Here is a 115,343-nt window from a genome sequence, read left to right as displayed (position 1 = left end):
GTGTTTGGTGGTTATAAAATTCAAGGTCGCGGCGATGAAGCAGCTGATAAACTGCTTGCTGATGCCAAGGCAGTCGTCGATGCTGGTGCTGCATTACTGGTACTAGAATGTGTTCCAGCCGCGCTTGCAAAAGCCGTTACTGAAGCTGTGGCCGTGCCAGTCATTGGTATTGGTGCTGGAGCCGATACTGATGGTCAGGTATTGGTTATGCATGACATGCTAGGTATGGCGCATGGCCGAGTTCCACGTTTTATTCATGACTTTTTAACAGATGAGCGCAATAGTACACACAGTATCGAAGGTGCTTTTGCGCTCTATCAGCAGTCAGTACGTGAAGGTAGTTTCCCGACTGAGCAGCACCAATTTAGCTGATTTTGAAGTTATTAAAGTTATTGAATAACAGAACGTTTGAATAGAAGAAAAGTAATCATGTCTCCAATTATTTATCATGATATCTCGTCATTACGTGAAGCGCTTCAGCCTTATCGTGGCCAGCGACGTGACAAACAAGGCCGTCAGCAGCGCATTGCGCTAGTACCAACGATGGGTAATCTGCATGACGGTCATCTTGAGCTGGTAAGAATTGCCAAGCAGCATGCAGATGTAGTGGTGGTCAGTATCTTTGTTAACCCTACTCAGTTTGGCGTTGGGGAAGATTTTGACAGCTATCCGCGTACGCTAGATGCAGATGTGGCTAAGCTTGCGACAGTGAATGCAGATTATGTGTTTGCACCTAGCATTGATGCAATGTATCCAGTATTACCACCACCTACTGCTGTGTTGGCAGGGGTTGTTGCCAATCAGTTATGTGGTCAATCACGTCCTGGACACTTTGATGGTGTTGGTATTGTTGTCGCTAAATTATTCAATATCGTACAACCAGATGTGGCAGTATTTGGACAAAAAGACTATCAGCAGCTTGCTATCATTAAGCAGTTGGTACGTGACTTGAGTTATCCTATTAATATCATTGGTGCGCCTATTGTTCGTGCTGATGATGGCTTAGCGCTATCATCGCGCAATCAATACTTAAGTGCAAATGAGCGTCAAGCTGCCCCTGTATTACATCAAGCATTGCAAGAATTAGCGCAGAGTTTGAAAAGTACGGCTCTTAGTCAGCAAGTATTTGATAAGCTATTAGTAGAGACGCGGACACGTATTAGTGACGCAGGTTTTATTATTGATTATCTGGAAATAAAGACTGAGGAGTTAGGTTCTGTCGTAAGTGACTCTAAAACCTTTAATATAGAGAACAAAAACATCGTTATTTTAGTCGCAGCATGGCTAGGAAAAGCGCGCTTGTTAGACAATCAGTTGGTAGTGGTAAATTAGCTTTTATGACATAGCAGTAGACTAGTTACAATAGACTTGGATGAGTAGATCATGGGTGTAAGTCAGGATCAAAATAGTAATGCAGCAGCAACGATAGCGGATCAGACGTCTACGAATAAGCTCAGTATATTGGTGGTCTCAGGGCGTTCAGGCTCTGGTAAAACCTCAGTATTGAATATCTTAGAAGATCTAGGCTATTACTCTATTGATAATCTACCGCTGTCTTTGTTACCTAATGCTGCTCATAAACTGGTTAATGAAAGCGGCATTCATCGTATTGCGCTGGGTGTCGATATTCGAACGCCACGTGCTGATTTATCTAACTTTGCAGTAACGTATGCTTCTCTCAAGGAGACTTATGGGTCGCATGCGGTACAAATTTTATATGTGACTGCACAAGAGAGTACGCTGATAGCTCGTTTCAATGCGACGCGACGCGTACATCCGCTAATGTCACAAGATATTGATAGTGATAACGCTAAGCATATTGCCTTTAATTTACCTGCTGCTATCAAAAAAGAAGTTGAGCTATTAGAACCAATTGCTGGTCATGCTGATATTAGGATTGATACCAGTAGCCTAAATATTCATCAATTAAAAGATAGCTTGCGTGAACACATAGGCATGGACAATCAGATTGTCATCAATCTACTGTCTTTTGGTTTTAAATACGGTAGCCCTATCGATGCTGACTTTGTATTCGATGTTAGAATTTTACCGAATCCGCACTGGAACCCTGAGTTACGTGACTCGACAGGTCTGGATACTGAGGTAGGTGCATTCTTCTCAGATTATCCAGAAGTAGCAGAAATGATGGGTGATATCGATAAGTTTTTGACCCGCTGGCTACCAGAGTTTTTGCACAATAATCGTCATACGGTCACGGTTGCCATAGGCTGTACGGGCGGCAAACATCGCTCTGTTTTTATCACTGATCATCTACAACGCCACCTTGCTGAGGCCATGCCTAAAGGCGTGAAGGTATTGGCAAAACACCGCGAAAAAAGTCGTTGGTAATGATTTCAGACACTATTTAATTTATTAATTATTATTTTGGAAAGCTTTTATGATCGACTGGAAAGAACAGGACATGCGCGTTTCGCGCACAGAACTCAAAAAAGCCCATGAGCGCTTGCAGCAGTTATCTATACCGCTTGCTAGCTTATCGAAAAAACAGTTAAAAGCTTTACCTGCCAGTGATTATTTTATGGCGGAGCTAATGGCATTGGCTGATATTACTAGCGCCAATGCTCGCAACCGTCAGACCAAACGTGTTGGCAAGCTGATGATTGAAGAAAATCGCCATGAGCTGATAAAGGCACTATTTGATGCCTTTTTTCCTAAAGAACAAGTCTCAAAAATAGAGAGCTGGTACGAGCGCCTGAATATTAATGATGAAGGTACGCTCAAGCAGTTTGTGAAGCAATATAAAGCTTCTGAGCACCACAGTATGTATCAGTTACTATTGTGGATAGAGTATGCCAAACACATGCAAGATGATGAGTTGCTAGCAGAATCTAAAGCAGATTTGGCAAGCTATATACGTGAAGTGGCTATTTTATCGCAGCTGAAGAAATAACATCTATATATCAAGCTAGAAATCTATTAATTAGAATTGTATTAGTTGAAAGACTAGCAATTAAATAATGAGTGATTAAAAGACGTATAGCTAAGAGGTTAAGATGCAAAAAAGCCAATCAATTTATGATTGGCTTTTTTATGCACGACATACAGATATGCTGTACGTCATGTGAGTTATTCAAGTACTTATGGCTCGAATTATTTCTTTTCAGCGCGAGTTTTGTCAACTAAATAGTCAACAACTTTAGCAACTTTAGCGTTTTCACCAGTTACCACATATTTGCCTTGTACCACGACAGATGGAACACCAGTGATTTGATAACGCTTGGCGCCTTCTTGAGAGCGACCGATTTTTGTACCAACGGCAAATGAGTTATATAGGCTGTTAAATTTCTTTTCATCAACGCCTTTTGATGCATACCATTTGCTTAGTGACGCTTGATCAAACAGTTTTTTACCATCTTTATGGATAGCGTCAAATAATGCGTCATGAGTTTTGCTTTCAAAGCCTAAAAGCTGAGCCGCATAGAAACCGCGAGCATTGGCTTCCCAAACAGGGTTAAGTGCTGCTGGTGTCTTAAAGAATGCAACATCTTTGTCTTTGGTTTTTGCCCATTTTTCCATGTGCGGGTTAAGCGCATTACAATGTGGGCAACCATACCAAAAGAATTCACGAACAATGATAGCATCACCGCTGATTTTCTCTGGGTTGTCTAGCACACGGTAATCTTTTCCAGCGACATAATCTGCAGCTTGTGCGCCCATAGAGGCAAGTCCAATGGCCATGGCTAGACCAGTCAGTGTGATGACACGTTTCATACTTTATCCTTGAGGTGTGGAGACTTAGAATGGGTTAAGAGGTTAGTGTCTATATGGTTATTAAACATGTGACACTCTAAAATATATAGCTTTTAAAGCGTCTAAACCAGACAGTGTCGAGTATAATCGAACAATAGCAAAGTATCGACTATGATAACGTAAAATGTATGTACTTGTGAATCGCATTCTTAACCGATAGTTGTAAAGCTGTTAGCTATTATTTAAGGTATATTGCTTGTTACTTTCTGAACCTACTGTTTCTTAAACGTCTGCTTTATTTCTATGCACGGCTCGAAATCGTTTAGAGTATCAGGATGCGATATAGTCACAAGGATACTTATCTTTTCTATATGAAGATACTGCCCAAAAAACAGGGTAAAGTTTAAGCCTATTCACAATCGGTGACGATGTGCTTACGACAAAACTGCTACTCTCATGCTAATATTAAGCACATAATCGTACACTGTAAACGATAATAACGATAGTGACAATCAAGGAACATACCATGAGCTCAGCTTTAAATTCTTCATCAACTTCGAGTGATCAAAATAACAATAGCGCTTTCAATAGTACAGAGTCTAACACCATCAACGTAGATCCTAGCGAAGTCGAAAAATTTAATAACTTGGCAAGTGAGTGGTGGAGCAACACAGGGGCCTTTGCAACGCTACACGAGATCAATCCATTACGTTTAAACTGGATAGAAGAAAACGTCAAACGTGGCTATCAAAACGCTGCTAATAAAACCGCTGAGCAAGGACTTTCTGGCAAAAAAGTACTCGATGTAGGGTGCGGCGGCGGAATATTGTCAGAATCTATGGCACGCCGCGGTGCTGATGTGACAGGGATTGATTTAGGTACAGAAAACTTAAAAGCTGCTGCGTTACATGCAGAGCAAAGCCAGTTAGAGAATACGCTTCGTTATCAGCATATACCTGTTGAAGAGTTAGCAAAAACGCAGGCTGGTCAGTTTGACGTGGTGACTTGTATGGAGATGCTAGAGCACGTGCCAGATCCTAGCTCGATTGTGCAGGCTTGTTATGAGTTACTGGCTCCTGGCGGTGTCTGTGTACTATCAACGATTAATCGCAATCCTAAGTCTTATCTGTTTGCCATCGTTGGTGCAGAGTATGTGCTGCGATTGCTTGATCGCGGCACCCACGACTATGCCAAATTTATCACGCCAGCTGAATTAGACAAAATGGCCCTTAATACTGGATTTGTTCGTCAGGATATTATCGGTTTGCATTATAATCCGCTGACCAAACGCTACTGGCTTGCCCAAAACGTCGATGTTAATTATATGATAGCCGTACAAAAGCCATTGGTTTAATGCTTCACGCAGCCATTTATTTGCCATACTTTCACTAAACACGTCATCAATCTCAAGAGCATTCACTATGACCCAATTTGTAAAAGCTGTTTTATTTGACCTTGATGGGACATTAATCGATACTGCTGCTGATTTTGTTCGTATCATTGGTAAAATGAGTCTCGAAAATGATTGGCAGGCACCGCCTGAAGCAGAAATCCGTGAGCAAGTCTCTGCGGGTGCCTCAGCCATGGTGCAATTGATGCTAAGACATAACGATCAACTCGAAGTCAGCGAGGAAGCGTTGCTTGGGTTTCGTCAGCAGTTCTTAGATGATTATGAAGCAGATATCTGTGTCGATAGCTGCGTGTTTCAGGCGCTTGAAGCGGTACTGACTGAGCTTGAAGCAAAGGGTGTGCCATGGGGTATCGTTACCAACAAGCCACGTTATTTAGCCGAAAAGCTATTAAGTGAGATGCAACTGGATCAACGCTGTGCGGTTTTGGTCTGTCCAGATGACGTATCACGTACCAAACCAGACCCAGAGCCAATGTATATGGCGCTAGAAAAACTGGGTATCCCTCGAGGGGCTGCAGGCTGCGTACTCTATGTCGGTGACCATGTACGTGATATTGAAGCTGGCAACGCTGCTGGCATGCCAACGATTTTGGCCGCTTATGGATATATTCCACCTGAAGATCAAAAGTCTTTGAAAAAATGGGGCGCCGACTATATTACGGACACCCCTGAGCAGCTAAATAAATTGCTGCTATCGTCTGGCAAATTTGAGTATATATAGACTGCTATATATCACCAGATTTACAACCATAAGCACATATCCTCAACGATTTAATGATAAGTAGTGAGCAATGCCATGAGTGACAATAACAATCAACTAATCGACCCAAAAGACGATAAAAAAACTGTTCAAAGTCCTATTCAGCCTTTGACTCATGATGATATTCGTAGCTTTGTACCGCCAAGTAATTGCCTAGATGGTAAGACTATTTTGGTAACAGGAGCGGGTGATGGTATTGGCCGTGTTGCTGCATTGACCTATGCGCGTTATGGCGCCACTGTTTTATTGTTAGGACGTACTAGTAGCAAGCTTGAGTACGTCTACGATGAGATTGAGAGTCTTGGTGGTAAGCAGCCTGCTATGTTGCCGATGAATCTAGAAGGGGCGACTTACGCCGAAATGCAGCAGCTCGAAGGGCTAATCAATAAAGAAGTCGGCCAGTTAGATGGTATCTTGCATAATGCTGGTGTATTAGGACAACTGACGCCGCTTGAGATGTATGACGTCGATACTTTTGCCCAAGTGATGAAAGTTAATTTCACAGCGACTTTTATGCTGACTCAAGCGCTATTCCCGCTATTAAAAGATGCTGATCATGGGTCTGTTGTCTTTACCTCTAGCACTGTAGGTACACATCCTCGCGCATTTTGGGGTGCTTATGCACTTTCCAAACAAGCAGTAGAAGGTATGAGTGATATCTTTACTCAAGAGACTCAGAACACCACTAATCTACGTTTCAATTGTGTCAACCCAGGTGGCACTCGTACCAATATGCGCGCACATGCGTATCCAGGTGAAAATCCTATGAGCTTAAAAACACCTGAAGATATCATGGCAGGCTATGTCTGTCTGATGAGTGACGAAAGTATTGGCGTACGCGGTCAAGTAATTGAGCTACAACCTAAAGATTAGTAGCGAAATTTTAAGTTGAGTCGAAATAACGACGTCATTCTTTATTGATGGTTTTATACACTATCGCAGGTTGCAATTAACCATGGCTAGCCCCATCTATTTGTTATTAAAGACATTTGTATTGTCTAATTATAATGAATAAAAAATAGGATAAGATTATGGCAGGTGGCTGGTCAAGAGATGGTGCTGAGCATGAACAAATGGATGCAACGGTAAATGATGCATTGGAGCGAGCGCGACGTTCGTTACCGACAGGTGTAAGTGCTGAGCTGTGTGACGAATGTGGTAAGCCTATTCCAGAGGCAAGGCGACTGGCAGTGCCCGGTATTCAGCATTGTGTTAGCTGTCAGACGGAGCTTGAGCAAGAGGCAAAAGCGGCTGAGCTGTTTAATCGTCGTGGTAGTAAAGACAGTCAATTGCGTTAAAAAATAGTTAGGGCGTGTCCTCAATTCAATCGATAGTCATCTAAATGGGTTAAAAATGGCTAAATCTTGCCAAACGGCGTCAAATAGCTGACTAATATCTCGATATTATCTGCGCTATTTTTCTTGTTTGACTGCGATTTATCTCATTTTTATCACCATTTTTAAAATGAGGACACGCCCTAGTTGCGTTGAAAAAAGAAAGGGCGGACATTGCTATATAAAATAGCAATGTCCGCTTTTTTATGTCTATTACTATATAACCAGTGCCATCAATTCAAGATCGCACTCTTCCCAATCTATTAATACTGATGACGCTTTGGCATCATTCTCAGCTTCTGATTTTTCTGTAGCTTTATCGACAGCATTTGTATCGACAGTATTGCCTAATTGCAAAATAACTTCCAATCGACTATCAGTCTGTGGGTCGATGGTTTTGGTGGTTAGACTACCAGGGTTAAAATTGATCTGCATCCAGCCATCAGAAGTATGCACCACGCCTTTGATGCGTTGCCAGTTTGGCAGTGCTAATAACCAATTCTGTAAATCGTTAGCGTTTAGTATGTAGTGTGCAGGTAGTCGCCATCCAGCCAATTGAAAATCTTGCTGCTCTTCATGATAGCGATAGGGCAGATCACTATCAGCATTGACCTGAGCTTCGGTCTCATCGGTAGATGCACTCAATGATGGTACAGTTGCTAAAGAGTTGGCTTGAGACTGTACACCAATCATCGATTTTTGAGGATGAGCAATACTGATTTTTCGTTGATTCGAAATGATAGAGCTAGGCTGATTTAGTTGTTCATTCAACGTTTTAGAGTATGCATCTGCTACAAGTTTATTTGCTACAAACTTATCTGATGAATGGACATCTGATGAGTCTGTTGTCTCAGGTGCCGTTAGTTCTGATGCTGCCCAAATGATTTTTACTTGTGAATTTAGCTTGGTTATCCATTCTACTAAAGCTTGTTTTTCGCTAGTATTTAATTGGACATAACGATTGATTATCAGCACATCGGCATCACGGACATGCGCTTGAAAACCATCATGATCACGATACTTAATCTGTTGCCACTGCTCGCCACTCAGTACGGTTATGACAGCATTCATCTTTAGGGCAGTTTGCCAATGCGGCGCACTAAGTTGTAGTATCAGCTCACGTGGATGTGCCAAACCTGTGGGCTCAATGAGTAATCGCTGCGGATGATGGTCACTGAGCAGGCGACTGATTGCAATTTGTAAGGGCAGCTGACTGGTGCAGCAAATACAGCCACCACTGACCTCACGAATGGCGATATTTTTTTGCTCAAGCTCGTTATCTTGGGAGCTTGCAAGGAGTGCGCCATCAATACCGATACGGCCAAACTCATTGATTAAGAGGGCCCAGCGTTCGTCATCAGGTTTTGTGGCCAGTAACTGATTAATTACAGTGGTTTTGCCAGCACCTAAAAACCCTGTCACTAACGTGCAGGGTATGTTTTGAAAAATAATTGGGTTTTTCACAAATAGGCTCATCATATTGGCACGTGTTTGTGAGTAAACAAACACGGCCTATATTAAAAGGAATTAGATCAGTCAAAAGTTATTCACTCTTGATGGTTTCTACCTCAGCTTCATCAGGAACGAACACGTAGCCCACGCCCCATACGGTCTGGATATAACGTGCTTGTGAAGGGTTGTCTTCAATCAGGCGACGCAGACGTGATACTTGGACGTCGATAGAACGCTCCATCGCACCCCATTCACGACCACGGGCAAGGTTCATCAATTTATCACGGGTCAATGGCTCACGTGGATGCTGTACGAGCGCTTTTAGCACTGAAAACTCACCTGTCGTCAAAGTGACTACGTTACCATCGCGTTTAAGTGTACGTGTCGATAGATCTAGTGTCCATGGACCAAACTCGACCACTTCCATTTGATGACTTGGTGCACCTGGCAACTCACGGTTTTGACGACGTAATACAGCTTTGATACGAGCCAACAGCTCTTTTGGATTAAAAGGCTTGGGCAGATAGTCATCTGCACCCGCTTCTAGACCTGCAATACGGTCAGCATCACCGCCTTTGGCAGTCAGCATAATGATAGGAATATCTGCATTGTCCTCGCGCAGACGCTTACAGATACTGATACCGTCTTCGCCTGGCAGCATCAAATCGAGCACGACCAAAGAGAAAAGCTCACGTTGCATGAGTTTGTCCATCTGACTGCCGTCATGAGCGGTACGAACGACAAAGCCGTCGTCTTCTAGGAAGCGTTGCAACAAAGAGCGCAGACGAGCATCGTCATCGACAACTAAAATACGCTGAGTTAACGTGTCAGGGCTGTTGTTATCAGTCATACAGGCATCCTTTTATAAAAATTATTGTTATCAGAAACTACAAGTAAATAGCTATGAGCAAAAACACTGCCACTAATTATCATTATTTAATTATTGGTTACGAATAAGCACTTCATAAAATTAAAAACTATTGTTCAATATGTCAGCACATATCAATATTTGTGTTATTGATACTTTAGTGTATAAGATTGCACCGAGAATTGCATCACCCATGATAATAAATGCTGTATGCGTTTGTTTAACAAGTCCATAGGATGTGCGATATAGAACGATTTGCGTCCTAAAATGCGCAATAAATAACGAAAAGATAAAAAGGATTTTTATTCATGCAGCTTTTGCTATAATGCAAAGCTACATTTCTCAACGATTGATACGTATATGAGTAGCACTGATACCTTAACGTCATCTCAAACCTCGACAAATGCACAGGTTTTAGATGCAACCACACACGCGAATATTCACGACAAGCTTGCTCGCGCGCTTGGCATTAAGACTGCTCAAGTCAATGCGTTTGTCAAACTTTATGATGAAGGCGCGACGGTTCCTTTTATTGCGCGTTACCGCAAAGAAAAGACTCAGAATCTTGATGATGCGCAGCTGCGTGCTTTAGAGAAGTCTCTTAATTATGAGCGTGACATGGCAACACGTCGCCTCAAAATTACTGAGCTGTTAAGCACACAGGGCAATCTGACCGATGAGCTACAGACGCGTATCGATAATGCGACGTCTAAGCTTGAGCTTGAAGATATCTATCTGCCATATCGTCCGCGTCGTCGTTCACCTGCTGCCAAAGCTCGCGCCGCTGGTCTTGATACTGCTGCCCAAGCAGTCTTGACCCAAGAGATCACTCCGATGGATGCCTTGGCTGATTATCAAGTCCAGTCAAGTATCACTGATGACAGTGGTAATGAAATCGAGGTTGATTTTAGCGATATCGAAAAACAGCTCGCTGGCGTACAAGCGATTATCGTTGATGAATGGACACAAGCATTGGGCTTGTTGGACAACTTACGCAGTGGTTTTGCCAAAACTGCCAGTATCGTATCGAGCGTTGCGAGCGAAGAAAAGCGCGAAGTTGGCGAAAAATTCAAAGACTACTTTGAGCATAGCGAAAGCCTTGCTCGACTGCCAAATCATCGCCTATTAGCAATGTTGCGCGGTCGTCAAGAAAACGTCTTGGGTCTAAAGATTGAAGGCGAAGACGCACCATTTATCGAAAAAATTATCAATCATTTCGATGTTGATGCCAAAGCGCCAGCAGCCCGCCGTGAGTTTTTGTCAGAGGCAGCCAGTAGCTTGTGGAAAGACAAATGGCGTCCGCATATCGAGCACCGTTTGTTAACTGAAAAGCGCCTAGCCGCAGAAGCGGATGCGATTGATGTGTTCGCTAGCAACTTACAGCATTTGCTAATGTCTGCACCTGCAGGTCCTAAAGTAATCTTGGGTGTCGATCCTGGTATCCGTCATGGCGTAAAAATGGCCATCGTTGATGCGCAAGGTCATGTCATGTCAGATAGCGAAGAGAAGCCTGTCATAGCGACAGTGTATCCGTTTGCACCTGATAATAAGATGGATGAAGCCAAGAAAGTCATCGATGCGCTGTTGAGCACTTATAACGTTGATTTGGTCGCTATCGGTAATGGTACGGCAAGTCGCGAAACAGATGCGATGATCAAAGAGATTTTGGCTGCGAACGATGCACTAAAAGCTAAGGCCGTTATCGTTAATGAGTCGGGTGCGTCTGTTTATTCAGCGAGTGAACTTGCTAGTGATGAGCTGGCCAATCTAGACGTTTCTGTACGTGGCGCGGTTTCTATCGCGCGTCGCTTGCAGGATCCATTGTCAGAGCTTGTGAAAGTTGATCCAAAAGCCATTGGCGTGGGTCAATATCAGCATGACGTCAATCAAAACCAGCTTGCCGATAGTCTTGATAAAGTAACTCAAGATAGCGTGAATGCTGTGGGTGTGGATGTAAATACAGCCAGCCCAGCTATCTTAGCTCACATCGCAGGTCTTAACCGCAATGTGGCGCAGCAAATTGTCACCTATCGCAAAGAGCATGGTGCATTTGATAGCCGTGAAGCGCTCAAAAACGTCCCACGTCTAGGCGCTAAGACATTTGAGCAAGCAGCTGGTTTCTTGCGTATTCATAATGGTAGCAATCCATTAGATGCTACTGGTGTGCATCCAGAGAGCTATGCATTGGTCGATAGCTTACTCGCACAAGCGGGCAAGCCGTTGTCAGAAGTCATCGGTAATGATGGCGTGTTAAATACTATTGATACGACTACATTGGCTGCTAACGACGATAATGTCAGCGTAAAAGCGATTATCGAAGAGCTTGCTAAACCTGCTCGTGATCCTCGTCCTGAGTTTAAAACGGCCAATTTCCGTGATGACGTCAATAGTATCAAAGATTTGAGCGAAGGCATGACGTTAGAAGGGGTAGTCACTAACGTAACGGCCTTTGGTTGTTTCGTTGATGTTGGCGTACATCAGGATGGCTTGGTACATATCTCGCAGATGGCCAATGACTTTGTCGCCGATCCTATGAACCGTGTCAAACCTGGTGATATCGTATCGGTACGGGTTATCTCTATCGATGAGAAACGTGGTCGTATCGGCTTTAGCATGAAACCTGAATCTGAAAAACCTGTCCGTACGGCTGCCAAGTCTACGACAGCTAGTATAGATGGCGAGAAAACCAGTCGTCCACGCAATAATAATGCAAATAGTGACCGTCCAAATAATAGCCGTCCAGCTGCTGACAAACGTCCGTCTAAGCCGCGTGGCAAGCGTCAGGATAAAGACAACGCGAGCAATCGTAGTAAGCCAGTAAAAAATGATAAAGCTGAAGCCCCAAGTAAAATGGGTACACTCGGCGCTTTATTACAAGAAGCTGGCGTGACTAAAACTAAGAAATAAACACTGCTAACAACAGCTAAAATTTATAGTTTGGTATAACAAAAAAGGCAGCCATATGGCTGCCTTTTTATATAAGTAATATGCTTACAAACTAATCAACTATACTAACTATTTGCTTAGCGTGATACAGCGATACGACGGTTTTCTTTAAACTGTACGTTTGCTGGCTGAGTAGCTAATAACTCACCACGCTTGTCTTTTTTCTTTTCTTGCAAAGTACTAGCAGCATCTGCAACTTTATTCTCAGTAGCCGCTTCACCAGCGATCAAAGGCTGATAGTCTGCATTGCTGTGTTGCATGTTAAGCGCTTGAGCGTTCTGTACAGGAGCCTGAGCGGTTGTAGCATTAGTCATTGCTGCCGCATTGGTTGTTGCCTGAGCGTTATTTATCAAAGCTGCGTTATCATTGCTTGCTTCATTATCCATATCGTCAGTTTCGTCGTTCATTTCATCTGCTTCATTATTCATGTCCATATCGACATCAGCAGTATTTGACGCTTCGACATCTACAGCGCCAGGTTGAGTCGCTAGCAACTCACCGTCAGGACCTTCTATTTCGGCTTGCACAGTGCTTTCAACAGCAGCGTTACGCATATCTGCTGGCATTAGATCGCTATTGTTAACGGGTGCCGCCATTGCCATAGTTGGTAATACAAGGGTAGCGCCGACGATTAGTGATAAAACATTCTTTTTCATTATAAAACTCCATGATACATAATTAGCAATAGTTAAAAACAGTAACTCATATTTAATGATGAGCTGTTTTTATTCAAATGTGTCTGTAAATACTGTATGCAAATTATCAACGATGTAGTTTATATTTCAGTAGCAAACTCATTAAGGTTCTAACAGTTTAATGTTTTCTTGTGACGTTATGAAACTGTCATACTTAAAGTCTAGCTGATATTTTAACTTCTAGATTTTCCAAAAACTCATTAGTAGCAAAGGTTGATTGTGTTATTAAAGCTGTTAATAAATGAGTCTGCTAATAACAAATATCTACCGACATCTCTAGTATTCAAAATATAAATTTTTGATTGCTTATAGTTGTTATTTGAACTTAGCTGATTGTTATTAATAGTTTTTTTGAGTGCTATTTGTCAGTATTATGGAGACTTTTATCAGTAGTTTTTATTTATAATTCAAAACCAGTGTTTAGATAATTCTTAAGTTCTATTATATAAATTCTTTGATAACATATACTTTATTAAACTAATGTTTATATCTAATTTTTCTACAATATCTATAAAATGATAGTAGCAATACTACATTAGTGATTAGTATCATAAAGTATTAAATAATCGGGAAACAGAAACATTGTTCACCAAAAAAATACGTTATTTTCAATTTAATTCTCGTCCAAATTTTAGAGTAGAAAATAAAAAAACCGTATCTCGAAACCAAGATACGGTCGTAAAAAAATTGAGCCCTTGTTATCACTTAATAGATTAACTATCAATCACTTCAAAGTTAAGACCAGAATGCGCTTCTAAACGTGTTATTAGCTTATCTCCCATCGCAGATGCTGGTGTCCAGAACCCACCGCCAACGTCCTCTTTGCTGATATCTTGTGCCAAGCATAATGCCGCCTGCGAAATCATACGAGAAGTACTGCCGTAACCAGGATCTCTATCACCTGTTACCTTAACGGTAATAGTGTCATTTTTGGCCGTTTGTCCAAAGTGACGAATATCAAAGTAGCCGTTCTCTTGCTCGTCCTTAGAAGGGCCTGAGCCAGCTTTTGGTAAAACGTGCTTGGATAGTAACTCGCGACTTGGTTTGATCATCATTGCAGTAGCAAAGCCCAATAAACCTGCACTCATAGCATAGCTAGACAGTTTTCCTTTGACGCCGTCTTTCATCCACATTGCTTCGTCATATTTGAAATCGCGACCGTACTCATAGCTGAGCAATTGGTTAGTACGATGGACGATACGCGTATTGATAGTGGCCATGACGAACGGTGCTAACCAACGCTTATGATTGCTGTCATATACTGGTTTGCTAACATTATCCTGACGTACGTTTGGTGCGTTGGCATCATCGTTTAACAGGTATGGATTGGCTACTTGTTTGCGACGTACTTTGTCCTCACCAGCTTCTTCAAATATTGATGCCATTGACGCGATAGTACCACCTGAGATACCACCTTTCGCTGCTTTGACACGCATATGGATGACATTACAGGTCTCGCCGAACTTCTCTTCTGCCTTAGCTTGGGTAAAGTACGCGCCCAAATCTGATGGGATAGAATCAAAACCACAAGAGTTGACGATACGAGCACCGCTCTGCTTGGCAGTATCTTGGTACTTGTCCATCATATCTTTGATGAAAATGGCCTCACCAGTAAGATCTACATAATCTGTACCGTTTTCAGCACAAGATTTGATCAGTGGCTCACCATATTTCAGATATGGGCCTACAGTAGAAATGATGACTTGAGTTTGTTTGGTCATCTTATCAAGGCTGTCAGCATCGTTACTGTTGGCAATAATAATGTCTACCTTACTCTCAAGTTTGGCCTGTAGCTTATTGAGCTTGTCTTCATCACGACCTGCGATCGCCCATGATACGTTTGAGCCATCTTCGTTCTTATTATTTGACAAAAAATTGGTTAAATAGTGGGCAGTGATCTGACCGACGAAACTTGTCGCGCCATATAGAACGACAGCATAAGGGCGAGTGTCGCCGCTGGTTTTTTGTGTAGGGTGTTCAGTATCCGTATTGGTATCCATATGTATTGTCCTTAATATATTTGAGAATAGGTGGATAGTAAACTATAAACCAAGTCGTTTGATTAGGTTAGGGGTTTGTGAGGTCGCTACAGTTTATAGTTTGCAGCTAAACCCCCATACAACATCACGTTAGAAATTTAAAATAGTTCTGCATACAGTTGGAAGAGTAGCGTTCAGTAAAAGATCATTCAATAAAAACACGTCCAGTTAAAAAGCGCTTAGTTTAAGAACTCTCAGTTAAATAACACTGTATTCAGAAATATAATTCTATTTTGAAAATATCATCTATTAAAGAAAAAGAGGTATGAGATATCAACAGTTACTACAAACTTTACATAACCTACCGATATTATTACTAAAATGAACGTTTTTTAGAGACGAACATTGCTAATCTATAAGCGTAAACAGTAATAACTAGCATTAGATAAAAACAAGTTAAATAGATGCTATATAAATTCTAATATCTGTTTTTTACCATTATTTGAGGAGAAGATTATGTTTCGTTGGGCTATTATTTTTGCAGTAATCGCATTACTAGCGAGTTTCCTAGGTTTTGGTGGTGTCGCAGGATTATCTGCTAATTTGGCATACATTTTCTTAGCAGTCGCTGTGATTTTGTTTATCGTTGCCTTTGTCAGTCGTAAGATGTAAATACAGCTTATTATTATAAATAACTAATATAAAAAAGACCCTCAATTGAGGGTCTTTTTTTGTCTGCTTTAACGAAGGTAATCGTTAGAAAGCTAGGATAATCGGCATCAAGGTATGCATTATAGACTTTCTACTACAACCGTTTAGGCTGAATAATATGCTCCATACGCTTGGCTAAACGAATATCCAGACTAGATATACCACCTGTATCGTGGTTGGTTAAACGAACCTCTACGATATTGTAGGTATTACGCCATTCTGGATGGTGCTCAAGCGCTTCAGCATGAAATGCCGCTTGATTCATAAAGCTCATAGCTTCGATAAAATCGCTAAAGTGATAGGTCTTGACAATGCTATTGCCGTCACGCTGCCAACCAGCAAGCTCTTCTAGCTGTAGATTGATTTGTTTGTCAGATAAACTACTCATATTAATAACCTTTATTGTTATGTCGAATTGGTTTATTAAAAGTGCTACTAGGGTAGTGCTAAGTGTCTCTCCTAATCTAAGATAGATATATTATATCTCTAATACGCTCAATGTTGGGCGTACTCGATGCTATTAAATAATGAGTCGTGGCAGTCTAAACCAAATCCTGATATTCAGGATGTTTGCTGATATACGAGGCGACAAATGAGCATTGTGGTACTACTTTCTTGTCTTGCTCACGCGCATAATCTAGCGCGTGCTTAACGAGTGCTGAACCAACGCCTTGACCGCCTAATTGCTGCGGTACGATAGTATGATCGTAGACCAATTTGTCAGCACTTTCCTGATAGCTAATATAACCTGTCTGACCATCGATAGAGGTCTCAAAACGTTTTGCTGCTTGATTATGAACAATTTCTAGATTTGGTTTAGAGGCTTGGTTACTCATTAATATACTCCATTTCTTATTATCGAATTTTTATTATGAATTAAATATTTTATTAATTTCGATAGTGCCAGTTTAGTATGTAGGTTTGATGCTCAATTATCTAGACACTTACCGTAATGGTAGATAGGACTACTGTTAACGTCATCTATGTCTTCCGTCCTACCTTATCATGGCCGTATCTAGTTGCAAATCTGAATATGTCACCATGCATAGGATATGGCTTTACGAACGACTGGAGGTAAAAAGCGAGTGAGACCACTAGTATTTTCTATCGCTAATTTGTCTTCTAAATCGGCCGCTGATCTATTATCTTTAAGAGTAGTACTATCTGCATTTTCCACTGACTGTACATGGGCTTGCCATTCTTTTTCACTAGGTTTGCTAAAGTGATAAATACGTCCTATTACTTGCTTGAGTTGTGTGCCAAAGCGGCCAGTGTTATAGCTTAAACCATACTTATGGCATATGGCTTGTACCTGCGGCGCAATCTTTGCATAGTGGCCAGCTGGCATATCAGGAAATATATGATGCTCAATTTGATGAGACAAATTACCTGTTAAAAGGTGAAACCATTTGCTGCCTTTGATATTGCTAGAGCCAAGGATTTGGCGTACGTACCAATCGCCTTTACTTTCATTGGCATCGAGATGGGTATAGATATGCGCTTGCTCAGTGAAATGTCCACAAAAAATCACCGCCCACGTCCATAGGTTGCGGACAGTGTTGGCAGTCATGTTACCGCTCAACGTACTAAAGGCGCTACGACGACCTAGTGTCAGCGCTACCACAGAGGGCAGTGCAATATAGTCTTTGCCTATTTGTCGTCCAATTTTGGCAAATAACGCACGAGACTTTTGCTGCATGATTTTGTGCAAATCAGGAGAGTCGGCGTATTCATCTGCACTGATTTGGATGTCATGAAAGGCTACTGCCCACTCAAAGCCAAATGCCAGCACCGCGGTACTAAACATATTATAGCGATCTTCTGGCGTCCAAGGCTGCTCGTCAGTCACTCGAATCAAGTGATAGCCTACGTCATGATCACGGCCTACAATATTGGTAAAAGTATGATGTAAATAATTATGAGAGTGTTGCCATAATGGAGCAGGGCAGACAATATCCCAGTCGAATTTTTGACTATTAAGGTGCGGGTGTTGCATCCAGTCATACTGACCATGCATGACGTTATGACCCAGCTCCATATTGTTCAATATTTTGCTAAAGCTAAGTAAAGACGTACCTAGTAGCCAAGTAGCGACCAGACTTCGTTTCGATGGCATACGCCCAGCCGCTGCAAGTAAACCACGGGCGATAATTTCACTATATACCACAGTGGCATATATCCGCTGTATGTAGCGTGCATCCTTACTGCCTAGAGAGTCCATGACGCTTTTGTACAGGGCATTGAGCTCTGTAGCTAAAGCATCACTTTGAGGCTTTGATAAGGGGGCATCAGTTAACGTTGGGTAGCGAGTCCGTGTCGATGTGTCTGGCTGACCGCTATCATTGATTGCTTCATCATTAAGCTGCGAGTACGGCGTTTGCGGCGTCAAAGGCAAAGGCGCGTTTTTTGCTAGCTGTGCATCGGACAGGGGCGTCAAGATAGGCACAGCAGATTGTGGCGTAGTAACGGGTGGTAACAAGCGCATAAATAAATCCTTAACCGAAACGGCATGAATAAGCAGCACTGCATCCGGTTTGATAAGTTATCTGAGTTTTAGCCTATAAAGTAACTTTTGTCTTTTATTTCTCATAGGTTGTTTAGCATATGTTCCCTATTAAGCCAGTCGTTCTATTAAATTAGTCATTAAACATCGAGAACCACATCAGTCATGGCAATATTGATGCAAGTCTGAATAGACTCGTAACCATCCCCGCTCACTTTCCCTGTTTGAACGTTTTTGACCACACCGCTGACTTTATTACAGCGGCACAATTGGCAAATGCCTTGCCGGCAACCATGTGCTAGCCGTACATCTGCATTCTCAGCAGCAACCAGTATGGTCGTGTCACTGCTAAACTGTCGTTGCCGTGATCGCAAATAGATAGTGTGTTCTTCTACAGGTATCGTCTTATTGAATGTTTGATTGGTGCTGATATCAACATCAGCTAGGGCATTACCAAAGTTCTCTACTGTGATGTTATCGCTCAGCTGTTTGTCTATAGGTAAGGTTATCTCTGCGGCAGCTTTATATAAGCCAGCTAATAATGCTTGTGAACCGCAGGCAAATATCTGCGTATCTGCTAAAGGTAAGTTTAGCGACAGCAGGCCCTCTACACTTAAGTATCTTGTACCAGCCAAATAAGTAGTCGGATCTTCAGTATGGATTAAATGATAAATGAAGTCTGGATATGCATCATTCAGCTGTTGCCACTGATGTTGTAGCTTGGATGAAACAGTTCGACTGTAATGCAATAGCGTCACCTGATATCCATTACTCAGGGCTTGAGTGATAAGTCCGAACATGGGCGTAATACCGCTACCACCAGCGATAAATAGCAAAGGAGTGAGCTGCTTATTATCTGATATTTCATACCTTAGTATTGAGGTTTGTTCCAAAGTAAATTGACCAAGTGGCAGGCTTGTATCAACGACACTAGCCAACGGTATCTGCTTGGTTAAATAGTCAGATACCAATCCTTGTGGTTTAATCGCGATAGTTACCGTATGACGTTGGTTTGCCGTGTGGTTTTCGGTAGTATCGTCGAGCCACCAAAGTAGTTGATGCGCCAAGCCCACTATCGAGTAGCTACGCTGGTAATAAACTCCATCGATACAAACGCGCAGGTCGAGGTACTGACCGCCTTGCCAACCACCCATCATCTTAGAAATCTGCTGCCTAAAAGCTCTATTGGTCTCAAATCGAAGTGCTATTAAATCATCACTTAACGTATAGCGTGCAATTAGGCGTAACTTAGGCGTTGTCAATGACCAAAACGGATGTAAGCGCGATCCGATAAAATCGACAAACGCACGTTGAACTATTTCAGGGCGATAGCCGTTGGCCATATTATCAGTACCTGTATGATTGCTATGAAAGTGAGTGTTGAGACAAGCACAAGGTTAGATGATCAATCGATTTTGATAATCGAACCATTAGACCTTGTTAAGCCACACTAACATGCTAACGGCTATTGATTAAATTTGCGAAAGTTTTGATGCTATTTTTTGTGGTCTTTATAAAACGCTAATGAATCAAAATGTTAAGTTAGTTCATTAAGATAAGACTCCTTGAGTTATTTTTTAAAGCGAGTTTTATAGCCAAAAGGCATAGCCTGCTGTCAAAAACAGTAAAACAACTGGTAAAACAACCTGTCAGCTTGCAGGGTATGCGCCACAATGCGATAATGACCTATAATTTGTAACCCTGATTTTGAGGTACGGCACGCTTGGCATCATCGCTGAGTTGCATTTGCTGTTCTCTTCTATGCAGTCTATCGGAGTGTTAATGGCTCAATATATTTACACGATGAACAACGTGTCAAAACTTGTTCCCCCTAAGCGTGAAATCCTAAAAAATATCAACCTATCGTTTTTCCCTGGTGCCAAAATCGGTGTTTTGGGTATCAACGGTTCAGGTAAATCAACCTTGCTACGTATCATGGCAGGCGTGGATACTGAGTTTAGTGGTGAAGCACGTGCGCAAGCAGGTACCAAAGTTGGCTATCTACCACAGGAACCACAGCTAGATGATAGCAAAGACGTTCGTGGTAATGTCGAAGACGGTATGCGCGAAGCGTTAGATGCGCTAGCACGTCTAGATGCTATCTATGCTGAATACGCAGAGCCTGATGCTGATTTTGATAAGCTTGCTGAAGAGCAAGGCAAGATGGAAGATATCATCCAGTCTTGGGATGCGCACAACTTAAATAACCAGCTAGAAAAAGCAGCTGATGCGCTCCGTCTGCCACCATGGGATGCTGACGTTAGTAAGCTGTCTGGTGGTGAGAAACGCCGTGTGGCACTATGCCGTCTGCTATTGTCGCGCCCTGACATGCTATTACTTGACGAACCGACCAACCATTTGGACGCCGAGTCTGTTGCATGGCTAGAGCAGTTCTTGCAGAACTACAGCGGTACTATCGTTGCCATTACCCATGATCGCTATTTCTTGGATAATGTTGCTCAGTGGATCTTGGAGCTTGACCGTGGCCATGGCTATCCGTATGAAGGCAACTATACCGAGTGGCTAGAGCAAAAGAACACGCGTCTAGAGCAGCAGAACAAGCAAGAAGAATCATTTGCTAAAGCGCTGAAAAAAGAGCTTGAGTGGATTCGCAAAAACCAAAAAGGCCAACAGGCCAAGTCTAAATCTCGTGTACAGCGTTTTGAAGAATTGAACTCAACTGAGTTCCAAAAACGTAATGAGACTTCTGAGATTTATATTCCACCTGGTCCACGTTTGGGTAACAAGGTTATTGAGATCAATGACATCTCTAAATCATTCGGCGATCGTCTGCTGTATGAAAACCTAAGCTTTAACGTACCAGCTGGTGGTATCGTTGGTATTATCGGTCCAAATGGTGCGGGTAAAACCACGCTATTTAACATGATTACTGAGCGCGATACCCCAGATACAGGTTCAGTTGATTTGGGTGAAAGTGTTAAAGTTGCCTATGTCGGTCAGGTACGTGATCATCTAGATGACAATAAAACCGTATGGGAAGAAGTTTCTGACGGTCTTGATATCATTACCGTTGGTGACTACACCACGCCAAGCCGCGCCTATATCGGACGTTTTAACTTCAAAGGCTCAGATCAGCAAAAGCACGTCGGTCAATTATCAGGTGGTGAGCGTAACCGTCTGCAATTGGCGAAAACGCTAAAGCAAGGCGCAAACGTATTACTCCTCGATGAACCATCAAACGATTTGGATATCGAAACCTTACGTGCACTAGAGGATGCGATTCAAGTATTCCCAGGTACAGTAATGGTCGTATCGCATGATCGCTGGTTCCTTGATCGTATCGCGACTCATATCTTGGCATTCGAAGAAGAAGGTCCAGTTTGGTTCGACGGTAACTATACTGAGTTTGAAGCGTATCGTAAAAAGACGATGGGTGACGATGCCAGTCCTAAACGTGCCAAGTATAAGAAAATTACTAACTAATACGGCTGTTTAATATAGTCCAATCCAAAAAAAGACCGCTAATCGTTAGCGGTCTTTTTTTTGTTTAGCTTAAAATCTTAAAGGGTATGGGTAGTCGTTAAAATTAACGCTTACGCCCAAACTTACGCTGCTTTTTATTACTAATCTCAGTAATGGCGTGAGTGATTTCTTCTTCGTCCAAACTAGCAACTTGCTGCAAGATTTGCATCATATCAGGCGTTAACACGTACTTAGCATGATGGGCAATGTCATTAATGCGATGGTCGAAAGTCAGTATGCCTGTTTCATCGTCTTTTTGTAGATAGTCAAGACGAGTCAACGCACTGATAAAGCTGGTAAACAAAGCACGGTCAAAGAAGTCAGGAATATCATCTGCATAGAGCACAGACAAACGCTGCCCAAGTAGGTGACATAGGTCAACAACTTCGTTTTCAGTTAGGTTGCCAGAGCCTTGCTGAGCGAGTAGGGCAAGCGTCATAAAGTAACGCTCAAGGCTTTGACCAACTGGAGTTGCCAGTACTTGCAGCTGCTGATAGTGCTTACTATTAGACTCAGGAACGCTAAGCGTATTATCACCCAAGTCAACGATGAGCCCATGAGACAGCAGATTATCAACTTTCTTATTGAGCGTATCGGCTAAGCCGTGTGCTGGATAATATAAGAATAGCTCACTTTGTAAGAACGGATATAGCTGCTCAGCGATACTATCGAGACGGCTGCGTTTAATACGTCCGTTGCGTGCGACTAGTGCAGACAGGAAAGATAGCAAAATAAAGACATGCAAAATGTTGTTACGGAAGTAGCTGAGCAACGCTGCTTGCTTACCTGCGACCTGAATGATATCGCCCAAGATATGCGGCGTACGCTCAATAAGTTTTAGCTTAATACCATAATCAATGATTTGCTGCGGTGTCATATCGGTGATAACCGTATCATCTGAGTAGACCAGCTGCTGAGCCAGGCCTTGATACAAAGCGATTTGCTCACGGCAAATATTTTCATCCAATGCAGCTTTCGGTGCCGATAGCAACACTAATGACAGCAGCGATACAGGGGTGACGACAGCAGCTTTATTGATATGCTGCATGACTTTCACACCGATGTTATCGACCATGGCGCTGGTCTTTTCATCAAGCGGCGAGTCAGTACGATCGGATGGCAAACTATTGGCTGGCACATCGAACTTTGTCATAAAGTCACTAAGATGCAACGGCGTACCGAAGCTCAAGTGCACATTACCAAAGATACGCTCGATTTTACGGCCAACTTTGAGCAGCCCGATTAAAGACTCTGACTCTTTTGGCTTACCTTTTAGCTCACCGACATACGTGCCGCCTTCCATAATACGCTCGTAACCAATATAAGTTGGAATAAATACCACGGGTTTATTGGTTTGGCGTAATTGGCTATGCACGGTCATCGCTAGCATACCCATTTTCGGCGGTAGCAAGCGACCTGAACGTGAGCGACCACCTTCGATGAAGTATTCAATCGGGGTGTTACGCGTGATAAGGGTATGCATGTATTCGCGCAGTACAGCGGTATACAGCGCGTTACCACGGAAGCTACGACGAATATAAAAAGCAACGGCACCGCGTAATAGTGGGCCTAATACCGGTACATCTAAGTTGTCACCTGCTGCGACATAAGGGATACTCAGGCCACGCTTGTAGATAACATAAGACAGTAATAGATAGTCGACATGGCTGCGATGACAAGGCACATAAATCAGCTCATAATCGGTCGCAAGGTCACGTACTCGCTCGAAGTGATGAACTTCTACGCCGTCATATAACTGCGTCCATAACCATGTCAGAAATTTATAAAAACCACGGATGATAGAATGAGAGTAGTCATTGACCATCTCATTAGCATAGCCTCTGGCTTGGCTACGAGCTTCTCGAACGCTGGTCCCTTTTTCTGCCGCTTCCATCTCGATCGCATGTTTGATCGCTGGCGAGTACACCAGTTTGTCTACCAAGTTACGTCTATCTGATAGATCTGGGCCAAGCATACTGGCGCGCTGTTTATCTAAATAAATTGACAGTTGCTGCTGCAACATACGAACCAGTTCACGATTACTATCAGCCGATGCGACTAGCGCATAACTTGGTGTTTGCTCAGCATCAACTGCGGCATCACTGTTAGTAGCCGTTGATTCTGTATCAAGTGAATCTGTAACAGTCAAATCTGCTTTAAGGGCATCTGTAGCAACTGAGTCAAAGGTAGCAGGTCCTTCCACATCGCCTTTAAGATTATCATTGATAATGGTACGTAAGTCTTGCGGTGGGTGGAACTGTACGAAAGTATCGCGTCCCATCACCCCGATATTAAATAGTTGCTTGGTAATGCTAGGATCTTGCCAGTTGTCAGCAGTCAGCAGCTTGAATAGCGAATCTTCTTTTTCAGGTGCACGTCCCCACAGAATCGATACGGGCACTAGACGTACCTTTAGCTCAGGGTATTGTAATACAGCAGATACCAAGCGAGAAAGGCGAGGAGACAATTGGCTGTCTTTGGCACTTGGATGATTTAAAAATATGATGGCCGCATTTTCTTTAATATTATGGGCGGCATCATTTACTCCAACCAGTGCAGGCGGTAAGTTGTGCTCTTGCGTCTGCAAGTCAATCAGAATACTGTTGGAACGAGAGTAATCCTGTAGTACATAAAACCGTAGCGTCTGATCATCATTGTCGAATTCAGGTAGCTCACCTAATAGCTTAGGTTTTACGGCGATATCGAGCATCTGACCTGACAGCTTACGATACAGCTGATTGATCGGTGCATTAGAATAAGGCTTAGTAGCGATTGCATTGCCATCAGTTTCAGCAGTGTCAGTTTCAGACGCACGGTCAGTCGCGACCGGCGCTTTAAAAATCCGTTTTTTTAGGAACTTCGGTATCATAATCAGTATCAAAAATAGTCAAATATGTTGCGCTTATGATGCCATAAAAGCCACCAAAGCGATATATAGTGTCTGTATATACTACCAATATTAATACGGTTTGGTTACGCTGTAGTGAGTGACAAATTATACAAAATGCTCAAACATTTGAAAGTTCATATATTTGGCGTAATAATATATTTTTATCATTGATGATTCATAGATATAGCGTCCACTTTTCAATTTCACTTTATTAAGCCTAAAGATTATGACTCCAGCTATCGATCTTGCCAAAAAACGTAACCTTGATTACCAAGTACACGAATATATTCACGACAGCAATGCCGCTTCATTTGGCTTAGAAGCCGCAGAAAAACTTGGCGTAGCGGTGACACAGGTGTTCAAAACTTTAGTCGTGACTACCGATACTAGCGTACTGGCTGTGGCGATATTGCCAGTCGATAAGACACTTAACTTTAAAAAAATGGCTAAGGCGCTATCTTCTAATAAATTGCTATCTTGCAAAAAAGTACAGATGGCCGACCCCAAACAAGTAGAGCGTAGTACGGGCTATGTGTTGGGCGGTGTCAGTCCACTGGGTCAAAAAAAACGACTAAAAACTGTCATAGATAGCACAGCTCAAGATCAGGCCACTGTCTATGTAAGTGGGGGTCGCCGCGGTCTGGAGATTGAATTGCCGCCTGCACAGTTGGCCGCGACGCTTGATGCTTGCTTTAGTGATATCACTGATGAATAAAATATTCTACGGTGGCTATAATCTGCCTATTATAAATTCGCCATGTCGACAATTTCGCTAAGCATATTTATGAGTAATCTATACTGGTTTTGCTTGTATTGAAGATATTTTGGCGCAAGATTATTGTGGATTGACCATAGCGATAAGGCGTAGACTTATACGCCAGCTTATCTATTATTTTTATCTACATTTAAGGACATGCTCATGCCACATTTAACCATTCAAGTAACACCCAACGTCAGTATCGCTCACGAAGAATCATTGCTCAAATCGCTAAACAAAGTATTATGGGATAGTGGTCAGTTTAAGCAACCTGCTGATATAAAAGCACGCATTGTACCTATTAATTCATTTCTAGTAGGTGTTGAAGACGATGAACAAGCCAATGGATTTATTTATGCTCACCTAAAGCTGATGAGTGGACGTGATATGGCCACTCGTGACCAGTTGGCTGAGCTGCTGGTTGCTACTATCGAGGAAAAAATAGGCGCAGAGCAGTCAGGACGTGCAGCATTGCAGATATGTGTAGAAGTTGAAGAGATTAGTGCGGTCTATCATAAGAAAATGCTTGGTAGTTAACAGCGCCTGCCTTTTTACAAACTGTATTTTGAAAACCATCTTCTCAAAAACTGTTTGATTAAAAAGCGACTACTTAAAAAAGTGACTGCTCGCAGGCTAAAGTTACCAACCTTAAATGACGACAATCAATTGCATAAAAGCTGACTGGCATACGTTGGTAGTATCATTACTTCAACCTTGTAGCCCGCAATTTTGCCTTCGGTAGCCATAAAATTGCGGGCGATACGCAATCGATATGTGCCCGTCGCAGGTAAGCAGCCTTGATAGACGATACCGCCTTTGCCGCCATCTTGCGTACCATTTGGCATATGTAATACGCCGACATTGGCAGTCTCAGATGTTCCAGCAAGTAGGGTAATATTAATCACGGCATACTGTCCACTGGTAGCGTCAAAACGATACCAACGTTCATTGTCATTAGGATTTAATTTACCAGTGATGACGCTACTAATAGCACTTTTCGAAAAATGAAGAGGGGTGTCGCTATTTTTTGCAATCGCACTATTTGCAGCGATACTTGCTAGTACAGTGCTAATTACCAATGTTTGCATACAGCGTGTGGCTAACGCGGCAGCTTTGTAATAGGGTATTGGCATAGCTTTCTCCTAAAATTGCTCGTTACTTTATATTCTGTATAAGCAGATTTTCAGTTAAGCATAAAAAAGCGCCTAAATGATAGGCGCTTTTTATTGATTATCGATGCTGTATTAGTCAATTTTAATCTAAGAAAGCAAAGTGATCGATTTCCATTGATGTCATGCTTTCGCTTGGTGCAACCATCGCTTCTGCGTGACCAGAAGTGCGTGGTAGCAACTTATCAAAGTAGAATTCAGCAGTCTGAATTTTTGCTTTGTAGAATTCTGGTGCTTCTGTGCCACCCTTTTCTAACTTTTCATAAGCGACGGCTGCCATACGAGCCCAGTGGTAACCCATCATCACGTAGCCTGAGTACATTAGGAAATCCTCTGACGCTGCTGAGATGATTTCACGATCTTTACGTGCCATCAGCATCAAGCGTACCGTCAAGGTGTTCCACTCAGCACATAGCTTAGTCAATGCCCAAACGAATTTACGCATTTCTTTATCAAGTGCGTACTCGCCACACCATTTCATGATGCTAGAGGTGTAGTCACGAATAATCTTACCTTTAGACTGTAAGATAACCTTACGACCTAGTAGATCAAGTGCCTGTACGCCAGTAGTACCTTCGTACATCGTCGCAATACGAGCATCACGAGCGATCATCTCCATGCCCCATTCTTTGATGTAACCGTGACCACCATAGACTTGCTGACCGTGCTTGGCAGCTTCGATACCTAGCTCAGTTAAGAAGCCTTTTAGGATTGGCGTGTAGAAGCCTAGCTTGTCATCCCATTTTTCGAATTCTTCATCATCGCCATTGACGATACCTTGTGCCATTTTATCAGCGTAGCGAGCTGAATGATAAATCATTGAGCGGCCGCCTTCGGCAAAGGCTTTTTGTGTCAGTAGCATACGGCGTACATCAGCATGATGAATGATCGCATCAGCTACTTTTTCAGGGTCTTTAGTACCTGATAACGTACGCATAGAACGACGCTCTTTGGCATATGGCAGTGCATTTTGGAAAGACAGCTCAGTATGCGCCAAACCCTGGATACCAGTACCGATACGAGCCGTGTTCATGAATGTGAACATGGCTTTCAAGCCTTTGTGCGGTTCGCCAATCAGATAGCCTGTCGCACCATCAAAGTTCAATACACAAGTCGATGATGCGCTGATGCCCATTTTGTGTTCGATTGAACCACAGACAACGGCATTACGCTCGCCAGCTTCACCTTCAGCGTTCGGCACGAACTTAGGTACGATGAATAATGAGATACCGCGCGTGCCTTCTGGTGCGTTTGGTAGACGTGCTAGAACGATATGGACAATGTTATCTGTTAAGTCATGCTCACCGCTTGAGATAAAGATTTTGGTACCGCTGACTTTATATGTACCGTCTTCTTGTGGGATGGCTTTTGATTTTACCTGACCCAAATCGGTACCACACTGTGGCTCAGTCAAACACATGGTACCTGCCCATGAGCCTTCGACCAACTTAGGCAAATAAAGCGCTTTTTGCTCATCTGTACCGTACTGAAGCAGCGTGTTGATACAACCTGTTGACAGGCCAGGATACATTGACCACGACCAGTTAGCAGTACCGATCATCTCAGCCTTGATCAGGTTGATCGAGGTTGGCAAATTCATACCACCAAACTCTTCAGGGTATGAGATACCTTGCCAGCCACCTTCTACAAACTGGTCATAAGCCTCTTTAAAGCCTTTTGGTGTAGTCACTACACCATCTTCGAAATGACAGCCTTCTTCACCACCTGATTGGTATAGAGGCGCAATGACGTTTTCAGCAAAATCAGCCATGCCTTGTAGAATCATGTCTACAGTTTCAGGATCGGCGTTTTCGCCGTTGTCTAAGCTTTTATAATGCGTCTGATAGTCAAATACATCATTAATCAAAAATTTGATATCACGTAAGGGGGCTTTGTAAGTTAACATAATCGCTCTCTTTGGTTAGTTCGCTATCATAGACTTATGGCGCAATATTTGAGTCACAACTTATGTAAGCGATATTTACTTATTTTAGATGAGCTAGACGTTATATTAGTCATCAAGTGAGTTATTAGTGGACAGCTTTCCAGTGTATTAGTTATTAGAACGCCTTTAGTGGCGGACAGCTGTTATGGCGTTGATATGATTATAAATCTTCTACAGCGACAAATATATAACTAATAACTATTATTCATGATTAATTATGTTATTAATTCATTTTAGTTTGTATAGGTGAATTGTATCTTCGCTTGAAATTATTCTATAAAGGTCTATGTAGACTCATCTAAATTTAAAGAAAAATGGACTTGTCAAATAGGAAAAGCCATTTATGAACACCTCAAAAAAGCAACAGCGAGCCTCTTGGTTGAGCATACTATTAACTCGTATCAAGGGGTTAATCGATGGTGAGCTGAATCATTTACTCACAGTCAATCGCAGTCAGCGACCATGGCATATGCCAATCATTGCTGCGATTGCGATCAGTTTTCCAGTATTTGTGGGCGCTTACTTTGGTGACTTATCTGCTGGAATTAAAGCGTCGCTGGGGTCAATGATTATTCTCAATTTGCCATTGGTGGGCGGGTTACCTTATCGATTGGTAACAGTGATGGCTTGGGGGTTTGCCATGATACTCAGTTTTGCGCTGGGTTTGATGGCGCAGCAATTGCCTATACTCAGGCTGCCTGTCTTTATGCTTGTTGCGCTTAGCGTGGTGATGTTGGGTCGTTACTATCGACAACCACCACCAGCAGGGTTGTTTGTGTTGATGGCTGGTGCAATCGCGCTGTTTATTCCTGTCCCGTTAGATCGAGTGCTCTCAGCGATAGGGCTTGTGTTATTGGGTAGCGGGTCTTCGATGTTGCTGGCGCTACTGTATACATTGTTTTTGTTAGCCACACGTCCTATTGCTTCTGCGCCTAGTTATCATTATGAGCCAGATATGATCAGTGATAGCCTCATTGTCGTAGGTTTCATCAGTCTGGCGTTGGTCGTTGCCGTTCTGTTAGACATGCCTTACCCATATTGGGTCGCCATGAGCTGCTTTATTATTATTCAAGGCATACAGCTACGAACCATGTGGATCAAGCAATTGCATCGTATATTGGGTACGTTGGTTGGTATGGTGGTTGCAAGTTGGATGCTGTCTTGGGGGCTATCGACTTGGGGTGTCGCAGTGGCTATATTATCAATGATGTTATTGATTGAGTCATTTGTCGACCGGCATTATGGGTTGGCGGTGATTTTTATTACGCCGTTGACGATATTTATTGCGGAGTATGGCAGCACGATGCCGGTGCCGCCAGTAGCAGGAGATGTTATTCATACGCGCATGATTGATACGGCACTCGGTTGTGTGATTGGTCTCAGTGGTGGTTTGGCTATCCACTCTACGCGATTGCGTGTACCGCTGCGGCGTTTTGAAAATTGGCTGCTGCTGCGCTTTAGTGAATAATAAGCAGCAGTTTAATGCTGCTTATTAAGAGTTCCATTAAGTATTTTGACTCAAGGCAGCTGTCGCTTTTGCGACGTCGATCGTATGACCAGTCCAGCGCTCAAAACTCAATGCAGCTTGACCGATAAGCATACCGTAGCCTTCAGAGATTTGCGCGCCACGAGCGGCAAAGTGCTGTAAAAACGGTAGTGGACGACCATACATCATGTCGTAAGCGTACTGACAGTTTAGAGCATCATCCAGCGGCAACGTATCACCTGATAAACCAATAGAGGTGGCATTAATGATAATGTCAAAAGCGCCACTGAGCTCATTGGTTGCGCAAACCTCGATATTTTGGTTATCGATTATTGAGCTAGCCGCGCTTAGCTCATTTACCAAATCGGCTGCCTTAGACACGGTGCGATTGGCAATCGTGAGAGAGCCAATACCCGCTTCAAATAATGGCAGTATTACGCCACGAGCGGCACCGCCTGCACCTATTAGCGCCACACGAGCATCGGTCAGCGGCCAGTCCATACTCATAATGTGATTGATAAGTCCCTGCCCATCCGTGTTATCACCATAGAGTGCTTCAGTGATTGGCACGCCGCTTTCTAATAGTGCTTTGTTCAACAGTAACGTATTGACCGCACCTGCCGTCTTGGCATGTTCTGATAAACCACCACGCGCCGCGCAGCAGTCATAAGCCACTTGTTTAAAAGGAACTGTCACATTGGCACCCAAACCACCACCGCAAAAAAACGCCTCAACGACAGCTGTAAAACTGGCGGCATCATCAGGACAGTACTGACGCTGATAGCTAATATCAATCCCTGCTTGAATAGCAAACTGCTCATGAATCTCGGGAGATTTACTATGGGCGATTGGATTGCCAATAACGATAAAGTGTTGGGTCATAAATAGTCCGCTGGCTAGAGAATAGAAATACTATCAAAGAAGCAATAAGTAGCGCTCAATCATCATAAGGGATAACGCTATAATTGACAAACCAAGAGGCCATCACCAATCGATTATTAGAAAGTGATAGCGTTAATTAGAGGTTGCCTTATCGCTTTTGAAAATAAATTCTGACATTGAGGCAAACATACGCAAAATACGCGCAAGTAGTTTTCTACTTCCTACTAAAGAGAAGACTGTTTTAGTACGTCATATATTTAACAAATCTGTACTCTCGGGGAGTGCTCCGCGTAACGTAAAAGGTAGTCAAGTGCTGAGCAGTTGGGTAAACTATAAAATATGGAAACCTATATCAATATGCTGTAATGACTGCTAGATTATAATATTTGTGAAATGTGCTCTTTATTGAAAACTATTCGTTATCAGCGGCGTTCCTGCCAGCTCGTTAATACTATTTCGAGATCAATCTAAAAGTGTGAGTAAATTATCCATGTGGAATCCTAACCTACAGACCCTTCTAGTCGGTACGATAATGGCAGTTGGTGTGACGCTCAGTGGCTGTGACAGCACCAAAGAAGATGCTCCAAATCCAGATGCGGAGACTACTGAGCAGGCAACAACGAATGAGCCAGTACAGGACAGCGCAAACAATCCTGACCTAGACGGTGCCACTGCTCAGCAAGGCACACCAGTGAGATATGATGTCGCAGCATGGGGTACGGATAAGGTTGAGTCACTCGCGGTGGATGAGTTAGATAGTATAAAATCTGTGTTTGGCGAAGTGATGAGCACTGACGAAAACAGCCTAGACTATGCCAGTAATCCAGCGGCAAAATATCGCTTTATGAAAACGGATGCGCCTTATCTAGATATCATCGACTCTGAAAAATATCTAGAGCTAGGCTGGTACTATGCCAATCCTACTGATACAGACAAAGAAAAAGAGCTGAGCCAAAACCACGCCAAAAAAGCCTATCAACTATCGCGTCAATTGATGGGTGATGATGGCGGTAAAATGGTTGCTGATATGCTCAATAGCCAAATCATCAAAAACAGAATCGTCGGTGGACAAAAAATAGAGCTGGCAAAATGCGAGTTTTATAGCTGCATGCTGGTGATCAATAAAGCCGCCGCTCAAACAGACAATAGCTAAATCATGACCGATATGACGTCAGTGCCAAACGGCTGGGTGTGTCTGTACCCACAAGTCAGCAGTGTGACCGATGATAGTAGTTTGACCGAAGACAACAGGGCGACTAGCCAAACGGTAACGATGTCTTTAGATAATCGCGGGCTGGCATACGCTGACGGGTTTTTTACCACCATGGGTGTCATTGATGGATTGATACTGTGGTCAGACTACCATTATCAGAGGCTTGTCTCTCATGCTAAAGCCTTGCAGTTAAATATAAATAGCGAAGAGCTATTAGCCGTACTGAAACTGTATGCCCAGCAGTTAGAGCAAGGTATGCTCAAGCTAGTAGTTACTCGCGCTGCGCAGAATGTACGCGGTTATGGTTATACACCTAATGCAAATGGTAGCGACTGTGAAATATGGCTAAAGGCTACGGCAATGCGAGTTTCTACTGCGCTGCAGTTGTCTTTACCTGATGGCAACCTAGTACCTATCCAACCTAATGCTTCGGCAATATGTTTGTCTTCTCAGATTGCTTGCTTACCGCCATCGCTGGCAGGTCTCAAGAGTCTTAATCGTTTAGACAATGTCCTCGCTAGTGGTGAGCTACAACGTATAAAAGCTGAGCCATTGGCATCAAATCTTGCTTCAACACTTGGTGAAGGACTGCTACGTGATATAAGCGGGCAATGGGTTGAGGGCACGATGAGTAATGTATTCTATCAATTGGCAGACGCACCACTATCAGAATCCAAAACTGCCTCTAGTATTCATAAAGATAATGAAGATTACCTAACCACTGGCCAGTGGTACACCCCTTCTATGGTTCAATCGGGCGTTGCTGGCGTCATGCGTCAGGTAATTATAGATGCACTATCCACGACACAGTATCCAGTCATAATCAGGTCACTACAAGATGAGGATTTACCTAAACTAACGCAGCTCTTCTTTTGCAATGCACTGCGCGGTATCATGCCAATGAGCAGTCTGACGTTGTTGTCAGGTGAGGTTGTGGATCTTGAATCTGCCTAGCTGTTATTGAAAGATATTGAATTGGGTATCAATAAAATCATCTGGATATAAAACCACTTGCTCATTTCTATACATCTCTTGCGCTTTCAAAAGCGCACTTTGCTCATCTTCTGCGACAACATCCACGATAGTGCTTAATGTTTCGACAATTTCAACTTGAAAGGTTTGTGCTGCCTTTTTATCTTTTCTTATTATATTCACACTCGATTCTCATATATCACTTCAGTCATTTATAGCAAGTAGATTAGCAAAAGCCCTCGAAAGAAGTGATCGTCTTTTGTTACGCAGACTTGTGTCATAAAGCAAATCGATCAACGATCCTTTCTTTTAAAAGGATAAAATCGAATGAGTTCAGTCTATGAAGATAAACGAATCCCACTACAAGTACGTCGATTGATGATATTTAGTGAAATTTGTCTTAAAGCAAAACAATATCCTTATGAAAATGTCTATGTAGATACTAAATCGCAACTAGCATTTAGTGTTATGTATTTTAGCAAAAGTAAGAAGTATGTTGCTTACGGTAGTGTGTTTGAATATTCGTATATATCAGAGGAAGGCATTAAATACGATTTTAATGTTCCAATAAAGAGTGATTATTCAATGTGCCAGATTACTGTCAAAGGGCAGCCCTTCACTAGATCTGTTCGAACACCACTAGGATTGCTTATAGACTGGAACAAATATGTGAAGAATAAAGTCAGTAATTGCTTTGAAGATGACTTAAGTTCTTTATTTCTACTACATGGTGAGTTAGAAAAAGACTATGTTCCGCATAGGTTTTATGAAATTCTGGTATCAAGCGCAAATTTACCACTTTGGGACAATTGATAAGTTTAGTATAATTTTCGATAATGACCACGGCTTACAAATTCAATGATGCCTTTATCTCGTAGTACTTGTAATTGTTGGCGGATTTTATCTTTTACATGGTTGTTTTCAGGATGTTTGAGCTGCAACTCCTCAGCAAAAGCATAGACCTGATTGAGAGAAAAACTGACATCGAGACGGTCGATACATTGCCAGACATCGAGTGTCCAACCGCGTGAAGCCATAGATTGCTTGCGTAAAAACAAAGTCTTTTGGAACTGTTGGGTGACATTTTCACGCGGTATAACTTGTTGGTTTTTTACCAAGAACACTTTGCCTGATTCGGGTACTTGGCGTAAGTCAATATTGCAACCAACCCAACCTGCTCGTTTGGCATTCACTGATAAGGGTTTACGCTTAACAATAATATCGGGTGTAAAGAAATGCTTGGGAATAATCAGAAAGTTATTGACGGTGTATTCTTTTGAGTAGGTTAAAAAGAAGAAGCTGGGATTGTTCTTACTATTGATACGCTCAATCATCGTCTTATAAGCACCATCATTGACAACATTGCTTAACTTAGCTTTTTTACTTTTTAGCTCATATTGCTCATTACAATTTCCGCAATAAAAATCAGCGACAGGTTTGTTATTAGCAAACTCAGCTAGCGATTGGGCGCTACAATTGGTGCAGTAACTATTTTCTTTTACCCATGCTTCACTGAGTACACGAACTTTTTGAGATTCAGAGTGATAGTTTTTAGCAAGACTTTGGTTAAAATGTAGGTTCATAAGATATTTTCATTATTAATAGATAAGCTGAGAATACTGAAAAAAACACTTAAGTATTAAGCCATATAAACTGCTATCAATAGCAAGATAATTCATAAGCTAAGCAAATACCATTGAAAATCGCACGGTTCAGTGCTAAATTCTAGCAAACATCTGCCACGCGAGTTGCCATGAGCAAGCCTACACCCAATATACCACCTGAACGTCCCAATGAGTCGCCGTCAAATAAACAAGATGGCACAGTCGAGGAGCGTGTCGATACCACGCTGCCGGACGCGCAACCAGTGGTAGATGAGGTGGAAGACACGTCAGCAACGCCAGCAACTAACGTCTCGCTCATCAGCGGCAACAGTAAACCGCGCCAATATAAAGTCAATAACCCGTCGTTTTTTATGCAACGCGGCTATCAAGTGCTGCTGGTGTTGGGGCTTATTGCTGCATTTTTATTAGTTATGGTTTATCAGACGTTGTTTGGTCGTATCGAGCAGCCGCAGCAAATGGTCACGATTGAGCCAGGTCAGACGTATTATGGTCTACTACCGCAGTGGCAGCAGCAGATTCCGCTGTTTTCGGCAGGTGTGGCCAAGCTATATATCAAATCGCAAGTCGATGCACCGTTGCATGCTGGGACTTATCAATTACCCGAAAACCCGACTATCGCTGAGGCGCTACAAATACTAGGTCAAGGCGCAAAAGCGGCTATGGTCAAGGTACAGATTATCGAAGGTAAGACATCTAAAGACCTTTACCAAGCGCTGCGTGACAACGACAAAATCGAAAAAGAAGTACTGACCGCAGATAGTGACAATGCCAGTATTGCCCAAGCATTGGACTTGACGGGTGTATTGCCAGATAGTGTGGCTAATAGTAGTGACCCGATTGTTAACTACAATCTTGAAGGTTGGTTCGCGCCTGATACCTATTATTATGGTGAAGGAACCAGCGATAAAAAAGTATTGACTGACTTGTATAAGCGTCAGCAGCAGGTACTGACTGATGCGTGGGAAAATCGTGCACCGAACCTCCCTTACAAGAGTCCATATGAAGCGTTAGTGATGGCGTCTATTATCGAAAAAGAGACCAGCGTTGCTGATGAACGTCCTTTAGTCTCTGCCGTATTTAGAAATCGCTTGAATAAAAACATGCGTATGCAGACGGACCCGACCATTATCTATGGTATGGGCAGTCGTTATGATGGCAATATCCGCCGCAAAGACATCAATGAAAAAACGTCTTATAACACCTATCAAATTGACGGTTTACCGCCAACACCAATTGCGCTACCATCAGCGGCTTCTATCGAAGCGACTTTACATCCTGCCGATAGTGAAGCATTGTATTTTGTGGCAACGGGCAATGGCGGACACAAATTTACCAATAGCTTGGCTGAGCATAATCAAGCGGTAAAAGACTATCTCAGTGTCATGCGTGAGAAAAAATCTCAAACGCCGCCGCAGTAAATACCCTCTTAATCTTCTTATAAAACTTATCGTTTATTGAGTGCTACAAAGTAGAGGTAGCGCTCATCAATGACATAAGGTCATATCATGTCAGTATCTATGCACACCAGCGCAACACCGTCACATACCAGCATACCATCATCGAATCTACCTGAATCAAGTGCTTCAAATACGGAGACGGCACCGACTTTAGGCCGCTTTATTAGTTTTGAAGGCACTGAAGGCGTGGGCAAAACCACCGCGATTGAACAGTTATGCTTGCGCTTAGAAGCTAATGGCATTCCATATCTGCGTACTCGTGAGCCGGGTGGCAGCCCATTTGCCGAGCAATTGCGTGATATATTATTGGACCCAGCGACGGATATCGAAGACGATACCGAGCTGCTACTATTGTTTGCTGCGCGCTGTGATCACATGCAGCAAGTCATCTTACCAGCGCTTCAAAATGGTACTTGGGTAATATGTGACAGGTTTACCGACTCTACTATTGCGTATCAGGGCTTTGGGCGTGCGTATGGTGACGAGCTGGTACGCGGCAAAATAGATATGCTTATCAAACAATTTGTGACGCAGCTTCCTGAGCTGACATTGTGGTTGGATTTGCCTGTAGCAGAGGGCATGAAACGTGCCAACAAGCGCAGTGCGGCAGATCGTTTTGAGCAGCAGGCTACCGAGTTTTTTACTTGGGTGCATACTGGTTTTAGCCAGCTAGCGAGCGAATACCCTGAGCGCATACAGCGTATTGATGCATCGGGCAGTACGGATGATGTGAGTGCACGTATATGGCAGACAGTTATGGACAGATTCGATATCAAATAACTAAATTTTGCCAAGTAGATTTATAGATTTATAGGGCAGTTAGATGTATCGATAGTTAGTTAGACAGTCAGTTAGCACCAATAAAAAGCCCCAGCTCATTGCTGGGGCTTTTTGTTAAGGTAAATATTTTATTATTAAGTCAATAAGGCATATTATTTTTCGTCTGGCTTATCTACTTTTACATCCTCAGTAGGAGCGATAGAGGCGTCGCTATCTTGAGCAGAGTCAGGTAGACGATTTGGGTCAAGCGCCCCTTTTTTGTTTTTAGGCGCACTACCATTGCCATTACTGTTCGTAGAGGTTTTGGTTTTCGAAGTCGCTGTCGAGTTTGCAGACATGACGCCTTTATGATCCACATTCGTAGCAGACGTTTTTGGCTCTTCTACTGGCTCACTTTTCTCTACGATAGTGCTAGAAGGTGACTGAGTCTCAATGCTACTGCTTTGGGTAGTTGATGACTGATTAGCAGTGTTTTGCCCATCACTTTTGTCACTATCTACCGAAGGATCTGGCGCTGCTGTCTGACTGTCATCAGGGCTAGGCTCCTGCTCTTTGCGCTTTTCAGGGGCTTTTGAGTTAGACTCAAAGTTAGCATCAGCTGCCATGCGAGCCTGCTCTTGCTTAGGCGTTACATCGACTGGCTTTGGTTGTACTTCATCGTCTACCACTAGCGATATAAGCTTACGGTCACGAGGGACAGTACCGTCAAACTTATCGGTGATGACGTGTAGTTTGCCTTCTTTATCTACCGTATATAGCGGTACGAATTGCTTATTATCCGCTTTATATTGCTCAAAGCTGTAGCTATCCGTAATATTGGTAATCTTAATTCGAGCTTTTTTGGACAGCATACTGGCAAGCTTAGTATAGGTCACATCTTTGCCAAACAACCACTGTGAATGGAAGTTCGATTGCTTGTCATCACGCTCGCTTTTGACTTTCTCATCACTGAATTTAAGACGGTATAGCTTACGCTCACCAAATTCATGACGATAGTGAATCTCGGACAATGTGTTCATTTCTTTGTCCATACTCATCGCAAACAAACGACCAATACCGATTAGATCCAGATGATGATCTGCGTGATCAGAGATAGGATTACCAAAGTAAGTACGTAGACCGCTCATGCGTGCACGTGCAATATTGGTGTAGTTATTGTGCGCAACGATGACGTCAAAGCCTTGGTCTTTTAGAGAGGTAGCAATCAATAGCGCAATTGGGTTTGAGCCGACGATAAGGATACCGTTGGTCTCAGGCTCACGTACGCCAAGTAGATTACCGACGACTTTTGCACCCAGACCCTGAATCATGACCGTACCGATGATAACCATAAATACGAGAGGTACAAGCAGCTCTACGCCCTGAATATCATACTCTTGCAAACGAATTGCAAACAGTGATGAGATGGCAGCAGCAACGATACCACGTGGGCCAATCCAGCTAATCATCAGCTTTTCATTGGTCTTAAGGTTAGAGCCGATAGCCGATGCCCAGACTGATAGTGGACGTGCGACAAACATCACGATAGCGAGCAGCACTAACCCTGCAAAACCAACGCTGAGCAAACTTGCCAACTCTACACGCGCCGCCAGAATAATGAACAGCACTGAAATCAGCAAAATGGTTAACGATTCATTGAACTCTAAAATCGTCTCACGTGGGAATTTTGGCCAGTTTGCCAATGCCACGCCCAATACTGTGACAGTTAATAGACCTGATTCATGCTCCAAATGATTTGATATCGAAAATAACACCAGTACAAATGCTAGAGTAAAAACATTACGCAAAAACTCAGGAATCATATGACGGCGCATGAGGAATGCAAGTAGCCAAGCGCCCGCCATACCCATTGCAGTTGCCAATACGACAATCTTAGCAAACAGTAGAATACTACTGGCTTCGCCGCCTGAGATAATGTACTCATAGACCAATACCACAGCGATAGCGCCGATTGGGTCAATGATAATACCTTCCCATTTCAAGATGTTGGAAATGGTTTTGTTGGGGCGTACACTGCGTAGCAGCGGCATGATAACCGTTGGACCAGTCACACAGACCAGTGCACCGAAGAGTAGAGCAATCAATGGATCGACATCGAATAGTAAATAAGTCGATAGTGCCACGATAGCAATGGTAATCAGTACACCGACCGATACCAGCATCTGTACCACGGTACCATGTTGCTTAATCTCATCAAACTCTAGCGTTAACGATCCTTCAAATAGGATAATCGCTACGCCCAAAGAGATGAAAGGAAACATCAGCTCGCCCAACACCAAATCTGGGTCAAAGACACCCAACACTGGGCCGACGATAATACCAATCAGTAATAAAAATAAAATGGATGGTTGCTTTAAATACCAAGCCAACCATTGGGCGGCAATGCCAATCCCAACCACGCCGGATAGCAAAAGGGCGGTATCCATAAATTAATCCTTTTATAATCTTGTCATATTTTATATCTACCGATAGCTGTTATAAGATAGTCGCTACCGTTTATTTAACAATAAGTTGTTATCCGTTTTTGTTGTAGCTAGACCATCGCACTGATAGCCCTCATGAATCACAACATAAGCTAGATATGATATAACTACTATAAAGTAGCAAAGACAAAAGCGCTTCTAGATAAATCACAATACGCTAGAAATGCAAAAGATGGAAAACAAGAGTGATGATAGCCAGTTTATAAACCTGCAATAAACAGTCTTATATACAAGCTAACTTTTGTTTGTTTAGTAAAATATTTGGTTTGACATCATACCATGATTTTATTTCAAGCTGATGTAAGCCGTACCTGCTAAAAAGCTATCTCACGGCCACGAAAGTATACGAAGCCCATATGAAATAACGCTGCCTTGGGTTATCCTGCACTATGCAAAAGGCATCAAATCAATACTTTAAGTTTTTATTTATCATACAGTAGCTGCGTGGGGCATGCACGTCGCGCACAGGATAATAGTGTTGGCGCTATGAAATGTCATATACTGAACGTTAAGAGTATTTATTTTTATAAAACACTACTAACCATGTTCTACACTATTAACCATGTTCTAAAGACAAGCGCTCTATAAGTATTCAAGTAATGAGTAGGGATAAAAATAAGCGTAAAGTAACGGCTAAATAGTTATGACAATAAGTTCGAATAAAAGTGCTGCGCCGCATAAATAGACAAGATAAATAGATAAAAGAATATAATTTCACCAAACAGTAACGAATAGGGGCATGCCGCTTGGTGTAGTCGCTATCGCTGACAATCATAACGTGGCTGTTAATAACAGCGATTACTCATATGGAGGACACAAAATGCCTATCAATATGTTCAAAGGACAGACCACTGCCAATATGCAGCGCTGGTTACAACGTAGTGCGCTGGCACTCGCTGTTAGTACCGCGATGTTTGCTAGTATTAATGTCACGACGATAAACAGTGCTCAGGCTGCAGTCACTACGGCTGATTTCTCTGGTTTGGTGCAACAAGTCACGCCAGCAGTGGCACGCGTCAATGTCACCAAAACGATTAGTGAAGCCGAGCTTGCTAAGGCTCAGACTGCTGAAGTATTGCGTCAGTTCTTTGGTGATCGTCTACGCATCCCTGATCGAGTCGCGACGCCAGCGATTGAACATGCTTATGGTACGGCCTTTTTTATAACCTCCAATGGATACATGCTGACCAATCATCATGTCATCGCAGGTGCGGACAAAATCACTGTGACGCTCAATGACAGAACCGAGCTTGATGCAACTTTGGTTGGTAGTGACGAGCGCTCAGATGTGGCCGTGCTAAAAGTTGAGGGCAATCAATTTCCAGCCCTGCCTATCGGCGACTCCAGTGGTTTAAAAGTAGGAGAGCCAGTATTAGCAATTGGTTCGCCATTTGGTTTTGACTATTCAGCCTCTGCTGGTATTGTCAGTGCCAAGTCGCGTAGTTTTTCGCGTGAGACGAGCGTACCATTTATCCAAACGGATGTAGCACTAAACCCGGGTAACTCTGGCGGGCCACTATTTAACCAGCGCGGTGAAGTGATTGGTATCAACTCGCGCATTTTTAGTGGTACTGGCGGTTATATGGGACTATCATTCTCTATCCCTATTGACGCTGCCATGGACATTTATGAACAGCTGAAAAACGACGGTGAAGTGGCGCGTGCATATCTAGGAATCTATCCACAAGATATCGATCGCAATCTGGCCGAGGCTTACAATTTAGAGCGCCCTCAAGGTGCCTTACTGACTCGTGTATCACCAGATTCACCAGCACAAAAATCAGGCCTAAAACCTGGTGACATTATTTTGCAATACAATGACGTACAAATCATGGAGGCATCAGATTTGCTGAACTTGCTCAATCGAGCGCGTCCAAGCGACCCCTTCCGTGCACGGATTCAGCGTAACGGTAAGCAGATGGTGATTAACGGTAAGCTCGCTTATGCGCCCAATGATGTAAGAGCACAGAGCGGTGATGAGCAAAATGATGATGTGCAGTTGGGCTTGCGTTTACGCGATTTGACGGCAGATGAACAAGCAGAAATCGCTGTCGATAATAAAACGGGCATATTGGTTACCACTGTGGATCCTACTGGATTGGCCGCGCGCTCAGGTATTCTGGCAGGCGATGTCATCACTAACTTTCATCAAAAGCCGATTGAAACAGTAGCAGACTTTTCAGGTGCTATCTCATCTCTTCCTAAAAAAGGCGTGGTCACTATAGAAGTTATACGCCAAGGCATTCCTGCTATTATTGGTCTACGTATTGAGTAGGTGTCCTGATTAAAGCGTGGCTGTTAATGTGACTAATAACGTAACTCAGATTACGGTGCAGAGTATAAAGGCAGCGCGCACGTCAATAATTGTGCTTGTCTATCATGGAGGTCGACCTCTATAATGTTTGGTTTTTTATCAAACAGCTAAGAGTAAGACCTCAACAGCAATCCATTCGTTAAATGAGTTATTGATCAATCAATAGGCTCTAAGGTGGGCCGAGTCGCTTAGTAGGCTCGTACCATTATGCAACCGCTAGGTAATTATGACTGACCCCGCTCTACATACGCTTATTACAACGACGTCAGCAGCATTGCTAGCGTACATTGCACTGTGGTCAGGGCTACAAACGTTTAATGCCAATCCTACCAAGCGCTTTATGCGCATTTGGGTGAAGCTCGCATTATATTATGCCGCTTATACGATGCCTGTTTGGGTAGTATTGCTTATCATGGTTTGGTCACAGGACCTGATACCGATGTTAGCGCAGCTATCATTACCTGCCGTACTGATAGCAATATTGATGATGGGCTTATACTTTTATACTGTCATTGTACAACCCAACCGCTTACGATTAGAGCATCATTCTATTGACTTAGACTTGTCTACACCGCTCAAAGTCGCCGTATTGGCAGATTTGCGTATAGGGATATACGGTGGTAAGCCGCGTCATATTCGCAAGTTGGTCTCTACTATTAATGCCTTGTCAGCAGATGCCGTACTGATTACGGGCGACTGGCTATATTATCCAAGTGCAGACTTGGTGGGTCAGTTAATGCTGTTTAAAGGGGTCAATAAACCTGTTTATACGGTCATGAGTACGTCGGACTTGCGTTATCAATCTATGAATACGACCAAGCAAGGTCAGCCGCTACTAGAAGATACATTGGCCAGTACTTTTGATGTACTCGATATTAACTATATCGGTCAGCAATGTACGTCACTGCCACTCAAATGTGCAAGAGCAACAAATAAGCAGTCAGTTGTCAACCAGTCTAATTATCAAGCTAATAATCAAGCTAATAATCAAGCTAATAATCAAGCTAATAATCAAGCTAATAATCAAGACAGTGTTGAGCAAGAAAATCTGAATACAAATCCATTAGTAGCGGTGCTTTGTGGCTGGCAAGATGTACCCAAGCAATCTACAGATATTGAAACGTCAGAGGCGACTGATAAAGCAATGCTTGGAACAGAGATTGCCAATGCCACCAGTCCAGTGATTATCTTGGCATCACGATTTGATAGTATCAGTGATCTGCCAAAATTTTTACAACCACGTCCTTTATTGATAACAGGCGCTGCAAAAGCTATTCAAAAAAATATTCTGCTTGCTCAAAAACAAAACGATATTCGACGCAGTAGTGAGCAACCAGCATTGCTATATAACAGTCGCATGGGTAAGCAACGCGGCCTATACCAACATGCGAGTGCACAGATATTTGTCAGTAGCGGCATCGGTACGAGAGGGTTGCCTTTTCGATTCTATCGACCTACTATCGATGTGTTGACGATTCGTTAATATTACATAAGAGACTTATCAGCGCACGTTGATTACGCTAAACTGCTCCTTTAATGATGTAACTATTTATCTACAAGGTTTTAGACCAAGTTCTATAAATTTAAGCGAAAAATAATACACGTTTTTTGGTACTAAAATTATGTGCTGACTGCCAATTGATTGATAGCGGTCAAATCAAAATATGCTACACTAACGAGCACTCTTATTATTATATTTCTGTCGGTTAGTAAGTACGCCCATTACTCTTGGTAGATTGCCATTACGATACTGATATCGTAGATATAATAATCTATGGTACAAACGCTATTATAGTAAGTAGAGACGCAGCATTAACATCAAGCAAGTTACGCCATTAGCGTTTATCAACGCATAGAAAGCAATGGCCACTTGCAAACGACCTATCATGTGACAGCTTTAATAAAAGCTAGGATAATACAGTAAGGCACGGTTATGAGCACAGCATACGACGAGATCAAAACCCGACTACAAGGCTCAATGGTAGCCTTGGTAACGCCCATGCACCCTGACGGTAAAGTCGATTATAAACGTCTCGCAGATCTCATAGATTGGCAGATCGAGCAGGGCACACATTGCCTTGTGGCTGTTGGTACTACTGGCGAATCAGCGACTCTATCTATGCAAGAGCATAGCGATGTCATTCGCTATTTCGTTCAGCATGTCAAAGGTCGTGTACCGGTCATCGCGGGTACTGGTGCCAACAACACGATGGAAGCCATCAAGCTGACTCAGGATGCTGCCGATGCAGGTGCAGACTGTGCGTTGCTAGTCGCTCCTTACTACAATAAGCCGCCACAAGAAGGCTTATTCCAGCATTATCAAGCCATTGCCAAAGCCGTAAATATACCGCAAATGCTGTATAACGTGCCTGGACGTACAGTGGTTGATATCGCTCAAGACACGGTCGAGCGTTTGTGTGATATCGATAATATCGTTGCTATCAAAGATGCGACAGGATCTGTCGGTCGCGGTGAGCAATTGATAAAAGCCGTTGGTGACAGAATGGTTGTGTTATCTGGTGATGATGGCACTGCGCTTGATCTAATGAAAGTAGGTGGCAAAGGCAATATCTCAGTCACTGCTAACGTGGCGCCAAAAGCCATGAGCGAGACTTTTTCTGCGGGTTTACGTGGTGACTTTGAAGCGGCTGGTAAAATCCATGACGTGGTCAAGCATCTGCACCGTGACCTATTCATCGAATCAAGCCCTATCCCAGCGAAGTACGCCTTGCATAAAATGGGCATTATCGATAAAGGTATTCGTCTGCCATTGGTTTGGCTCGCCGAGCAGCATCATGCGACTATTGATGAGGCATTGGTTCGAGCAAATATACGATAAATTGATACTTAGCCAATTGATATTCGGCGATTTTAGATTTGTCGCTAGCTCGATAATTGATATTCGAGCTAGTAGCAGGTCAACTTATCACGATAAGTCAATCGCCTACATGAGCAATAACTGCTAACTCAGAGAGACAACATGATGAAAGCATCATCAACGACAAAATTATTTCCAGCAATGCTGACCTTGGTTTTGGGTAGCACTTTGGTATTAAGCGGCTGTCAAGCGACCAAAAACCTGCTTGGTAAACGTGACAACGGTAGCTTGGATTATCAACAAAGCAAAAAGCTTGCACCGATAGAGCTACCTGCCGCCCAAGAAACGGCACCTTTTGTACCTTTGTATTCAACACCTAACGCTGGGGCAAACACGCTCCAACTACAAAATGAGTCAGGCAATCAGTATCAGCTGCCAAAACCTCAGCGTGCTGTTAGCAACACTTCGAACTAAACTTATTCCCTTATCTATATCGCTGACTGTTGTGTTTTTATCATAGCCGCAAACCATGTGTCTTACATCAGTCAGCGGTAGCTGCGCGTTTTTACCACATAAGCTTGAACGAACAGGAACCCCCATAATGCAAAAGCAACAACTGTTGTATAAAGGTAAAGCCAAATCTGTCTATGAAACAGAGGACAATGATCTTCTGATTTTGCACTTCCGTGATGATACCTCAGCGCTTGATGGTAAGCGTATCGAACAATTAGCACGTAAAGGTGTGGTTAATAACCGCTTTAATGCTTTTATCATGCAAAAATTGTCTGATGCTGGTATCGAAACACATTTCGAGAAGCAATTGTCTGATGACGAAGTGTTGGTTAAACGCTTGGACATGATTCCTGTAGAGTGCGTGGTGCGTAACTTTGCAGCTGGTAGTTTGGTGCGTCGTTTAGGCTTAGAAGAAGGTCAGGCATTGACGCCGCCAACTTATGAGCTGTTTTATAAAGATGATGCGCTAGGTGATCCGATGGTTAACGAATCACTTTCTGTATCTCTTGGTTGGGCGACCAAAGAGCAATTGGCTAAGATGGAAGAGCTGACCTATCAAGTCAACGATGTACTAAAGGCATTGTTTGATGCGGGTGATTTAATCCTAGTTGATTTCAAACTAGAGTTTGGCGTATTCCATGACCGTATCGTGTTAGGTGACGAGTTCTCACCAGATGGCTGCCGTATCTGGGACAAGAACACCAAGAAGAAACTTGATAAAGACCGTTTCCGTCAGTCACTAGGTGATGTGATTGAAGCTTATGAAGAAGTGGCTGACCGTATTGGTGTGCCATTAAAATAAGTATCTGATACTTAGCATAAAATAAAAAACTGAGCCATGTGCTCAGTTTTTTTATGGCATTATATTTATGATGGTACCCTAGTGAGGACTTGAATCTTTGACTGTAGGCTAATGGCATCAACGTTGTAACTTGCTTTAGCATACACATTTCATCTATGGTCAGTGTGCTATACAGGCCTTGCACTCAATACGTCTATGCCCGCTACTCACACTGGAGTCTGGTAGATTAACAATACATTAACAAGCGGCTACTTGGAAAAATCAGTAAATGAACTTAAGTTTTCGTGATTTATCTACCCTTGGAAAGTTATACATTGTTTTTTTAACCTTTATGGTTGTAGTAGGTACTATCTACATGCTTATTGTGATGGATGTAGATAGAAAATCTGACAAATACCCGGTTGATAAATCAAGTATCTATAGCAGTGAAGGCGTTTTAACATTAAGAGAAACCTATAGCAATGAGTATTGGCTAAACCTAAATAGCAATGGAAGCGATACGATTATTAATTGTTATTTGGGTGCGCGAATGCCTAATGGGAATGGCGGTTGTCGCATACCTTCTGAAAAGATAACTCTTATTCAAGGTAAGGAAGTTACTGTTAATTGGTATAAAATCCCTAAATTATATTGGTACCATAACCCTTATAAGCAACTGACAAGTATTAGCGCTGATGATGAAACTATTTATCAGATACACAAAGGTAAGAATCAACTTCTGGTAAATGTTGGTCATGCCTACTTAATGCTTGTGTTATTTATGGGAAATATCTTAATTTTTTTCGTCATTAGATATCTTATTAAGTCCAATTTTAGTGAGTTTAAATAATTTAAATTAGAAGATCTTTATAGCGTATAACCAAAGACAACCATTTATCCCATCCTTCAAACCTATTAACAGACTACTTAAAATAGACTGCCATAATGAACCACTTATAACAGACTGCAATTCCTGTCTATTTATCAACCAGTATCACTCTTTAGGTACAGGCTTGTAGTTTAGATCGTATAAAAAATCAAACATAGCGCCAACACTGTCTTAGATATCTTATCTTACTTTTATGCTAATTTGTTATTACTTACTCATATCAATTAGACCATAAAAATAAAAAAAGGTTTTGCTAATGTCTATTGCCTCATCAACTGTTTTGGAGCCTGACTGGTTTACTCGTCCGACCTGTGTGGTCGCTGCTGACCTGATTGGTAAAGTCTTATGTCGACAGCTGACAGACAGCGATGGACAGCAAAAAACGCTACGTATGCGTATCTCTGAGACCGAAGCCTATATTGGTCAAGATGATCCTGCGTGCCATTCACATGCAGGCACTCGAACGTCGCGCACAGAGATTATGTATGAGCAAGGTGGCGTGTTCTATGTCTATTTGACCTATGGCGTGCATCATATGCTAAATTTGATTAGCGGCTCTGTAGAGTCGCCTGAATCGGTATTGATTCGCGCTGGGTTTTTGACCGATGATAGTGACCGTCTGATCGAAGAGCAACAACTCAGTTCAGATAAGCAGTTTACACATCCTAAGCAGTTCGCAGGCCCTGGAAAATTGACCAAACGCTTGCAGATTGATCGCGATTTATATGGAAAGCCTATCTCGCCAACATCCGAAGTTTGGATAGAAAATGATGGCTGCCAGCCACCTGTATCACTACGCTCACGTATTGGTATTGATTATGCAGGTGATGCCAAAGACTGGCTACTACGTTATATATGGACTGATCACCCTTCTTTATCTAAGAACTAGCAGATTGAGATTCAAAACTATTCCCTGAGGTAAGCCTATGTATAAGTTGACCGTTTTTATTCCTGATGCAGCGTTAGAACAAGTAAAGTCTGCTCTGTTTACTGCTGGCGCTGGGAAAATTGGAAACTATGAGCAATGCTGTTGGCAGGTACAAGGAGCCGGTCAGTTTATGCCATTGTCAGGCAGTAATCCGCACATTGGTACACAGAATAGCTTAGAAACGGTCGATGAGTGGCGAGTGGAAATGGTGGTAGATGAAGCTTTTATCGATGCTACTATTACCGCGTTAAAAGAAGCACATCCCTATGAAACACCAGCTTATGATGTGATAAAAGTCTTGGATTTTTAGTTTTATATAGAAAAGTATCAGATGATTGACTGTAAGATTTTTCATAAAAAAACCAAATAAGCCATTTGCTAACTTATTTGGTTATAAGATTCTTAAGGTTCCAACTGAATATTAACAGTGAATATCAGCCTCTAACAACTGATTAATCTTTTTTAAGCTTAATCACGTTGTAGCTTGGATAGCCTAGCTCGATTTTATAATCGTCGCGTCCACGTTCAGCCTTTATCTTAATCTTACGGTCACCATTTTTATATTTGACGTCTTTGACGCGATATCCCATGCTACGGACTTTACTAGCAGCTCGTTGCTCGACAACGGAGACATAGCTGTCTTTGTCATTCTTTTTATCTTTGTGTTTTTTATGACCTTTATTGTCCTTATGAGTGTGCTCATAAAGGTCGTCATAGCCATTGTAGCCGCTAGGCGCAGTCACACAGCCTGTGGTCACTGCCAATAAAGCTGCGACTATGCTGCCAGTCGCTACCGTTTTTAATGTTGAAAATGATAGAGTTTTCATAATGATTTCCTAATAATATATCGTTGCTCAATATGGGTAAAAGTTAAATTTACCGAGGTAGTTAGCTGAAAATGCTGAAAGCGATCAATCTTTTCTGACTTTGATCACATCTAAATTTGGATAACTTAATAATATTTCGTACTTCTGTGAACCGCGTTTGGCCTCAATCTCAAAGATGCCTCGCTTGTTTTTTTCTTCAAGTTCGATATCTTCAACACGGTAGCCCATAGCCCTTACTTTATTGACAGCACGGCGTTTGATAGCTGGGTAACGTGATTCTCTTTTAATAGTGTCTTCGATATCGCCTTTTTTATAACGCTGACCATTCTGATAATTATCTTTATGCTTGTTTTCTTTATAGCGGCCATTATTATTTTGCGATTTATTATTGTCCCAGTTATCTGGCCATGCTTTTTTGCTTGAGCTGATGAGTCTTAGGGCAGGGTAAGTATATTTTAGCTCGTAGGCCTGGTTGTTCTTTTTAGCATAAGCCGTAAGAGCTCGATCACCACGGTAACTATCAGCTCTGATATCTATAACCTGATAGCCTTTGCGGCGCAAGTCTTGTCGAAGCTGCTGCCTTACGCGATTAAAATTATTGTTTTGGCTATTATCACCACGATATACGGGCTGATTGTCATATCCTGAGCCTACAACCGCACAACCCACTGTCGTACCTAATAACGCGACGACAAGACCAGTAGATAAAGTGGCCTTAATAGAGAAGGGTTTTATCGTTTTCATGGAGCAGTATCCTATAATGGTATGAAGTAGGCGATATATGTTAGAAGTATCTATATTTGCTATAACTATAAGATTTTTAAGATATTTTTGTGCGTTAAATGAGTTCGTAATCAATAAGTCTCTCTAGTGATTTATTTTTCGAAATATTTCCTTACATTATCTATAATAGAGCACAAAACTTTGCGGTAGGTGTCATTTGCGTTAATAAGTTGTAATAATTGTGGCAAGTAAAATAGTTTGTTGTAAGCATATGCTTACACGTAATGACGTTTACGCGACTTAACATACGAGTGAGAGTTAGGCATTATAGTCACACGGCATTAGGGAATGTGACTCAAGGATTGAGTTGACCGCATTAAGGATAATGATTCGATAACTGGCGTCAGGATGACAATAGCGATTGAAGTAAGGACACAGTCCCTTTGCTGATAGCAGCAAGTAATACTGAAGCTGTAGTGTAGTAAAAAGGGCAGGATGCCCAGTATCACAATATACTGAATATTTGTGCAAGGATGCATGAAAAGCAGTCGTGATAGGTAACATGGATAGTTAACAATAAAACCGCATAACAATTGATTGCTATGCGGTTTTATCGTGTCTGGAGAATGGTAATTTATTTCTCCAACAGCTTATCTGTATAGTATAAATCTGCCATAAAAAAACCGCATATATTTCTATGCAGTTTTTCAGTTTATTTAGTACAGTAACTATGCAGCGAATAAGCATGCAATGAATATATTAATATTTGTTTTCTACACGCCAGTCGTCTACTTCACGCTCTGCGTCTTCTTTGGCATGACCATAACGCTCTTGTACACGGCCTACTAGCTTGTCACGGCTACCTTCGATATGGGTAAGGTCATCGTCTGTTAGCTCGGCCCATTTTTGTTTAACTGAACCTTTCATCTGGTTCCATTCGCCTTTTAGAGTATGTTCGTTCATTGTATTATTCCTTTTATTGAACCTATTGTGTTTGATTTATTTCTTAATAACTATTTTGGTTCTTATTTCACGATTTCGATTACTGATAATACTATTTAATTTTTATTCTAATTGTATTGCACAAGGATAAGTGATTGGTTCCAAATATCTTGTGAGATCAAATATAGGGCTTTTCAATTCAGCTGTCTGTATATGCTATGTTTATAGTGTTACTTAATTATAGTGGGCGTTTACTAAGTGTTATCTACAGGGCTGCTGTAGTATTGCCACGTAAATTGCGTCTACTATGCGTGAGAATAATTTATTCTATGAACTTGTTTTTTATATGAATATTAAAAAAATATATTATTTATCCAAAAATACTTATGTAAATAAGAAAGCAGAGGCTCAAAAATAGAGTAGCTGCTTTTTTATTGTCTTTGAAATTGATTGAAAGTTATTTCGCCGAATATTTATTCAAATACTGATGATAGCGTTTGGTGAGTTTCTTTATTCGTATACGATCAGAAATCAATGAGAAAATTGGCGAGGCATTGGGTTTGGGTGACTTTCCTTGCCCCATGCGCTGTAATTGTCGCTTGATGACAGCCATAGTAGCAACCGCACTTAAGGTTTTATCTTTCCAGCGTACCACAGGATTGTGAGCACTAAGCGTACTATCATTTTTCCAGTCATTCGGTAGAGCAGGGTTCATGGCTAATGCAGTTCCCATACCAACCACATCAATTCCTTGCGCCAGTACATCTTCTGCGACAGCCAATCGCCTAACGCCACCTGTCGTCATGATAGGCATGGTAGCGACTTGAGCAATCTCCTTTGCGAAATCTAAAAAGTAAGCTTCTCGTTGCAACGTGCGACCATCTGCTGTGCTGCCTTGCATGGCTGGGCTTTCGTAGCTGCCACCTGATAATTCGACCAAATCTACGGTCAATTCATTCATCGCTGAAATAACCACTTTGGCATCATCTGCATCAAATCCTCCGCGCTGGAAATCGGCCGAGTTTATCTTCACAGCGACTGCAAAGGTAGGCGCAACTTGAGCACGAACGGCTTTGATTGCTTCGATTAATAGTCGCATCCGATTCTCAATCGAACCGCCGTATTCATCTTTACGTTTGTTGGTAAGCGGTGATAAAAATTGAGAAATTAGATAGCCGTGGGCGGCATGAATTTGTACACCATCGAAGCCAGCTTGCTCTGCTTTTAGTGCACTATCGGCAAACCGCTGGATCAGTTGCTTGATATCTTGCTGCGTCATCGCGCGCGGTTTGCCAAATAGATGAGAGTGCTTACCCAAGTCGATAGCCACGTCAGAAGGTGATAGCACATCGCCGCCCATGGCATCATATACTTGACGGCCAGGATGATTGAGCTGCATCCAAACCTGCGTATTGTTGTGCTTGGCAGCATTTGCCCACGCTCTAAAAGGCGTTATCTCACTGTGTTTGTCTAATACGACACCGCCAGGCCCTGTCATAGCGCGGCCATCGACCATCACGTTTCCCGTGATTAACAGGCCTGTCCCGCCTTCTGCCCAGTTTTTATATAGACGGAGCAGAGTAGGGCCAGGAACTTGACCGATATCAGCCATGTTTTCTTCCATGGCAGCTTTCGCTAAGCGGTTGGGTAATGTAGCGCCACAAGGCAGCACTAAAGGGGAGAGTACAGGTGATGTCATGATGGTGGCCTAGAAATGGTTGTTTTGTGAAGCATGAGTTCTACTATGGGTTTGGCTATAGACATATGGTTTAAATGACTATAACCTTATAGCTAAGATATTCGCTGTCGGCAATTGACCATTATCATCACATTTTTTTGGCACAATAGCACCTAAGGTAAATTACTGGTGTGTCGATATAATTATCTATTGAATAGGAAGACCTCTGCATTGAATGTATTAATACAAGATTTGACAGTCCCAGTAGAGTCCAAACGTGAGCTGGCAAAAGCCAAGACTCGGCGTGCGTTATTAAAAAGTGCCTTGCGGTTGTATAGTTTGGAAGGTGCCCAGGGCATGAGCATGAATAAAATTGCCAAAGGTGCAGGTATTGCCCAGCCCAGTTTTTACAATCATTTTGAGAGTCTAGAGGCGCTACAAAACGAGCTAAGCACCCAACTAAAAGACAATTATCTATCACCGATGCGACTGGCATGGGTCAACATGCTCAAAGATTATGACCTGTTGAATAAAGATCAGTTTAATCAGCAATGTCGACAATGTCTGATGATGATTTTTGATTCTGCATTTGAGAATATCGCATTGTTTCAACACTTGCTCGAAGACCGTCCTAGATTTAGTGACAGTATAGAAAACCAGTCATCATTGAATAATGGACTGGGCAATCTGATTACCGAAATACAAGAAGAATGGACAGAGATATTTATTCAGGGATTACAGTTATCCAATCGTACTTGCGAGCGTAGTGCTGTCAATCTATGCGTCGATATGGCGGCGGCACAAGTACATGAGTTGATATTGGGCTGTCATCAGCAGCGTTACTCAAGACAACAAGCGATTGCCACCTTGAGTATCAGCTTTGATGCACTGTTCGCCAATTTTTTGCACGGAAGCAAGACTAGTCAGTAGTGATAATAAGCAAAAATTATTGTCATCAAATCTAGAAAAAAACACAACAGGGAGAGTGATTATGGCCACAACCACGGCTGCACCAACGTTAGGCGAAGCGCAAACACATTTTAGAACTTGTACATTGTGCGAGGCAATGTGCGGCGTCGAAATAAAACATGATGGCGAAAAAGTCTTGTCGATTAAAGGGGATAAAAACGATCCCTTTTCGCAAGGCTATATTTGTCCGAAAGCCACTGCTTTGCAAGATTTGCATGAAGATCCTGACCGTTTGCGTCAGCCAGTAGAGAGAACGGCTGACGGTTGGAAATCTATTAGTTGGCCAGAAGCGTTGGATAAAGTCGCCGCAGGTATTCAATCCATACAGCAAAAGTATGGTCAAAATGCGTTGGGTGTTTATTTGGGTAATCCTAACGTACATAACATGGGCGGTATGTTGACCATCAAACAACTGCTTACCAGTTTAAAGACGCGCAGTCGTTTTTCTGCCACTTCTATCGACCAGCTGCCACATCATATTATTAGCATGCATCTATTTGGTCACATGCTGCGTATTCCAGTTCCTGATGTCAATAACACACAATATATGCTTATCATCGGTGGTAATCCGTTGGCTTCTAACGGCAGTATCATGACTGCGCCCAATATGCGCCAAAAACTAAAAGACATCAAAGCCCGCGACGGTAAAGTGGTGGTGATCGATCCAAGACGTACCGAAACCGCAGATATCGCTAGTGAGCACCACTTTATTCGTCCAGCGACGGACGTATTGCTGCTATTGGCCATGCTAAATGAAATCTATACGCAAGGCTATGCAAAGCTTGATACTAGAGTGGCTGCCTTGGCACCAGAGATCGATCGACTTGCTTTGTTTGCTGAACAATACACACCTGAGTCAGTGGCAGGTATCACGGGTATTACCGCAGCCGAAATCAAACGTATTGTCAAAGAGTTTTGTGAGGCGGAAAGCTCAGTTTGTTATGGCCGTATGGGCATCTCGGTGCAAGAGTTTGGTTTGCTAAGCCAATATCTATCTATGGTTATCAATATCGTCACGGGCCGCTTAGATGAAGTGGGTGGACTCATGTTCCCAAATCCTGCTGTCGATGTTGTGAACAGTTCTGGCCCAGGTTATTTGGGTAAACGTCATAGCCGCGTCAGCAACTTACCAGATTTTAATGGTGAGTATCCAGTGGTTGCGATGGCGGATGAAATGTTGGTAGAAGGGGAAGGCCAGTTAAAAGGATTCGTTACGGTCGCTGGTAATCCTGTTCTGAGTACCCCGAATGGTGAAAAGTTAGACGAAGCATTATCTCAGTTAGAGTTTATGGTTTCGCTTGATTACTTTGTGACTGAGACCAGTCGCCATGCCAATATTATTCTGCCGCCTGTATCGCCATTAGAGCGCGACCATTATGACATTACTTTTAATGGTTTTGCCGTGCACAATGTCGCCAAATATTCGCCTGCTTTGTTTGATAAAACCGACGACACCAAACATGACTGGGAGATTTATTTAGGATTGGCAGAGCGCTTAGACAAAGATGCACCAGAAGCAACGCAAAAAGAACGTGCCGCGACAAAAGCCTTTGGTCCTAAGTTTTTGTTGGAGCAAGGCCTAAAGTATGGCCCTTATAAAGAGGTGACATTTGAAGCATTAGTCGAAAATCCGCATGGTATCGATTTGGGTCCGCTACATCGTATGTTGCCAGAGGCAATCAAACACGCCGACAAACAAATTCATCTTCATGTCGATTTTTATCAGTCAGATTTGGCCCGTGTTAAAGAAATGGTGCAAGAGTACAACAGTAATGAGATTTTGCTAATCGGTCGTCGTCATGTACGTAGCAACAATTCATGGTTGCACAATAGCCATCGATTGGTAAAAGGTAAATCTCGCTGTACATTAATGTTGCATCCGCAAACGGCAGCGCAACATGGCATTGCAGACGGCCAAGATGTCAGAGTAACTTCTCGAGTGAGTAGCGTGGTTATTGCAGCAGAAGTGACGGATGAGCTGATGCCAGGAGTGGTCAGTATCCCGCATGGCTTTGGTCACGGTCGCAAAGGGGTTAAGCAAAAGATTGCGCAAGCGCATGCAGGGGTTAGCGTCAACGATTTGACCGATGAGACGTTGATTGATCAGTTGAGTGGTAATGCTGCCGTTAACGGTGTGCCTGTGCACTTAGAAGCATTGGATATGGGTGTAGATAGTTTATCTACTGCTACAGAGACTGTAGCAGAAGGCGCACTAGCATAAAATTAATCGCAAGTTCATAGACATACAAAAAAGGCGTTTACGTAAAGTGAGCGCCTTTTTTTTGCAATTTAAATATATCGCTGAGCCGATCAAACGCTCATGCCGATAAAATCAAAATCGACATTAGGGGTTTCGCCTTGGATTAGCAAACTAAGGGCTTTTGCAGAGCCGCAAGAGTGTGTCCACCCTAATGTGCCATGTCCAGTGTTCAGCCATAAATTGTCAAAAGTGGCTGAAGCGTTATGACTACTATGTTTGACTTGACCGCAGTGTGCGCGACCAATCAAAGGCACGTTCGATGGGGTCATCGGGCGCAGTCCTGTCCAATATTGCACCGAGTTTGCGATAATGCCTTTCGGGAATAATTGCTGTACACGGCGAGTGATGGCTTCACAGCGCGTAGCATTTAAATCTAGGTTATAGCCATTGAATTCTGCTGTACCAGCGACTCGCAATTTATCACCCAGTCGTGAGGTGACTAGCTTAAACTCATCATCAATCAGACTGACAAAAGGCGCTAAGTGCGGCGCGCGTGGATTCACCGTATAGGTAGCCGAATATCCCTTCGCAGGGAAAATAGGTACATGGATGCCCAATGGTTTTAGCAAAGGTACGCTATAGCTGCCAAGCGCGACCACATGACTATCAGCCGTAAAGGTCTGCGCATTTTCGTTTTTTGGACGGATAGTAATACTGTGCACATGCGGACGCGCAGAGTGAGCGTCAGTATTGAGTGCTAATATCTCGGTATCATATAAGAATTGCACACCCGCATCGATACAGCGCTGCGCCAAGCGCTGGGTAAACAGGTGCGCATTGCCAGACTCATCACGACTGGTATAAGTCGCTCCAGTGAGCTTATGAGCAATTGGGTAAAGCGCTGGTTCTAAGTTGACGGCATTATTGATATCAATCACATGGCGCTCACAACCGAGGGCTTGCATGCGTTCAGTTGGTTCGATAGCCGCATCAAACTCTGCCTGATTGGTATAAAAATGCATGATACCGCGTGTTTGCTGTTCATAGTTGATGCCAATATCCGCGCGCAGCTGTTGTAAGGTATCTCTTGAATATAGACCTAGGCGCACCATTTGCACCAGATTGGCATCGGCTCTATCGGCGCGGCACTCTTGCAGAAACTGCATGGCCCATTTGAGCTGCGCTTTATCCGCACGCAAGCGATATAGTAGCGGAGCATCTTCTTTAAACAACCACTTGAGCGCTTTCATCGGAGTCGCAGGATTGGCCCAAGGCGTGGCATGTGAGACAGATATTTGTCCACCATTGGCAAACGATGTCTGCATACCTGCTGCCGGTTCGCGTTCAATCACGGTCACATCATAGCCTGCTTGACGTAGATACCATGCGGTGGTCACGCCCACCACGCCTGCTCCGAGTACCGCAATATGTGTCATAGGATTCTCTATGCTCATGTTAGTCATGACGGTCGCGTTGTATTAAACTACCATCACCTTAGCTGCGTCGCTTGCCTGATTCGATGTGCTTCTATTTTGGGCGTGCCACATCTACTTGTAGTGCAACTGGCAAGTCCAATATGCTCAGATCACTCTCTGCCAATTGTTCAGGGCGTGCCACGACCAAAGCGGTAAAGCCATCGTCATTTTTCATCGCATTGACCACTTGGATTTTATCGAGCTTGTCACCTGCGCTTGGTGCTTCACCAGTACCTTGCACATAGTGTAAAAATGCTTTGGGTGCAGATTTAAAGTAGATGCGAGCGATGACTTCTTGGCCCAAGTAGCAGCCTTTATCATAGTCCATGCCGCCGCGCTGATGCAGGCGCAGCTCTTGCGGTTGAAACTCACTTTGAGTCGCAGCTACAATCCAATAATTACCAGTAGCTAAGCTGCATGCCATCCAAGCCTGCGTATCCTCAGCAGTATTATGGTCGTCTTTATGGCTAAAAGTTGGCTCATTTGCTAGCACGCAAGGATAAACCGCTGCTGGTGCACTGGTCTCAAATTTAGAAAATGCCCCGTACTTATTGAGATGCGCCTGCAAAGACTCAGCACAATCGCTACTTATGACCACATCATAATGTTTTTCTGCTTGTTTTTTGATCCAGATACCGAACTCAATACGACCTTTTAAGTTACCGATGGCAGCTGCCTGATAGCTAAGCCCGAGCTTGGTAACGTCACAAGTTAATTGCCCTTGCAAGAATTTTTCGGCGTCTTCGCCTTGGATAGTTAATTGCGAAAACTGCGGTACAGCTGATAAATTTGAAGACTGAGTCATTGTTATTATCCTTCTGATGAGAGCTTACTTAGTAATAATATAGAGGGTAAATCGAAGTAATGAAAAATTATATGGGCGCTTTTATCATTGACAGTATCTGTGCACATAAATCTAGATGAGGCTAAGAAGAGTACCATAAAAAACCCTGTCATAAAAAATGTCATCAATAAGCGACGAGTTAAGTGTTAAATTGGGCGTAGCGTTTGATTTTCAAGCGTACAAATTGGTTAAAGATGGTGAGTTACGGTACAATATCAGCTCCACAATTAACCTAATGTACGATGGCTGCCGAGGAAATAATGAGCTTACCAAATTGCCCTAAATGTGATGCTGAATATACGTACGAAGATGGTGCGTTACTGGTATGTCCTATGTGTGCTCATGAATGGACGGCGGCTGAGACTGATGCAGCGCAAGCTGAAGATCAAGACGCAGTTATTCGTGATGCTGTTGGCAATGAGCTACAGGACGGCGATGCGGTGACGGTCATTAAAGACCTAAAAGTCAAAGGCTCTTCAATTGTGATTAAAGTCGGGACGAAAGCGAAAAGCATTCGCCTGTTGCCAGATGCTACTGACGGTCATGATATCGACTGCAAACTTGATGGCTATGGGCCAATGAAGCTCAAGTCTTCTGTGGTCAAAAAAGCCTAGTAAGCCAAACGTGCTTGAAAAATTCGATAATAAACAAATATAAAATATACGTTTAGTCAAAAAATATAGAAGTTATAAAATATAGAACCTATGAGTAGAGAATAACTATGAGTACTAAAAACGAACAGCTCTTTGCACAAGCCAGTAAACATATCCCAGGTGGCGTTAACTCGCCAGTCCGCGCCTTTGCTGGAGTCGGTGGTACGCCAATCTTTATGCACCGTGCCAACGGTAGCAAAATTTATGATACCGAAGACAATGCTTATATTGACTATGTTGGCTCTTGGGGCCCAATGATTTTGGGTCATGCACACCCAAAAGTCATCGATGCGGTGAAAAAAGCGGCCGATGATGGTCTAAGCTTTGGTACACCAACGCCGTTTGAAACTACGGTTGCTGATAAGATTTGTGAAATCGTGCCTAGCGTTGAGATGATTCGTATGACCAGCTCTGGTACAGAAGCGACCATGAGTGCGATTCGCTTAGCACGTGGTTATACTCAGCGTGACAAAATCGTTAAGTTTGAAGGCTGCTACCATGGGCATTCAGACAGCCTGCTAGTAAAAGCTGGCTCTGGCATGCTTGATATTGGTGAGCCAACGTCAAAAGGTGTGCCAGCAGATTTTGCTAAGCATACTATTACGATTCCTTATAATGATCCGCAAGCGATTAAAGATTGTTTTGAGAAATGGGGCGAAGAAGTCGCTTGCGTTATCTTAGAGCCTATCGCTGGCAACATGAACATGGTCATTCCGACACAAGAATTCCATGATACGTTGCGCGCAGAATGTACGGCTAATGGCGCGGTATTAATCTTTGATGAAGTGATGACGGGCTTCCGCGTTGGTCTTGGCGGTGCGCAAGCCCATTTCGGTATCGATCCTGATTTAACTTGCTTTGGTAAAATCATCGGTGCTGGCTTACCTGTTGGTGCTTTCGGTGGTAAAAAAGAAGTCATGTCTTGCATCGCGCCACTTGGCGGTGTCTATCAAGCTGGTACATTATCAGGCAATCCACTAGCGATGCGCGCTGGTATCGCCATGTTTGAGGACTTAACAGCAGAAGGTTTCTACGACGAGTTAGCAGCGAAAGTTGATCACCTAGTAGACGGTTTCCAAGCGGCAGCTGACAAACATGGTATTCATCTACGTACCAATAAGCTTGGCGGCATGTTTGGCATGTTCTTTGTCAAAGACGGCGCAACTGAAACACCAAAGAACTTCGATGACGTGACAGAGTGCGATATGGACGTATTCAATACTTTCTTCCACGGTATGCTAGATCGCGGTATTTACTTGGCACCGTCAGCTTATGAAGCAGGCTTTATGTCTATCAAACATAGCGATGAAGATATTGATGCGTCAATCAAGGCAGCTGATGAGATATTTGCAGAAATGGCAAAAGCATAGTTTAGCTATGTAAGTTATTAGCTCGTTAAAAAGTTGCAGTTTAAAAAACCAGCAAGATCGTCCTGTGATCTCTGCTGGTTTTTTTGTTTATCGATATCTTATTTATAATCGTATTGGGAAGAATATAAAGTTTGTCATTTAATTTATATGACGACTAAACGTTATCGTGCTTTATCAAACTTGCGATCTCTCAAGCTCAGATTGCCTCGTAGCACATCGCTATACATACGAAAATCACTGACAAAGCTTTTCAATGGAAACTTAAAAGAAGCGGGTTTGTTCTTTTCAAAGAAAAAATGTCCAACCCATGCACAAGCATATCCAGCGGCAATCCCCTTTACCAAAGGTTTGGCTGAGCCAGTTTTGACAGATGTTGCCAGTCCAAGTAAGCCAAAGCTACTGCCTGCGAAATGTAGGCGGCGACAGGCCATGTTTTGATGCTCATCTAAGTAAAAATCATAAAATGCCTGTTTAGGCGAACTTTCAGTTTTTACCATGTCTTTTTTAGCGCTGCTGATAGGGGTCTCAGTATTTTGGGTAGCGTCTTTTGTGATGGTCTGATTCATGTGACTAGCTTCCTTGCTGGTGAGGTTGATGACTATTAATTACAGATGGTTTTTAACCGATTAGCTGGTGGCTTTTGAAGTGAGTGATACGGATAAAAATTCTGTAAATAACGGTTTTTTATCATGATGTTGATAGCTTTCAATGTAGCAAACCGATATGCGTAACACAAGCGCTAGATACTGAGCCGATACCTGTCAGCTTACACGGTGGTCGTCGATGTCCCTGCTACAGTTTTGCATTGCTTGCGAGTGTTTGGCATAAATGCTTTAATGATAAAATTGCCCTGATTTTTGTGGTTACTACTTTTTTCTATACATGTGATTTTATAACTATATAGCACGTGATTTTGGTAAACTATCCACTCTCTCTAACACGGTGACGACTTGTCCTATGCCTATTGACTACCTTACGAATCCGCCTATTGGCGATGATGAAATGATGGCAGCCATCGATATTGGTTCCAACAGTTTCCATTTGGCCATTGCTCGTCTTGACCATGGGGAAGTGCGAAAAGTAGTCTCGATGTCTGAAAAGGTACAGCTCGCTGCCGGTCTGGACGAAAATAATATCCTAAGCGCAGCAGCCGAGCAGCGCGGTCTTGATTGTTTAAGCCGCTTTGTGGCGCGCTTGGATTCAGTACCGCCAGAGCGTATTCGTGTGGTGGCGACCAATGCATTGCGTCAAGCCAAAAACGCCAACGATTTTATTTCCCGTGCCAATAAAATCCTGCCAAAACCTATTGAGATTATCGCGGGCCGCGAAGAGGCGCGATTGATTTATTTGGGCGTCTCGCATACCAACGAGAGTAGTGATAAGCGCTTGGTTATGGATATTGGCGGTGGTTCGACAGAGTTTATTATTGGTCAAAATTTCGATCCATTGTTGACTGAAAGTTTACAAATGGGCTGTGTTTCTTTTACCCAAAAATTCTTTGCTGACGGGCTGATTACTAAAGAAGCTTTTAATAGTGCGATTTCGGGTGCACGCAAAGAAGTCTTAGCCATTAATGGTCGCTACCAAAAAACTGGCTGGAGCAGTGTGGTCGGCTCAAGCGGTACGATTAAAGCGGTGCGTAATGTCCTAGTGTCAAAAGGTTGGGCCGATGAACAAGAGCGCATTACTTATAAAGGTGTCAAAAAATTAGAGAAATTGCTGATTAAAATTGGCAATATCGATGATATCGAGTTAGAAGGCGTCAAAGAACATCGTAAAGCTGTATTTCCTGCTGGTGTGGCAGTGCTGCGCGCGGTGATGAAAGTATTAGGCGTTGAGACCATTACCTACTCAGATGGTGCGTTACGTGAAGGTGTTATGTACGATATGCTCGGACGCTTTGCTAGTGAAGATGTGCGTGACCGCAGTGTATTGGCATTAATCAAGCGTTATTCAGGGGACAAAAAGCAAGCCAAGCAAGTGGTGAAAACCAGCCGTCATTTATTTGAACAAGTAAAAGACAAGCTTGCGCTGTCCAATGATGATTGCGACTTGCTCAGACGTGCTGCTTTCTTGCATGAGATAGGACTGGCAATCAGTCACAGTAGTTATCACAAGCATAGCGCATATTTACTTGAATACTCTGATATTCCAGGATTCTCGCAAGTCGATCAAAAACGCATGGCACAGTTGATGCTGAACCATCGCCGCAAGCTCAAAGCCGATATGCTAGAGCAGACTTGTCAGATTGGTGGTGATCAGTTGGTCTATCTCTGCTTATTATTGCGCCTCGCCGTACTGGCACATCATAGCCGCAGTGATTATGCGCTACCAGAGCTAGAACTAAAGGTAGTCGCTGAAAACAGTTGGCAAATCACCTTAGCGGATAGCAGTGAGCATTATGCGTTCTTGCTGGCAGATTTGCGTACTGAGATTGACCAGTTTGCTAAGTGGGGCGTACAGCTTAGTGTGATTGAAGCTCAAGAGGCCGAGACTCCAGAGGTTGAGCAGTTACCATTGTAAGTATTGAGTTAAAGATTAACGTAACAAAAGCGGCGTTGTCGATAATGTCATGCTATTTAAGATGTGCTACTATAGCTCCTATTGAGTTTACAACTGTACTTTCATTATCTGAATACGGATAACGATATTATTCTTAAACATAAATACATTAAGTATAATTATTAAAGGGAAGCGTCTATGAGCACTGTCTGGGATAGTGTGCAGCTTGCACGACACGCCAAGCGTCCATTATTTATGGACTATGTTAATCAGCTTTTTACCGAATTTGACAAGTTGCATGGCGACCGTGCTTTTGCCGATGACAAAGCCATTTTAGGTGGTCTTGCGCGTTTTGATGGTCAGCCTGTGATGGTAATTGGTCAGCATCGTGGTCGTAGTACCCGTGAGCGTATTGCTCATAACTTTGGTATGGCCAATCCTGAAGGCTATCGCAAAGTGATTCGTTTGGTCAAAATGGCAGAGCGCTTTAACATTCCAGTGATGACCTTTGTAGATACCCAAGGTGCTTATCCTGGTATTGGCGCAGAAGAGCGCGGACAGGCGCAAGCGATTGCAGAGAGCATCGCTGTATTCTCTAGTCTGAAAGTGCCTGTAATCGTGACTATCATTGGTGAAGGTGGCTCAGGCGGCGCATTGGCAATTGGTGTTGGCGATAAAGTAAACATGCTACAAAACAGTATTTACTCAGTGATCTCGCCAGAAGGCTGTGCTTCTATTCTTTGGAAGACCGCTGAAAAAGCACAAGACGCTAGTGAAGCACTAAAATTAAACGCCATTAACCTGTATCAAATGGGTTTGATTGACGCTGTTATCGAAGAGGGCGAAGGCGCACATGTGCAGCCACAACCAGTAATGAATGCCTTAAAAGCATTGATTACTGAGCAGCTTGATGAGATTAAAGATTTAGATCCTCAAGAGCGTTGTGAACTACGTTATGAAAAACTAAAGTCTTTTAACTCAGAAGTGATGTTGCCTGCTTAATTGGTTGTTATGGCGCCTTCATTACGAAGTCGCTATTATTAATAATAGGCTTTTCATATTAGAGTTTGAGTCTTAATGCTAAAATAAAAACGTGTCATTTAATGGCACGTTTTTTTATGGCTGTTATTATATGAAGCATATAACGTAACTAAAAATAAGGCTGACTATGACCAGCAGCGCAATCATCTCACATCCTATTAAATCAATTGGCGATTTGCCAGTGGATGAGACACTAGCAACCGCATTATTAAGCAGTATGTCTGTGTATAGTGATCAGCTGCACGGTCGTCGTCTTTGGCTGGCATGTAGTGGTGGGCGTGATTCATTGGCACTTGCGGCGCTGTGTGTGCAGCTCTATCGACAAGGTAAATTGCCATGTCTACCGCAGCTGTTACATGTCGATCATGGCTTGCAGTCGGATAGTCAGCATTGGGCCAAGCATGTTGCCAACTGGGCGCAAGCGCAGCAGATACCTTGTCGCATTTTACAGGCACAAGTAAATGGGCGTGATGAGCAAGCAGCACGGCAAGCTCGCTATGACGTCATGCGGGCTCATATCAATCAAAACGATGTATTACTATTAGCACATCACGCTGATGACCAAGTTGAAACGGTGTTGATGCGATTGATTCAAGGAGCTGGGGTTAACGGCTTGTCTGGTATGCAGCCATGGCGAGTGCAAACGCAGGGCGCACAGTGCAATATCCTTTGGCGACCTTGGCTCACGATACGACGAGCCACTATTAGCGCCTACGCCAAGCGCTTAGAGTTGCCTTATATAGATGATCCTACCAATGACAGCGGCGACAACGTACGTAGTGGGCTACGCCGCGACATTATGCCAATACTGGCTACATACAATCCTAATGTCATTGATAATATCGCTCGAAGTACGCAGCTGTTAAGTGATGCACAGGAAACAGTCAATGCTCAAGCTATGCAGGACATGCAGCAGACGGAGAGTGCAGACCTGCAATTTTTACCCACACAGCGCTCGCTAAATGTCGATGTGTTGCAAAAGCTACCCATGTATCGTCAGCGGCAACTATTACACTATTGGCTCGGTCAAGATGAGCCATTACCACCTGCTAAGCAACTCGTCGATGATGTACTAACTCTCAGCCAACGTGATGACCAAGATCACCAGACAGAACTGTTTTGGCAAGGTCGCAAGGCGTCTTATACCATTCGGCGCTATCGTCAGCAGCTCTATCGTATGAGCAGCGAGTGGCTGTCTTGGCTAAACGTACCGTTGACCAAGCAGGTACTACCATTATCCAGACTGACCTTATCTAGTAACTCATCTAGTCATTCAGCTAATAATTTCACATCACTCACTATGCGTAGCAGTGGTCGTTATACTTGGCAGTTGCAAGTGAAGGTAGATGCGCTGGTACGATTGTTGGAAAACAGTACAGACGGCATAGCGAAACAGATAGTGTTAAAAATAGCGCCGTTAGACCGTAAGCAACGGTTAAAGACCGAGATGGCTACGCGCCCACAAGCAGGCAAAAAACTGTATCAAACGCTGGGGATTCCACTATGGCTGCGAGAAAGCTTAATAGTAGTCAGCATTACCTTTATAAATGAATTCGAAAATGGAAATGATATACAAACTGATATCCCTCTATTACTAGCGTCACCATTTGAGAGTTGGCTCTTGAGTTCTGAGCAGACGGATAGCGATACCGATAGCGATGACAAAAGCAATCAATTAGCTGAGTACATCAAAAGTGAGCTTAGACTAAAATAGAAAGCGTCAAAAGTTTAATATCCGTTGGCTGACTCATTGATTTTTATCAGGTTGAAGTCAGCTGTGACATTTTGAATTTATCAAACGGTGATAGTGGCAGTATGATAAACTGAGTGTCGTTTTACATATCAGTATGTTAAGTTGAATACCTTTGAATTTTGTGACTAGGAGACAAGTATGTCGGTATTAGATAATAAAAAAATCAGTTTTATTGGTGGCGGAAACATGGCACAAGCGCTCATTAGCGGGCTTGTGGGTTGTGGCATCAAACCAAATTTGATCACGGTCGCCGATCCTAGCAGCGATGCACGTGAGCAATTAGCCGCCAAAGGTCTAAATACTGTTGATCCAATGGCTGATCCAAAGTCTGCTGTGATCGGTGCAGATATCGTGGTGCTAGCCGTAAAACCACAAATGATGAAGGTGGTCGTTGGTGCTTTTGCAGATGTGCTAGACACCCAATTGGTCATTTCAGTGGCGGCAGGTTTATCGACTGATCTTTTATCAAACATGTTGGGCGGCTATAGCAATATCGTCCGTGCAATGCCAAACACGCCTTCTATGATTCAAATGGGTGCGACTGGCCTTTATGGTACAGACAATATCTCAGCGGAACAGAAGCAGCTAGCAACAGCCGTTATGGAAGCATCAGGTTTGGTCATGTGGGTTGATGACGAAGAGCATATGCATGCGGTTACAGCCGTATCAGGTTCAGCGCCAGCGTATATGTTTTACTTTATTGAATCGATGGTCGATGGGGCAGTTGCATTAGGGCTGGATAAAGAACAAGCCTCAGCGCTTGCTATGCAGACCATGTTAGGTGCTGCAAAAATGGCGATGAACAGTGATGATGCACCAGCTGAGCTACGCCGTAAAGTCACTTCACCGAACGGTACTACTCAAGCAGCGGTTGAGTCAATGCAAGCCAATGAGATTGGTCGTCAAATCAGCGAGGCCATGCAAGCTTGCTATGATCGTAGCCAAGCGTTAAGTGAAGAGATGAGTAAATAAACACTGACAAGGTGTGCTGTGAGTCACCACTGACGACACACCTTATGTAATCATCAGCATCTGATAATGACATTTGTCATCCTAGAATCTGTTAATAATGTCACATTGAGTAGCACTTCATGAACAACATGTTATTTCAAGTTTTTGATTTGGTCACCACATTCGCTATGATGCTGGTGTTTATTCGTTTTATGTTGCAGTTTGCAGGGATGGATGCGAGCAATCCGATGATTGCACCTGCTTATAAAGCGACGCATATCGTCGATGTATTTGGGCGTATTTTTCCGACTGTTGCACAGGGTCGTATTAGCATTGCCGCTATCGTGCTGATGTTTTTGATTCGTCTAATCGACATCTCTGGAAAGGCCGCATTAACGCATAAAGGTATTGCCCCTGTACCGCTATTCTTTACGGGTACGACTAGCTTATTGTTAGACTTTTTACGCATGTGTCGCTATCTGGTGATTGGTTCTATCATCGTTAGCTGGATTGTGGTGTTTACCAGATCTGAGCATCCGATTATTGGCATTATCATTAATTTGGCTGAGCCTATTTTAGCCCCGTTTCGTCGTATCACGCCAAATTTAGGTATGCTCGATTTATCGCCAATGGTGGCTTTCTTAGCATTTTATTTGCTTGAAATATTCATCGGTGGTTTGGCTGCGAGTGTGTTGCCAACGTTAGGTTAAGTCTAATAGAGTTAAATTTAAAAACTGTCATAAAAAAGGCGTTCTATAAAAATATAGAGCGCCTTTTTTGCGTCTGTTACTTGGGTAAGCTCTTGCTTTGTAAATATTCTAAAAACGAACAAAGCGATTTGGTATGAGTTGAGCTTGCAAATCATCAGGATGCGGTGCATCAGCTGCCCGCAATGTCTGGGTAATCCAACTATCTGCCGCTTTTACCGCATCAATGAGAACATCGCCCATTGCCAAGCGTCCAGCGATAAAGCTGGCGAGTGAACATCCTGAGCCATGGAACTCACCATCTAAGCGCGGCAAAGTACTTTTATGGACCATTTCACCCTGTATATATAAGTACTGCTCGATGTCACCACTATCAAAATCATGTGAGGTTTTTACGAGTACCGCATGAGCACCTTGAGCACATAGCTTTTGTGCACCGACATGCAGGTCTTGCTCTCCGCTAAGCGCACGTAGCTCATGAGTATTTGGGGTGACTAAAGTAGCATAGGGAAGCAATTGCCTAAAGGCGCTAACCAAAGTTTTTTCATCGCCCAAGCTGCCACCGCTATTCGCGACTAGTACAGGGTCTAAGACAAATGGCGTATCCTTATCAATAACTTGATCAGCAAATAGTTCGGTTAACATTGCGATATTATCAGTGGTGCCGAGCATACCTGACTTGATAGCACTAACAGGCAAGTCATCAAGCACCGCAGTAGCTTGAGCTTTCACCAATGATGCCGCACAAGCCTCAAAGCCAAATACCTGCTGTGAGCTTTGGATAGTAACCGCTGTACACGCGATGGCTGCATGTGCCCCTGACTGTCCAATGGCTTCGATATCCGCTTGTAATCCAGCACCGCCTGAAGGATCTAATCCTGAAAAACACAGTACGACAGGTCGCATAACAGCTCCTTTTGAGATATTTTAAAGTAAGTGATAAATACTATAGCCACCTACTACTAAAAAATCTATCATAGTCTTATGCTTGTGGATGAGGTGCAAGACGGTAGAGTGAGTAGACCTAATATTAGTGAGCAGTTTAGTTGTTATATTTAGCAATGATAGGTCGCAATTTTCCGTATAAAAATGCAATATAAGTACTTATATCTATAATTTTGATAAAAGCCGCATTAAATCTGTAGACAACGCTTGCAATTCATTTTGGCTTTGTTATAATACTCGCCCACGACATGAGACGTATTGTTAGCATCAGTACTATGTTTATAGATTTTTTATAAATGTCTTGAATCGTTAGGTGAAGTGGGTGAGTGGCTGAAACCAGTTCCCTGCTAAGGAACCATACGTGTAAGCGTATCGAGGGTTCGAATCCCTCCTTCACCGCCATTTATTCAGTTGTTATTAGAGTAGTAACGCAATATACTGCGTTAAACATTTTAATAATTAATTCAAAAAATAATTTGTTTTAATTAAAAAAGATGTTGACACAAGCGATATTATCTATATAATGACCAACCTAATTTACTGCAAAAGATATTATCTTCGCAGTGGATAAAGTGCAAAATACGCGCCTGTAGCTCAGTTGGATAGAGCACTTGGCTACGAACTAAGGGGTCGGGAGTTCGAATCTCTCCAGGCGCACCATTTGCATAATAGCTTAATTTAAGCTAAAAAATATTAAAATAATCGCCTGTCTTATGACAATTGGCGGTTTTTTTATGTCTGTAACTTTTACCCTTCTACTTATTTATTCTACGACCATCTCTTATATGTAGCATGATTGGATATTGGATAGCCAACTAACAATATTAAAGAGCAATCTAAGATATTGGAGAGCCATCTATTATATTGGACAGTCATCTACAGTGTTAGGCCATCTATGATGTTAGACAGTCATCTAGGATAATGTACGATAGCCCCACCATTTACGGTACAATAGCGTTACTATTCACTGCTTGCTATGAGCTTGTACCATGTCAAAAAGTCCATCTAAACGTCCGTCAAAAACAACTCGCAAATCAAAGCCTCAATCGAGTGCGCCTGTACAGCAAGATCCTAACGAAGAGCCAACCATCGCTAAGCCCATGATTCGTGTCGTGGCGATTCTCTATGATGGTATGCTGATTTTGGCACTGTTATTTTTGGTAGGAACGATACTAACCGTCGTTGGTACGCTGTTGACTATGGAAACGGGTACTGAATCCTCACAGGCTCAGTCGCTACCGCTTTGGTATCAGAACGCCATTATGACGCCATCATTTGTACTGACGCTCGTGGCGTTCTACGGGATATTCTGGCGCCGTGGTGGTCAGACATTGGGTATGCAGACGTGGCGGTTAAAAACGATTAATGATGCAGGCCAATGGCTAACGTGGGGACAGTCGTTTAAGCGTATTTTGGCCGCTTGTTTGATGCCGCTGATTTTTGGTATTATTGGCAGTCTTATTGATGGGTCACGCGCCGCCTTATTGGCCAGCGCGTTTCTTGGTTTAGTATTCAACTATGTGTTCTGTCTGTTCAACCCTCGCGGTCTGGCAGTACAAGATATGTTGTCCAACACCATCACCCTAAAAATGCCGAAAGTGGCACATGAAGGGCTATGGCGCGGTTTTAAAAATCGTAAGAAAAAACCGTAGTCTGATTTTATTGACGTAACAATTTTTATTGAACTAGTAACTCTTATCGACGTAATAATTTAGTTGTACCAATGCTCAGTTGGTTCAGTCTAAACAGTTACATACTAACGCTTTGGATCAGCCATGCGGTGTAGCCCATAAAGAACAACACTAATGTGGCACCTGACGTACGACCGAACTGGCGTTTTGTTTTAAAGGCAAATACGCATAGTGTCACTAGCAATATCGTCAAGACTCCCATTGCCATCACATCACGCGATAGAATCACTGGGTCGGCTGCGATAGGAGCAATGACCGTTGCCAAGCCGACAACTGCCAAAGTATTGAAGATATTAGAGCCGATGATATTGCCAAGCGCCATATCATGTTCGCCTTTACGGGCAGCTGATAAGCTCGATACCAGTTCAGGCAGTGAGGTCCCGACTGCGACAATCGTTAGACCAATGATAAGCTCACTGAGCCCCCATAGCGTTGCCAACTCGACAGCGCCCCAAACGATAGCACGTGAGCTAGCTACTAGCATCAGCATACCTATAATTAAACTGACAAGACCACGCGTTACGCTTGGTTCTAGCTTTTCTAAGCTCTCTGAGTTATCTAAGTGCTCTAAGTTATTTGAGTGCGCTGAGTTAGCATTAGCCACGACTACATCGTCTTCGTGCTCATGATAGCCTTCGCGTATACTCATTATGATCTGTAGGCCTAAGACGGCGACCAATAGTATTAATAGTACGATACCATCAACTTGGCTCAATGTCCCATCACGTAGCTGCCAAGCGGCGATGACTGTAATCAGTAGCAGCAAGGGCAAGTCGCGCTTTACAATGCCTCTACGGATGATAATAGGGCTAATCAATACAGTTGCACCGAGTACCAATGCGATGTTGATGATATTTGAGCCATAAGCGTTACCTAGAGCCAGCTCAGGGCTGCCTTCTATCGCTGCTAGTACTGATACCACCATCTCAGGCGCTGACGTGCCTATACCCAATATTAAGACACCAATTAAGAAGCTAGGCACACTAAACTTCTTTGCTAGTGCTGTCGCCCCATCAATAAAGACATCGGCACTCCAAACTAAAATTGCTAACCCAATCAGTATTGCAAGCGCGGCCAACCACATCAGTATGTTTCCTTGTATATGATGAAAAATGTGAATTTGATAAATAAAAATGGCATAAAAAAAGCTGAATCGAAATGAAGATTCAGCTTTCCCTTTAGCATCGAGATTTTTAGTAATAATAGCAGCTAATTCAAAGATGTAACTTTGTGTTTATCTTAAATTTACCAAAACCTCACCATCCTGTCATATTAAGCAACTTGTACAGGAATGATATTTGCTGTGTCTTTAACGGTGTTGTCTTCGTTGCAATAGACCAGTTTTGGCTGATACGTTGACGCTTCAACTTCATCAAAATGCGCGTAAGCACAAATGATAACGATATCGCCCAAATCTGCCATATGAGCCGCAGCACCATTTAATGAGATAATACCAGAGCCCGCCTCAGCACGGATAGCATAGGTGCGAAAGCGCTTACCGTTGGTCACGTTATAGATATCAATAGATTCATTTTCGCGTAGACCAGCAAGATCTAATAGATCGCCGTCGATACCGCAAGAGCCTTCATAGTGAAGTTCAGCGTGGGTAACACGGGCACGGTGTAATTTGCATTTAAGCATATTAAGTAGCATAGGTTGGTTCCTTGGCGTAACTGATATTAATTAACTAAATCAAAAGGTTAATGGGGATAAAGCTGCCAAAATAAAAGGCTATTACTATAGAGGTAATATTTTATTCAGGTAATTTAAAGCCATTAATTTGTGAACGTGCTTTTTCGACATCACCATCTAACAACAATGGGAGCGCCTCAAAAGCAGCTGTCAGCGCGCTATCAATCGCAATCTGCTCATCAGGAGACGCTTTAGAGAGAACGTGTCCACTAACTTTAGACTTGTGACCAGGATGGCCGATACCCACACGCAGGCGATGAAAATCATTGCCAATATGCGGCGTGATATCACGTAGGCCGTTGTGACCACCATGTCCACCGTCTGTTTTGAGTTTGATACTACCAGCTGGAATATCGAGCTCATCATGAGCAATCAACAATTCATCATTTTTGATGCCATAGAAATTTACCATAGGCACCACTGACTGACCAGATTTATTCATAAACGTCATCGGCATAAGTAAACGCACATCAGACCCATGAATCTGCCCACGCCCTGTCACTCCGTGAAATTTCTTATCAGGGGAGAGCGTGATATTAAACTGCTGAGCCAAATGATGGACAAACCAAAATCCTGCATTATGACGCGTAAACATATACTGCTGACCAGGATTACCAAGACCGACAATAAGCTTTATGGCCATAAAAACACCCTGCTTGAATTTGATAAATAGGGGTAAGGTGCGAAGTACTGATAGACAGTTTATTTTCAAACCTTACTTACAAAAACAGCAGGAGATTTTAATCACCTGCTGTCTTATTGACTAAACGAATGTATCACTAACCAGCACAAAATAATGCACTAGTTAGAAATAGTATATTACTCGCTGTCTTTGTTTTCTTCAGTACCGTCGTTTTGCTCAGTTGCTGGTACTTCATCAGCATCAACGTCAGCATCAGCATCAACTTCTTCTACTGTTGGTGGCTGCATGTTAACGATAGTACGGTCATGGCCGTCTTCTAGCTCAAGCTCATGAATAACAACGCCTTCAGGAAGTTTGATGTCTGATAGACGGAACAAGTCACCGATTTCCATGCCTGATACATCTACTTCTAGGTATTCAGGAAGCTGTGATGGTAAGCAGATAACTTCGATATCCGATACTAGAGTAGATAGTACACCAGCAGCAGCAGTACCAGGCGCATCTTCACGACCAGTGAAATGAACAGGAACGTTCATGTGGATTTTCTGACCTTTTACAATGCGCTGGAAATCAGCATGCATTGGGAAGCCTTTAGCTGGATGGCGCTGCAAGTCTTTAATAACTGCTTGATGCTCTTCACCGTCAACGTTGATAGTCAAGATGTGTGAGAAAAACGCTTCGAATTCTAGTGATTTTACTAGTTCGTTAAGCTTGATAGAGATAGCTGTTGGCTCTTCGTTACCACCATAGATGATAGCAGGAACTAGGTTCTGCTTACGTAGGCGGCGGCTCGCACCTTTACCTTGTAGTTCAGCAGCACGATCAACGGCGTTTAGTTCAAAATGATTAATGCTCATGGATATAATCCTATAAAAAAAATGATGAAGTGTCTGGTCATAAAAAAGTGGATTTGCGACCAATCCACTAATACGTGATGATAGCTAATATTATCGTTACGAATAAACCTTGTAATGTCTAAGCTTAGCCATTTGCTTATAGCAGCGCTCGCTATGATAAATGATAATTACCATAACGATAGTTGCTGTTAAGCATGATCAGCACTTTTGATAGTGCTAGCCTAATAAAAACAACGAAAAGGTCAGCACAGGCGCGCATTATACGTGATTCTGTAGCAATAATAAAGACCTACGCAAAACGCCTACACAAAACAAAGCGCCAAGTAAGGATACTTGACGCTCTGTTTTTTAACTATTTAAGATGTCTTACTACAATCATTGCTACTAAGAATTACTGCAATAGCTGTTTTAAAAATAACTGTATCAGATTAAGCGTCAAACATCGCGCTAATAGATTCTTCGTTATTGATACGGCGTAAGCTTTCAGCAAGCATCGGTGCAATACTCACCTGACGGATTTTGCTACAAGCTTTGGCTTCAGCAGATAGTGGAATGGTATCGGTAACAACCACTTCATCCAATGCAGATTCGCTGATGTTTTTCAGTGCGTTGCCTGATAGGACAGGGTGCGTGATATAAGCTAAAACGCGACGGGCACCATTTTCTTTCAATGCTTCGGCAGCTTTACATAATGTACCTGCAGTATCGACCATGTCATCAACGATGACGCAATCACGGTCACGAACATCACCGATGATATGCATTACTTGTGACTCATTGGCACGAGCACGGCGCTTATCAATAATTGCCATGTCGGTATCGCCTAACTGTTTCGCCATCGCACGTGCACGAACCACGCCGCCTACGTCAGGTGAAACAACCATGATGTTATCATAGTCTTGTTTTTGTAGGTCGTTTAGCAATACAGGTGTGCCGTAGATGTTGTCTACAGGGATATCAAAGAAACCCTGAATCTGATCTGAGTGCAAATCAACAGTCATTACGCGGTCGATACTGACGATGTTCAGCATGTCGGCGACCACTTTAGCCGAGATAGGTACACGAGCTGAGCGTGGACGACGATCCTGACGAGCATAACCAAAATATGGCATGACAGCTGTGATACGGCCAGCACTAGAGCGACGCAAAGCGTCAGCCATCATCATGATTTCCATCAAGTTGTCGTTGGTCGGCGCACAAGTAGGCTGCATGATAAACACATCTTTACCACGTACGTGTTCTTTGATTTCCACGGCAATTTCGCCATCAGAAAAACGCGTGATGTCAGCTTTACCAAGAGGTATGTGAAGATGATCGGCTACGGTTTTTGCTAATTCTGGGTGGGCATTACCCGTAAAAATCGCCAAATAAGGCATGACAGAAGTCCTATTGATTGACTCAAGCAGCGACCGCTAAGCAGTGTCAAACTGCTCAAATTAAGAAAAGAGTGGTGAAGGTGTTGAAGTATACTATTACAGTAAAAAATGGCAGGGGTAGCTGGACTCGAACCAACGGATGTCAGGATCAAAACCTGATGCCTTACCAACTTGGCTATACCCCTGTAATGTCTAGGCTATGAACAACTGATATATAATAGCGACTAAGTAGTCGTTCTCAATATAGTGTCATGACCTGTCAGTTATCTAAAAAACGGATAATCCGTTTAAAACATAACTTTTCCCTAGCGGTGTCCATTGCGAACTATACCGAAACTGGGATAACGTTGTCAATGACAATAAGATAAGTGGCTGTCTATAAACCGCTTATACTCGATGTATCTCTAACGCTTCGTACTAAAAAATGGCAGGGGTAGCTGGACTCGAACCAACGGATGTCAGGATCAAAACCTGATGCCTTACCAACTTGGCTATACCCCTATTGTGGCGACCTATTATAAGTAAATTTTCAGATTTTGCAAGTCCTTTGCGCCTTTTTCTGGTATTTATTCATCATAGGTTACTGCTGGCGCTATTTTAGCAAATTAAAATAGGCAATCCTACCGTTGTCATTGTTTAGATGATAAGAAATCTAAAGGTTATATGTGCTATTTTAAGTTTCCAACGACATACCCTGCACAAGGCGCATCTGTAATCCACTTCGCCACAAGCTTTTTATCAGTGGCTACGCTTGCATCTAGAGGTAAAAACACGGCGCTACCAGAGCCAGTCATTCGTGCTGTGCTCAATGCTTGCGCTTCTAACCCCTGCAAATAACTTAAGGCATCTGCAACAGCAGGAGCGAGACTCTTGACCACTGGGGTAAAGACATTATGATAAGGCGTAGTGAGCGTTTGTACATATTCAGCGTATTGGTTTTGGATAGTTGCAACCGATAGAGGCGCGATATCTCGCTGTAGCTTGGGATGGGCAAATAGTTTGGCAGTATTTACATGAGCGTTAGGCGTCAGTACTAAATATTGCTGGTCAGGCAACTCAATCGTAGTTAGTTCCTCACCAATACCCATCGCAATAGCATCTTGGCCAAAGATAAATATAGGTACATCCGCACCCACAGTTGCGCCAATCTTTATGAGCTCAGTACAAGTAAAATTAAGCTGCCAAATTTTATTGAGCACTAACATCGTCGTTGCTGCATTAGATGAGCCACCACCCAATCCTGCACCCATTGGCAAGTGCTTATCTAAAGCGATATGCACTTTTGCTAACTGTTCAGGTAAAGTGTTTGACTGTATGGCAGATGCTAGCAATGCGCGCGCTGCTTTGAAAATTAAATTATCTTCTATATTAATAGTGATAGCCTCTGCACCATCTAATACTAGTAGCTGGTGACAGAGTTGATTAGCGCTTAATTCACGAGCTATAGTAGAAATTACGACATTGTTGCTAACCGAAAAATGCAAGTAATCGCCCCAGTCAAGCAGGCGAAAAACCGTTTGCAAATTATGATAGCCGTCGGTACGTTTACCCGTGATATGCAAAAACAGATTGAGTTTTGCAGGCGATAAACGAGTAATCATAGAAACAGATGGTTCGGCTATATTTTCAGTCATATTTTTTTATCATGAGGTGCAGTTATAAATAGCTATCTTAATGAGCAATGATGGTTTTTAGCAGGCTTTCTGTTGTTAATAAAAGATGAATTAGTGGTTAATCGTCATTACAACTTTGTTACCCTGTGGCTGTACAGCACTAATTTTACTAGGTAACTTATCCGTACCTTTATAAGTAAAGCTGGCTGTCCACTCACCATTGACTGAGCTAACTAAACGGCTCTGATCATCCAGTTGTGGCGCACTATCTGAAGGTGCTGGGCGACCAGAAATCCAGTAAGGCATTTGTGAAATTGGCGCTTGCCAACCAGTGGCTTTCTTTAGCAAAGTTTCAGGATCGTCAGCGGTCAATGTACCTGTCTTTTCGCTAACTAGAGTAGCGGTCTGACCATTGTATTCAATGTTGGTTTTACCGATACCAAGTGCGCCAATCAGCTCAATGGCAAATCGGTCGTTTTGCTGACCCCATGCATAGAACGCACTACCACCTTGAGTACCTGTCGAATCATTCGCAGGTGTCGTGACCCCAATTTTACCGGTGATATTGAAGCTCTCTAGCTTTTTGGGTTGCTCAGCGTTTTGACCTTGTACAGTGGTCGTTGGTTGGTTGGTCGCGTTGGCCGTTTTTAATGACTGACAACCAGAGGTAATGACCATTGCTGCAGTTATAGCAGTGAACAAAGCCAATTTATTTGGTTTATAAGAAGTGATTGATGCTGACATAATAGTTTCTCAAAGTGGAAAGATGAACAAAGATATTAGCTTAAGCGTTATTTGTTGCTCGGTTATGCACGGCTGTTAACTTCTTATAACGACCTTGTAATTTATAAATGCTTCGGTTTTATAAAGACCTTGTCAATTATCATATCTCTGTAACCGCAAAGCTCGAATAGCACATCCAAAATCATCACTATTAATACAGCTGTATGCGGTCATTGATATTGTGCTGTCCAAATGAGAAGCGCTGCTGCAAATCTGCGAGTAACGCCTCAACTTTGTCATTGTTACCTAAGCCTTGATAGGCACGCAATAACAGCGTGCCTGAACGCAAGGTCGGTAGCACATCATAAGGTGTCTGTAGGTAGTCGATGACCTGCTGATAGTTCTCTTTGGCTAATGCATTGCCTGCCAAGACATTTAGGGCTTGCAGATGTAGGTCGTTATCATAACGTGGGTCATCATAGCGAATCTGAATAATCGCTGTCGCTAGCGCCAGACCTTGCTCTGAGCTACGCTCATTTGCCAGTAGCAACTGTGCATAGCTTAACTGATAGGATAAGTTACTAGGATCTAATGCCTGCAAGTGATTCAGCAAAGTACGCTTAACGACATAGTCTTCTTTATCATCTAACAGCTGAGCCCGTGCAAAGAGTAGCATCTCATTATCAGGATATTTACGAGCGGCACGGGTTAGTAAGCGTAGTGCTTCATCCGACTCGTTTTGTTGCCACAAGATATCGGCTTGCATGACAAAAGTGTCAGGCGCGAATACTGTGAAGTCTTTGCGCAGCTTCTCTAAAGTCGCGATTGCCGCATCGACATCGTTATCGAGTAATTCAAACGCCACTACTTTTCTACGAGCTTCTAATACCAAATCCTCTTGCATGACGCCATTGAGATAGTATTTGGCTTGATCGAACAACTGCTGACGCTCAGCACTGATACCCAGATAATAATAGGCTTGATCAAGATAAGCTGGACTCTTGGCAAGCATATTGAGTAGCTCATCGGCACTAGCGTACTCTTCAATATCCAAGCTCACTAAAGCTGCGAGTAGAGTAATCTCAGAATCATCACTGAAACGGCTATGCGCCTCAAGCAGTAACTTCCACGCTTGTTCGCTTTGTTTTAAATCTAATAGATAGCGAATCTCATATAAATACAAGCTTTTGCTATCAGGGTTGCGTAGGCGAGCTTGACTGACATAATTGATGACAGTCTCTGCGGTGACAATTTTGCGCAATATATCGGCTTTTAAGGTAATAAAGGGCACGTAGTCTGGCTGACGCTCTAGCGCTCGATTGATATGAACGATAGCCACTTCAGGTTCGTTAAACTGATAGAGTAAACCCGCTTTTAATACTGACAATGAGGCATTTTGCTCGCTATCTAGTGGCTGCAACGCGGCAAGAAGCTCACGTTTGTCATCATCATTATTTGGGTAAATACCTATGAGAATTTCACTTAAGTCTGCGCGTGGATCATAGCGCAAGATGCGGTTTAAAGTTTCACCCGCTAATATGTAGTCGTGGGCACGTAAGGCCAAATGCGCGACATAAAACCATGCAGGCACGTGGTCAGGGTTTTGGTCTTGCCATGTCTTGGCAAATTGTAATGAGTCTTCAACCCTTTCGTTACGCAAAGAAAGGCTAAGCGCTCTCTCAAACACGGCTGTTGCATCTTCTTTAAAAGACTGTTGCTTATAAATAGAGACTGCACGTCGTTTGTCGTCGCGATCAGCAGCAAACTCGGCATCCAGTAGAGCGTACAAGCTTGGTTCACTAAGCTCAGGCTGCCATAAGCTGGCTGGCGCTAGGCCATTAATGTTTTTTACGTTTTCTATGGTGAGCGTATCTTCATTATAAGGTGTATCAATCGCAGCACTATCATCATTTGGTTTATCGGCAGTTACCTTATTGGCAGCTGCCTTATTATCGGTAGCAACGGATACGTTAGGGATTTTTGTTTCTAGCAATACATCAGGATGGCTAGCATGAACAGGGGCTGCCAAACACAGGCACACGGCTAGAGACAACGCTAGCTTATATCGTTGACACAGGCGCTCAATAGCGACATGCAATAAAGCACGGAAGCTAGAGTATTCGCTATAGGGATGTAGTGACCGAAGTAATGACCCAAAAAAAATCATAGATAGCCGTATTCGCCTATGGTTTACCTACAAAGATAAGGCAAGTTTGTTTTAATTATTTTACGTTAGATATTGGCAATATGTACCCATGACAAACATTATAAGAGTAGACCGATGAGATAAACAATAGCATCCGTGTTACTCAGGTATCGGCAGGTCTGACTGTATGAATGTGCTACTAGTAGCGAGTACGTCGCCAAAGAACGACACTGCAGATGATTAAATATAGATAGGTCTGTCAAACTGAATATTATAGAAATATAACAAGTTAAGATAGAGTAAGCGAATGATTTAACAATATATTATTGACCATAAGTTAAAACCCAGCTATTGATTTTATAAATCGTATGAGTAGTTGATTTGTTACATTTGCGACCAGATACAGAGATATGGTTATCATAGATGGGTGAGTGTTAATTAAAGCCCGCAATAATGATATAATAGGCGGTTTTTAGGGTCTTCCTTTTTAGCGCTGTCGTCAAAAACTGTCTTTTAAAAATAATAAGATAGCGTAAGGGGCAACTGAGCGTCATGTTTATGGTCTATCGATAATGAGATTAGTGGTCATTGGGGTCAATCACAAAACTGCACCAGTCGCTCTGCGAGAGCGCTTGGCGCTTGTGGGTGACGATGTAAATGTCGCACTCAAACAAATAGAAGCCTTTACTGATGGTAGCGTGATCGTCTCTACTTGTAACCGTACTGAAATCTATGCGCTAGTGCCACAAACGTCAACGTCGCAGCCCGCTAATAGCCAATTATCTGACTCACAATCATCCAATGTGCAAGATGTCAAAGCTGCTGGCCAATCATCCAACAATACTTTTAGTAGTAGCATGAATATCTCGTCTGCTGCGATTAGTGCGCATATTACCAAAATCAAAACGTGGCTGGCTGATTTCAAGCAACTACCACTCGTTGATATTGATCCTTATCTCTATGTACATCGTGATACTCATGCATTGACTCATTGGTTAAGAGTAGCGGCTGGTCTCGACTCTATGATACTGGGTGAGCCGCAGATTCTCGGTCAAATCAAAAACTCTGTGCATCTGGCTCAAGACCAAAAAGTACTCAGTAATCAGCTAGGCTGGATCATCGATCAAGTATTCGCTGCCGCCAAACGAGTGCGTAACGAGACGCAGGTTGGCGCGCAGGCTGTATCGCTTAGCTTTGCTGCAGCTAAATTGGTCACACAAATATTTGATGATTTACCCAGCCGTACTCTACTGGTCGTTGCAGCAGGTGAGATGAATCGCTTGGTTGCCACCCATATCGCAGGACTAGGGGTCGGACGAGTCATTATCTGTAACCGTAATCCCGAACGTGCCGAAGCCTTGGCCGCTGAGCTACGTGGCCCTAATCGCCGCGTAGACGTTAGACCTTTACAAGAGTTGCCGCAAGTATTGGCAGAAGCCGATATCGTTAGCAGTTGTAGTGGTAGTATGGATTTGTTGATTGATAAGACGATGACCATACAAGCGCTGAAGCGTCGCCGTTATCAGCCAATGCTTATGATAGATTTAGCCGTACCGCGCGATATCGATTCGACCATTAGCCGTATTGATGATGTTTATCTGTACTCTGTCGATGATTTGCAGCATGTGATTGCAGGTAATATCGAGCAGCGTCGCCAAGCAGCAGTGGATGCTGAGCTGCTAGTCAGTCAATTGGTGGTTGAGATAGATCGCCGCTTTCAGGTTCGCCAAGTCGGTAAAGACATTCAGCAGTACCGTGCGTGTACTCAAGGTCAAGTCGATAAGCTGCTGCATGAATCTATTGCCAAGCTGCAACAGGACGATGTCAATCCAGAAGATATCATCACTGAGCTATCACGACGTTTGACTCAAACACTGACTCATGCGCCATCGAAACTGATGCGCAAAGCCGCACGTGAAGGTGATAGTGAGTTGCTAGACTTCGTGGTGTCAGGACTACAAGATGCTCATCGAGGGCATTGATGTTTTTATCGTGGCTTTATAAATCAAAATTTATCAACCAATACCTACCAATAAATGCTCGATAGCGCAAGTCATATCGTTGCCTGAGCGTATCGTTGTCAACCTTCAGTATCAGTGCTAATATCAAGCTCTCATGGATGGCTTAGGTCAAGATATGTGCTGGTATTTGCTCGTAATATGACTACAAATATATTAACTTAATGTTAGTAGACCTCATCAGTGTCCATTGTTTTTTGTTCGTTTAAAAATAATGCATTTCTAGACAGCGCAAGACCTCACCATCAAAAATAATAGCATTTGATTATAGTGCTATCTAATCCATGTCGCATATTATCTAACCATACACTAGGAGTGTTCAATGCCTGCATTACGTCAAGATATCGATCCAAACGGCTTATTAGAGTATTCAGTGGTTTATACCGATCGTGCGCTGAACCATATGTCAAAAGCCTTTCAGCAAGTGATGAACGACCTATCTAGTGACCTAAAATCTGTGTATAACGCGGATGCAGTGGTGATCGTTCCTGGTTCTGGTACTTATGGTATGGAAGCCGTCGCTCGTCAGTTGGCAAATGATGAAGACTGCCTAATCATTCGTAATGGTTGGTTCAGCTATCGTTGGACGCAAATCTTAGAAAAAGGCAAAATTGCCAAGTCATCTACAGTCCTCACGGCCAATCGTGCCGATGACAGTGAGTCGCCAAAGCCGTTTGCTCCAGTCGACATCGATATGGCTGTAGCCAAAATTAAAGAAGAAAAGCCAGCAGTTGTATTTGCCCCGCATGTTGAAACCTCATCGGGCATCATCTTATCAGATGAGTATATCAAAGCGTTGAGCGAAGCTGTGCATAGTGTTGGCGGATTGTTAGTCATTGATTGCATCGCCTCAGGCTGTGTATGGCTAGATATGAAATCATTGGGCATCGATGTGCTGATTAGTGCACCGCAAAAAGGCTGGAGCAGTACACCGGGCGCTGGCTTGGTCATGCTAAGCGATGCTGCTGTCAAAAAAGTAGACAGCACTGAATCTGATAGCTTTAGTATCGACCTAAAGCAATGGTTGAACATCATGCGTGCTTACGAAAATGGCGGCCATGCTTACCATGCGACTATGCCGACAGACAGCTTACGTCAGTTCCGTGATGCTGTGAATGAAGCCAAAGCAATCGGTTTTGATAAATTGTGTGACGCACAGTGGACACTTGGCAAACGTATCCGCGAAGTACTAGAAGCCAAAGGCGTTGAGAGCGTCGCTGCCGAAGGTTTTAAAGCACCTGGCGTTGTCGTCTCTTATACTGATCGTGATGACATGCATAAAGGTAGCGCGTTCGCTGAAATCGGGGTACAAATCGCGGCTGGCGTACCATTAAAAGTGGGCGAGCCTGATAACTTCAAAACTTTCCGTTTGGGTCTATTTGGCTTGGATAAATTGACTGATATCGATGGCACAGTAGCGCGTTTTGAAACGGCACTTGATAAAGTGCTAGGCCAGTAAAGATACCAATTAAGAGGGCTGATAAAGACAGTAATGTGATAGCTTATTAAGTCTTTTTCACTGCCCTTTTTAAAGCCTTTACAGTACTATCTTAACAGTTATAAAAAATACTGAACCATTAGCATTATGCTAGGTTCAGTATTTTTTTACCTTTTTATTATATTTTATAATATAATGTATTTTTATAAATTAATACTCAAGTACGTATTTAATAAACTTAATTAGGTAGTCCGTTATGAGCATACAAATAGATTGGCAAGCATTTACGCCGATCTCTTTAGTTGGGGGTCTGATGCTAGGCGTAGCGACGGTTATCTTACTGCTAGGTATCGGCCGTATAGCAGGTATCAGTGGTATTTTTTCAAGCCTACTAAAACCCAAGCGTGTAGAGATGTGGCAGGTGCTATTTATACTGGGTTTGGTCGTATCACCGCTGCTATACCAGTTGGCAAGACCACTACCTGAGGTAGCTATCAGTACTTCCGTGCCATTATTGATTGGTGCAGGGTTACTGGTCGGTTTTGGCACGCGTTTAGGGTCAGGATGCACCAGTGGGCATGGTATCTGTGGTAATGCACGGCTGTCTCCACGGTCATTGGCAGCGACCGTCACCTTCATGCTGTTTGGGATTGTGACCGTTTATATCGGTCGTCACGTACTAGGCCTGCTATAGCGAATTCATGGCTTATTGCCAGATGAGGACTGATAATCGGGCTAACGCGCGAACGACATATGATGGTTAATAAAAAATAATAATAGCGAGATACGACGATGCTAAAAAATATAATCGGATTGCTAGCAGGACTGCTGTTTGGACTCGGACTACTGGTGTCAGGTATGACCGATCCTGTAAAAGTACAAGGGTTTTTGGACGTATTTGGCGCGTGGGATATCTCCCTTGCTCTTGTGATGGGCGGTGGTCTGATAGTGGCATTTTTCGGTGTGCGATTAGCAAATCTTCAACAAAGCAGCTGGATTGGTACACCGATTGATATGCCAAGCAAAACCGTTATTAATAAAAAATTGCTTATCGGTGCGATGTTGTTCGGTATCGGCTGGGGGCTGGTTGGTATCTGTCCAGGACCAGGAATTGTATTGCTCGGTACGGGCCAATGGCAAGCCTATGTGTTTATTCCTGCCATGATTATAGGAATGCTAGTTTATCAATGGCTTGAGCCTAAGCTTGGCTGATATAGTTAGTTCTCTATAAATTGGATACGGTGTCAGCCTCGCTTAGTCTACTATTTGTAGTACTTTCACTTGGCTTCCTTGTCTCCAAATTATATTGAACCAACTATAGTATAAATAGGCTAGCACTCGAAAAAAGGTCAGTCACTTATACGTGATTGACCTTTTTTATGAATATTAATTTGTGACAGGATTTAATATATTGTCAGATCATTTAGCGCTGGCAGTTACTTTTGGCGTTTCGTGTGCCAACGACTTAGCCGCTTGGCGTAGCTCAAATTTTTGTACTTTACCGGTACTGGTCTTCGGTATTTCTGCAAAGACAATATATTTCGGCACTTTAAAGCCTGCTAGATGCTGACTGCAATGTTCCATCACCGTATCACGTTGCAGCGTGCTACCAGCATGAATCTCGATAAAGGCGACGGGCACTTCACCCCATTTATCATGTGGCGCGGCAACGACAGCACAGTTTTCAATCGCAGGTAGTTTATACAAGACGTTTTCTACCTCGATACTAGAGATATTCTCACCGCCTGAGATGATGATATCTTTTAGTCGATCCATGATTTTGATATAGCCATCAGGATATTTGACGCCCAAATCGCCTGTGCGGAACCAGCCATCAGCGAATGCTTCTTCAGTAGCCTTGCGGCTTTTTAGGTAACCTTTCATCACCATATTGCCACGTAGCGCCAGCTCACCCATCTCTGCTCCATCGGCGGCGACTGGTTCAGACGTACCTTGCTTAAATACTTCAAATCCTGCCATCAAGTGTGACGTTACGCCTTGACATGATTTCTTTTGGGCACGGGTAGCCACATCAAGCTCATCCCATTCTTCCTGCTCAGCGCAGACCGTCACTGGCCCATATACTTCAGTGAGACCGTAGACATGCGAGATATGAAAGCCCATTGCTTCCATCGCGGCCAGCATAGTTTCAGATGGCGGTGCACCAGCGACCCAACCTTTGACGGTATGGGTGATGGCTTCTTTATACTCAGGTTTGCCGCCTGCAATCATATTGTGCACGACTGGCGCAGAGCAGTAGTGACTAACTTGATGCTTGGCAATCAGCTGTAATATCAAATCAGCATCAATTTTTCGCAAGCATACATTGACCCCAGCACGTTCAGCGATGGTCCACGGAAAACACCAACCGTTGCAGTGAAACAGTGGTAGCGTCCATAGGTACATCGGGTGTTTGGGCATATCCCAATCTAAAATATTAGAGATAGCATTGAGAGTTGCACCGCGATGGTGATAGACCACACCTTTGGGCTTGCCTGTCGTCCCAGAGGTATAGTTCAGCGCAATAGCATCCCACTCATCTTTCGGCATCTCCCAATTATTCAGGCTGTCTGAACTAGTAATCAATGCTTCATAACTCATATGCCCAAAGCGCTCAACATCGACAGCTTTGTCCGTTGAATGAATGACGATTAAGTCTGGAAAAGTCTCATTGATAATCTCAGCATGCTCAGCAAATTCGCTGTCTAGAATTAAAACCTTTGCTTCGGAATGCTGCAAGCAAAAGGTAAGCGCATTGATATCGAGTCGGGTGTTTAAGGTGCAGAGTACGCCGCCTGACATCGGCACGCCAAAGGCGCATTCGACCATTGCTGGGGTATTCGGCAGCATCACGGCTACGGTGTCATTTTTATCGATACCCAATTTGCGCAGGCCATCAGCCAGTTTGCGACAGCGGGTATAGGTCTGTTGCCATGTCTGAGTGAGATTGTTGTGTTCTAGGTCGTCATAAATGATGGCAGTCTTATTAGGATAAACTTGCGCGCTGCGAATGATAAAATCAATAGGGGTAAGTGGTTGATGGTTGGCGGCGTTTTTGCCGAGACCTGTATGGAAATCTGTCATGATGATAGTCCTTTATCGTATTTCTATAATGCGTCAGTACATTAACGTCAGTATATTATTTAGTACAGTAATCTAGCATAGAAGTTATAGGTATAAGTCGATATTTATCGATTTATATCTTAGTCTAATCTCTAAGTGACATTAAACTAACGGTATATAATCTACCTCAAAAGTTGGCTGGGTTTTGTGGTGTTTGCTTAACCGTATGCCACAGTACATCCTGATACACCGTCCCGCTCGTTATAGCAATTAATATAGTGCTCACTCATCAGTCGCTTGTCTGCATAGCTGACAATAATCGCGGTGTGTTACGATATCGATGTTGCTAAACCCCTTAGGCCCACTAATTCTAAAAAGCCGTTTTTAAGAAGTAGCCTCATAAACTATTCATAAGGAAAATGATATGTCTGCCAGCCATAGTGCCAATACGATCCAAACCGCTAGCACCAATGAACACTATCCGCATTTATTTGAGCCGCTAGATTTGGGCTTTACTACGCTAAAAAACCGTATGGTGATGGGCTCAATGCATACTGGGCTTGAAGACCGTTTTTATAATTATGGCAAGCTGGCGGCGTATTTTGCAGAACGTGCCAAGGGCGGCGTGGCAATGATGATTACTGGCGGTATCTCGCCCAATCGCGAAGGTTGGTTGTTGCCTGCTGGCGGAACGATGAATACTAAAGCTGACGTTATCAACCATCAGCGCGTTACTCGTGCTGTGCATAAGCACAACAGCAAAATCATCATGCAGATATTACACAGTGGTCGCTATGGCTATCATCCTTTTGCCGTATCCTCTAGCCCGATTAAATCTCCAATCTCACCGTTTAAACCGCGTAAGATGAGCATTAAAAACATCGAGCAGACGGTAAAAGACTATGCTCGCTCAGCCAAACTTGCCAAGCAAGCAGGCTATGATGGCGTCGAAATCATGGGTTCTGAAGGTTATCTGCTCAACCAGTTTTTATCAAGCCATGTGAATAAGCGTAAAGACATTTATGGTGGTGATATTCATGGTCGTATGAAGTTCGCTGTTGACGTGGTCAAAGCGGTACGTGAGGCGACTGGCGAAGACTTTATTATTCTATTTCGCTTATCAGTGATTGATTTGGTCAAAGACGGTAACGTCATGGATGAAGTCATCACCGTGGCTAAGGCACTAGAAGAAGCGGGTGTGACTATCATGAACACTGGTATCGGCTGGCATGAAGCTCGTGTGCCGACTATCGTGACGAGCGTGCCACGAGCCGCTTTCGTTGATTTCACCGCTGAAATCAAAAAGCATATCAGTATCCCGATGATGGCGGCCAACCGTATCAATATGCCAGAAACAGCAGAAGAGATCGTTGCGACTGGTCAAGCTGACATGATTCAAATGGCGCGTCCATTCTTGGCTGATGCGCATTGGGTCAATAAAGCCAAAAACGGACAGACAGATCGTATTAATACCTGTATCGCTTGTAACCAAGCCTGCCTCGACCATACGTTCGAAAACAAACGCTCGACTTGTCTCGTCAATCCGCAAGCCTGTTATGAGACTGAACTGGTCTATAAGAAAACCAAAAAACCGAAAAAAGTCGCCGTCATCGGTGGCGGTGTTGCTGGTATGTCAGCTGCTCATGTGGCGGCCTTACGTGGTCATGACGTGACTCTGTTTGAAGCTAAAGACGTACTTGGCGGACAGTTTAACTATGCCAAAGTCATCCCTGGTAAAGAAGAGTTCTTTGAGACTATTCGCTACTATATCAATGAGCTTGAGCATCTGGGTGTTGAGATTAAACTGAATACCAAAGTTGATAAGGACATGCTTGAAAAAGCTAAGTTCCATCATGTCATCGTGGCAACGGGTGTCGTACCGAGAAGTCTAGAAGGTAAGCTCGAAGGGGCTGAGCTGCCACAAGTAATGAGCTATGCTGAGCTGCTGTCTGGCGAAAAAGCAGTGGGCAACACAGTCGCGGTCATCGGTGCTGGTGGTATCGGCTTTGATGTCAGTGAATATCTGACAGCCAATCATGGTAAGTCGCTTGATGAAATCGGCCCTGATGGACTAAAAGATCCAAGCTATCGCCCTGAGCCACAGTCTATCAGCGAATGGCGTGAAGAGTGGGGCGTGACCAATGATACCGATTATCAAAGTGATGGTGGTCTGGTCAGACCAGCAGCGATTAAACCAATTCGCCAAGTTTATCTCATGCAGCGTAGCAAAGGTCGTCTAGGCAGTGGTCTGAACAAAACCTCAGGCTGGGTACATCGTGCGCATATCAAATCGCATGGCGTGATCCAAGTTGCCGGCGTGCAATATGACAAAATCACCAACGAAGGTATCTGGGTGACTAACCCACAAGGTCAAAGCCAGTTATTACGTGTCGATAGCGTCGTTGTCTGTGCCGGTCAAGAGTCAGTCGTTGAGCTGATGCCAAACGTTGGTGATGCGCCAGACGCGCAATATCACCTCATCGGCGGTGCTAAGCTAGCAGCTGAACTAGATGCCAAACGTGCGATTCGTGATGGTGCTGAAGTCGCCGCTCAGATCTAAATTCTTTAGCATGAATGTTAAATAATGGACGGCGAGGGGATATCTCTTGCCGTCTTTTTTTTATTTAGAATGAAAGTTTGACTTATTAAATTGGATATTCAGTTCAGCTTATGTTTATTTTGAGAGAGTAGAGTGATTTTGTTCACTTACTCACGCTCTAATATAATACCGTCAAAATATCCTCGCGCACCACAACGCCCCCACCTAAACTGATCATCAATATCTTTTAATAACAAATGGGATTTACCTTTATAAGTTGATGGATACAAGCGTAGTTCAACGTTTTTATCTGGTTGATCATCATTAATGACCCAATGGTTTTCTGACCATATGGCTTTACTCTCTCCCAAATCGCAGGTGTGAGCATTGGTAAAAATCAAAGCGCCATCGATAATGGAAAGATAAGGCTTATTAGCGACACTATGAATCGATACCGTGTTTTTTGCCTCTCCTGTATCTTCCCAGCGCTGAGTACCTGAATTATATATTGAGATTTGAGAGGTTTGAGAAAACTTACCAAAGGCACTTTTACTCGGTAAATCAGAAGGACTCAACTCATCTGAAAAATTCCAAGCCACACCGTAACTGCTTTGTTCTTCGATATATTCTTTATACTCACGTATCAGACATTCTTCACTTTTACAGGTATTCCGTTGAAAATTCAGCCATAATTTTTGATCTATAATCACATTGTTTTTATAGCTTTTGCTGTCTTCTTCGTTAGCTGCATTATTGAGATTAGTCCTATACTTCTTTGCCATTACGTTATCAAGCTTAGAAAGCTCAGGACTGTCGCAAACTGTTTTTTCTACCCACGTAGCAGCCTTATTGCAATCAAAACTTGCTGAATTTGCATAAGTGGAAAGTAGGCAAGTGCCTAAAATACCGATTGTAGTGATGCATAACCTTTTCATATTACCCTCATTTTTTAGAGCTTGATTGTATTTTAAGAAAGCTATAACTGTGATATACGTGTCATCATCATTATCTGAAAAAACAAATCAGCCTAGTTAGCCTCACTCACCTACCAACTGCCAATATTTTCCATCAAAATCCAAGGCTCAATAGGTTCTAAGTCTTCGCCATTTTGTAGCAGCTCAATTGAGATATTATTAGGGTCTTTAACAAAAGCCATATGGCCATCTCTAGGTGGTCTTAATATCTCGACCCCTGCCTGTATAAAGGTGTCGCACTGTGCGTATATGTTGTCGACTCTAAAGGCAAAGTGCCCAAAATTATCGCCATTGGTATATTCTCTTTCATCCCAGTTGTGTGTCACCTCAATTTCTGGTGCACCCTCATGCGTTGCTAAAAAATATAAGCTGAATCTGCCTGATTCAGAGTCTCTCTTTCTTAGCAGTTGTAAGCCCATAAGGTCACAATAGAAAAATAACGTTTCTTCTAGTTTGTTGGTTCTAATCATTGCATGTAAGTACTTCATGAAAATACCTTAATATTGATTTTTCATAAAAAATGGAGTAATGGCAGGATGCTTGTTATGCTTCATTAATATACAAAATATCAGATGGCGCATGTATGATATCAATACCGTTAACTATATACAGAGCATTTGTGTCAGTAACTTTTACCAAGCAGTGCAGGCGGCATACCCTGCAATACTTGCTAGATTAAATCTGACGTCGCAAAATCTAACCTTCCATCTCACCAACTAACCACTGCTCAAAATCACCAACTTGCGCTGCCAATTCAGGTTGCGCTTTTGCTAGTTCATCGAGCTTGTTTTTAATCTCAGGCTTATTATATTTAACGCCAGTCAATGTGTCTTTCAGCAGATCAATAAGCTCAACATTTAGCGCGTCAGAGAAGATGACAACCTCGGTGATCATCGCCTGCTTCACATCCATATGCACATCCATCATGCCCCAATCAAATCGCGTCTCGATATGATGAGTGAACTCAGGCGTTTTACCAAAGCGCCAATCCCAGTCTGCCATTTGCTGATAGTAAGCGTTTAGCGTCGGTTGCTTAGCAAGGCTGGCTTCATCTAACTGCTCAACCTGTGCAATCTCTCCATGATATTCACAGAACGCTTCGATAATCGCATCAGACAGTATCTTGTGATTGATAGTCTCATTAAAATCTACCAAGTTTGCCACGCGCGCACGTACAGACTTGATGCCTTTTGCTTTGAGCTTTAGCGGATGCGGGTTCAGATAGTCGCCAAGCTTTTGCATATTGGCATTGACCAGCAATGTGCCATGATGAAAGCTGCGATCGGCGGCATGTCTAAATGCGCTGCCCGATATTTTTCGGTCGTCGACCTGCATATCGTTACGACCAGACAGCGTGGCGTCTATGTCGAGTTTCTTAAGCGCATTGATGATGATAGTAAAGTTTGCTTCTTGGTCGTAAGCATCACTGGGCGATAAAAAGGTAAAATTGGTATTACCCAAATCGTGAAACACAGCGCCGCCGCCGCTCTGACGCCGTGCTAAAAATACATCGTCTGCTTCCATTTTATCGGTTTTGCACTCTACCCATGGATTTTGTGAGCGTCCAATAACCACAGTCTCAGAGTTACGCCATAAAAATAGGGTATGAGAGTCGGGATTGAGTGTATTAAATATCCAATCCTCGGTGGCAAGATTAAACCAAGGATTGGTCACAGTAGACTTTAGGATGCGCAGTTTCATGTATTTGACTCTTTAATAAACTGGGTTGGTGAGTAGGTTTTATAAATAGGTAGCATCATTCTTACCGATGCAGGGTTATAATTCAATGGCTGTCCAACAGGGAGGAGGATTTTATCAGTGGCTCTGACAGTGGCTCTGACAGTGGTGAAGACGTTGAGTATATAGAAAAAACGGTGAGAAAATTTTATAGAAGAGGGCGCTAAGGTTGATGCTTCAGTTTTTAGCGGGCGGCAATAAAAGCCAAGCAAAATGCTCAGCTTAATTACAGTTTAAGACAATAAATTTTGAGAGTACTTTGTTCTATCTAGCACAAATCTCCCACTGCGATTTTGTACTAAGATAACATTGCATAACTGCTTTACCAGACTGCGCATAAGCATCACTGACAATACGCTGATTGGTTGGCAGACGATATCTGATGATCGCGGGCTCGTCATTGACGGTGGTCGTCCATCCAGTCACTTCATTACGGTCATTATAGTTTGCACTGGTAGAGGTTGCCATTTTGCCAAATCCTGGCAGGTTATAGGAGACCTGTCTAAAACTATAACTCATCGCTGCACCCTCAGCACCCTCATACTGACAGTTCAGCTTTTTTTGTAGTTTATCTTGTTTATAAACATAGCAAGTGGTCTCATCTGAGAACTGACCAACCCCGCAAAAACCTGCCGTTGCAACTGACATCATACCGATAAATAACGCTATCCTTTTCATAATCATTCCTCAATAATTTATAAATCCTACTAATGATGTTTGCCATCTATTTTTTGTATTGCCAAATACTAACCAATACTTTTTAGATAGTAGAAAATTAGCGAACAAATATCAACTAATATATTTTGAGAAAATCTTGAATTGATTTATCAGAGCTACTTTTAACAACAGTATTATTAAGAGTAGCGGTTATAGAACAAGGCTATAAGAAGGGTTTACTATGACCGTAAATCTATTTTTATAGATATTGAACGGATAACTTACTTAAGGATGACTTTGGAGTTCTTTAGTATGTGAATAGAAAGGCGCTGGAATAGGCTAAAGTATATGAATAATAGGATCGGCGCTGCTTGCTATACGGTGCTTACTAAAAGGAATTTGTCCAGATTTATAAATTATCAAAAGGTGCAAACCTTAAAACTGTGCTAGAAAAATTAATAAATAGATAAAAACTCACTATAAATTTTATAAAAAATTACCCATCAAACAATTAAAAAGTTATCATCATGAGTTTTTAATCACATGATAGTTTTTACAACGCATCAGACGCTTATGACCGACACGAGTTGGTAAACGCAGTCTAAGCGCTTAATAGGATTACCCAATGACCAACCGTGACCTCATCATCTTTGTGACGCTCTCTTTTATGTGGTCACTCTCTTTCGTCTTTTATCGTATCGGCGTGCCTGAGTTTGGCTCATTGGCATTCGCCAGCTTACGTGTGATATTCGCCGGATTGGTCATGTTGGTATTTGTATTGCTCAATAAGAAAAACAGAGTCGGCATCAAGGAGCATTGGAAAATGCTAGCGCTCGTTGGCTTGTTTTCAGCAGCGCTACCTTTTGTGCTGTTCTCGTTTTCCGCGCAGTCAGTGAACGCAGGCGTGCTAGCTGTACTAAATGCCTCTGTACCGATGATGAGTGGTTTTATCGCTAGAGTCTTCTTTAAAGATAGGTTATCAAAAAAACAAGCACTCGGTTTGGTCATCGGAGTGATTGGGGTAATCATACTGATGAGCGAAAGCTTGTTTGGCGGTGGTGAGCCAGGCAAAGGATTGATCGAAGGGCTACTACCGATGGGCTACGCGCTGTTGGCTTGTGTAGGTTATGCGCTTGGAGCCAACATCACCAAAAACTATCTGTATGAGGTATCGCCAGTCGCTATCACCGCAGGATCGCTCATTATCGGTAGTATCATTATGCTGCCCGTGGCTTTTAACGAGTTCCCATACGGTAAAGATATCAGCATAAAGGCATGGGTATCCGTGATCTGTATCGGCGTATTTTCGACCGCCATTGCCCTTATCTTTATGAATCAGCTGATCAAAAATATTGGGCCGACGCGAGCCACTAGTATTACCTTGGTGATTCCGATTTTTGCTATTATTTTAGGGTATCTACTACTTGGTGAAGCCCTAAATATCCAAGCTATCATCGGTTCAGTAGTGATATTGTTTGGCACGTATTTGTCACTAGAGCTGTCTGTCAAAAAGATGCTACAACCAAAGAATCCCACGCGGGCGACGAGAGTTTAAGCTACGGTAAACTGTCTTCGTAGCCTGTAATTATAAAGATTCGAATATCTAAATATTGGTGTTTCTGTTTGTAAATATTGCTTGGAATAATTGCATTTACCCCCTATAAAGAACTCGGCTTATGAGTAGCGTACTTTGCAAATTATAGAACGACAGCTAAGTGCTACCTACTAATATAAGTGCTATTTATTACCAATAATAGTAGACCTGATACTAAGGTTTAAAACAATAAACAGGGCTTTTTATGGCACACGATAATTTATTTGAAACCGTCGAGATGGGTACCCAAACCCTAAAAAACCGCATCATTATGGCACCGTTGACGCGTCTGCGTTCGGTTGAGCCAAGCGATGTACCAACAGCACTGGCAAGCGAATATTATTCACAGCGCGCAGGTTCTGGCTTGGTAATCACTGAGGCAACGCAAGTTTCTTTCCAAGCGAAAGGCTATGCTGGCGCGCCAGGCGTTCATACCAAAGACCAAATCACTGCGTGGAAAACCATCGTAGATAACGTGCATGCTAAAGGTGGCAAAATCGTAGTACAGCTATGGCACACAGGTTTAGTTTCTCATGAGAGCGTACAGCCAGATGGTAAAGCGCCTATCTCTGCTTCTAACGTTGATGTTGGTGTACGTACCTCGCTACGTGACAGCGATAACCAAGCCATTCGTGTAGATGCAACGCCGCCTCGTCCAGCCACACTTGAAGAAATCAAACAAGTTATCGCTGACTTTGGTCAAGCCACTAAGAACGCTAAAGAAGCGGGTTTTGATGGGGTAGAGATTCATGGTGCCCACGGTTACCTATTGCATCAGTTCTGGGTTGAGCAAACCAACCAGCGTGATGATGAATACGGCGGTAGCCGCGAAAACCGTGCGCGCTTGACACTTGATGTTATCGATGCGTGTGTAGACGCTTGGGATGCAGATCATGTTGGTATTCGTATTTCACCACTTGGTACGTTCAACAACGTAGAAGCTGGATATAACGAAGACGAAAATATCTGGATGATTGAGCAGATTAACAAACGCGGAATCATGTATCTGCATCTGTCAGAGCCAGATTGGGCAGGTGGTACGCCTTATAGCGAAGACTTCCGTAAGCGTGTGCGTGCTGCTTTTGATCAAATGATTATCGCAGCTGGTGGCTATACTGCCGAAAAAGCAGAGCAAAATGTAAAAGCGGGTTATATCGATGCAGTCGCCTTTGGCCGCGACTATATTGCCAACCCTGACTTGGCTGAGCGCATCCAAAAAGGCGCGCCACTTAATGAGCAGCATCCAGAGTCTTTCTATGGTGGCGGTGCTGAAGGTTATACCGACTATCCATTTTTAGACCAAGCGTAATAGTTAGATTTTTAGCTAAATAATGCAACACAAAAAGGCCGCTTAACTATTAATAGTTGAGCGGCTTTTTTTATGCACAAATTTTCATTATTTGCCGAAAATGCCTATTTGATAATCACGAAAGGTTTGACGTAGTTCTTCTTGAGTATTCATGACAAAGGGACCGTGACCTGCGACTGGTTCGCCGATTGGCTTGCCGCTTAGCAGTAGCAATTTGATAGGTGTGTCTTCATCGGTAGTTGCAGGGTAGGTCAATTCGATAGTATCAGTCGTAGGTAAGGATGAATGTTCAGATTGAGTGCCTACATGATTTCGAGTAGGCGCTGAAAACTCTATTAGGCTACCTGCGCTGACGGCTGTATCGTTGACCAATACTTGACCTTCTTGTACCAGCAGTAGGGTGTTATGCGTTTTCGGTACTTGTAGCGAGGTTGTACCTGCTTTATGTAGCTCGATATCCCACATATTGACTGGCGTAAAGGTCGTTGCTGCTCCCGCTATCCCATGCCAGTCACCGGCAATAATGGCAGCTTGGCCAATGACAGTTTGCTCGTCGCTATTGTCTATCAGATCAACAATAGGCATATCAGCACGTTTGATAGATTGATATTTGGGGTCGGTCAGTTTGTGGGCGCTTGGTAAGTTAACCCATAACTGCACCATACTAAAAACACCGCCACGTTGCCCAAAGGCTTCAGAGTGGAACTCTTCGTGTAGAATGCCGCGACCCGCAGTCATCCATTGTACATCGCCTTCTAAGATATCGCCGCGCCCACCTGTTGAGTCTGCATGGCTAATCTCACCTGAATAGGCGATGGTTACGGTTTCAAAACCTTTATGTGGATGCAGTCCAACACCATGTGGCTGTAGCTTATAATTAGGATTGGGCGAAAAGGTCGTGGGCTGACCGTAGTCAAATAATAAAAAAGGATCGGTATGGCTATAGTTAAAATCAGGATTATTATCGAGATGATTGATTAGGGTTTTTACAAAGAACCCGTCACCTACCCAATGCGGCTTTTTATCACCATGAATATGCTTGATTGGACGCATGGATTACCTCATAAGTCTAAGTGGCATTGCTATCAATAGGATGAATGCCTTACGTTAATTCTACTATGAAAATAGACTTATGTTGTGTTTATTCTCATTGCTCTCTAAGATTACTGTCTAAAACCACTCAACTATCATCAAACATATTGTCAGCCATTATCTGAGTAATAGTCAATTATTCAAATGCTAACAGACACTAAAGCCAATATTATCGCTATAAATAGTGAAGCCATTAAGGTGATTAAACGACTTCACCACTGACAAAACCACTGGCCCAAGCCCATTGGAAATTATAACCGCCAAGCCAGCCAGTCACATCGAGTACCTCACCGATAAAATACAAGCCATCTTGCAAGTTGCTTTGCATCGTTTTGGAAGATACCTCGTCGGTTGTGACGCCGCCGCGTGTGACCTCAGCGGTACGGTAGCCTTCTGTACCAGAGGGCTTGAGCTGCCAGCCATTGAGCGTAGCCCCAAGTTCTGTAAGTCGCTCGTCTTTAATATTGGCAAGCTCAGTATCCTTGATGTCTTCCCACAGATGCGTCTGTAACGCTGCCAATAGCTTCTTGGGTAGCGCATTGTCTGTGTTTTCTGCCAATACGGTACGAATTAGTTGGCGTGGATGCGATTTTTTGCGAGTGAGCGAAAGCTGAGTGACATCTATCTCAGGCAACAGATTGATACTGATGGTTTCGCCAGTCTGCCAATAGTTGGATAGCTGTAGCATGGCAGGGCCAGAGAGACCGCGATGGGTAAATAGGACGGGTAATTTGAAAGAGATACGCTCGTTACTGGCAATAACTGGCAGACTGATACCAGCCAAAGCACGGATAAGCTCGCCTGTTTTATCAGTGAAAGTAAACGGGACTAAACTGGCATCAGTAGGCACGAGGGTATGCCCGAACTGCTGCGCCAACTCATAGCCGATACCACTTGCTCCCATGGTCGGGATAGATAGGCCACCAGTAGCGACCACCAAAGACTCACAGCTATAGCGTGTTTGCGAAGGTTGAGTACCGTTCGCGATGTCTTTTTTACCAAGCTTTTTGCTCGTCGTTAGATAAAAGCGTTCGCCATTATCATGAGCAGCAGTTTTAACATGATCAATTTGAGCATTAAGCTTTACTTGTACGCCTACAGCCGCGCATTCATCTAGCAGCATAGATAAGATGTCTTGTGCTGAGTCGTCACAGAACAGCTGACCATGTTCGCGCTCATGGTAGGCAATTTTATGCGACTCTACCATGCCGATAAACTCCCAACTCGGGTAACGACTTAGCGCTGATTTGCAGAAGTGGGGATTGGCACCGATAAAATGCTCAGGCTCCACAAAGTAATTGGTAAAGTTGCAGCGACCACCACCCGACATCAAAATCTTTTTACCAGCTTTATTGGCATGATCCAACACCAATACGCGGCGACCGCGGCGACCAGCAGTCAGTGCGCAATACAGTCCTGAAGCACCAGCACCGATGATAATGACGTCATAATGATTATCAATGGATTTCTTAACTGACGATGGATTGCCTACTGACGAATTGGTTGGTTTAACTGGCTTTGTTTGTTTTGACATTTGACTCATGATGATGACTTATAGAATAGGTTTGGATAGACGATATAAAGTAGCTAATTATACCATGGCAGTAATGGTGGTGTTTTTAGGTGAGTAATATAAATAGCTTTTGCCACTTGCTATAAATCGTTGAATAACTTTGATTTTTCTATAGACAATAATTTGTAGTTGGTATAATGTGAATACATGAATATGATTTGCTACTACTGCTGCCATGTTGATTACTTACTAAAACGCTGGTCGTTTTGATATGAAGAAAATGAATTTCTTTACAAGTAGTTGATGAAAGAGTCAGTCGATTGAACCGCTTATTCAAACATTGTCACGGATGATAATGTTAAGACAAAAGGGACTTTATGGATATCCTACAACTGCTCATTAGCGGGATTGCTAATGGTTGTATATATGGGCTGTTAGCGCTGGGTTTTGTACTCATTTACAAAGCCTCAGAAGCGGTCAATTTCGCCCAAGGAGACATGCTTATGCTCGGTGCCTTTTTAGGCATATCTTTCATCAATGCCGATCAGGCAAACCTTCCCTTCTTATTAGGCATCACCTTTGCTGCTGTCATCATGGGTGCATTTGGCTACTTACTAGATCGCTTTATCCTACGTGGTATTTTTGGTCAACCGCAATTTGCGATGGTCATCCTTACCATCTCGCTTGGTTTCCTAATGCGCTTTGTCGCTGGTGTCATCTGGGGACATAGCCCAGTCTCACTACAGACACCGTTTTCAGGCAAGATGTTGGCATTAGGCTCACTGAGTATCGCTTATGTCGACATTATTATCATCATATCTACTATCGCATTAACCTCCATTTTGTACTTCTTTTTTGCCCACACGCGGCTTGGTATTGCAATGCAAGCCAGCAGTCAAAACCAAATGGCAGCCTACTATATGGGTATTCCCGTCAAGCGGGTCAACGGTATCGTTTGGGCATTGTCAGGAGTGGTTGCTGCACTTGCTGGAATACTCTTTGCGGCCAAAGGCGCCATCGAACCCTCTGTCGGATTACTATTCGGTATCAAGGCCTTTGCCGCTGCGGTAATCGGTGGCTTAGGCTCCTTGCCTGGTGCGCTGGCAGGCGGGTTGCTAGTAGGGGTGATAGAGCCCTTTGCTGGTCGTTATCTACCGCTAGGTCTTAGTCAAATTGCGCCTTATGTGGTTATGTTGATCGTACTAATCGTACGTCCGGGCGGTATTTTTTCTCAGGTCAAACAGAAAAAAGTATAGAAGCTTTGATCCAAGGCAGCTTTGATTCAAGGATGACAAAGCGGCCTCCAAAACTTTTCAAGGATGAGTACTGCCCATGAAAGCTCAGTTTAAACACAGCTATGATCAAGATATCAATATCTTCGATGACAAAAGCCAACTCATAAAGTATGGCGTGCTTCTCTTACTATTACTAATGGCGCCTTGGTTGTTGAGCAACTATTACATCAGTGAGCTTAGCGCCATATTGATTTGGTCTATCTCTGGACTGGGTCTGATGCTCTTGACGGGGCACACCGGACAGGTCAGCTTAGGGCATGCCGCCTTTATGGCGATAGGGGCATTTAGCCATATGGCACTGATGGCTCGAGGGTGGAATTTCTTCCCTGCTTTGATTGCCTGTGCACTCATCACTGGGGTTATCGGTGCGATCATCGCCAGACCAATCTTACGAACCAGCGGTATCTATTTAGCCATCGCGACTTTGGCGCTTAGTATTATCGTTGAGGACATCGCTATCGTTGCTGAGCCTATTACGGGCGGTATCTCTGGCACCTTTGCCTCTCCTATCAATCTGTTTGGTTACACCATCGATCGCTACATCACGCCCAAAGCCTTTTATTATTTATGCCTCGCGCTCGTAGTGCTAGTTACCTTAGGGTATATCAACTTACTTAGAAGCGGCACTGGACGATCGTTCTTAGCCATCAGAGACAGCGAAGTATCCGCCCGCGCGCTTGGCGTCAATGTACCGCAAGCCAAAACGCTCGCTTTTAGCATATCTTGCGCGATTACCGCTATTGGCGGCGCTATGTATGGGCATTTTGTGCAAGCGGTCAATTATGAAAGCTTCACCGTTATCATCTCTATTACCATCTTACTGCAGATTGTCATCGGTGGTTTGGGCTCCATACATGGTGCATTTTTTGGTGCTGTCGTCGTTGTCTTATTGCCACAAGTGATTGCTATCTTAGGCGATATGGTTGGTCAAGGTGCGGGCTCTAGTATCACCAGTATTCCTGGTATTGATACGGCGCTGTTTGCCCTAGTTATTGTCATCATGATCATCTATGAGCCACGCGGTATATACGGCATTTGGATCAAGATACGGACTTGGTTTCAGATGTTTCCGTTATATCGAAAAGGACTGTTTCGCCGTTCTAAAACTTATCTTAAAACGGAGCGTATGCGATGAGCTTATTAAAAGTTGACTCCTTATCTATCGCGTTCGGCGGTGTCAAAGCCGTTGATAACATTAGCTTTGAGGTAAACGAGGGCGAGGTATTCACTATCGTAGGGCCTAATGGTGCTGGTAAATCCACGATTTTTAACTTAATAAGTCGCTTGTACGAGCCGCTTAGTGGTCGTATTACCTTTGATGACACTGATATTACCAAGCTACCTGCTCACGATATCGCAAAACTGGGTATTGCTCGTACGTTTCAAAACATTGAGCTGTTTGATCACTCAAGCGTGTTACAGAATCTGCTTATCGGTCGCCATTCGCAGCGTAATACGTCATGGATACAGGATTTGTTGTTTTTACCAAAGGTGCGCCGTAGTGAGCGAGAGCATCGTCTACAAGTTGAAAAAATCATCGATTTTTTAGAGTTAGCCCCTTATCGAGATAAGCTCATTGCAGGTTTGCCTTACGGCATTAGAAAGGTGGTTGAGATTGCGCGCGCACTAGCCGCTAATCCAAAACTTATTTTGCTCGATGAGCCGGCCTCTGGTCTCAGCGTAGAGGAAACGTCCGAGATGGCATGGTGGATCGAAGATATGCAAAAAGATCTTGGCTTGACTATCTTGATGGTAGAGCATGACATGAGTCTTGTGAATCGAGTGTCAGATCGCGTATTGGCCGTCGCTGAAGGTAAGTTTTTGGCTCAGGGCACGGCAGCTGAGGTGCAAGCCAATCCACAGGTTATTGAAGCCTATCTTGGACAGGAGAGTGTGTAATGTCAGCTATTAAAAAATCATTATCCTCTGCCGCGCCGGCTACTGAAATGAACTTGGTCGACTCCGAAGTAAAGAACAACGTGCTTGAAGTGCGAAATTTAGAATCCGCTTATGGTCCAGTGATGGCATTAAGAGGCGTGAGTCTAGAGGTGCCCGAAGGTAAAGTTGTCACGATTTTGGGCGCGAATGGGGCGGGCAAGACGACATTAATGAAGACTATCTCTGGTGTTATCAATCCTCGCAAGGGCGCAGTATGGTTTCATGGTGAACGTATCGATGGCACTGAGCCTGATCGCTTGGTCAAAAAAGGACTGTCGCACGTACCCGAAGGGCGCGAGGTATTTCCCTTTTTGAATGTCGCCGAAAATTTAGCGATGGGCGCTTATACTCGCCGTGACAAATCTGAGATACAGCGTGATGTCGAGATGATATATGAGTATTTTCCCATTTTAAAAGATCGCCGTACACAAGCAGCTGGCACGATGTCTGGTGGTCAGCAGCAGATGCTCGCTATCGGTCGAGGGCTAATGTCACGACCCTCTCTTATGCTACTCGATGAGCCGTCTCTTGGACTATCTCCGTTATTGGTACAAGAAATATTTGCCATCATTCGACGTTTAAATAAAGAGCAAGGCGTGACGATTCTACTGGTCGAACAAAACGCAAGAGTTGCCTTGGCGGCAGCGGATTACGGTTACGTGTTAGAAACAGGACGTATTGTGATGGCAGGCTCAGCGGACAAACTCATGCACTCTGATGATATTAAAGAGTTCTATTTGGGACAAACCAAAGATAACACTGCGGAAGCCACTCGGTGGAAACGCAAAAAGACTTGGCGATAATAATCATGACGACCTCCATTGATATTGATGTTAATACTGAAAACAATACCTCGCTTTCTCCTGCGGATGCGGCAGACATGAAAGTAACATCTGCTGCGCCAGTATCGTCTCGCGATAATTCTAAAAGTTATGATTACGATACGGGTCGAAAGATACACAACGCGCCTTTCGATCATGCACCTCAAATCTTAGAAGGGTGCGATACGTTGAGCAAACTTTGGCGACAGGTTTGCTTGAGCCGAGGTGACAGGATTGCTCATCGAGAAAAGAGCTTTGGTATCTGGCAGAGTTATAGTTGGCTAGACTATTATCATCATAGCTGCGATATCGGCATGGCACTCATCGAGCTTGGTCTGAGCAAAGGCGATACTGTTTCTATCTTAAGTGAAGACAATAAAGAATGGCTTTATTTTGATATGGGTGTCTGCGGCGTAGGCGGAATACCCAATGGTGTCTATACGACAGACAGTCCTGAGCAGCTTGCTTATATATTGAATGACAGCCATTCTAAATTTCTGATTGTAGAGAACGATGAGCAATTGCATAAGTTTTTAGAGATTCGTGAGCAGACACCTCATGTTAAAAAGGTAATTGTCCTTGACCGTAAAGGCTTGCGGAGTCTAGAGGATGATCAGGTTGTTTTCCTTGATGAGCTATATACGATTGGTCGAAGTGTCGATAACGCAAGAGAGCGTTTTAGTGATTATATTGATCAAGGTACGCCCAATGACATACGTACTTTAATCTATACTTCTGGTACGACAGGCAATCCAAAAGGTGCGATTTTAACGCACGCCAATGTCCTCTTTGAGCTCAAAACAAGCATAGATATCCTTCCTATATTGCCCACTGATGAGCAGCTCTGTTTTCTACCTTTATGTCATGTGCTTGAGCGTCTAACATCAGTAGATCTGCCTATCCATCGAGGCTGTATCGTTAACTTTGCCGAGAGTACAGAGACGGTATTTGAGAATATGAAAGAAGTCTCACCTGATACCTTTACCGCTGTGCCCAGACTGTGGGAAAAAATGTACGCCTCTATCAGTAACATGCGTAGCGACGCCAGTGCACTCAATGGCTGGGCATTTGATCAGGCTATAAAAGCAGGTCATGACTACGCTGATATTGTGATGGCAGGCAATACTCCTACGACAGGTCAACGACTGCGTTACGAGTTTTGGAACAGACTGGTACTATACAAAATTCGTGACCTTATAGGTATGAGCAATATTCGTCGTGCCACTACGGGTGCTGCGCCCATATCGCTAGATATTATCCGCTGGTTTCATGCGATAGGGGTGCCTATCTATGAAGGCTATGGCATGACCGAAAGTGCGGGCGTGATATCGGTCAATACGCCTGAAGCACAGATGGCTGGCAGTGTAGGCAAGGCACTACCAGACTCTGAAGTCCGTATCGCCGACAATGGAGAGATACTCGTAAAAGGTGCTAACGTGTTTGCAGGCTACTGGAACAAGCCAGAAAAAACCGCTGAAGACTTACGTGATGGCTGGCTACATACGGGTGATGTTGGTGAGATTAGAGACGGTTATATCTTTATCACGGGTCGTATCAAGGACATTATTATCACTGCAGGCGGCAAAAACGTCACACCAGCTGCGATTGAAAGCAAACTTAAATTCTCACCCTATATCTCAGATGCGGTCGTCATTGGTGATAAGCGGAAGTATCTAACTTGTCTGATCATGATAGATCAAGAAAACGTCGAAAAATATGCACAAGACAATCAAGTGATGTTTTCTGATTTTCGCTCGTTGTGTCACGCGCCAGAAGTCATCGCCTTGATAGATGACGTCGTACAGTCTGCTAACGAAACTCTAGCTCAGGTAGAAACCATAAAGCAATTCAGGCTTATAGATGTGCTGCTCAGTCCTGAAGATGATGAATTGACCGCGACGATGAAATTGAAAAGAAATTTGGTTGAGAAAAAGCATCATGCTCTCATCGACTCTATGTACTGATCTAGCTCTTTAACACAGTTCAGCTTAGTACCGTTCAGCTTTTTTGAAGTCGTCTCAACCTCGAAAGTATTAATCTCAAGAGCATTAAACTAACAGCGACTGAGTCGCAAGGAGAAAGGCAATGAAATGGACATTCAAGACCACGCTACTAGCACTCACAGTCGGTACGATGGGTCTAGTAGGGTGTAGTGATCCAGAAACGACCGCAGCGACGGGCACTGATACTGAGGCTGCTACCTCTACTTCTACAAGCGATATGCCAGTACAGGGCGTGACCGATACTGAGATTATCTTAGGCGGTGCGAATGATTTATCCGGTCCGTTTGCTGGATTTGGTAATCCTGCAGTCGCCGCAGCCAATATGTATTTTGATGAGGTAAATGCGGCAGGTGGCGTCAATGGACGAAAGATTCGCTATATCGTTGAGGACCATTCTTATCAAGTACCAAAGGCCGTACAGTCTGCGAATAAACTGGTCAGCCGTGATAAAGTGTTTGCCATGCTGATGTCGCTTGGTACACCGCACAACTTAGCGAGCTTTCCCATTATGGATCGTGCCAACGTTCCTAGTATCATGCCGCTCACTTTTGCGCGGGCTATGCAAGAAGAAGGAGATTTCAATCGTCGTTATACCGCTGGTAGTACCTATTATGATTCAATAAAGTTAGGTATGGAGTACCTTATTGCCGAAAACAAAGTTAGCAATTTATGTGTCATGTATATCCCATCAGACTATGGTGAAGAGACCAATGAGGCGGCTAAGGATATCAGCGATAACAATCCTAACGTCACTTTAGTTCAGTCCAGCTCACATCGTCCTGATGAAACAGACTTTGCTGGGGCAATGGCCAAGTTAAAAGACGCTAAATGTGAGCTTATTGCCTTATCTTTAACCATTCGCGGCGCTATTACAGCGGTAGGTACGGCAAATGCTATGGGCTGGAGTGACGTGAGATTTATCGCTCCTGTAACGGGTTTCCATCCTGCAGTTGCAGCGGCACCAGGCGGCGCAAGTGAAGGCCTATACTCTGTGTCTTACTATAATGATTTGGCATTAAGAGCCAATGAACCTGAGACTAAAGCTTGGGTTGAGAAGTTCGAAAAAGCCACAGGGGAGGAAGTATCAGCAGGTGCTATTCTTGGTTATCTTGCCGCTAAAGTAACCGTTGATGGTCTAACCGCAGCAGGTCCTGACTTAAATGCCGATACTTTCAACAAGGGTCTAGAGACCGTCAGCTTTGTCGATGGCGTCACAGGATCTACAGTTGCCATCACGCCTGAGAGCCATGTCGCAATCAATGATATTTACTTGTCGCAAGTACAAAATGGTCAATGGAAAACAGTAACGCAGCTTAAATAATACGTCCTAGGCGTTCAGTGAGGTTTCAATAGCAGCAAGCCATACATAAGTATGGCTTGTGTCGTTTATACGCTTTGGGCTTGGTAATAATTTTATATGTTAACTATTTTATGATTATTTATAAGTCCAAAACCCTTCTCAATACAAAGTAAGCCATGAGCTACAAACAATAGAAATTGACTAGAGTGCTGAGTTAGTTCCCTTATAGCAACTAGATTATTTGTGCCTAAACATACAGATGTACAGTGAAATTGTTATGTTTGGCTTTTGATGTCTTGCAACCGTCACGCTTATTTGTCAAACTAACGATGAGTGTCACACATTATGGAAGATGACTCTTATCGCTTACATGGGGCGCGTCATAGACGTTTATCCGTGTAAGTCATAATAATTAAAAGGGACCCAACACTATGACTCAGAAATCATTTCCTATCTCAGCCGAGTTTATGGCTGCTGCCAATACCACACCTGATAAGTACCTTACAGACTACCAGCAATCTATTGAATCAATCGAGGCAATTGATGCTTTTTGGGCGAAGCGTGCTGAGCTAATCGATTGGATAAAAAAACCAACCAAAGTCAGTAACGTCAATTATGACTTAGATGATTTTCGCATCAAATGGTTTGAAGATGGTGAGCTAAATATCTCAGTCAACTGTCTTGATCGTCACCTCGAAGAAAACCCATACAAGCCTGCTATCATCTGGGAAGGTGATCACCCTTCATTGCACAAAATCATTTCTTTTAAAGAGCTACATGAAGCTGTCTGCCGTTTGGGTAATTCATTGCGCAAGCTTGGCGTTGTAAAAGGTGATCGCGTCACCTTGTATATGCCGATGATACCGGAAGCCATGGTAGCGATGCTGGCATGTGCGCGTATCGGTGCGGTGCATTCAGTGGTGTTTGGTGGTTTTTCTGCCGAGAGTCTGGGCAATCGCTTGATAGATAGTCGCTCAAAAGTTGTTATTACCGCTGATGAGGGGTTACGCGGCGGTAAGCACACACCGCTCAAAGCCAATGTCGATCACGCACTCGATATGGATGGCACTGAGAGTGTCGAAAAAGTCATTGTCGTTCATCGTACAGGTAACTCTATACCGATGAGTGGCCGCCGTGATGTGTGGTATCACAATTTGGTCGATGGTCAATCAGAGATTTGCGAGCCTGAAGTCATGAATGCCGAAGACCCGCTATTCTTATTATATACCTCTGGCTCTACTGGTAAGCCAAAAGGTGTAGTGCATACTACAGGCGGCTATATCACCTATGCTATCTCAACGTTCCGTGATGTTTTTGATATCAAAGAAGATGACGTCTACTGGTGTACGGCAGATGTGGGCTGGATTACTGGCCACACGTATTCAACCTATGCACCACTGGCCAATGGCACGACAACGGTAATGTTCGAAGGTGTGCCAGAACATCCAACATGGGCACGTATTGGTCATATTATCGATAAGCATGACGTGACTATCCTATATACCGCCCCAACAGCCATTCGTGCGATGATGAAAGAGGGCGATGCCTTTGTTCGAGAGTCGGATCGTTCTAGTTTGCGTCTGCTAGGGTCGGTCGGTGAGCCGATCAACCCAGAAGCGTGGGACTGGTACTACAATGTCGTTGGTGATGGTAAATGTCCTATCGTCGATACATGGTGGCAGACCGAGACTGGTGGCATCTTGATGGCGCCAATACCAGGCACGGTCGATCTCAAACCAGGCGCGGCAATGACACCACTATACGGCGTCAAACCAGAAATCGTTGATAGCGATGGTGCGATTTTAGAAGGCCCCGCAGAAGGTAACTTGGTGATCAGTAGCGGTTGGCCAGGGCAAATGCGTACTATCTACAATGACCATCCACGTTTCTTAAAGACTTACTTTAGCGATTATCCAGGTCATTATTTCACGGGTGATGGCGCTCAACGTGATGAAGATGGGCATTACTGGATTACCGGTCGTGTCGACGATGTACTTAACGTGGCAGGGCATCGCTTGGGCACAGCAGAGATTGAAAGCGCTGTGGTTGCGCATCCTGCAACTGCTGAAGCTGCGATCGTCGGTATGCCGCATGAGATACGCGGTACAGGTATCTGTGCATTTATCATTCTAAAGTCAGGTGAAGAAAAAACTGACGATCTAAAAGCAGAACTAAAACGTCATGTGCGTGCCGAGATTGGACCAATTGCGACTTTAGATGCCATTTATATGGTTGATGCACTACCAAAAACGCGCTCGGGAAAAATCATGCGCCGTATCTTGCGTAACCTTGCAGCAGGGCAATATGTGGGACTGGGCGACCTATCTACGCTTGCCGATAGCTCAGTGATTAATGATTTGGTTGAAGAAGTCAAAGCGGGCCGCGGAGAGTAAGTTAGCTTGATAACGAACCTGTAGTGTTAAGGATGGTGACTCAATACTAGCCATTAATATTCATATATCAAAGTTAAATAAAAGCCATGTTATCGAGAATAGCGTGGCTTTTTTACGTAGACGATATTGATATTGAGTTACTTTGAAGGTTCAATAATACTAACAAGATAACATCGCTACCATTTCAATTGACGAGTCACTCGGTACTTACTAGGTTAGATACTTAATATAGTAGCGACTCATAAATACTTTATAAGGTCTACTGTCATCATGACTGATCATGCTTCGTGCTCAACTGCTCTATCTGACCCAAAAATAGCCATCATCGGTGGTGGCCTAACGGGATTGCTCTCAGCAACACTATTAGAGCGCGCGTCAAACCAATCAAGCTCGTCATCTAACACCCCACAAATCACTATCTTTGAAAAATCACGTAGTGTGGGCCGTTTAGCGACCCGCTATCGCAGCGATAGTAAAACTGATAAAAACTGGCAATGGTCATTCGGTGCGCAGTTTTTTACTGCGAAAACTACTGACTTTCAACAATTTATCGCGCCTTGGTTAGATACAGGGTTGCTACAGCCGTGGTGTGCTGAAGTGGTTGAGTTAACGCCTGCAAGTGACAATGAGCAGTCGCCTAATATCCAAAGCAAAGAGCAATGGGACGCGGTGCATGCACGCTATATCAGCACACCTAAAATGACCAGTTGGGGCCGTGAATTGGCCGCCGCGCTCAAGCATACGACCATAGTATTTAAGACCCGTGTCGCACCGCTCACTCAGTATTTGCACCGTCAAAACCCACAGCAGTCTCAGAACCAAACTTTTAATCAAAACAGCAAGCAAACTGAGCTATTCGACGAAACTGGCGCCAGTCTTGGATGGTTTGATTGGGTGGTCTGCACAGCGCCTAATGGTCAGGCGGTAAAGCTGATGGCGGATAGCGGCTTTGCTCAACAAGACAAAATTACTAAACCACAAATGCAAGCTTGCTATACGCTGATGCTTGGTTGGGATGATGTACAAAAGCTACCTGAGACATTAAATGGCCAACTTGCACCGCAATGGGATGTCGCTTATTTAAATAGCGCTATTCTTGATAGGGTATTTATTGAACATCAAAAACCTGCTCATGATGAGCTACTACCGAGTGTCACCATTCATGCACGTAATGACTGGTCAGAAGCCCACGTCGATGATGATATTGAGTTGGTAAAAGAACAACTAGTACAGGCGGCAAAACAAGCATTAAACTGGAAAGAAGACAGCGCACCTAGCCAGATAGATTGTCATCGTTGGCGCTATGCCGCGACTATCGTAAATAAGGATACTGAAGAGTTGGGCATCTTAATCGATGAAACCAAGCAACGGATCGTCAGTGGTGACTGGTGTGCAAAAGGTAATATAGAAAGCTGCTATCGAATGGCGCAGCAAACCGTTAAGGCAATCATGCAAACGCAGTAAGCGGAATATCCATACTCATTATTTTGCATCGTTTTACGATATCTGGGTTTAGCAAAACGTAAGCAAAAAAAGACCCACAGAGGAGGTACTGTGGGCTGAGGAAAACGGGTCATGTATTAGCTACACAGGCCGTGGTCAAGAGTTGTTGTAATTATTGGTGCTCTCTACTGTTATTTATAAGGGTAATAATTATCAATACAATAGGTGGAGATATTTACTTAGCTATTTATATTTACTGATTTAAGTGTACAAGTGTTCTGGTACAGTCGCTATGATAGCGCAATTGAGTGCTGTCTGGCTGTTTTGGTTACAGTATATTACGTTGTAAAAATCCAAAAGACGCAAAGATTGATATGAAGCACTGATATTTAGAGTAAGTAGCGGAGCTTTATGGTGAAATTATCAATAAAGGCTTTCAATAATTTCAATACCTTATGGCGATAGAAGGTCATCTAGTCGATATTGATACCTTTGATAACTCAATCGCTGCAGAGATGGCATGACGCCTTGTCCGAAAAATGCTAAGCTATCTGCCATTATTATGTTCATATTAAACTGGGTTTGCCATGACTGACAGCACGCATTTGCATACGCAGGAAGAACCGCCAAGTTCGCAAAATACCAAGAGTATTTTTAACTTGCCTAACAACCTTACGATTGCGCGTATCTTGATGATTCCGTTATTTGTCGCGATTGCTTATTGGCCGCCAGCCATGGGTATTGGTATGCCTGCGATTTCAGACAATGTCATTGCGCGCGTTGGGATGAGTGAGTTTAGCGATAGTTTGTTGCGCCATTTATTATTGACTGGCGTCTTTATTATTGCCGCGATTACCGATTGGCTCGATGGGTATTTTGCTCGTAAACTTAATGTCATGTCAGCCTTTGGTCGCTTTTTAGACCCTGTTGCTGATAAATTAATGGTAGCTGTAGCGCTCATCGTCCTTGTACAGTGGCATCCCAATATCATTATGGCGATAGCGGCTATCGTCATTATCTCGCGCGAAATCGCAGTATCAGCATTACGCGAATGGATGGCAGAGTTGGGCAAAAGCACTAGCGTCGCCGTATCTTATGTTGGCAAACTAAAGACCACGTTTCAGATGGTAGCGATTACCGTACTACTGCTTAACTGGCAGTCGCTTGAAACCATAGGTTATGTATTAATGGTCGCCGCTGTGATACTTACTTTATGGTCGATGATGATTTATCTAAAAGCTGCTTGGCCTTATTTAAAGCAAAGCGGATAAATCTATAAGACAAAAGTAATCAGCGTAAAACTTAGACAATAAAAAACGCCAGTCGCATTAGCCACTGGCGTTTTTGTTTTTACTGCTTATAAATCAGGCAGCTTATAGCGTCACTGAGTTGTTTTCGCCTAAGTTAGTCGCTTTCTTGCCATCCATTACTGCAGCAGTGGTCATCTTAAACATATTGACCACTGAGCTACCGCTTAACCAGTATTCGGCACCATGTGGGACGACTTTGATTAATTGGACATTTGGATCTTCTTTACCTTGCTCATAAAACGCATTGTAAATTGGCGACCATAGCTCGTCTAACTTCTCTTGGTCTTCGACCAATTCTGCTTTACCGTTAATTGAGACATAATCTTTTGAATCTTGACTGACATAGGCCAAGTTTACTTGTGGGTCTTTTTCGATATCTTTGATAGTTTCTGTAGTCTTATCACCGATGAACCAAATCTCTTTTGCGCCAATGCTCGTCTCGCTGGTGGTCATTGGGCAGGCATGTAAATGGCCTTCGTGAGTACGAGTGGTCATCATGGCAAATTTCACTTCTTTTACCAGCTCTTGTACTTTATCGATATGGTCTTGTCTACTCATAATATTTTTCCTTTTTTATAGTATTTTAATTGGATCTATATAGCGTTGTTTTAATTAGCCGAATTGAACAGTTGATTATTTATAGTAATTTTTCTTTAGGCTAGATACGTTTAACTATTAAATAAATTTAAAAGTTAAACGTCATCGTCGCCTTAACAACTGAGACTAGAATACCGAGTTGTCACCCTACATTTATATAGGTTCCCAGTAATGCGATGTGAGTGTTTGTAAGGAATATGAAGGTTAGGTAAAAATTGTGACAGCGTAGATCTGAGCGTTCTATTTTTTGATGGATAATTCAAAAATGGCTAGAGATTTAATTTTTTTGAACTATCGATTCGCAAATAGTAAGTCGCGATAGAACGCAACTTATCGGCAATTTATCTTGGTTTAGACCTGCTTATTACAGGTCTTCTTGTTATAATACCCAGACCATTTACTTAGCATGGCAGAGATGCCTTGATCTTACGGATTATGCCTTTATGATGACCATCGCCGGACAACCGTTTCTTACCGATTTTCAGACGCAGCAACTCATCAGTCAGTTTCAGCAAAAAACCGAGCTAAATGTCAGTCAAATAAGTACTCAGCAAGTGTATGTGCTATCACGAGAACTATCTGGTGATGAACATAAAAAAGCGCTAGATTTACTGGCGGTTGACCAGTCAGCAACGCTAAATGCGCCGCAAGACAACCAATTACAAGTCATCGTTGGGCCACGTTTTGGTACGATATCGCCATGGGCAAGTAAAGCGACAGATATCTTTAATAACTGTGAAATTGAGATCAATCGTGTTGAGCGTGTCGTCGTTTATACATTAACCCTCGATGAAAAAACAGACGGTGACGCAGGCGAAAAACTACCAGTAGACGCTGAGCAGTTATTGTTTGACCGTATGACTCAGAGCTTGGTTTATGATTTGAGCGATGTCAGCAAATTGTTTGACGATCAAGCGCCAGCCTCACTGAATCATATCGATGTGATCGGCGAAGGTAAGTCAGCGCTAGAGTCGGCCAATACAGAATTCGGCTTTGCGTTATCAAGTGAAGATATCGACTATCTAATGAATGCCTATGTCAATGAGCTAAAGCGTAATCCAACTGACGTTGAGCTGATGATGTTTGCACAGGCAAACTCAGAGCATTGCCGTCATAAGATCTTTAATGCTCAGTGGACAGTTGATGGTGAAGTGCAGCCAAAGTCACTGTTCCAAATGATTAAAAACACGTACCAGTCGAACCCACAAGGTATCTTGTCAGCGTATAAAGACAATGCTGCTGTGATGGCGGGGTCTGATGGTATGCGTTTTTATCCTATCCCAACTGACGCGATGGATGCCAACTCAATCCATCCTTACGACTTTCATCAAGAAAACATCGATATCTTAATGAAAGTTGAGACGCACAATCATCCAACGGCAATTGCCCCGTATTCGGGTGCGGCAACAGGTGCTGGCGGTGAGATTCGTGACGAAGGCGCGACTGGTCGTGGCGGTAAGCCAAAAGCTGGTCTAACAGGATTCCACGTGTCACATCTGCATATCCCAGAGCTTAGCGAAAAGTGGGAGCAGTCAGGTCAATTGAGCACGCAGGCTTATGGTACGCCAGATCGTATGGCAACCAGCCTTGAGATCATGACCGAAGCGCCATTAGGTTCAGCCAATTTCTCAAACGAGTTTGGTCGTCCAAATCTATGCGGTTACTTCCGTAGTTTTCAGCTAGATACCTCTGCGGCAAAAGACGGTAGCGAGATGCGCGGCTATCATAAGCCAATCATGCTGGCGGGTGGTTACGGCAATATCAAACGCAACCTTATTGAAAAAAATGCAATCAAAAAAGGCGATTTGCTCATCGTCCTTGGTGGCCCTGCAATGCAAATCGGTCTGGGCGGCGGTGCCGCATCGTCAGTCGATAGTGGTGACCTTGATGAAGGCTTAGACTTTGCTTCAGTTCAGCGCGATAACGCTGAGATGGAGCGTCGTTGCCAAGAAGTCCTTGATCGCTGCTGGGCACTAGCGGGTGATGATGTCGATGTAAGCAATAACAGTAAAGACGGCAACCCAATTGTCTCACTACATGATGTAGGGGCAGGTGGTCTGTCTAATGCGATGCCAGAACTGGTTAATGACCATGAAATGGGCGCGCATCTGAACTTGCGTAAGATTCCATCGTTAGAAGCTGGCATGTCGCCAATGGCCATCTGGTCAAACGAAGCGCAAGAGCGTTATGTGCTAGCGATTCGCCCAGAGAGCAAAGCTCAGTTCGATGCCATCTGTGCCCGTGAGCGCTGCCCATATGCTATCTTGGGCGAGGCGACGGATATCCGCCAGCTAATCGTTGATGATGAGCTATTGGACGAGCAACCAGTCGATATGCCGATGCAAGTACTGCTCGGCGGTACACCAAAAATGCAACGCAGCTTTGAGCGTACCGAGAGCACGTTACCAGCATTAGAGCTTGGTGACGTTAATCTAGCTGAATCAATCACCGATGTATTGCGTCACCCAACTGTCGCTAGCAAATCATTCTTGATTAGCATTGGTGACCGTTCTATCACGGGTATGGTCGTGCGTGATCAGTATGTGGGTCGCTATCAAGTGCCTGTATCAGATTGTGCGGTGACGGCTTCTGGCTTGGTGGCGCTAGATGGTCAGCCAATGACTGGCGAAGCCATGAGTGTCGGTGAGCGTACGCCTGTTGCGCTTATCAGTCCAAAAGCCTCTGCGCGTTTAGCAGTCGGTGAAGCGATTACTAACATCGCTGGTGCGCGTATCGCTCAGTTGTCTGATATCACTATGTCAGCGAACTGGATGGCCGCGTGTGGTGATGACGTAGAAGATGCTGCATTGTTTGACGCGGTACATGCCGTCGGTGAAGAGTTATGCCCAGCACTCGGTATCGCCATCCCAGTCGGTAAAGACTCGCTATCGATGCGTGCTAACTGGACTGACAACGACAACGACAACGACAATGGTGAAAACCAAGACAAGTCAGTTGTATCGCCAATGAGTCTGGTCGTGACTGCGTTTGCTCCTGTGGTTGACGTCGCAAAAACGCTAACCCCTGAGCTAATCAATGGTGACAGCGCGTTCTACCGCATTGACTTGTCAAAAGGCAAATTGCGTCTAGGCGGCTCAATTCTTGCGCAGACGCTTAGCCAATTAGGTAACGACTGCCCAGATTTAGCGCAGCCAAGTGATTTGGTCGACTTCTTTAACTTTATTCAAGCGGGTAACGCGCAAGGCGTCATCAGCGCTTATCACGATATCGGTGATGGTGGTCTATTAGCGACTATCGCAGAGATGCAGTTCACCAGCCGTCAGGGTATCAAGCTGTCATTAAATGATGATAACTTACTCGGTCAGCTGTTCAGTGAAGAGTTGGGTGCAGTCATCCAAGTATTGCCAGAAAACGTTGCTACTTTGATGGAGCTAGCAGATCAGCATAACGTGAGCGACATGCTAAGCCTCGTTGGACAAAGCTCTGAAGAAGACAGCTTACTAATCCAAACGCCAACGCTCATGGGTGATGACACTCTACGCTTTAGCCGTACTGAATTACAGCAAGCATGGACGCAGGTCAGCTATCAAATTGCACGTCGCCGTGATAACCCAGCGTGCGTACAGCAAGAGTATGACTTAATTAGCGACGCTAGCCATAAAGGCCTAATCGCTGCGCCAAACTTTGATTTAAACCAAAAAGTTGAAGAGCCATACTTGGCTAGTCGTGAGAATAAACCAAGAGTTGCTATCTTGCGTGAGCAAGGCGTCAATGGTCAGACAGAGATGGCAGCAGGCTTTACCCAAGCTGGCTTTGAAGCGGTCGATGTACACATGAGTGATCTACTTAGTGGCCGCATCAATCTACGTGACTTCGACGGTCTGGTCGCTTGTGGTGGCTTTAGTTATGGTGACGTACTCGGCGCTGGCTCAGGCTGGGCGAACTCTATCTTGTTCCATGACGAGCTACGCATGCAGTTTGTCCGCTTCTTTGCCCGTCCTGATACCTTCTCACTAGGTGTCTGTAACGGTTGTCAGATGATGGCTCAGTTAAAAGACCTCATCCCAGGTGCAGAAAACTTCCCACGTTTCGTCGCTAACAAATCGGCTCGTTTTGAAGCGCGTACGGTCAACGTAAAAGTCGAGCGTACCAAGTCGATCCTGTTCAAAGGTATGCAAGACAGCATCTTGCCAATCGCCGTGGCGCATGGTGAAGGTTACGCCACGCTAGACAACAACGAAATCGACGGTATGGCAAAACACGGTCAGCTCGCCATGCGTTATGTCGATAGCCAAGGTCATCCAACCGAGACCTATCCGCTCAATCCAAACGGCTCTCTCGGCGGTGTCACGGGTCTATGTAGCACCGACGGTCGCGTCACGATCATGATGCCGCATCCTGAGCGTAACCTAAAAGCCTATAACCACAGCTGGAAACCAGAAGAATGGGACGAGGACGGTGCGTGGATGCGTATGTTCCGTAACGCGCGCGCTTGGTTGCGTTAAGATATAGGGTAATTTGTTCTAAGATATAGTTTTAGACAGCTGTTTGTTAAATAAAAAGGTGGGCTTAGGCTCACCTTTTTTGTGTTTAAGAGTTGAGTGTTTGGAAATAAAGACTAGCGTTTATACCGTGCTTTCATGAGTACAGGTAATGACACCCATGCTAAAATCACGGTTAACAAAGACTCAAAATAAACAAAATAAGGAAGAATAAAATGTCAGGAATTATAGATATCAATGAGCTATTGAGTTCGATGCAGCCCGCGCTGGTTGATGAGTTATTCGTGTTTTGTACCGTCACAGGGCAGCTAGCAGAATACGTAAACTTAGCGCCAATAGCGACGTTTGTGGAGCCAGAAGGGCTGACTTTGGTGCTAACAAAAGACAAAGCTGATGAGGCAGGTTTACAGTATGAGGGCGTGTTTCGGCAAATCACTTTAACGGTGCATTCAAGCCTAGAAGCGGTAGGTCTAACCGCGGCAATAGCAACCAAACTGACCTCAAAAGGTATCAGTGCCAATGTGATTGCTGCCTATTATCATGACCATATATTTGTGTCGGATGATAAGGCGGAGCAGGCGCTATCTGCGTTAAAAGAGCTGAGTAATATATGACGTTTTTAAGAATGATCAGGCAAATAGTAAAAGAGAAGGTATGAGCTAATACATAGCTTTCATAACTAAAATAGTTAAAAAATTCCTCTAAAAATGAAAGCTAATATGTTTTTACCGAACTATGTATATTTCAAAATTTTTTAGCCTCAGCAATCAACTCATAAATCTTATCACTTTCCATCACCCAAAAAAAACGGCACTGAAATCAGTACCGTTTTATAAGTCGTGACAATGTAAAAGCTAACTACGATTCCTCAAATGATGAATCGCCAAAATCAATCCCAGCTTAAAATCACTTTACCGCACTGCCCACTTTCCATGATATCAAAGCCTTCTTGAAAGTCATCAATGTGCATGCGATGGGTAATGATTGGTGTCAAATCAATACCGCTAATCAGCATTTGCTCCATCTGATACCACGTTTCCCACATCTCGCGGCCATAAATACCTTTTAGGGTTAACGCCTTGAAGATAATCTTGCTCCAATCTACCGTGGTGGTGTTAGGCAAAATACCCAAGAGCGCAATTTTAGAGCCGTTATACATGTTACTAATCATCGAGTCAAAGGCCTGAGGCGAACCTGACATCTCAAGCCCAATATCAAAGCCGTGCATTTTCAAGGTATCAATAGCGCCTTCGATGGTTTCACCCTTGGCTGGGTTGATGGTCATCGTCGCGCCCATTTTTTTGGCAAGCTCTAAGCGATAATCGCTGATATCGCTGACCACAATATTACGCGCCCCTGCGAAGCGGCAAATCGCCGTTGCCATCGAACCAATCAGACCTGCCCCCGTGATTAGCACATCTTCACCCAGTACAGGGAATGAAAGGGCAGTGTGAGTAGCATTGCCAAAGGGGTCCATAATGGCGGCCATCTCATCGCTGATACGCTCATCGAGTTTGATGACATTATCGGCAGGTATCACCAAATATTCGGCAAACGCGCCATCGCGGTCGACGCCCACGCCTATGGTGTTTTCACACACATGCAGCTTACCACGGCGGCAGTTGCGGCAATGCCCGCAAGCGATATGGCCTTCACCTGTGACGCGGTCACCTACTTCAAGATGCTTGACGCCATCGCCCATTTCACTAATGACACCGACGTATTCATGTCCGATAATCATCGGCGTCTTTATGGTTTTTTGTGACCATT

96 protein-coding genes and 4 tRNA genes (2 of these 100 only partly in view) are annotated in these 115,343 nt (G+C 43.4%); 57 read left to right on the top strand and 43 right to left on the bottom strand.

Translation table 11 applies throughout. From position 1 onward, the window contains the following. The 4 genes in view from panB to yjgA are tightly spaced (at most 57 nt apart) and all read left to right on the top strand, a layout consistent with a single transcriptional unit that may run on beyond the window. A protein-coding gene (panB, locus tag ACQKC9_RS07710) for a 3-methyl-2-oxobutanoate hydroxymethyltransferase (protein WP_427621243.1) crosses the window boundary here: on the top strand, positions 1-372 show its 3' end. It extends 429 nt beyond the left edge of the window; the window shows 372 of its 801 coding nt (coding positions 430-801); the start codon falls outside the window, past its left edge; the stop codon is at positions 370-372. A 57-nt stretch (positions 373-429) separates the two neighbouring features. Next, positions 430-1,332 carry a pantoate--beta-alanine ligase gene (gene panC, locus ACQKC9_RS07705; protein WP_427621242.1) on the top strand — a complete coding sequence of 301 codons (903 nt, stop codon included), beginning with the start codon at positions 430-432 and terminating at the stop codon, positions 1,330-1,332. A 51-nt stretch (positions 1,333-1,383) separates the two neighbouring features. Next, on the top strand, positions 1,384-2,349 hold the full coding sequence (gene rapZ / locus ACQKC9_RS07700; protein WP_427621240.1) for an RNase adapter RapZ: 966 nt from the start codon (positions 1,384-1,386) through the stop codon (positions 2,347-2,349). 49 nt (positions 2,350-2,398) lie between these two features. Further along, complete coding sequence (yjgA, locus tag ACQKC9_RS07695) at positions 2,399-2,911, top strand: ribosome biogenesis factor YjgA (RefSeq protein ID WP_057757930.1); 513 nt, start codon at positions 2,399-2,401, stop codon at positions 2,909-2,911. Positions 2,912-3,111: 200 nt separating this feature from the next. On the opposite strand, the gene ACQKC9_RS07690 is transcribed toward yjgA, so the two are convergent. Continuing rightward, on the bottom strand, positions 3,112-3,732 hold the full coding sequence (locus tag ACQKC9_RS07690; protein ID WP_057757933.1) for a thiol:disulfide interchange protein DsbA/DsbL: 621 nt from the start codon (positions 3,730-3,732) through the stop codon (positions 3,112-3,114). A gap of 505 nt (positions 3,733-4,237) precedes the next feature. On the opposite strand from ACQKC9_RS07690, the gene ubiG reads away from it, so the two are divergent. The 4 genes from ubiG (at position 4,238) to ACQKC9_RS07670 (ending at position 7,180) form a co-directional block, all read left to right on the top strand. Beyond that, a complete protein-coding gene (ubiG, locus tag ACQKC9_RS07685) occupies positions 4,238-5,065 on the top strand; it encodes a bifunctional 2-polyprenyl-6-hydroxyphenol methylase/3-demethylubiquinol 3-O-methyltransferase UbiG (protein ID WP_427621239.1) in 828 nt (275 codons plus the stop codon). 67 nt (positions 5,066-5,132) lie between these two features. After that, on the top strand, positions 5,133-5,843 hold the full coding sequence (locus tag ACQKC9_RS07680) for an HAD family hydrolase (RefSeq protein WP_427621237.1): 711 nt from the start codon (positions 5,133-5,135) through the stop codon (positions 5,841-5,843). A gap of 75 nt (positions 5,844-5,918) precedes the next feature. After that, positions 5,919-6,755, top strand: coding sequence for a YciK family oxidoreductase (locus tag ACQKC9_RS07675; protein WP_427621236.1), 837 nt, complete (start codon positions 5,919-5,921; stop codon positions 6,753-6,755). A 158-nt stretch (positions 6,756-6,913) separates the two neighbouring features. Further along, complete coding sequence (locus ACQKC9_RS07670) at positions 6,914-7,180, top strand: DksA/TraR family C4-type zinc finger protein (RefSeq protein ID WP_101204603.1); 267 nt, start codon at positions 6,914-6,916, stop codon at positions 7,178-7,180. 252 nt (positions 7,181-7,432) lie between these two features. On the opposite strand, the gene ACQKC9_RS07665 is transcribed toward ACQKC9_RS07670, so the two are convergent. Both ACQKC9_RS07665 and ompR read right to left on the bottom strand, forming a co-directional pair. Beyond that, a complete protein-coding gene (locus ACQKC9_RS07665; RefSeq protein ID WP_427621234.1) occupies positions 7,433-8,680 on the bottom strand; it encodes a CobW family GTP-binding protein in 1,248 nt (415 codons plus the stop codon). A gap of 79 nt (positions 8,681-8,759) precedes the next feature. Then, positions 8,760-9,518: a two-component system response regulator OmpR gene (gene ompR, locus ACQKC9_RS07660; protein WP_057757943.1), complete on the bottom strand. Its 759-nt coding sequence runs from the start codon at positions 9,516-9,518 to the stop codon at positions 8,760-8,762. 378 nt (positions 9,519-9,896) lie between these two features. On the opposite strand from ompR, the gene ACQKC9_RS07655 reads away from it, so the two are divergent. Further along, on the top strand, positions 9,897-12,443 hold the full coding sequence (locus ACQKC9_RS07655; RefSeq protein ID WP_427621232.1) for a Tex family protein: 2,547 nt from the start codon (positions 9,897-9,899) through the stop codon (positions 12,441-12,443). Positions 12,444-12,559: 116 nt separating this feature from the next. Here ACQKC9_RS07655 and ACQKC9_RS07650 read toward each other — a convergent pair whose 3' ends face one another. After that, positions 12,560-13,138 carry a hypothetical protein gene (locus ACQKC9_RS07650; RefSeq protein WP_427621230.1) on the bottom strand — a complete coding sequence of 193 codons (579 nt, stop codon included), beginning with the start codon at positions 13,136-13,138 and terminating at the stop codon, positions 12,560-12,562. 752 nt (positions 13,139-13,890) lie between these two features. After that, positions 13,891-15,177: a saccharopine dehydrogenase family protein gene (locus ACQKC9_RS07645; RefSeq protein WP_427621228.1), complete on the bottom strand. Its 1,287-nt coding sequence runs from the start codon at positions 15,175-15,177 to the stop codon at positions 13,891-13,893. 495 nt (positions 15,178-15,672) lie between these two features. On the opposite strand from ACQKC9_RS07645, the gene ACQKC9_RS07640 reads away from it, so the two are divergent. Next, positions 15,673-15,828, top strand: a complete 156-nt coding sequence (locus ACQKC9_RS07640) for a DUF1328 domain-containing protein (protein ID WP_082624527.1) — start codon at positions 15,673-15,675, stop codon at positions 15,826-15,828. 133 nt (positions 15,829-15,961) lie between these two features. Here the strand turns inward: ACQKC9_RS07640 and ACQKC9_RS07635 are convergent, their stop codons facing one another. From ACQKC9_RS07635 to ACQKC9_RS07620, 4 genes are all read right to left on the bottom strand, one after another. Next, positions 15,962-16,255, bottom strand: coding sequence for a 4a-hydroxytetrahydrobiopterin dehydratase (locus tag ACQKC9_RS07635; RefSeq protein ID WP_057757953.1), 294 nt, complete (start codon positions 16,253-16,255; stop codon positions 15,962-15,964). Positions 16,256-16,409: 154 nt separating this feature from the next. Next, the gene (locus tag ACQKC9_RS07630) at positions 16,410-16,703 is read right to left on the bottom strand and encodes a GNAT family N-acetyltransferase (RefSeq protein WP_427621227.1); all 294 of its coding nucleotides are present in this window, start codon (positions 16,701-16,703) and stop codon (positions 16,410-16,412) included. Positions 16,704-16,903: 200 nt separating this feature from the next. Then, positions 16,904-18,352, bottom strand: a complete 1,449-nt coding sequence (locus ACQKC9_RS07625) for a fatty acid desaturase family protein (RefSeq protein WP_427621226.1) — start codon at positions 18,350-18,352, stop codon at positions 16,904-16,906. A 158-nt stretch (positions 18,353-18,510) separates the two neighbouring features. After that, positions 18,511-19,713 (bottom strand): flavin reductase family protein, encoded by a 1,203-nt coding sequence (locus ACQKC9_RS07620; protein ID WP_427621225.1) that lies wholly within the window; start codon positions 19,711-19,713, stop codon positions 18,511-18,513. A 439-nt stretch (positions 19,714-20,152) separates the two neighbouring features. Here ACQKC9_RS07620 and ettA point away from each other — a divergent pair, with 439 nt between their 5' ends. Then, positions 20,153-21,814 (top strand): energy-dependent translational throttle protein EttA, encoded by a 1,662-nt coding sequence (gene ettA / locus ACQKC9_RS07615; RefSeq protein ID WP_057757965.1) that lies wholly within the window; start codon positions 20,153-20,155, stop codon positions 21,812-21,814. 103 nt (positions 21,815-21,917) lie between these two features. Here the strand turns inward: ettA and plsB are convergent, their stop codons facing one another. Beyond that, positions 21,918-24,722, bottom strand: a complete 2,805-nt coding sequence (gene plsB / locus ACQKC9_RS07610; RefSeq protein ID WP_427621224.1) for a glycerol-3-phosphate 1-O-acyltransferase PlsB — start codon at positions 24,720-24,722, stop codon at positions 21,918-21,920. 247 nt (positions 24,723-24,969) lie between these two features. Between plsB and ybaK the strand changes: the two genes are divergently transcribed. Both ybaK and ACQKC9_RS07600 read left to right on the top strand, forming a co-directional pair. After that, the gene (ybaK, locus tag ACQKC9_RS07605; protein ID WP_427621223.1) at positions 24,970-25,458 is read left to right on the top strand and encodes a Cys-tRNA(Pro) deacylase; all 489 of its coding nucleotides are present in this window, start codon (positions 24,970-24,972) and stop codon (positions 25,456-25,458) included. A 204-nt stretch (positions 25,459-25,662) separates the two neighbouring features. Further along, on the top strand, positions 25,663-26,037 hold the full coding sequence (locus ACQKC9_RS07600; protein ID WP_201548700.1) for a 5-carboxymethyl-2-hydroxymuconate Delta-isomerase: 375 nt from the start codon (positions 25,663-25,665) through the stop codon (positions 26,035-26,037). Positions 26,038-26,162: 125 nt separating this feature from the next. On the opposite strand, the gene ACQKC9_RS07595 is transcribed toward ACQKC9_RS07600, so the two are convergent. Then, positions 26,163-26,633, bottom strand: a complete 471-nt coding sequence (locus ACQKC9_RS07595; protein ID WP_057757972.1) for a hypothetical protein — start codon at positions 26,631-26,633, stop codon at positions 26,163-26,165. Between the two features lie 121 nt (positions 26,634-26,754). Continuing rightward, positions 26,755-28,575, bottom strand: a complete 1,821-nt coding sequence (locus ACQKC9_RS07590) for an acyl-CoA dehydrogenase C-terminal domain-containing protein (RefSeq protein ID WP_427621222.1) — start codon at positions 28,573-28,575, stop codon at positions 26,755-26,757. A 382-nt stretch (positions 28,576-28,957) separates the two neighbouring features. Between ACQKC9_RS07590 and ACQKC9_RS07585 the strand changes: the two genes are divergently transcribed. Continuing rightward, the gene (locus ACQKC9_RS07585) at positions 28,958-30,082 is read left to right on the top strand and encodes an FUSC family protein (protein WP_427621221.1); all 1,125 of its coding nucleotides are present in this window, start codon (positions 28,958-28,960) and stop codon (positions 30,080-30,082) included. Between the two features lie 36 nt (positions 30,083-30,118). Here the strand turns inward: ACQKC9_RS07585 and aroE are convergent, their stop codons facing one another. After that, on the bottom strand, positions 30,119-30,982 hold the full coding sequence (gene aroE, locus ACQKC9_RS07580; RefSeq protein WP_427621219.1) for a shikimate dehydrogenase: 864 nt from the start codon (positions 30,980-30,982) through the stop codon (positions 30,119-30,121). A 490-nt stretch (positions 30,983-31,472) separates the two neighbouring features. Here aroE and ACQKC9_RS07575 point away from each other — a divergent pair, with 490 nt between their 5' ends. Together ACQKC9_RS07575 and ACQKC9_RS07570 are read left to right on the top strand one after the other, a co-directional pair. Beyond that, on the top strand, positions 31,473-32,135 hold the full coding sequence (locus tag ACQKC9_RS07575; protein WP_165598150.1) for a hypothetical protein: 663 nt from the start codon (positions 31,473-31,475) through the stop codon (positions 32,133-32,135). A 3-nt stretch (positions 32,136-32,138) separates the two neighbouring features. Next, entirely contained in the window at positions 32,139-33,149 is a 1,011-nt protein-coding gene (locus ACQKC9_RS07570; protein ID WP_427621218.1) for an aminotransferase class IV, read from the top strand. Positions 33,150-33,152: 3 nt separating this feature from the next. Here the strand turns inward: ACQKC9_RS07570 and ACQKC9_RS07565 are convergent, their stop codons facing one another. Further along, positions 33,153-33,350: a DpnD/PcfM family protein gene (locus tag ACQKC9_RS07565; protein WP_296135133.1), complete on the bottom strand. Its 198-nt coding sequence runs from the start codon at positions 33,348-33,350 to the stop codon at positions 33,153-33,155. 144 nt (positions 33,351-33,494) lie between these two features. Between ACQKC9_RS07565 and ACQKC9_RS07560 the strand changes: the two genes are divergently transcribed. Next, positions 33,495-33,980, top strand: coding sequence for a hypothetical protein (locus ACQKC9_RS07560; protein WP_347162619.1), 486 nt, complete (start codon positions 33,495-33,497; stop codon positions 33,978-33,980). 5 nt (positions 33,981-33,985) lie between these two features. Here the strand turns inward: ACQKC9_RS07560 and ACQKC9_RS07555 are convergent, their stop codons facing one another. Beyond that, positions 33,986-34,750, bottom strand: a complete 765-nt coding sequence (locus ACQKC9_RS07555; protein ID WP_427621217.1) for a DpnI domain-containing protein — start codon at positions 34,748-34,750, stop codon at positions 33,986-33,988. 170 nt (positions 34,751-34,920) lie between these two features. Between ACQKC9_RS07555 and mltG the strand changes: the two genes are divergently transcribed. Continuing rightward, positions 34,921-36,210 (top strand): endolytic transglycosylase MltG, encoded by a 1,290-nt coding sequence (gene mltG, locus ACQKC9_RS07550; RefSeq protein WP_201568204.1) that lies wholly within the window; start codon positions 34,921-34,923, stop codon positions 36,208-36,210. 99 nt (positions 36,211-36,309) lie between these two features. Continuing rightward, positions 36,310-37,029, top strand: a complete 720-nt coding sequence (gene tmk, locus ACQKC9_RS07545; RefSeq protein ID WP_427621423.1) for a dTMP kinase — start codon at positions 36,310-36,312, stop codon at positions 37,027-37,029. Positions 37,030-37,181: 152 nt separating this feature from the next. Here the strand turns inward: tmk and ACQKC9_RS07540 are convergent, their stop codons facing one another. Then, the gene (locus tag ACQKC9_RS07540) at positions 37,182-39,455 is read right to left on the bottom strand and encodes a cation:proton antiporter (protein WP_427621216.1); all 2,274 of its coding nucleotides are present in this window, start codon (positions 39,453-39,455) and stop codon (positions 37,182-37,184) included. Positions 39,456-40,422: 967 nt separating this feature from the next. Between ACQKC9_RS07540 and ACQKC9_RS07535 the strand changes: the two genes are divergently transcribed. The 8 genes from ACQKC9_RS07535 (at position 40,423) to ACQKC9_RS07500 (ending at position 48,065) form a co-directional block, all read left to right on the top strand. Next, positions 40,423-41,787 (top strand): Do family serine endopeptidase, encoded by a 1,365-nt coding sequence (locus ACQKC9_RS07535; protein ID WP_413786739.1) that lies wholly within the window; start codon positions 40,423-40,425, stop codon positions 41,785-41,787. A gap of 265 nt (positions 41,788-42,052) precedes the next feature. Continuing rightward, positions 42,053-43,309 (top strand): hypothetical protein, encoded by a 1,257-nt coding sequence (locus ACQKC9_RS07530; protein ID WP_427621215.1) that lies wholly within the window; start codon positions 42,053-42,055, stop codon positions 43,307-43,309. A 450-nt stretch (positions 43,310-43,759) separates the two neighbouring features. After that, positions 43,760-44,665 carry a 4-hydroxy-tetrahydrodipicolinate synthase gene (gene dapA, locus ACQKC9_RS07525; RefSeq protein ID WP_165598142.1) on the top strand — a complete coding sequence of 302 codons (906 nt, stop codon included), beginning with the start codon at positions 43,760-43,762 and terminating at the stop codon, positions 44,663-44,665. Positions 44,666-44,806: 141 nt separating this feature from the next. Next, positions 44,807-45,118, top strand: a complete 312-nt coding sequence (locus ACQKC9_RS07520; protein ID WP_427621214.1) for a hypothetical protein — start codon at positions 44,807-44,809, stop codon at positions 45,116-45,118. 127 nt (positions 45,119-45,245) lie between these two features. Beyond that, on the top strand, positions 45,246-45,959 hold the full coding sequence (gene purC, locus ACQKC9_RS07515) for a phosphoribosylaminoimidazolesuccinocarboxamide synthase (RefSeq protein ID WP_057757995.1): 714 nt from the start codon (positions 45,246-45,248) through the stop codon (positions 45,957-45,959). A 268-nt stretch (positions 45,960-46,227) separates the two neighbouring features. Then, positions 46,228-46,788: a hypothetical protein gene (locus ACQKC9_RS07510; protein ID WP_427621213.1), complete on the top strand. Its 561-nt coding sequence runs from the start codon at positions 46,228-46,230 to the stop codon at positions 46,786-46,788. Between the two features lie 295 nt (positions 46,789-47,083). Further along, positions 47,084-47,716, top strand: coding sequence for a DNA-3-methyladenine glycosylase (locus ACQKC9_RS07505; RefSeq protein WP_427621212.1), 633 nt, complete (start codon positions 47,084-47,086; stop codon positions 47,714-47,716). Between the two features lie 37 nt (positions 47,717-47,753). Further along, entirely contained in the window at positions 47,754-48,065 is a 312-nt protein-coding gene (locus ACQKC9_RS07500) for an NGG1p interacting factor NIF3 (protein WP_427621211.1), read from the top strand. 142 nt (positions 48,066-48,207) lie between these two features. Here ACQKC9_RS07500 and ACQKC9_RS07495 read toward each other — a convergent pair whose 3' ends face one another. The 4 genes from ACQKC9_RS07495 to ACQKC9_RS07480 all read right to left on the bottom strand — a co-directional run bounded on the left by ACQKC9_RS07495 (position 48,208) and on the right by ACQKC9_RS07480 (position 51,946). Further along, the gene (locus ACQKC9_RS07495; protein ID WP_394124581.1) at positions 48,208-48,582 is read right to left on the bottom strand and encodes a hypothetical protein; all 375 of its coding nucleotides are present in this window, start codon (positions 48,580-48,582) and stop codon (positions 48,208-48,210) included. Positions 48,583-48,666: 84 nt separating this feature from the next. Continuing rightward, positions 48,667-49,326: a hypothetical protein gene (locus ACQKC9_RS07490; protein WP_427621210.1), complete on the bottom strand. Its 660-nt coding sequence runs from the start codon at positions 49,324-49,326 to the stop codon at positions 48,667-48,669. A gap of 738 nt (positions 49,327-50,064) precedes the next feature. After that, positions 50,065-50,268 (bottom strand): CsbD family protein, encoded by a 204-nt coding sequence (locus ACQKC9_RS07485; protein WP_057758006.1) that lies wholly within the window; start codon positions 50,266-50,268, stop codon positions 50,065-50,067. A gap of 436 nt (positions 50,269-50,704) precedes the next feature. Continuing rightward, the gene (locus tag ACQKC9_RS07480) at positions 50,705-51,946 is read right to left on the bottom strand and encodes an NADH:flavin oxidoreductase/NADH oxidase family protein (protein ID WP_427621208.1); all 1,242 of its coding nucleotides are present in this window, start codon (positions 51,944-51,946) and stop codon (positions 50,705-50,707) included. Between the two features lie 210 nt (positions 51,947-52,156). Between ACQKC9_RS07480 and ACQKC9_RS07475 the strand changes: the two genes are divergently transcribed. Further along, complete coding sequence (locus ACQKC9_RS07475; RefSeq protein ID WP_427621207.1) at positions 52,157-52,855, top strand: TetR/AcrR family transcriptional regulator; 699 nt, start codon at positions 52,157-52,159, stop codon at positions 52,853-52,855. Between the two features lie 61 nt (positions 52,856-52,916). Continuing rightward, positions 52,917-55,115, top strand: a complete 2,199-nt coding sequence (locus ACQKC9_RS07470; protein WP_427621206.1) for a molybdopterin oxidoreductase family protein — start codon at positions 52,917-52,919, stop codon at positions 55,113-55,115. A gap of 89 nt (positions 55,116-55,204) precedes the next feature. Here ACQKC9_RS07470 and ACQKC9_RS07465 read toward each other — a convergent pair whose 3' ends face one another. Both ACQKC9_RS07465 and ACQKC9_RS07460 read right to left on the bottom strand, forming a co-directional pair. Beyond that, complete coding sequence (locus tag ACQKC9_RS07465; protein WP_427621205.1) at positions 55,205-56,530, bottom strand: D-amino acid dehydrogenase; 1,326 nt, start codon at positions 56,528-56,530, stop codon at positions 55,205-55,207. A 91-nt stretch (positions 56,531-56,621) separates the two neighbouring features. Next, on the bottom strand, positions 56,622-57,374 hold the full coding sequence (locus ACQKC9_RS07460; protein ID WP_427621203.1) for a YgfZ/GcvT domain-containing protein: 753 nt from the start codon (positions 57,372-57,374) through the stop codon (positions 56,622-56,624). A 299-nt stretch (positions 57,375-57,673) separates the two neighbouring features. Between ACQKC9_RS07460 and ACQKC9_RS07455 the strand changes: the two genes are divergently transcribed. Together ACQKC9_RS07455 and hemL are read left to right on the top strand one after the other, a co-directional pair. After that, positions 57,674-58,027, top strand: a complete 354-nt coding sequence (locus ACQKC9_RS07455; RefSeq protein WP_057758016.1) for a zinc ribbon domain-containing protein YjdM — start codon at positions 57,674-57,676, stop codon at positions 58,025-58,027. A 107-nt stretch (positions 58,028-58,134) separates the two neighbouring features. Next, complete coding sequence (hemL, locus tag ACQKC9_RS07450; protein ID WP_427621202.1) at positions 58,135-59,436, top strand: glutamate-1-semialdehyde 2,1-aminomutase; 1,302 nt, start codon at positions 58,135-58,137, stop codon at positions 59,434-59,436. A 161-nt stretch (positions 59,437-59,597) separates the two neighbouring features. Here hemL and ACQKC9_RS07445 read toward each other — a convergent pair whose 3' ends face one another. Next, entirely contained in the window at positions 59,598-59,933 is a 336-nt protein-coding gene (locus tag ACQKC9_RS07445) for an Mpo1-like protein (RefSeq protein ID WP_427621421.1), read from the bottom strand. Positions 59,934-60,393: 460 nt separating this feature from the next. Between ACQKC9_RS07445 and ppx the strand changes: the two genes are divergently transcribed. From ppx to ACQKC9_RS07420, 5 genes are all read left to right on the top strand, one after another. Beyond that, positions 60,394-61,959, top strand: coding sequence for an exopolyphosphatase (gene ppx / locus ACQKC9_RS07440; protein WP_201548998.1), 1,566 nt, complete (start codon positions 60,394-60,396; stop codon positions 61,957-61,959). 177 nt (positions 61,960-62,136) lie between these two features. Beyond that, positions 62,137-62,940 carry an acetyl-CoA carboxylase carboxyltransferase subunit alpha gene (locus tag ACQKC9_RS07435; RefSeq protein ID WP_427621200.1) on the top strand — a complete coding sequence of 268 codons (804 nt, stop codon included), beginning with the start codon at positions 62,137-62,139 and terminating at the stop codon, positions 62,938-62,940. Between the two features lie 166 nt (positions 62,941-63,106). Then, positions 63,107-64,693 carry a tRNA lysidine(34) synthetase TilS gene (gene tilS / locus ACQKC9_RS07430; protein WP_427621198.1) on the top strand — a complete coding sequence of 529 codons (1,587 nt, stop codon included), beginning with the start codon at positions 63,107-63,109 and terminating at the stop codon, positions 64,691-64,693. Between the two features lie 177 nt (positions 64,694-64,870). Further along, positions 64,871-65,704: a pyrroline-5-carboxylate reductase gene (gene proC / locus ACQKC9_RS07425; protein ID WP_427621197.1), complete on the top strand. Its 834-nt coding sequence runs from the start codon at positions 64,871-64,873 to the stop codon at positions 65,702-65,704. Positions 65,705-65,823: 119 nt separating this feature from the next. Further along, complete coding sequence (locus ACQKC9_RS07420; protein ID WP_427621195.1) at positions 65,824-66,393, top strand: YggT family protein; 570 nt, start codon at positions 65,824-65,826, stop codon at positions 66,391-66,393. Between the two features lie 108 nt (positions 66,394-66,501). Here the strand turns inward: ACQKC9_RS07420 and ACQKC9_RS07415 are convergent, their stop codons facing one another. Further along, on the bottom strand, positions 66,502-67,296 hold the full coding sequence (locus ACQKC9_RS07415) for a hydroxymethylpyrimidine/phosphomethylpyrimidine kinase (protein ID WP_427621193.1): 795 nt from the start codon (positions 67,294-67,296) through the stop codon (positions 66,502-66,504). A gap of 351 nt (positions 67,297-67,647) precedes the next feature. Between ACQKC9_RS07415 and ACQKC9_RS07410 the strand changes: the two genes are divergently transcribed. The 3 genes from ACQKC9_RS07410 (at position 67,648) to ACQKC9_RS07400 (ending at position 68,987) form a co-directional block, all read left to right on the top strand. Further along, positions 67,648-67,737: transfer RNA gene (locus tag ACQKC9_RS07410), tRNA-Ser, on the top strand. Positions 67,738-67,918: 181 nt separating this feature from the next. Further along, a tRNA-Arg gene (locus ACQKC9_RS07405) sits at positions 67,919-67,995 on the top strand. Between the two features lie 329 nt (positions 67,996-68,324). Next, positions 68,325-68,987: an RDD family protein gene (locus tag ACQKC9_RS07400; protein WP_160022777.1), complete on the top strand. Its 663-nt coding sequence runs from the start codon at positions 68,325-68,327 to the stop codon at positions 68,985-68,987. 97 nt (positions 68,988-69,084) lie between these two features. On the opposite strand, the gene ACQKC9_RS07395 is transcribed toward ACQKC9_RS07400, so the two are convergent. The 10 genes from ACQKC9_RS07395 to ACQKC9_RS07350 form a co-directional block, all read right to left on the bottom strand. Then, positions 69,085-70,110, bottom strand: a complete 1,026-nt coding sequence (locus ACQKC9_RS07395) for a calcium/sodium antiporter (RefSeq protein ID WP_427621192.1) — start codon at positions 70,108-70,110, stop codon at positions 69,085-69,087. Between the two features lie 188 nt (positions 70,111-70,298). Continuing rightward, on the bottom strand, positions 70,299-70,679 hold the full coding sequence (panD, locus tag ACQKC9_RS07390; protein WP_010196068.1) for an aspartate 1-decarboxylase: 381 nt from the start codon (positions 70,677-70,679) through the stop codon (positions 70,299-70,301). Positions 70,680-70,779: 100 nt separating this feature from the next. After that, positions 70,780-71,361, bottom strand: a complete 582-nt coding sequence (gene pth / locus ACQKC9_RS07385) for an aminoacyl-tRNA hydrolase (RefSeq protein WP_427621191.1) — start codon at positions 71,359-71,361, stop codon at positions 70,780-70,782. Positions 71,362-71,537: 176 nt separating this feature from the next. After that, positions 71,538-72,218 (bottom strand): 50S ribosomal protein L25/general stress protein Ctc, encoded by a 681-nt coding sequence (locus ACQKC9_RS07380; protein ID WP_057758040.1) that lies wholly within the window; start codon positions 72,216-72,218, stop codon positions 71,538-71,540. 428 nt (positions 72,219-72,646) lie between these two features. After that, positions 72,647-73,594, bottom strand: a complete 948-nt coding sequence (locus ACQKC9_RS07375) for a ribose-phosphate pyrophosphokinase (protein ID WP_057758042.1) — start codon at positions 73,592-73,594, stop codon at positions 72,647-72,649. Between the two features lie 109 nt (positions 73,595-73,703). Next, a tRNA-Gln gene (locus ACQKC9_RS07370) sits at positions 73,704-73,779 on the bottom strand. Between the two features lie 240 nt (positions 73,780-74,019). Further along, a tRNA-Gln gene (locus ACQKC9_RS07365) sits at positions 74,020-74,095 on the bottom strand. A 167-nt stretch (positions 74,096-74,262) separates the two neighbouring features. Next, positions 74,263-75,228 (bottom strand): 4-(cytidine 5'-diphospho)-2-C-methyl-D-erythritol kinase, encoded by a 966-nt coding sequence (ispE, locus tag ACQKC9_RS07360; RefSeq protein ID WP_427621190.1) that lies wholly within the window; start codon positions 75,226-75,228, stop codon positions 74,263-74,265. Between the two features lie 90 nt (positions 75,229-75,318). Beyond that, positions 75,319-75,951 (bottom strand): lipoprotein insertase outer membrane protein LolB, encoded by a 633-nt coding sequence (gene lolB / locus ACQKC9_RS07355; RefSeq protein WP_427621189.1) that lies wholly within the window; start codon positions 75,949-75,951, stop codon positions 75,319-75,321. 190 nt (positions 75,952-76,141) lie between these two features. Further along, positions 76,142-78,097 (bottom strand): tetratricopeptide repeat protein, encoded by a 1,956-nt coding sequence (locus ACQKC9_RS07350; RefSeq protein ID WP_427621188.1) that lies wholly within the window; start codon positions 78,095-78,097, stop codon positions 76,142-76,144. A gap of 551 nt (positions 78,098-78,648) precedes the next feature. On the opposite strand from ACQKC9_RS07350, the gene hemA reads away from it, so the two are divergent. The 4 genes from hemA to ACQKC9_RS07330 all read left to right on the top strand — a co-directional run bounded on the left by hemA (position 78,649) and on the right by ACQKC9_RS07330 (position 82,744). Beyond that, positions 78,649-80,058: a glutamyl-tRNA reductase gene (gene hemA / locus ACQKC9_RS07345; protein ID WP_427621187.1), complete on the top strand. Its 1,410-nt coding sequence runs from the start codon at positions 78,649-78,651 to the stop codon at positions 80,056-80,058. Positions 80,059-80,416: 358 nt separating this feature from the next. Beyond that, on the top strand, positions 80,417-81,553 hold the full coding sequence (locus tag ACQKC9_RS07340) for an aminotransferase class V-fold PLP-dependent enzyme (RefSeq protein ID WP_427621186.1): 1,137 nt from the start codon (positions 80,417-80,419) through the stop codon (positions 81,551-81,553). 235 nt (positions 81,554-81,788) lie between these two features. Beyond that, the gene (locus tag ACQKC9_RS07335) at positions 81,789-82,226 is read left to right on the top strand and encodes a YeeE/YedE family protein (RefSeq protein ID WP_427621185.1); all 438 of its coding nucleotides are present in this window, start codon (positions 81,789-81,791) and stop codon (positions 82,224-82,226) included. A gap of 98 nt (positions 82,227-82,324) precedes the next feature. Then, the gene (locus ACQKC9_RS07330; RefSeq protein ID WP_427621183.1) at positions 82,325-82,744 is read left to right on the top strand and encodes a DUF6691 family protein; all 420 of its coding nucleotides are present in this window, start codon (positions 82,325-82,327) and stop codon (positions 82,742-82,744) included. A gap of 207 nt (positions 82,745-82,951) precedes the next feature. Here the strand turns inward: ACQKC9_RS07330 and ACQKC9_RS07325 are convergent, their stop codons facing one another. Continuing rightward, positions 82,952-84,616: an AMP-binding protein gene (locus ACQKC9_RS07325; protein WP_427621182.1), complete on the bottom strand. Its 1,665-nt coding sequence runs from the start codon at positions 84,614-84,616 to the stop codon at positions 82,952-82,954. A gap of 403 nt (positions 84,617-85,019) precedes the next feature. Between ACQKC9_RS07325 and ACQKC9_RS07320 the strand changes: the two genes are divergently transcribed. After that, positions 85,020-87,155: an FAD-dependent oxidoreductase gene (locus ACQKC9_RS07320; protein WP_427621180.1), complete on the top strand. Its 2,136-nt coding sequence runs from the start codon at positions 85,020-85,022 to the stop codon at positions 87,153-87,155. Positions 87,156-87,301: 146 nt separating this feature from the next. On the opposite strand, the gene ACQKC9_RS07315 is transcribed toward ACQKC9_RS07320, so the two are convergent. The 4 genes from ACQKC9_RS07315 to ACQKC9_RS07300 form a co-directional block, all read right to left on the bottom strand. Beyond that, positions 87,302-88,069: a lysozyme inhibitor LprI family protein gene (locus ACQKC9_RS07315; protein WP_427621179.1), complete on the bottom strand. Its 768-nt coding sequence runs from the start codon at positions 88,067-88,069 to the stop codon at positions 87,302-87,304. Between the two features lie 110 nt (positions 88,070-88,179). After that, positions 88,180-88,596 (bottom strand): VOC family protein, encoded by a 417-nt coding sequence (locus ACQKC9_RS07310; protein WP_427621178.1) that lies wholly within the window; start codon positions 88,594-88,596, stop codon positions 88,180-88,182. Positions 88,597-88,804: 208 nt separating this feature from the next. Then, positions 88,805-89,809, bottom strand: coding sequence for a lipoate--protein ligase (locus tag ACQKC9_RS07305; RefSeq protein WP_427621177.1), 1,005 nt, complete (start codon positions 89,807-89,809; stop codon positions 88,805-88,807). A gap of 300 nt (positions 89,810-90,109) precedes the next feature. Continuing rightward, positions 90,110-90,523: a hypothetical protein gene (locus ACQKC9_RS07300; protein WP_427621175.1), complete on the bottom strand. Its 414-nt coding sequence runs from the start codon at positions 90,521-90,523 to the stop codon at positions 90,110-90,112. Between the two features lie 604 nt (positions 90,524-91,127). On the opposite strand from ACQKC9_RS07300, the gene ACQKC9_RS07295 reads away from it, so the two are divergent. Both ACQKC9_RS07295 and ACQKC9_RS07290 read left to right on the top strand, forming a co-directional pair. After that, positions 91,128-92,057, top strand: coding sequence for a DMT family transporter (locus tag ACQKC9_RS07295; protein WP_427621174.1), 930 nt, complete (start codon positions 91,128-91,130; stop codon positions 92,055-92,057). Positions 92,058-92,301: 244 nt separating this feature from the next. Then, entirely contained in the window at positions 92,302-93,405 is a 1,104-nt protein-coding gene (locus ACQKC9_RS07290; RefSeq protein ID WP_057758073.1) for an alkene reductase, read from the top strand. A gap of 87 nt (positions 93,406-93,492) precedes the next feature. Here the strand turns inward: ACQKC9_RS07290 and ACQKC9_RS07285 are convergent, their stop codons facing one another. Beyond that, entirely contained in the window at positions 93,493-94,458 is a 966-nt protein-coding gene (locus ACQKC9_RS07285) for a pirin family protein (RefSeq protein WP_427621172.1), read from the bottom strand. A 241-nt stretch (positions 94,459-94,699) separates the two neighbouring features. Then, positions 94,700-96,040, bottom strand: coding sequence for an NAD(P)/FAD-dependent oxidoreductase (locus ACQKC9_RS07280; protein ID WP_427621170.1), 1,341 nt, complete (start codon positions 96,038-96,040; stop codon positions 94,700-94,702). Positions 96,041-96,387: 347 nt separating this feature from the next. Between ACQKC9_RS07280 and ACQKC9_RS07275 the strand changes: the two genes are divergently transcribed. From ACQKC9_RS07275 to pgsA, 9 genes are all read left to right on the top strand, one after another. Continuing rightward, the gene (locus tag ACQKC9_RS07275; RefSeq protein ID WP_057758078.1) at positions 96,388-97,266 is read left to right on the top strand and encodes a branched-chain amino acid ABC transporter permease; all 879 of its coding nucleotides are present in this window, start codon (positions 96,388-96,390) and stop codon (positions 97,264-97,266) included. Between the two features lie 76 nt (positions 97,267-97,342). Beyond that, the gene (locus ACQKC9_RS07270; RefSeq protein WP_057758081.1) at positions 97,343-98,440 is read left to right on the top strand and encodes a branched-chain amino acid ABC transporter permease; all 1,098 of its coding nucleotides are present in this window, start codon (positions 97,343-97,345) and stop codon (positions 98,438-98,440) included. Beyond that, the gene (locus ACQKC9_RS07265) at positions 98,437-99,204 is read left to right on the top strand and encodes an ABC transporter ATP-binding protein (RefSeq protein ID WP_201548964.1); all 768 of its coding nucleotides are present in this window, start codon (positions 98,437-98,439) and stop codon (positions 99,202-99,204) included. Before ACQKC9_RS07270 ends, ACQKC9_RS07265 begins: the two co-directional genes overlap by 4 nt. Then, a complete protein-coding gene (locus ACQKC9_RS07260) occupies positions 99,204-100,046 on the top strand; it encodes an ABC transporter ATP-binding protein (protein ID WP_010196012.1) in 843 nt (280 codons plus the stop codon). The genes ACQKC9_RS07265 and ACQKC9_RS07260 overlap by 1 nt, the downstream gene beginning before the upstream one ends. A 5-nt stretch (positions 100,047-100,051) precedes the next feature. Further along, positions 100,052-102,028 (top strand): AMP-dependent synthetase/ligase, encoded by a 1,977-nt coding sequence (locus ACQKC9_RS07255; protein ID WP_427621167.1) that lies wholly within the window; start codon positions 100,052-100,054, stop codon positions 102,026-102,028. A gap of 121 nt (positions 102,029-102,149) precedes the next feature. Beyond that, positions 102,150-103,388, top strand: a complete 1,239-nt coding sequence (locus ACQKC9_RS07250; RefSeq protein WP_427621166.1) for an ABC transporter substrate-binding protein — start codon at positions 102,150-102,152, stop codon at positions 103,386-103,388. Between the two features lie 410 nt (positions 103,389-103,798). Beyond that, entirely contained in the window at positions 103,799-105,760 is a 1,962-nt protein-coding gene (gene acs / locus ACQKC9_RS07245; RefSeq protein ID WP_427621164.1) for an acetate--CoA ligase, read from the top strand. A 270-nt stretch (positions 105,761-106,030) separates the two neighbouring features. After that, positions 106,031-107,224: an NAD(P)/FAD-dependent oxidoreductase gene (locus ACQKC9_RS07240; protein WP_427621163.1), complete on the top strand. Its 1,194-nt coding sequence runs from the start codon at positions 106,031-106,033 to the stop codon at positions 107,222-107,224. A 566-nt stretch (positions 107,225-107,790) separates the two neighbouring features. Continuing rightward, the gene (gene pgsA, locus ACQKC9_RS07235) at positions 107,791-108,474 is read left to right on the top strand and encodes a CDP-diacylglycerol--glycerol-3-phosphate 3-phosphatidyltransferase (protein ID WP_057758088.1); all 684 of its coding nucleotides are present in this window, start codon (positions 107,791-107,793) and stop codon (positions 108,472-108,474) included. A 102-nt stretch (positions 108,475-108,576) separates the two neighbouring features. Here the strand turns inward: pgsA and ACQKC9_RS07230 are convergent, their stop codons facing one another. Next, positions 108,577-109,071, bottom strand: coding sequence for a pyridoxamine 5'-phosphate oxidase family protein (locus tag ACQKC9_RS07230; protein WP_057758090.1), 495 nt, complete (start codon positions 109,069-109,071; stop codon positions 108,577-108,579). Between the two features lie 482 nt (positions 109,072-109,553). Between ACQKC9_RS07230 and purL the strand changes: the two genes are divergently transcribed. Beyond that, positions 109,554-113,576, top strand: a complete 4,023-nt coding sequence (gene purL / locus ACQKC9_RS07225) for a phosphoribosylformylglycinamidine synthase (RefSeq protein WP_427621162.1) — start codon at positions 109,554-109,556, stop codon at positions 113,574-113,576. A gap of 212 nt (positions 113,577-113,788) precedes the next feature. After that, the gene (locus tag ACQKC9_RS07220; RefSeq protein WP_427621161.1) at positions 113,789-114,187 is read left to right on the top strand and encodes an ACT domain-containing protein; all 399 of its coding nucleotides are present in this window, start codon (positions 113,789-113,791) and stop codon (positions 114,185-114,187) included. A 275-nt stretch (positions 114,188-114,462) separates the two neighbouring features. Here ACQKC9_RS07220 and tdh read toward each other — a convergent pair whose 3' ends face one another. Next, on the bottom strand, positions 114,463-115,343 hold the 3' portion of the coding sequence (tdh, locus tag ACQKC9_RS07215; protein WP_191114598.1) for an L-threonine 3-dehydrogenase. It continues 145 nt past the right edge of the window; the window shows 881 of its 1,026 coding nt (coding positions 146-1,026); the start codon falls outside the window, past its right edge — the gene reads right to left on this strand; the stop codon is at positions 114,463-114,465.

It is taken from the genome of Psychrobacter sp. NPDC078409 (assembly GCF_050268505.1).
In the GTDB taxonomy this organism is placed as follows: domain Bacteria; phylum Pseudomonadota; class Gammaproteobacteria; order Pseudomonadales; family Moraxellaceae; genus Psychrobacter.
Note: the sequence above shows the minus strand (reverse complement) of the source record. Positions and strands in the feature narration are given on the sequence as shown.

Excerpts from the sequence above, each read along its gene's own strand:
- ACQKC9_RS07530 (WP_427621215.1), top strand. The coding sequence starts at position 42,053 with ATGACTGACCCCGCTCTACATACGCTTATTACAACGACGTCAGCAGCA.
- pgsA (WP_057758088.1), top strand. The coding sequence starts at position 107,791 with ATGACTGACAGCACGCATTTGCATACGCAGGAAGAACCGCCAAGTTCG.
- ACQKC9_RS07295 (WP_427621174.1), top strand. The coding sequence starts at position 91,128 with ATGACCAACCGTGACCTCATCATCTTTGTGACGCTCTCTTTTATGTGG.
- ACQKC9_RS07395 (WP_427621192.1), bottom strand. The coding sequence starts at position 70,110 with ATGTGGTTGGCCGCGCTTGCAATACTGATTGGGTTAGCAATTTTAGTT.
- ybaK (WP_427621223.1), top strand. The coding sequence starts at position 24,970 with ATGACTCCAGCTATCGATCTTGCCAAAAAACGTAACCTTGATTACCAA.
- hemA (WP_427621187.1), top strand. The coding sequence starts at position 78,649 with ATGAGATTAGTGGTCATTGGGGTCAATCACAAAACTGCACCAGTCGCT.
- ubiG (WP_427621239.1), top strand. The coding sequence starts at position 4,238 with ATGAGCTCAGCTTTAAATTCTTCATCAACTTCGAGTGATCAAAATAAC.
- pth (WP_427621191.1), bottom strand. The coding sequence starts at position 71,361 with ATGGCCATAAAGCTTATTGTCGGTCTTGGTAATCCTGGTCAGCAGTAT.
- hemL (WP_427621202.1), top strand. The coding sequence starts at position 58,135 with ATGAGTACTAAAAACGAACAGCTCTTTGCACAAGCCAGTAAACATATC.
- ACQKC9_RS07305 (WP_427621177.1), bottom strand. The coding sequence starts at position 89,809 with ATGAAACTGCGCATCCTAAAGTCTACTGTGACCAATCCTTGGTTTAAT.
- proC (WP_427621197.1), top strand. The coding sequence starts at position 64,871 with ATGTCGGTATTAGATAATAAAAAAATCAGTTTTATTGGTGGCGGAAAC.
- ACQKC9_RS07490 (WP_427621210.1), bottom strand. The coding sequence starts at position 49,326 with ATGAAAACGATAAAACCCTTCTCTATTAAGGCCACTTTATCTACTGGT.
- ACQKC9_RS07340 (WP_427621186.1), top strand. The coding sequence starts at position 80,417 with ATGCCTGCATTACGTCAAGATATCGATCCAAACGGCTTATTAGAGTAT.
- ACQKC9_RS07500 (WP_427621211.1), top strand. The coding sequence starts at position 47,754 with ATGTATAAGTTGACCGTTTTTATTCCTGATGCAGCGTTAGAACAAGTA.
- ACQKC9_RS07290 (WP_057758073.1), top strand. The coding sequence starts at position 92,302 with ATGGCACACGATAATTTATTTGAAACCGTCGAGATGGGTACCCAAACC.
- ACQKC9_RS07325 (WP_427621182.1), bottom strand. The coding sequence starts at position 84,616 with ATGACAGATTTCCATACAGGTCTCGGCAAAAACGCCGCCAACCATCAA.
- dapA (WP_165598142.1), top strand. The coding sequence starts at position 43,760 with ATGAGCACAGCATACGACGAGATCAAAACCCGACTACAAGGCTCAATG.
- ACQKC9_RS07560 (WP_347162619.1), top strand. The coding sequence starts at position 33,495 with ATGAGTTCAGTCTATGAAGATAAACGAATCCCACTACAAGTACGTCGA.
- ACQKC9_RS07415 (WP_427621193.1), bottom strand. The coding sequence starts at position 67,296 with ATGCGACCTGTCGTACTGTGTTTTTCAGGATTAGATCCTTCAGGCGGT.
- ACQKC9_RS07570 (WP_427621218.1), top strand. The coding sequence starts at position 32,139 with ATGACCGATATGACGTCAGTGCCAAACGGCTGGGTGTGTCTGTACCCA.
- tmk (WP_427621423.1), top strand. The coding sequence starts at position 36,310 with ATGCACACCAGCGCAACACCGTCACATACCAGCATACCATCATCGAAT.
- ACQKC9_RS07310 (WP_427621178.1), bottom strand. The coding sequence starts at position 88,596 with ATGAAGTACTTACATGCAATGATTAGAACCAACAAACTAGAAGAAACG.
- ACQKC9_RS07585 (WP_427621221.1), top strand. The coding sequence starts at position 28,958 with ATGAACACCTCAAAAAAGCAACAGCGAGCCTCTTGGTTGAGCATACTA.
- purL (WP_427621162.1), top strand. The coding sequence starts at position 109,554 with ATGATGACCATCGCCGGACAACCGTTTCTTACCGATTTTCAGACGCAG.
- ACQKC9_RS07485 (WP_057758006.1), bottom strand. The coding sequence starts at position 50,268 with ATGAACGAACATACTCTAAAAGGCGAATGGAACCAGATGAAAGGTTCA.
- ACQKC9_RS07445 (WP_427621421.1), bottom strand. The coding sequence starts at position 59,933 with ATGGTAAAAACTGAAAGTTCGCCTAAACAGGCATTTTATGATTTTTAC.
- panD (WP_010196068.1), bottom strand. The coding sequence starts at position 70,679 with ATGCTACTTAATATGCTTAAATGCAAATTACACCGTGCCCGTGTTACC.
- ACQKC9_RS07595 (WP_057757972.1), bottom strand. The coding sequence starts at position 26,633 with ATGCCAATACCCTATTACAAAGCTGCCGCGTTAGCCACACGCTGTATG.
- ACQKC9_RS07285 (WP_427621172.1), bottom strand. The coding sequence starts at position 94,458 with ATGCGTCCAATCAAGCATATTCATGGTGATAAAAAGCCGCATTGGGTA.
- ACQKC9_RS07350 (WP_427621188.1), bottom strand. The coding sequence starts at position 78,097 with ATGATTTTTTTTGGGTCATTACTTCGGTCACTACATCCCTATAGCGAA.
- ACQKC9_RS07280 (WP_427621170.1), bottom strand. The coding sequence starts at position 96,040 with ATGAGTCAAATGTCAAAACAAACAAAGCCAGTTAAACCAACCAATTCG.
- panC (WP_427621242.1), top strand. The coding sequence starts at position 430 with ATGTCTCCAATTATTTATCATGATATCTCGTCATTACGTGAAGCGCTT.
- ACQKC9_RS07260 (WP_010196012.1), top strand. The coding sequence starts at position 99,204 with ATGTCAGCTATTAAAAAATCATTATCCTCTGCCGCGCCGGCTACTGAA.
- ACQKC9_RS07455 (WP_057758016.1), top strand. The coding sequence starts at position 57,674 with ATGAGCTTACCAAATTGCCCTAAATGTGATGCTGAATATACGTACGAA.
- purC (WP_057757995.1), top strand. The coding sequence starts at position 45,246 with ATGCAAAAGCAACAACTGTTGTATAAAGGTAAAGCCAAATCTGTCTAT.
- ettA (WP_057757965.1), top strand. The coding sequence starts at position 20,153 with ATGGCTCAATATATTTACACGATGAACAACGTGTCAAAACTTGTTCCC.
- ACQKC9_RS07375 (WP_057758042.1), bottom strand. The coding sequence starts at position 73,594 with ATGCCTTATTTGGCGATTTTTACGGGTAATGCCCACCCAGAATTAGCA.
- ACQKC9_RS07460 (WP_427621203.1), bottom strand. The coding sequence starts at position 57,374 with ATGACTCAGTCTTCAAATTTATCAGCTGTACCGCAGTTTTCGCAATTA.
- ACQKC9_RS07655 (WP_427621232.1), top strand. The coding sequence starts at position 9,897 with ATGAGTAGCACTGATACCTTAACGTCATCTCAAACCTCGACAAATGCA.
- ACQKC9_RS07635 (WP_057757953.1), bottom strand. The coding sequence starts at position 16,255 with ATGAGTAGTTTATCTGACAAACAAATCAATCTACAGCTAGAAGAGCTT.
- plsB (WP_427621224.1), bottom strand. The coding sequence starts at position 24,722 with ATGATACCGAAGTTCCTAAAAAAACGGATTTTTAAAGCGCCGGTCGCG.
- ACQKC9_RS07250 (WP_427621166.1), top strand. The coding sequence starts at position 102,150 with ATGAAATGGACATTCAAGACCACGCTACTAGCACTCACAGTCGGTACG.
- ACQKC9_RS07240 (WP_427621163.1), top strand. The coding sequence starts at position 106,031 with ATGACTGATCATGCTTCGTGCTCAACTGCTCTATCTGACCCAAAAATA.
- acs (WP_427621164.1), top strand. The coding sequence starts at position 103,799 with ATGACTCAGAAATCATTTCCTATCTCAGCCGAGTTTATGGCTGCTGCC.
- tilS (WP_427621198.1), top strand. The coding sequence starts at position 63,107 with ATGACCAGCAGCGCAATCATCTCACATCCTATTAAATCAATTGGCGAT.
- ACQKC9_RS07330 (WP_427621183.1), top strand. The coding sequence starts at position 82,325 with ATGCTAAAAAATATAATCGGATTGCTAGCAGGACTGCTGTTTGGACTC.
- ACQKC9_RS07380 (WP_057758040.1), bottom strand. The coding sequence starts at position 72,218 with ATGAGCATTAATCATTTTGAACTAAACGCCGTTGATCGTGCTGCTGAA.
- ACQKC9_RS07555 (WP_427621217.1), bottom strand. The coding sequence starts at position 34,750 with ATGAACCTACATTTTAACCAAAGTCTTGCTAAAAACTATCACTCTGAA.
- ACQKC9_RS07645 (WP_427621228.1), bottom strand. The coding sequence starts at position 15,177 with ATGGATACCAATACGGATACTGAACACCCTACACAAAAAACCAGCGGC.
- ACQKC9_RS07335 (WP_427621185.1), top strand. The coding sequence starts at position 81,789 with ATGAGCATACAAATAGATTGGCAAGCATTTACGCCGATCTCTTTAGTT.
- ACQKC9_RS07600 (WP_201548700.1), top strand. The coding sequence starts at position 25,663 with ATGCCACATTTAACCATTCAAGTAACACCCAACGTCAGTATCGCTCAC.
- ACQKC9_RS07270 (WP_057758081.1), top strand. The coding sequence starts at position 97,343 with ATGAAAGCTCAGTTTAAACACAGCTATGATCAAGATATCAATATCTTC.
- ACQKC9_RS07590 (WP_427621222.1), bottom strand. The coding sequence starts at position 28,575 with ATGTTAACTTACAAAGCCCCCTTACGTGATATCAAATTTTTGATTAAT.
- ACQKC9_RS07670 (WP_101204603.1), top strand. The coding sequence starts at position 6,914 with ATGGCAGGTGGCTGGTCAAGAGATGGTGCTGAGCATGAACAAATGGAT.
- ACQKC9_RS07510 (WP_427621213.1), top strand. The coding sequence starts at position 46,228 with ATGAACTTAAGTTTTCGTGATTTATCTACCCTTGGAAAGTTATACATT.
- ompR (WP_057757943.1), bottom strand. The coding sequence starts at position 9,518 with ATGACTGATAACAACAGCCCTGACACGTTAACTCAGCGTATTTTAGTT.
- ACQKC9_RS07400 (WP_160022777.1), top strand. The coding sequence starts at position 68,325 with ATGTCAAAAAGTCCATCTAAACGTCCGTCAAAAACAACTCGCAAATCA.
- ppx (WP_201548998.1), top strand. The coding sequence starts at position 60,394 with ATGCCTATTGACTACCTTACGAATCCGCCTATTGGCGATGATGAAATG.
- ACQKC9_RS07230 (WP_057758090.1), bottom strand. The coding sequence starts at position 109,071 with ATGAGTAGACAAGACCATATCGATAAAGTACAAGAGCTGGTAAAAGAA.
- ACQKC9_RS07275 (WP_057758078.1), top strand. The coding sequence starts at position 96,388 with ATGGATATCCTACAACTGCTCATTAGCGGGATTGCTAATGGTTGTATA.
- ACQKC9_RS07220 (WP_427621161.1), top strand. The coding sequence starts at position 113,789 with ATGTCAGGAATTATAGATATCAATGAGCTATTGAGTTCGATGCAGCCC.
- ACQKC9_RS07675 (WP_427621236.1), top strand. The coding sequence starts at position 5,919 with ATGAGTGACAATAACAATCAACTAATCGACCCAAAAGACGATAAAAAA.
- aroE (WP_427621219.1), bottom strand. The coding sequence starts at position 30,982 with ATGACCCAACACTTTATCGTTATTGGCAATCCAATCGCCCATAGTAAA.
- ACQKC9_RS07470 (WP_427621206.1), top strand. The coding sequence starts at position 52,917 with ATGGCCACAACCACGGCTGCACCAACGTTAGGCGAAGCGCAAACACAT.
- yjgA (WP_057757930.1), top strand. The coding sequence starts at position 2,399 with ATGATCGACTGGAAAGAACAGGACATGCGCGTTTCGCGCACAGAACTC.
- ACQKC9_RS07300 (WP_427621175.1), bottom strand. The coding sequence starts at position 90,523 with ATGAAAAGGATAGCGTTATTTATCGGTATGATGTCAGTTGCAACGGCA.
- ACQKC9_RS07520 (WP_427621214.1), top strand. The coding sequence starts at position 44,807 with ATGATGAAAGCATCATCAACGACAAAATTATTTCCAGCAATGCTGACC.
- ACQKC9_RS07255 (WP_427621167.1), top strand. The coding sequence starts at position 100,052 with ATGACGACCTCCATTGATATTGATGTTAATACTGAAAACAATACCTCG.
- ACQKC9_RS07540 (WP_427621216.1), bottom strand. The coding sequence starts at position 39,455 with ATGGATACCGCCCTTTTGCTATCCGGCGTGGTTGGGATTGGCATTGCC.
- ACQKC9_RS07505 (WP_427621212.1), top strand. The coding sequence starts at position 47,084 with ATGTCTATTGCCTCATCAACTGTTTTGGAGCCTGACTGGTTTACTCGT.
- rapZ (WP_427621240.1), top strand. The coding sequence starts at position 1,384 with ATGGGTGTAAGTCAGGATCAAAATAGTAATGCAGCAGCAACGATAGCG.
- ACQKC9_RS07480 (WP_427621208.1), bottom strand. The coding sequence starts at position 51,946 with ATGACATCACCTGTACTCTCCCCTTTAGTGCTGCCTTGTGGCGCTACA.
- ACQKC9_RS07315 (WP_427621179.1), bottom strand. The coding sequence starts at position 88,069 with ATGAAAAGGTTATGCATCACTACAATCGGTATTTTAGGCACTTGCCTA.
- ACQKC9_RS07420 (WP_427621195.1), top strand. The coding sequence starts at position 65,824 with ATGAACAACATGTTATTTCAAGTTTTTGATTTGGTCACCACATTCGCT.
- ACQKC9_RS07690 (WP_057757933.1), bottom strand. The coding sequence starts at position 3,732 with ATGAAACGTGTCATCACACTGACTGGTCTAGCCATGGCCATTGGACTT.
- ACQKC9_RS07640 (WP_082624527.1), top strand. The coding sequence starts at position 15,673 with ATGTTTCGTTGGGCTATTATTTTTGCAGTAATCGCATTACTAGCGAGT.
- ACQKC9_RS07320 (WP_427621180.1), top strand. The coding sequence starts at position 85,020 with ATGTCTGCCAGCCATAGTGCCAATACGATCCAAACCGCTAGCACCAAT.
- ACQKC9_RS07435 (WP_427621200.1), top strand. The coding sequence starts at position 62,137 with ATGAGCACTGTCTGGGATAGTGTGCAGCTTGCACGACACGCCAAGCGT.
- ACQKC9_RS07625 (WP_427621226.1), bottom strand. The coding sequence starts at position 18,352 with ATGCGCTTGTTACCACCCGTTACTACGCCACAATCTGCTGTGCCTATC.
- ACQKC9_RS07680 (WP_427621237.1), top strand. The coding sequence starts at position 5,133 with ATGACCCAATTTGTAAAAGCTGTTTTATTTGACCTTGATGGGACATTA.
- lolB (WP_427621189.1), bottom strand. The coding sequence starts at position 75,951 with ATGTCAGCATCAATCACTTCTTATAAACCAAATAAATTGGCTTTGTTC.
- ACQKC9_RS07630 (WP_427621227.1), bottom strand. The coding sequence starts at position 16,703 with ATGAGTAACCAAGCCTCTAAACCAAATCTAGAAATTGTTCATAATCAA.
- ACQKC9_RS07650 (WP_427621230.1), bottom strand. The coding sequence starts at position 13,138 with ATGAAAAAGAATGTTTTATCACTAATCGTCGGCGCTACCCTTGTATTA.
- ACQKC9_RS07465 (WP_427621205.1), bottom strand. The coding sequence starts at position 56,530 with ATGACACATATTGCGGTACTCGGAGCAGGCGTGGTGGGCGTGACCACC.
- ACQKC9_RS07535 (WP_413786739.1), top strand. The coding sequence starts at position 40,423 with ATGTTTGCTAGTATTAATGTCACGACGATAAACAGTGCTCAGGCTGCA.
- ACQKC9_RS07265 (WP_201548964.1), top strand. The coding sequence starts at position 98,437 with ATGAGCTTATTAAAAGTTGACTCCTTATCTATCGCGTTCGGCGGTGTC.
- ACQKC9_RS07495 (WP_394124581.1), bottom strand. The coding sequence starts at position 48,582 with ATGAAAACTCTATCATTTTCAACATTAAAAACGGTAGCGACTGGCAGC.
- ispE (WP_427621190.1), bottom strand. The coding sequence starts at position 75,228 with ATGACTGAAAATATAGCCGAACCATCTGTTTCTATGATTACTCGTTTA.
- mltG (WP_201568204.1), top strand. The coding sequence starts at position 34,921 with ATGAGCAAGCCTACACCCAATATACCACCTGAACGTCCCAATGAGTCG.
- ACQKC9_RS07620 (WP_427621225.1), bottom strand. The coding sequence starts at position 19,713 with ATGGCCAACGGCTATCGCCCTGAAATAGTTCAACGTGCGTTTGTCGAT.
- ACQKC9_RS07575 (WP_165598150.1), top strand. The coding sequence starts at position 31,473 with ATGTGGAATCCTAACCTACAGACCCTTCTAGTCGGTACGATAATGGCA.